This is a genomic window from Pedobacter sp. AC464, from assembly GCF_979253075.1.
Window position 1 is genome coordinate 633255 of sequence record NZ_CEEDBV010000002.1, and the last position, 115343, is coordinate 748597.

The 115343-nt window shown below is 39.0% G+C and carries 97 protein-coding genes and 2 tRNA genes (2 of these 99 cut by a window edge); 37 read left to right on the top strand and 62 right to left on the bottom strand.

Annotation, left to right across the window (positions count from 1 at the left end; genetic code table 11):
- Positions 1–950, bottom strand: partial view of a deoxyguanosinetriphosphate triphosphohydrolase gene (locus AC0IWT_RS13520; protein WP_471797552.1) — the 5' portion only. Its footprint begins 394 nt before the window's first position; only the first 950 of its 1344 coding nucleotides appear in the window; its start codon is at positions 948–950; the stop codon falls past the left edge of the window.
- A 110-nt stretch (positions 951–1060) separates the two neighbouring features.
- On the opposite strand from AC0IWT_RS13520, the gene AC0IWT_RS13525 reads away from it, so the two are divergent.
- Positions 1061–1411, top strand: coding sequence for a hypothetical protein (locus tag AC0IWT_RS13525; protein WP_471797553.1), 351 nt, complete (start codon positions 1061–1063; stop codon positions 1409–1411).
- 166 nt (positions 1412–1577) lie between these two features.
- Here the strand turns inward: AC0IWT_RS13525 and AC0IWT_RS13530 are convergent, their stop codons facing one another.
- Positions 1578–1877 (bottom strand): hypothetical protein, encoded by a 300-nt coding sequence (locus AC0IWT_RS13530; protein WP_471797554.1) that lies wholly within the window; start codon positions 1875–1877, stop codon positions 1578–1580.
- Between the two features lie 364 nt (positions 1878–2241).
- Between AC0IWT_RS13530 and AC0IWT_RS13535 the strand changes: the two genes are divergently transcribed.
- Complete coding sequence (locus tag AC0IWT_RS13535; protein WP_056869741.1) at positions 2242–2901, top strand: response regulator transcription factor; 660 nt, start codon at positions 2242–2244, stop codon at positions 2899–2901.
- Positions 2902–2941: 40 nt separating this feature from the next.
- On the opposite strand, the gene AC0IWT_RS13540 is transcribed toward AC0IWT_RS13535, so the two are convergent.
- The 14 genes from AC0IWT_RS13540 to AC0IWT_RS13605 all read right to left on the bottom strand — a co-directional run bounded on the left by AC0IWT_RS13540 (position 2942) and on the right by AC0IWT_RS13605 (position 19051).
- Positions 2942–3184: a hypothetical protein gene (locus AC0IWT_RS13540; RefSeq protein ID WP_056869740.1), complete on the bottom strand. Its 243-nt coding sequence runs from the start codon at positions 3182–3184 to the stop codon at positions 2942–2944.
- A 146-nt stretch (positions 3185–3330) separates the two neighbouring features.
- The gene (gene rpsJ, locus AC0IWT_RS13545) at positions 3331–3636 is read right to left on the bottom strand and encodes a 30S ribosomal protein S10 (RefSeq protein WP_008244591.1); all 306 of its coding nucleotides are present in this window, start codon (positions 3634–3636) and stop codon (positions 3331–3333) included.
- Between the two features lie 138 nt (positions 3637–3774).
- Positions 3775–5889 carry an elongation factor G gene (gene fusA, locus AC0IWT_RS13550; protein ID WP_056869739.1) on the bottom strand — a complete coding sequence of 705 codons (2115 nt, stop codon included), beginning with the start codon at positions 5887–5889 and terminating at the stop codon, positions 3775–3777.
- 95 nt (positions 5890–5984) lie between these two features.
- Complete coding sequence (gene rpsG / locus AC0IWT_RS13555) at positions 5985–6452, bottom strand: 30S ribosomal protein S7 (protein ID WP_029278632.1); 468 nt, start codon at positions 6450–6452, stop codon at positions 5985–5987.
- Between the two features lie 17 nt (positions 6453–6469).
- Complete coding sequence (gene rpsL / locus AC0IWT_RS13560) at positions 6470–6883, bottom strand: 30S ribosomal protein S12 (protein ID WP_008244597.1); 414 nt, start codon at positions 6881–6883, stop codon at positions 6470–6472.
- 455 nt (positions 6884–7338) lie between these two features.
- Positions 7339–8367 (bottom strand): discoidin domain-containing protein, encoded by a 1029-nt coding sequence (locus AC0IWT_RS13565; RefSeq protein ID WP_471797555.1) that lies wholly within the window; start codon positions 8365–8367, stop codon positions 7339–7341.
- A gap of 8 nt (positions 8368–8375) precedes the next feature.
- Entirely contained in the window at positions 8376–9686 is a 1311-nt protein-coding gene (locus AC0IWT_RS13570; RefSeq protein WP_471797556.1) for a DUF3472 domain-containing protein, read from the bottom strand.
- Between the two features lie 11 nt (positions 9687–9697).
- Positions 9698–11197: a RagB/SusD family nutrient uptake outer membrane protein gene (locus AC0IWT_RS13575; protein WP_471797557.1), complete on the bottom strand. Its 1500-nt coding sequence runs from the start codon at positions 11195–11197 to the stop codon at positions 9698–9700.
- A gap of 11 nt (positions 11198–11208) precedes the next feature.
- Positions 11209–14211, bottom strand: coding sequence for a SusC/RagA family TonB-linked outer membrane protein (locus AC0IWT_RS13580; RefSeq protein ID WP_471797558.1), 3003 nt, complete (start codon positions 14209–14211; stop codon positions 11209–11211).
- Positions 14212–14846: 635 nt separating this feature from the next.
- Entirely contained in the window at positions 14847–15068 is a 222-nt protein-coding gene (locus AC0IWT_RS13585) for a VF530 family protein (RefSeq protein WP_471797559.1), read from the bottom strand.
- Between the two features lie 27 nt (positions 15069–15095).
- Positions 15096–15704: a class I SAM-dependent methyltransferase gene (locus tag AC0IWT_RS13590; RefSeq protein WP_471797560.1), complete on the bottom strand. Its 609-nt coding sequence runs from the start codon at positions 15702–15704 to the stop codon at positions 15096–15098.
- 84 nt (positions 15705–15788) lie between these two features.
- Positions 15789–17780, bottom strand: coding sequence for a M1 family metallopeptidase (locus AC0IWT_RS13595; RefSeq protein ID WP_471797561.1), 1992 nt, complete (start codon positions 17778–17780; stop codon positions 15789–15791).
- Between the two features lie 118 nt (positions 17781–17898).
- A complete protein-coding gene (locus AC0IWT_RS13600) occupies positions 17899–18636 on the bottom strand; it encodes a hypothetical protein (protein WP_471797562.1) in 738 nt (245 codons plus the stop codon).
- A gap of 67 nt (positions 18637–18703) precedes the next feature.
- Positions 18704–19051: a Spx/MgsR family RNA polymerase-binding regulatory protein gene (locus tag AC0IWT_RS13605; RefSeq protein ID WP_471797563.1), complete on the bottom strand. Its 348-nt coding sequence runs from the start codon at positions 19049–19051 to the stop codon at positions 18704–18706.
- A gap of 203 nt (positions 19052–19254) precedes the next feature.
- Between AC0IWT_RS13605 and AC0IWT_RS13610 the strand changes: the two genes are divergently transcribed.
- The 4 genes from AC0IWT_RS13610 to ytxJ all read left to right on the top strand — a co-directional run bounded on the left by AC0IWT_RS13610 (position 19255) and on the right by ytxJ (position 22596).
- The gene (locus AC0IWT_RS13610; RefSeq protein ID WP_471797564.1) at positions 19255–20760 is read left to right on the top strand and encodes a sensor histidine kinase; all 1506 of its coding nucleotides are present in this window, start codon (positions 19255–19257) and stop codon (positions 20758–20760) included.
- Between the two features lie 21 nt (positions 20761–20781).
- Entirely contained in the window at positions 20782–21456 is a 675-nt protein-coding gene (locus tag AC0IWT_RS13615; RefSeq protein WP_471797565.1) for a LytR/AlgR family response regulator transcription factor, read from the top strand.
- 63 nt (positions 21457–21519) lie between these two features.
- On the top strand, positions 21520–22011 hold the full coding sequence (ribH, locus tag AC0IWT_RS13620) for a 6,7-dimethyl-8-ribityllumazine synthase (RefSeq protein WP_471797566.1): 492 nt from the start codon (positions 21520–21522) through the stop codon (positions 22009–22011).
- A gap of 252 nt (positions 22012–22263) precedes the next feature.
- On the top strand, positions 22264–22596 hold the full coding sequence (ytxJ, locus tag AC0IWT_RS13625; RefSeq protein ID WP_056869727.1) for a bacillithiol system redox-active protein YtxJ: 333 nt from the start codon (positions 22264–22266) through the stop codon (positions 22594–22596).
- A gap of 114 nt (positions 22597–22710) precedes the next feature.
- Here the strand turns inward: ytxJ and AC0IWT_RS13630 are convergent, their stop codons facing one another.
- Positions 22711–24219 (bottom strand): malate:quinone oxidoreductase, encoded by a 1509-nt coding sequence (locus tag AC0IWT_RS13630; protein WP_471797567.1) that lies wholly within the window; start codon positions 24217–24219, stop codon positions 22711–22713.
- 477 nt (positions 24220–24696) lie between these two features.
- Here AC0IWT_RS13630 and AC0IWT_RS13635 point away from each other — a divergent pair, with 477 nt between their 5' ends.
- The 4 genes from AC0IWT_RS13635 to AC0IWT_RS13650 all read left to right on the top strand — a co-directional run bounded on the left by AC0IWT_RS13635 (position 24697) and on the right by AC0IWT_RS13650 (position 27719).
- Positions 24697–25047: a nuclear transport factor 2 family protein gene (locus AC0IWT_RS13635; protein WP_471797568.1), complete on the top strand. Its 351-nt coding sequence runs from the start codon at positions 24697–24699 to the stop codon at positions 25045–25047.
- A 251-nt stretch (positions 25048–25298) separates the two neighbouring features.
- The gene (lipA, locus tag AC0IWT_RS13640; RefSeq protein ID WP_471797569.1) at positions 25299–26192 is read left to right on the top strand and encodes a lipoyl synthase; all 894 of its coding nucleotides are present in this window, start codon (positions 25299–25301) and stop codon (positions 26190–26192) included.
- Positions 26193–26307: 115 nt separating this feature from the next.
- A complete protein-coding gene (locus AC0IWT_RS13645; protein ID WP_056869723.1) occupies positions 26308–26859 on the top strand; it encodes an RNA polymerase sigma factor in 552 nt (183 codons plus the stop codon).
- 2 nt (positions 26860–26861) lie between these two features.
- Positions 26862–27719, top strand: coding sequence for an anti-sigma factor (locus AC0IWT_RS13650; RefSeq protein ID WP_471797570.1), 858 nt, complete (start codon positions 26862–26864; stop codon positions 27717–27719).
- Positions 27720–27775: 56 nt separating this feature from the next.
- On the opposite strand, the gene AC0IWT_RS13655 is transcribed toward AC0IWT_RS13650, so the two are convergent.
- Entirely contained in the window at positions 27776–28480 is a 705-nt protein-coding gene (locus tag AC0IWT_RS13655) for an AIM24 family protein (RefSeq protein ID WP_471797571.1), read from the bottom strand.
- 115 nt (positions 28481–28595) lie between these two features.
- A complete protein-coding gene (locus AC0IWT_RS13660) occupies positions 28596–30101 on the bottom strand; it encodes an NAD(P)H-hydrate dehydratase (RefSeq protein WP_471797572.1) in 1506 nt (501 codons plus the stop codon).
- Positions 30102–30365: 264 nt separating this feature from the next.
- Here AC0IWT_RS13660 and AC0IWT_RS13665 point away from each other — a divergent pair, with 264 nt between their 5' ends.
- The 6 genes from AC0IWT_RS13665 to AC0IWT_RS13690 all read left to right on the top strand — a co-directional run bounded on the left by AC0IWT_RS13665 (position 30366) and on the right by AC0IWT_RS13690 (position 35082).
- A complete protein-coding gene (locus AC0IWT_RS13665; RefSeq protein ID WP_471797573.1) occupies positions 30366–31085 on the top strand; it encodes a gamma-glutamyl-gamma-aminobutyrate hydrolase family protein in 720 nt (239 codons plus the stop codon).
- Between the two features lie 42 nt (positions 31086–31127).
- Positions 31128–31517: a DUF7793 family protein gene (locus tag AC0IWT_RS13670; RefSeq protein WP_471797574.1), complete on the top strand. Its 390-nt coding sequence runs from the start codon at positions 31128–31130 to the stop codon at positions 31515–31517.
- 68 nt (positions 31518–31585) lie between these two features.
- Positions 31586–33535: a beta-N-acetylhexosaminidase gene (locus tag AC0IWT_RS13675; protein WP_471797575.1), complete on the top strand. Its 1950-nt coding sequence runs from the start codon at positions 31586–31588 to the stop codon at positions 33533–33535.
- Positions 33535–34005, top strand: a complete 471-nt coding sequence (locus tag AC0IWT_RS13680) for a CYTH domain-containing protein (RefSeq protein ID WP_471797576.1) — start codon at positions 33535–33537, stop codon at positions 34003–34005. The genes AC0IWT_RS13675 and AC0IWT_RS13680 overlap by 1 nt, the downstream gene beginning before the upstream one ends.
- A gap of 183 nt (positions 34006–34188) precedes the next feature.
- Positions 34189–34656: a BON domain-containing protein gene (locus AC0IWT_RS13685; RefSeq protein ID WP_471797577.1), complete on the top strand. Its 468-nt coding sequence runs from the start codon at positions 34189–34191 to the stop codon at positions 34654–34656.
- Between the two features lie 3 nt (positions 34657–34659).
- Positions 34660–35082 carry an SH3 domain-containing protein gene (locus AC0IWT_RS13690; RefSeq protein WP_056869716.1) on the top strand — a complete coding sequence of 141 codons (423 nt, stop codon included), beginning with the start codon at positions 34660–34662 and terminating at the stop codon, positions 35080–35082.
- A gap of 186 nt (positions 35083–35268) precedes the next feature.
- Here the strand turns inward: AC0IWT_RS13690 and uvrA are convergent, their stop codons facing one another.
- The 4 genes from uvrA to AC0IWT_RS13710 form a co-directional block, all read right to left on the bottom strand.
- Positions 35269–38112 carry an excinuclease ABC subunit UvrA gene (gene uvrA / locus AC0IWT_RS13695; RefSeq protein WP_056869715.1) on the bottom strand — a complete coding sequence of 948 codons (2844 nt, stop codon included), beginning with the start codon at positions 38110–38112 and terminating at the stop codon, positions 35269–35271.
- Positions 38113–38223: 111 nt separating this feature from the next.
- Entirely contained in the window at positions 38224–39198 is a 975-nt protein-coding gene (locus AC0IWT_RS13700; RefSeq protein ID WP_471797578.1) for a hypothetical protein, read from the bottom strand.
- 127 nt (positions 39199–39325) lie between these two features.
- Positions 39326–40369, bottom strand: coding sequence for a 2Fe-2S iron-sulfur cluster-binding protein (locus tag AC0IWT_RS13705; RefSeq protein ID WP_471797579.1), 1044 nt, complete (start codon positions 40367–40369; stop codon positions 39326–39328).
- A gap of 143 nt (positions 40370–40512) precedes the next feature.
- Positions 40513–41283: a lytic transglycosylase domain-containing protein gene (locus AC0IWT_RS13710; RefSeq protein WP_056869712.1), complete on the bottom strand. Its 771-nt coding sequence runs from the start codon at positions 41281–41283 to the stop codon at positions 40513–40515.
- A 263-nt stretch (positions 41284–41546) separates the two neighbouring features.
- On the opposite strand from AC0IWT_RS13710, the gene AC0IWT_RS13715 reads away from it, so the two are divergent.
- Both AC0IWT_RS13715 and AC0IWT_RS13720 read left to right on the top strand, forming a co-directional pair.
- Positions 41547–43043 carry a pseudouridine synthase gene (locus AC0IWT_RS13715; RefSeq protein ID WP_471797580.1) on the top strand — a complete coding sequence of 499 codons (1497 nt, stop codon included), beginning with the start codon at positions 41547–41549 and terminating at the stop codon, positions 43041–43043.
- Between the two features lie 148 nt (positions 43044–43191).
- Positions 43192–44307, top strand: coding sequence for a lactonase family protein (locus AC0IWT_RS13720; protein WP_471797581.1), 1116 nt, complete (start codon positions 43192–43194; stop codon positions 44305–44307).
- 53 nt (positions 44308–44360) lie between these two features.
- Here AC0IWT_RS13720 and AC0IWT_RS13725 read toward each other — a convergent pair whose 3' ends face one another.
- The 6 genes from AC0IWT_RS13725 to tilS all read right to left on the bottom strand — a co-directional run bounded on the left by AC0IWT_RS13725 (position 44361) and on the right by tilS (position 49232).
- Positions 44361–44807 carry a KTSC domain-containing protein gene (locus tag AC0IWT_RS13725; protein WP_056094416.1) on the bottom strand — a complete coding sequence of 149 codons (447 nt, stop codon included), beginning with the start codon at positions 44805–44807 and terminating at the stop codon, positions 44361–44363.
- Between the two features lie 282 nt (positions 44808–45089).
- A complete protein-coding gene (bshA, locus tag AC0IWT_RS13730) occupies positions 45090–46232 on the bottom strand; it encodes an N-acetyl-alpha-D-glucosaminyl L-malate synthase BshA (RefSeq protein ID WP_471797582.1) in 1143 nt (380 codons plus the stop codon).
- Positions 46233–46339: 107 nt separating this feature from the next.
- Positions 46340–46735: a GxxExxY protein gene (locus AC0IWT_RS13735; RefSeq protein ID WP_471797583.1), complete on the bottom strand. Its 396-nt coding sequence runs from the start codon at positions 46733–46735 to the stop codon at positions 46340–46342.
- 73 nt (positions 46736–46808) lie between these two features.
- The gene (locus AC0IWT_RS13740) at positions 46809–47273 is read right to left on the bottom strand and encodes a hypothetical protein (protein ID WP_471797584.1); all 465 of its coding nucleotides are present in this window, start codon (positions 47271–47273) and stop codon (positions 46809–46811) included.
- A 137-nt stretch (positions 47274–47410) separates the two neighbouring features.
- Complete coding sequence (locus AC0IWT_RS13745; protein WP_056869706.1) at positions 47411–47899, bottom strand: hypothetical protein; 489 nt, start codon at positions 47897–47899, stop codon at positions 47411–47413.
- A gap of 4 nt (positions 47900–47903) precedes the next feature.
- Positions 47904–49232, bottom strand: coding sequence for a tRNA lysidine(34) synthetase TilS (tilS, locus tag AC0IWT_RS13750; RefSeq protein WP_471797585.1), 1329 nt, complete (start codon positions 49230–49232; stop codon positions 47904–47906).
- A 63-nt stretch (positions 49233–49295) separates the two neighbouring features.
- Between tilS and AC0IWT_RS13755 the strand changes: the two genes are divergently transcribed.
- Complete coding sequence (locus AC0IWT_RS13755) at positions 49296–51512, top strand: OstA-like protein (protein ID WP_471797586.1); 2217 nt, start codon at positions 49296–49298, stop codon at positions 51510–51512.
- On the opposite strand, the gene rdgB is transcribed toward AC0IWT_RS13755, so the two are convergent.
- Positions 51502–52086: an RdgB/HAM1 family non-canonical purine NTP pyrophosphatase gene (gene rdgB, locus AC0IWT_RS13760; protein WP_471797587.1), complete on the bottom strand. Its 585-nt coding sequence runs from the start codon at positions 52084–52086 to the stop codon at positions 51502–51504. The genes AC0IWT_RS13755 and rdgB overlap by 11 nt on opposite strands.
- A gap of 27 nt (positions 52087–52113) precedes the next feature.
- Positions 52114–52767: a hypothetical protein gene (locus AC0IWT_RS13765; protein WP_471797588.1), complete on the bottom strand. Its 654-nt coding sequence runs from the start codon at positions 52765–52767 to the stop codon at positions 52114–52116.
- Between the two features lie 104 nt (positions 52768–52871).
- On the opposite strand from AC0IWT_RS13765, the gene AC0IWT_RS13770 reads away from it, so the two are divergent.
- The 4 genes from AC0IWT_RS13770 to AC0IWT_RS13785 all read left to right on the top strand — a co-directional run bounded on the left by AC0IWT_RS13770 (position 52872) and on the right by AC0IWT_RS13785 (position 56151).
- Positions 52872–53459 carry a hypothetical protein gene (locus tag AC0IWT_RS13770; RefSeq protein ID WP_471797589.1) on the top strand — a complete coding sequence of 196 codons (588 nt, stop codon included), beginning with the start codon at positions 52872–52874 and terminating at the stop codon, positions 53457–53459.
- Positions 53460–53520: 61 nt separating this feature from the next.
- Entirely contained in the window at positions 53521–54882 is a 1362-nt protein-coding gene (locus AC0IWT_RS13775; RefSeq protein ID WP_471797590.1) for a peptidylprolyl isomerase, read from the top strand.
- A gap of 5 nt (positions 54883–54887) precedes the next feature.
- Entirely contained in the window at positions 54888–55850 is a 963-nt protein-coding gene (locus AC0IWT_RS13780) for an AAA family ATPase (RefSeq protein ID WP_471797591.1), read from the top strand.
- 100 nt (positions 55851–55950) lie between these two features.
- Positions 55951–56151: a hypothetical protein gene (locus tag AC0IWT_RS13785; protein ID WP_056869699.1), complete on the top strand. Its 201-nt coding sequence runs from the start codon at positions 55951–55953 to the stop codon at positions 56149–56151.
- A 63-nt stretch (positions 56152–56214) separates the two neighbouring features.
- On the opposite strand, the gene AC0IWT_RS13790 is transcribed toward AC0IWT_RS13785, so the two are convergent.
- From AC0IWT_RS13790 to msrA, 5 genes are all read right to left on the bottom strand, one after another.
- Entirely contained in the window at positions 56215–57102 is an 888-nt protein-coding gene (locus AC0IWT_RS13790; RefSeq protein ID WP_471797592.1) for a glycerophosphodiester phosphodiesterase family protein, read from the bottom strand.
- A gap of 97 nt (positions 57103–57199) precedes the next feature.
- Positions 57200–58057, bottom strand: a complete 858-nt coding sequence (locus tag AC0IWT_RS13795) for a nuclear transport factor 2 family protein (protein WP_056869697.1) — start codon at positions 58055–58057, stop codon at positions 57200–57202.
- 78 nt (positions 58058–58135) lie between these two features.
- Positions 58136–59119: a M28 family peptidase gene (locus AC0IWT_RS13800; protein ID WP_471797593.1), complete on the bottom strand. Its 984-nt coding sequence runs from the start codon at positions 59117–59119 to the stop codon at positions 58136–58138.
- Between the two features lie 22 nt (positions 59120–59141).
- Positions 59142–60602 carry a cysteine--tRNA ligase gene (cysS, locus tag AC0IWT_RS13805; RefSeq protein WP_471797594.1) on the bottom strand — a complete coding sequence of 487 codons (1461 nt, stop codon included), beginning with the start codon at positions 60600–60602 and terminating at the stop codon, positions 59142–59144.
- A 280-nt stretch (positions 60603–60882) separates the two neighbouring features.
- The gene (gene msrA, locus AC0IWT_RS13810) at positions 60883–61479 is read right to left on the bottom strand and encodes a peptide-methionine (S)-S-oxide reductase MsrA (RefSeq protein WP_471797595.1); all 597 of its coding nucleotides are present in this window, start codon (positions 61477–61479) and stop codon (positions 60883–60885) included.
- A gap of 252 nt (positions 61480–61731) precedes the next feature.
- Here msrA and AC0IWT_RS13815 point away from each other — a divergent pair, with 252 nt between their 5' ends.
- Both AC0IWT_RS13815 and AC0IWT_RS13820 read left to right on the top strand, forming a co-directional pair.
- Positions 61732–62694 carry an isopenicillin N synthase family dioxygenase gene (locus AC0IWT_RS13815; protein WP_056869695.1) on the top strand — a complete coding sequence of 321 codons (963 nt, stop codon included), beginning with the start codon at positions 61732–61734 and terminating at the stop codon, positions 62692–62694.
- Positions 62695–62842: 148 nt separating this feature from the next.
- Positions 62843–63445: a tetratricopeptide repeat protein gene (locus AC0IWT_RS13820; RefSeq protein ID WP_471797596.1), complete on the top strand. Its 603-nt coding sequence runs from the start codon at positions 62843–62845 to the stop codon at positions 63443–63445.
- Between the two features lie 40 nt (positions 63446–63485).
- On the opposite strand, the gene AC0IWT_RS13825 is transcribed toward AC0IWT_RS13820, so the two are convergent.
- The 3 genes from AC0IWT_RS13825 to AC0IWT_RS13835 all read right to left on the bottom strand — a co-directional run bounded on the left by AC0IWT_RS13825 (position 63486) and on the right by AC0IWT_RS13835 (position 67590).
- A complete protein-coding gene (locus tag AC0IWT_RS13825) occupies positions 63486–65303 on the bottom strand; it encodes a serine hydrolase domain-containing protein (protein WP_471797597.1) in 1818 nt (605 codons plus the stop codon).
- Positions 65290–66921, bottom strand: coding sequence for an amidohydrolase (locus AC0IWT_RS13830; RefSeq protein WP_471797598.1), 1632 nt, complete (start codon positions 66919–66921; stop codon positions 65290–65292). The genes AC0IWT_RS13825 and AC0IWT_RS13830 overlap by 14 nt, the downstream gene beginning before the upstream one ends.
- Positions 66922–67020: 99 nt before the next feature.
- Positions 67021–67590: a magnetosome magnetite crystal formation protein family gene (locus tag AC0IWT_RS13835; RefSeq protein ID WP_471797599.1), complete on the bottom strand. Its 570-nt coding sequence runs from the start codon at positions 67588–67590 to the stop codon at positions 67021–67023.
- Positions 67591–67774: 184 nt separating this feature from the next.
- Between AC0IWT_RS13835 and mutL the strand changes: the two genes are divergently transcribed.
- The 6 genes from mutL to AC0IWT_RS13865 all read left to right on the top strand — a co-directional run bounded on the left by mutL (position 67775) and on the right by AC0IWT_RS13865 (position 75959).
- A complete protein-coding gene (mutL, locus tag AC0IWT_RS13840) occupies positions 67775–69610 on the top strand; it encodes a DNA mismatch repair endonuclease MutL (protein WP_056869690.1) in 1836 nt (611 codons plus the stop codon).
- Between the two features lie 38 nt (positions 69611–69648).
- Positions 69649–70359 (top strand): rhomboid family intramembrane serine protease, encoded by a 711-nt coding sequence (locus AC0IWT_RS13845; protein WP_056869689.1) that lies wholly within the window; start codon positions 69649–69651, stop codon positions 70357–70359.
- Entirely contained in the window at positions 70352–71206 is an 855-nt protein-coding gene (locus AC0IWT_RS13850; RefSeq protein ID WP_471797600.1) for a rhomboid family intramembrane serine protease, read from the top strand. Before AC0IWT_RS13845 ends, AC0IWT_RS13850 begins: the two co-directional genes overlap by 8 nt.
- Positions 71207–72337 carry an endonuclease/exonuclease/phosphatase family protein gene (locus AC0IWT_RS13855; RefSeq protein WP_056869687.1) on the top strand — a complete coding sequence of 377 codons (1131 nt, stop codon included), beginning with the start codon at positions 71207–71209 and terminating at the stop codon, positions 72335–72337.
- Between the two features lie 112 nt (positions 72338–72449).
- Positions 72450–73082, top strand: coding sequence for a nitroreductase family protein (locus AC0IWT_RS13860; RefSeq protein ID WP_471797601.1), 633 nt, complete (start codon positions 72450–72452; stop codon positions 73080–73082).
- Positions 73083–73229: 147 nt separating this feature from the next.
- Complete coding sequence (locus tag AC0IWT_RS13865; protein ID WP_471797602.1) at positions 73230–75959, top strand: Ig-like domain-containing protein; 2730 nt, start codon at positions 73230–73232, stop codon at positions 75957–75959.
- 46 nt (positions 75960–76005) lie between these two features.
- Here the strand turns inward: AC0IWT_RS13865 and AC0IWT_RS13870 are convergent, their stop codons facing one another.
- From AC0IWT_RS13870 to AC0IWT_RS13940, 15 genes are all read right to left on the bottom strand, one after another.
- Entirely contained in the window at positions 76006–76962 is a 957-nt protein-coding gene (locus AC0IWT_RS13870; protein WP_471797603.1) for a 2-hydroxyacid dehydrogenase, read from the bottom strand.
- 41 nt (positions 76963–77003) lie between these two features.
- A complete protein-coding gene (locus AC0IWT_RS13875; RefSeq protein ID WP_471797604.1) occupies positions 77004–77810 on the bottom strand; it encodes a DUF4249 domain-containing protein in 807 nt (268 codons plus the stop codon).
- 5 nt (positions 77811–77815) lie between these two features.
- A complete protein-coding gene (locus AC0IWT_RS13880; RefSeq protein WP_471797605.1) occupies positions 77816–80140 on the bottom strand; it encodes a TonB-dependent receptor in 2325 nt (774 codons plus the stop codon).
- Positions 80141–80243: 103 nt separating this feature from the next.
- On the bottom strand, positions 80244–81395 hold the full coding sequence (locus AC0IWT_RS13885; protein ID WP_471797606.1) for a multiheme c-type cytochrome: 1152 nt from the start codon (positions 81393–81395) through the stop codon (positions 80244–80246).
- A gap of 57 nt (positions 81396–81452) precedes the next feature.
- On the bottom strand, positions 81453–83210 hold the full coding sequence (locus AC0IWT_RS13890) for a cellulase family glycosylhydrolase (RefSeq protein WP_471797607.1): 1758 nt from the start codon (positions 83208–83210) through the stop codon (positions 81453–81455).
- An 11-nt stretch (positions 83211–83221) separates the two neighbouring features.
- Positions 83222–84622 carry a glycoside hydrolase family 30 protein gene (locus AC0IWT_RS13895; RefSeq protein WP_471797608.1) on the bottom strand — a complete coding sequence of 467 codons (1401 nt, stop codon included), beginning with the start codon at positions 84620–84622 and terminating at the stop codon, positions 83222–83224.
- Between the two features lie 124 nt (positions 84623–84746).
- Positions 84747–86279 carry a RagB/SusD family nutrient uptake outer membrane protein gene (locus AC0IWT_RS13900; protein WP_056869679.1) on the bottom strand — a complete coding sequence of 511 codons (1533 nt, stop codon included), beginning with the start codon at positions 86277–86279 and terminating at the stop codon, positions 84747–84749.
- A 9-nt stretch (positions 86280–86288) separates the two neighbouring features.
- Positions 86289–89429 carry a SusC/RagA family TonB-linked outer membrane protein gene (locus tag AC0IWT_RS13905; protein ID WP_471797609.1) on the bottom strand — a complete coding sequence of 1047 codons (3141 nt, stop codon included), beginning with the start codon at positions 89427–89429 and terminating at the stop codon, positions 86289–86291.
- A 253-nt stretch (positions 89430–89682) separates the two neighbouring features.
- The gene (locus AC0IWT_RS13910; protein ID WP_471797610.1) at positions 89683–92598 is read right to left on the bottom strand and encodes a triple tyrosine motif-containing protein; all 2916 of its coding nucleotides are present in this window, start codon (positions 92596–92598) and stop codon (positions 89683–89685) included.
- A gap of 36 nt (positions 92599–92634) precedes the next feature.
- Complete coding sequence (locus tag AC0IWT_RS13915) at positions 92635–93291, bottom strand: GDSL-type esterase/lipase family protein (RefSeq protein WP_471797611.1); 657 nt, start codon at positions 93289–93291, stop codon at positions 92635–92637.
- A gap of 188 nt (positions 93292–93479) precedes the next feature.
- Positions 93480–93552 (bottom strand) — tRNA-Lys (locus AC0IWT_RS13920).
- A gap of 74 nt (positions 93553–93626) precedes the next feature.
- Positions 93627–93992: a hypothetical protein gene (locus AC0IWT_RS13925; protein WP_471797612.1), complete on the bottom strand. Its 366-nt coding sequence runs from the start codon at positions 93990–93992 to the stop codon at positions 93627–93629.
- A 59-nt stretch (positions 93993–94051) separates the two neighbouring features.
- Positions 94052–96499, bottom strand: a complete 2448-nt coding sequence (locus tag AC0IWT_RS13930; RefSeq protein ID WP_471797613.1) for a TonB-dependent receptor domain-containing protein — start codon at positions 96497–96499, stop codon at positions 94052–94054.
- 137 nt (positions 96500–96636) lie between these two features.
- Positions 96637–98388 carry a PspC domain-containing protein gene (locus AC0IWT_RS13935; RefSeq protein WP_471797614.1) on the bottom strand — a complete coding sequence of 584 codons (1752 nt, stop codon included), beginning with the start codon at positions 98386–98388 and terminating at the stop codon, positions 96637–96639.
- Positions 98389–98408: 20 nt separating this feature from the next.
- Positions 98409–98744 carry a PadR family transcriptional regulator gene (locus AC0IWT_RS13940; RefSeq protein ID WP_056869672.1) on the bottom strand — a complete coding sequence of 112 codons (336 nt, stop codon included), beginning with the start codon at positions 98742–98744 and terminating at the stop codon, positions 98409–98411.
- A 495-nt stretch (positions 98745–99239) separates the two neighbouring features.
- Between AC0IWT_RS13940 and AC0IWT_RS13945 the strand changes: the two genes are divergently transcribed.
- Complete coding sequence (locus tag AC0IWT_RS13945; RefSeq protein WP_056869671.1) at positions 99240–100676, top strand: amino acid permease; 1437 nt, start codon at positions 99240–99242, stop codon at positions 100674–100676.
- 365 nt (positions 100677–101041) lie between these two features.
- Here the strand turns inward: AC0IWT_RS13945 and AC0IWT_RS13950 are convergent, their stop codons facing one another.
- The 4 genes from AC0IWT_RS13950 to recO all read right to left on the bottom strand — a co-directional run bounded on the left by AC0IWT_RS13950 (position 101042) and on the right by recO (position 103741).
- Entirely contained in the window at positions 101042–101695 is a 654-nt protein-coding gene (locus AC0IWT_RS13950; RefSeq protein ID WP_471797615.1) for a class I SAM-dependent methyltransferase, read from the bottom strand.
- 94 nt (positions 101696–101789) lie between these two features.
- Complete coding sequence (locus tag AC0IWT_RS13955; RefSeq protein ID WP_471797616.1) at positions 101790–102698, bottom strand: UbiA prenyltransferase family protein; 909 nt, start codon at positions 102696–102698, stop codon at positions 101790–101792.
- Positions 102699–102877: 179 nt separating this feature from the next.
- A tRNA-Val gene (locus tag AC0IWT_RS13960) sits at positions 102878–102952 on the bottom strand.
- A 63-nt stretch (positions 102953–103015) separates the two neighbouring features.
- Complete coding sequence (gene recO, locus AC0IWT_RS13965) at positions 103016–103741, bottom strand: DNA repair protein RecO (protein ID WP_471797617.1); 726 nt, start codon at positions 103739–103741, stop codon at positions 103016–103018.
- Between the two features lie 122 nt (positions 103742–103863).
- Between recO and AC0IWT_RS13970 the strand changes: the two genes are divergently transcribed.
- Entirely contained in the window at positions 103864–106215 is a 2352-nt protein-coding gene (locus AC0IWT_RS13970) for an efflux RND transporter permease subunit (protein WP_471797618.1), read from the top strand.
- Between the two features lie 367 nt (positions 106216–106582).
- On the opposite strand, the gene AC0IWT_RS13975 is transcribed toward AC0IWT_RS13970, so the two are convergent.
- The gene (locus tag AC0IWT_RS13975) at positions 106583–106855 is read right to left on the bottom strand and encodes a hypothetical protein (protein ID WP_056869668.1); all 273 of its coding nucleotides are present in this window, start codon (positions 106853–106855) and stop codon (positions 106583–106585) included.
- Positions 106856–107122: 267 nt separating this feature from the next.
- On the opposite strand from AC0IWT_RS13975, the gene ileS reads away from it, so the two are divergent.
- From ileS to AC0IWT_RS13995, 4 genes are all read left to right on the top strand, one after another.
- Positions 107123–110575 (top strand): isoleucine--tRNA ligase, encoded by a 3453-nt coding sequence (gene ileS, locus AC0IWT_RS13980; protein WP_471797619.1) that lies wholly within the window; start codon positions 107123–107125, stop codon positions 110573–110575.
- 30 nt (positions 110576–110605) lie between these two features.
- Positions 110606–110989, top strand: coding sequence for a TraR/DksA family transcriptional regulator (locus tag AC0IWT_RS13985; protein ID WP_056869666.1), 384 nt, complete (start codon positions 110606–110608; stop codon positions 110987–110989).
- Entirely contained in the window at positions 110989–111591 is a 603-nt protein-coding gene (locus AC0IWT_RS13990) for a lipoprotein signal peptidase (protein ID WP_471797620.1), read from the top strand. The genes AC0IWT_RS13985 and AC0IWT_RS13990 overlap by 1 nt, the downstream gene beginning before the upstream one ends.
- Positions 111592–111799: 208 nt before the next feature.
- The gene (locus AC0IWT_RS13995) at positions 111800–112318 is read left to right on the top strand and encodes a DUF4269 domain-containing protein (RefSeq protein ID WP_471797621.1); all 519 of its coding nucleotides are present in this window, start codon (positions 111800–111802) and stop codon (positions 112316–112318) included.
- 59 nt (positions 112319–112377) lie between these two features.
- Here AC0IWT_RS13995 and AC0IWT_RS14000 read toward each other — a convergent pair whose 3' ends face one another.
- The 3 genes from AC0IWT_RS14000 to AC0IWT_RS14010 form a co-directional block, all read right to left on the bottom strand.
- Entirely contained in the window at positions 112378–112737 is a 360-nt protein-coding gene (locus tag AC0IWT_RS14000; protein ID WP_471797622.1) for a ribosomal maturation YjgA family protein, read from the bottom strand.
- A 172-nt stretch (positions 112738–112909) separates the two neighbouring features.
- A complete protein-coding gene (gene odhB, locus AC0IWT_RS14005; RefSeq protein WP_471797623.1) occupies positions 112910–114139 on the bottom strand; it encodes a 2-oxoglutarate dehydrogenase complex dihydrolipoyllysine-residue succinyltransferase in 1230 nt (409 codons plus the stop codon).
- Positions 114140–114256: 117 nt separating this feature from the next.
- On the bottom strand, positions 114257–115343 hold the final stretch of the coding sequence (locus AC0IWT_RS14010) for a 2-oxoglutarate dehydrogenase E1 component (protein ID WP_471797624.1). 1712 nt of this gene lie beyond the right edge of the window; 1087 of the gene's 2799 nt are visible here — the last part of the coding sequence; its start codon lies beyond the right edge, outside the window; its stop codon occupies positions 114257–114259.

A 115343-nucleotide genomic window follows, 5' to 3' on the forward strand; every position in this document is an offset into this window, starting at 1 on the left:
TCAGCACACAACACCGTTAAAGTGTTTATTGCTTTCGCCCGCAACAAGCCTATTTTTGCATCATCATCTTCGTAATCGTTTTGCAGCCTATCCTCAATTGTTCTCGAATTGGCAAAGGGTAACAAATAACTTCGAACTTCTTCATAAGAAAGAATTTTTAAACGATGGGCATCCTCTAAATCAATTATGCTATAACAAATATCATCAGCAGCTTCTACAAGATACACCAAAGGATGACGTTTGTAAACCAAATGTTCATTCTCTTCACGGGCCAGACCAAGCTCATCAGCTATTCTCTTAAAGCTTTCTTCTTCCGATTGAAAAAAACCATACTTTTTTCTGTGTAATATGCCTTTCTGCTTCCCTGCGATTGATGCACATGGATATTTTGCAATAGATGCGAGCGTTGAATAGGTTAAGGCATAGGCGTCGTTGCCTTTTCCTTTGAGCGGGTGCGTTAAAATACGGATAGCGTTCGCGTTACCTTCAAAATTTATTAAATCGTGCCATTGGGCATCATTCATATCCTTTTGATAAACTTTTCCATCTCCATCAGTAAAATATCTGGAAATTGCAGCTTCGCCGGAATGCCCGAATGCCGGGTTTCCTAAATCGTGCGCAAGGGCTGCAGCAGCAACAATATTCCCAACTTCATTAATCAAAGGTACCTCTTTAATCAGTTCGGGATTTTTGGTTTCTATTGCGTTAAGAAAGATATTCGCCATCGAACGGGCTACACTCGCAACTTCCAAACTATGGGTTAATCTATTGTGGACAAAAATACTTCCCGGCAATGGAAAAACCTGGGTTTTGTTCTGTAATCGTCTAAATGGCGATGAAAAAATTAGCCTGTCGTAATCGCGTTGAAAATCGGACCGTGCCTTATCTGAGCTCGCACCATACTGTTCCTGACCAAAACGCTTATTCGAAAGTAATTTTTTCCAATCCATCAATTTTTGCTTTTTCCGGAAGCGAAGTTAATCAAAAGCCAAAAACGACGGTCAATTATTTAACACAAAAGCTGAAAACCATTTCTTTTACCATTTGTTCTTAAAACACTATGAAAACGAACCCGTATAATAAAGAAGAACATTTGGAAGGCTACGTTGGTTCCGGAGAGGAATCGCCTTCAAAATCGGACGTGCAAAAAGGCAATGAAGGAAACGAGGTAACCAGCTTCGGGCAGGAAACCGATTTAAGAATTAAGGGAAATACTGCCGCACGAGATGGTTTTGATAACTCTGGCACACAGGGAAAGGATTCTTTGAGTGATGATACTTATGGGAATAAAGATGAAAACTCAACTATAGAAAGCGCAGAAAGCAAAACGGGTAGTTCATCAAAAGATTTCAAGGACACCCCAAAATCATTACAACGCAACGAAGATGACGTTCTGAATTCAGGAATATAGCTGATGCGATAAGCTTATCAAACTACATAATGATTTGACCTGCACAAATGTGCGCTTTTATCTATGCTAAAGTAAAGAGCAACTGGTTCGTATAAATATCGTGTTAATTTGGAACGACGGCTGGAAGTAGTCCAACGTTTAAAAATCGAATTTAGCATCCAGAGTCTTACAGTTGGCTTCCACCAATACCTTTTTCCGTATCTCCCGAACTGTCAGACAAATCAGCACCGGATAAATTAATATTCTTCAGCTGCTCTGACGATTCAACGTTCTCATCCGAAGAGCCGCTTTCGCTGTGATTACCATGTCCTTCCTGTGGCTCATTTTTGCGCTTAAATGCCGAAGCATCAGTGCTGTGACCGTAGGTGTCGTTATCTAAATCTGCCTCTTCTAAACTTGCGATATTCAGATTTTTGTTCACCTCTTCATTGGTTTCCTTTTCATTAGAATTTTTACTCAAGCTCATTTCAATTTTCTTTTATAGTTAGATATATAAATCAACAATTAATGGGTTAAAAAAGTTTAAGATCATTTAATAAAAACCTTTTATTAGTTTAAAACGATTTAGTAAAAAAGTTGTGTAACTTACATCTGCTTAACTGCCTGCAACTTTGGCCATTTCTATGCGGCCACGATGATTAAATAATAGTGCTTGTAGAGTATCAAAAACGGCAAATAAATGCTGTGCCGGCAACCAAAGGCACAGTCTGTTAACGATGCTAAATCATAATGCGTATTAATACCTCAATTTGTGGTATAAACACGTGCGTTGAGACATTAAAATATTTCGATATTTGAATTTACCCTTAAATTGTTTACTAGTACTAAGATTGAAAAACGCGACCAAAGTATTACTTGCTGAAGATCACACACTTGTGCGAAATGGTATCATCGCATTGCTCGATGATGAAACCGATATAGAAATTATTGCTGACGTTAAAAATGGTGAGGAGGTTTTAGAATACCTTAAAAATGGTACCGAACCTGATGTTATCCTAACCGATATTAACATGCCCGATATGAACGGCATGGAATTAATATCTACGATTGCGGAAAATTATCCGAAGATAAAATTACTCGTTTTAACAATGCTCGACCATGAAAAATATGTTGTGCAGGCCCTGGAGGCAGGTGCGCATGGTTATTTGTTAAAGAATGTTAACATCCCAGAAATTAAGTTTGCGATAAAACAGATCACATCTGGCTATCAATACATTTGCACGAACATTGCATTGAAATTGCTTTCGCAAAGTAACAGCCGCTACGCAGCTTCGGCTACCCAGTTAAAAACAACTGCAGAAATTTCTAAACGTGAAATAGAGATTCTCAATTTAATTGCCCAGGGATTAACCAATAGTGAAATAGCAGATAAACTATTCACGAGCAAGCGCACGATTGAGGGAAACAGACAAAACCTTTTAGAAAAGACAGGGACAAAAAACACTGCGGCCCTAATAAGTTTTGTCGTGCGAAATAGAATTATCGACTAAGACTGAAACCCGCCAGCAAATTCAGCTTCAGACCTTAAGATTATTTCACGCCGTTTGTTTGATTTGGCCGACTTTCCGGTTGGGTAGTATTTTCATTTTCCGAACCATTTGTGTCTCTACTTTCTGGCGGATGATCCATCCTTGTTTCTTCCAGTTCAGAAAAATCGCCACCCTTTTGGTTTGCAACTTCGCCATGAGATGGCTTTTTGCTGTCCGCTTCCGGCTTTGCAAAATCCTGTCCTTTAACAGCCCCAGATTTATCGTTTTGTTCCTCGGTTCCCATAAATTCCTTTAAAGAATAAACTATCGGTAAAGCCTTTTGTTTTTAAGAATTTAAAAGCAAGTTAGGATAGCCCGCTAAAGTTGAAGTTCGGGATAACAAAAAAGGCCTGAATTTACATCCAGGCCTTTTTATTGCTTTAAAATCTATCACACTTTGATTTCAACTTCAACACCGCTAGGTAATTCAAGTTTCATTAAAGCATCTACCGTTTTAGAGTTAGAGCTGTAAATATCCAAAAGGCGTTTATAAGCGCATAATTGAAATTGCTCTCTAGCTTTTTTGTTTACGTGTGGAGAACGTAATACAGTAAAGATTTTTTTCTCTGTAGGAAGTGGAATTGGTCCACTAACAACTGCACCCGTAGGCTTAACAGTTTTTACGATTTTCTCAGCAGATTTATCTACTAAGTTGTAATCGTAAGATTTTAATTTAATTCTGATTCTTTGGCTCATCTTATTTTAATTATGATTTCCTGTTAGAGCTATTAACAACAGAAATCGGATTTATCTTTTTAGTATTAGTAGCAAGTATTTAGTATCGAGTATCAAGACTCAATGCAGGTCTTGATACTTGATACTTTTATCTTAATACTAATCTTCAGCTTTAATTCTGCCTTTTGATTTAGCAATTACTTCGTCTTGAACGTTTTTAGGCGCTGGTTCGTAGTGATCGAATTCCATTGTAGAAGTTGCACGACCTGAAGTGATGGTACGCAACTGAGTTACATAACCGAACATTTCTGAAAGTGGAACTAATGCTTTGATAACCTGAGATCCATTACGGGTATCCATACCTTGTAACTGACCACGACGACGGTTCATATCACCGATAACATCACCCATGTTTTCCTCAGGGGTTAAGATTTCGATTTTCATGATTGGCTCCATCAAAGTAGGTTTACATTTAGGTAAAGCCTCACGATATGCCATTTTAGCTGCAAGCTCAAATGATAAAGCATCTGAATCGACTGCGTGGAATGAACCATCAATCAAACGTACTTTCATATCAGGAAGCGGATAACCTGCCAATACACCATTAACCATTGCCGCTGCAAAGCCTTTTTCTACTGAAGGAATAAATTCACGTGGAATTGAACCACCTGTAATTTCGTTTACGAATTGTAAACCACCTTTTTCAAAATCAGCATCAATTGGAGAAATAACAACCTGGATATCCGCGAATTTACCACGACCACCCGATTGTTTTTTATACGTTTCACGGTGTTGCGTAGAACCGAAGATTGCCTCTTTGTATGCTACTTGTGGCGCACCCTGGTTAACTTCTACTTTAAATTCACGTTTTAAACGGTCAATTAAGATATCTAAGTGAAGCTCACCCATACCAGAGATTACAGTTTGACCAGTTTCTTGGTCTGTTTGAACTCTGAATGTAGGATCTTCTTCAGCTAATTTAGATAAGCCCATACCTAATTTATCAACGTCAGCTTGAGTTTTAGGCTCAATTGCTAAACCGATAACCGGCTCAGGGAAATTCATTGATTCAAGGATGATTGGGTTTTTCTCTTCACAAAGTGTATCACCTGTTTTAATATCTTTAAATCCAACTACCGCAGCGATATCTCCGGCAGCCACATTAGGCACAGGATTTTGCTTGTTAGCATGCATTTGGAAGATACGAGAAATACGCTCTTTACTTTCTGAACGAGTGTTATAAACGTAAGAACCGGCTTCCAGGTTACCTGAATAAACACGGATGAAACATAAACGACCTACGAATGGGTCTGTTGCAATTTTAAAAGCTAAAGCTGCAAACGGCTCATTAATGCTTGGTTTTAATAAAACTTCAGCACCAGTATCTGGATTAGTACCAACAACACCTTCAGAATCAAGTGGCGAAGGCAATAACTCCATCACGTAATCTAACATGGTTTGAACACCTTTGTTTTTGAAAGATGAACCACAAACCATAGGTACAATTTTAGCATCTAAAACAGCTGCACGTAAAGCATCTAAAATTTCACGTTCAGTAATCGAGTTTGGATCTTCAAAGAATTTCTCCATTAAAGATTCATCATAATCAGCTACAGATTCTAATAATTTCTCTCTCCACTCCGCAACTTCATCAAGCATATCTTCTGGGATAGGCACTTCAGTAAAGGTCATACCTTTATCATGCTCATTCCAAACAATACCACGGTTGTTAATCAAATCAACCACACCTTTAAATCCGTCTTCAGCACCGATAGGTAATTGCAATGGAACTGCATTACTACCTAACATGTCTTTAACTTGCTTAACAACTTTTAAGAAGTCAGCTCCGGAACGGTCCATTTTGTTAACGAAACCAATACGGGCAACATTATAGTTGTTAGCTAAACGCCAGTTAGTTTCTGATTGAGGCTCAACACCATCAACTGCAGAAAACAAGAATACTAAACCATCTAATACACGTAACGAACGGTTTACCTCAACGGTAAAATCCACGTGTCCGGGTGTATCGATAATGTTCATGTGGTAAGCCTGACCTCTGTATTTCCACTCAACCGTAGTTGCGGCAGAAGTAATTGTGATACCACGCTCTTGCTCTTGCGCCATCCAGTCCATTGTTGCAGCACCTTCGTGCACTTCACCAATTTTATGACTAACACCAGCATAATAAAGGATACGCTCAGTTGTTGTAGTTTTACCTGCATCAATGTGAGCTGCGATTCCGATATTTCTTGTAAATTTTAAATCTCTTGCCATTGTTTATAATTAGCGAATGATTGAATTAGAGAATGTGAGAATGATATTAAAACCACTCGCTCATTCAAAATTCAATCATTCAATCATTTTAATATTTAGAATCTAAAGTGTGAGAACGCTTTGTTAGCCTCAGCCATTTTGTGCGTATCTTCTTTCTTTTTAACAGCAGCACCTTCACCCTTAGCAGCAGCTACAATTTCGCCAGCTAATTTCTCTTTCATGGTTTTTTCGCCACGTTTACGAGCGTATAAAATTAACCATTTCATACCTAAAGCTGTTTTACGTTCTGGTCTAACCTCAGTTGGAACCTGGAAGTTAGCACCACCAACACGACGAGATTTAACCTCTACAGCTGGCATAATGTTAGTTAAAGCACGTTTAAATATCTCTAAACCGTTTTCACCTGCTTTTTTCTCAGCAATTTCAACAGCATCGTAAAAAATAGAGTAAGCGATAGATTTCTTTCCATCGTACATCATATTGTTTACAAAACGAGTTACCTGAACATCATTAAATTTTGGATCAGGAAGAATAATTCTCTTTTTTGGTTTTGACTTTCTCATTTCTTATTTCCTCCCGATTATTTCTTTTTACCTTTTGTTGGCGCCGCAGCTACTTGTCCTGGTTTAGGACGTTTAGTACCATATTTCGAACGACGTTGGTTACGACCAGCTACTCCTGATGTATCTAATGCACCACGGATAATGTGGTAACGTACACCTGGTAAATCTTTAACACGACCACCACGGATCAACACGATTGAGTGCTCCTGTAAGTTGTGACCTTCTCCAGGGATGTATGCATTCACCTCTTTACCGTTCGTTAAACGAACACGGGCTACTTTACGCATTGCTGAGTTTGGTTTTTTAGGGGTAGTGGTGTACACACGTGTACATACACCTCTTCGCTGTGGACAGCTGTCCAACGCTGGAGACTTACTCTTGAACTCCAGTGCTACTCTACCTTTTCTAACTAATTGTTGAATGGTTGGCATTGTGCTTTTTTATGTTTTTTATTTAAAAAATTACCGCTCCCCCGGCATCTTTGCAGATAGCCCATAAAACGGACTGCAAAAGTAGAACAATTCTTTTTAAAAATCAAGGGGTTAGCACAAAAAGTTTGTACGTTTTAGGTTGTTGTGAAATGTTGGGCGTCGAGTTAGGATTTGATTTTGGATTTTAAGAACGAAGTGCTAGTCGCAACTGGCTGAACAGTTGAGAAAATTATCAGTGCAAACATGGCGGCTGTACCTCGTTTTTTGCAGCCCAACTGATGATTTAGAACTCAGTTGTTGTGATAACTTGCCGGCGTTAAAGCTTGAGATAACATGAATTTTGAAAACAAAAAAGCCCCCGAAAAGTGTTTAGCTTTTGGGGGCATTTTTGTTTTGAGACTGCTTTTTTCTATCACTTAAAGCATATCATTACTTATTTAGAAACATTGCTCTTCCTATAATTTTACGTAAGCTTCAAAGTTTGCCAAACAAGGATATGGCGTACCTTCAAGTAAAGTAATTTTAATATACCTGATTGGCGCTGACGGAGAAACCGCAAATTTTTGCTCCGTAGTTGTCGCCGGGTTAAAGTTTCTATTATCGCCAAGCTGCGTAAATGTAGTTCCATCGGCGCTGCCGGATACAGAAAATTTAGTAAAACCTTGCTTAGCATCGGTGTGTGCATTTAAACCGATATAACTGAGCAGGCTTGCTTTTTTCATATCTATAATAACCCAATGTGGATAAGGGTGCAACACCTCATAATCGGCTTGCCAGAATGAAGGAATACCGGTGGCTGTAGGGCTTTTGGCAGAAATTACATCGACAACATATGCGGCCAGATTCGTTTCGTCGCCAGGAAAGTTTACTTCGCTCGATGCCGTTGCCGTCCAGCCGGCCTTGTCCAAAGCCACATCAGTAATTGGTACCCGTTCTTGCAGGCCCTTCACACTCAACTCTGCTAAAAACGTAATAGAGCCGGTTTGCGTGGCCGCTTTTTCCAATGCAGTCAATTTTACAAACCGCACATTTCTCGCCGGACTGATTGTAAAAGCTTGTTCGGTGGCTAATGCCGGATTAAAGGTAAACTCGCCAATATTTATGAAAGTCGTTCCATCAACGCTGCCTTCGAGTTTAAATTTTGTAAAGCCTTTAACGCTGTTCTGTCTTGCCGTTAAATTAACCTGGGTAATTACAATCGGCTTTTTCATGTCAACGAGCAACCAATGTGGATAAGCAGTTTGTGCGCCCGCATAATTGCTATGCCAGATGGTATTTATATCGCCGTCTAAAACCGCAGTCGCAAGACCAGTATTTTCGCCGGTTAACTGTTCGCTTGACGCTGTTATGGTCCAGGCAGATCTATCCAGAACGGTTTCTTCAAGGTTAGACGTAAGCTCAGGACTTTTATCTTTTTTGCAGGAACTGACTACACCCAATATCGAGAGTAAAATCAATAAGCCAGAGAATTTTATTGTTGTCATTTTGTTGTCTAATTAGTTGGTAAAGCAGTTAAGTTTACGGATGGTGCAATGCCTGTGGCCGTGCGGGTAAAGTTGGTGTTGTTCGGAACAAAATCGTTAAAGAATGCACCATTTTGAAGGTAAAATTTGCCGTCTTCTACACCACCTTTAAAATCCATGCGTTGCTGTGTTGTTCCGGTTGGGTCGCAGCTAAATCTGGCTGCGCTTATTTCTGCCCAAACACCAGCGGTGTTTCTTACCCACATGTTGTTGTATAAAGCCTTACGTCCGGTATAACCTAAATCGACATTAAAGTTTTCGAGGAAAGAGTTTAAGCCTGCAACATAAGTATTTGTAGCGGGCCTTTTAAAAGTGGCCATAAATTTCCATACGCCAAGTTCGGGCGCAAAAAACCAAGATGAATACAGGGTGTTACCTGCGCCATCTGGCTTTATTTGGGTTAGAAATTTATAGGTATTCCCGGCTTTCCAGTTGTAGACCAAATAGCTTTGTCCACCGGTACCTTCGCCTGCAAAATTACCATTCACAACATCTGCACCTTTGCTGGTCAATAGTGTTTTACCACCAGAATCGGCATCCCACACCGAAAATAACACCCACCGTTCGGTTGCCGACTTAACCTGAATACCAAAATATCCACCATTGAAACCATTCGACATGTAGTAAGACCCGATATTATCCTGACCTGCCGGCACAGTTAATTCGTTATACATCCATTCGTTATTACCGGCAGGAGCGGTATAGTTTAAATGAACGGATGGCCCTCTTCTTGACCAATAAAACTGATTATCGGCACTAACACTTGCGTATTGCAGATTGCTTGAAGCAGCAGTTCCGCCCACCATAATATCTGAAACTTCTGCAAATGTAACACCGTCTTTGCTGACGCCCTGTAAATCAACTTTTACATAGCCTGGAGTTGTAATATCAACGATTCCGGCTGGATATACCGCAGCTGTAGTGCCACTCAAAGTCACTTCAAACGAAGTACCGTTAACAGTTAGTTTTACTAGACTTTTACCACTAATTACACTTCCTTTAATTGCGAGGTTAAACTTACCGGCCTGGCCAACCTTAAAATAGGTGCTAATTACACTAGTGTTATTTTTCCAGTTAGACAGTGTTGAACCAATAGTTTCGGTTGCCCCGGCGACTGATTGCGTTACAAAACTATTTCCCTGAACAGGAATAGCTATACTTGTTTCAATCACGGCCGGGCGAGGCTTAAAGGTATTCTTTTCGTTTTGCCCGCTTTTTTTGCAGGCTAACATTACAGTAAAAAAACTTAGGGCGATTAATAGACTAAATATTCTTTTCATAATTTCTCGTATTAAGGATTTTGAGTAAGATTTTTATTATTATCAATCTCATATTGTGGAACGTAGAAAATAACCCTTGCATCGGTAGGCAAAATTGTTTGGGTTATATTGGTGTTTGGCGTGTTGTTAAGTGCATGTGTTCCTGGGTAGTTTCTGCTCATTGGTTTGTTATTTCTAAACAAATCGTAAGCCCGCTGTCCTTCGAAAGCAAACTCCAGTCTGCGCTCGTCCAAAACAACATCCAGGATGGTTTTTCCTGCCGAGATAGCCGAAACCGTTAAAGCCGGGATGCCGGCACGGGAACGAATGATGTTTACATCATCTAAGGCCAGTTGCACATTTCCTAATTTAGCGTTGGCCTCGGCCTTGTTTAAATACATTTCTGCCAGGCGTAGGTAAACCGGCGAACTTAAATTGGCAATCCCTTCCTGCAGATTGTATTTTGTTACGTAATACATTGGCACATTCGGCGAGATTTTAGTGTTTACCTGCTGTACGCCGTTAATTTTATAAGGTGCAATAAAACTATGCCTTAAATCTGCCGGGTTTTTATCGAGTTCGGTCACATATTGTTGCGAAGCATAAATTTCACCATAACCCGTATTTCCCTGCGCACCAGGCGTAGACAAAGCGCCTGGAGTACCGCTATAATACATTGAGCCGATTGCGCCAAAATCCTGATCTTCAGTTTTGGTGTAACGAATGGCAAAAATAGTTTCAGCATTTGCTTCAGGTGTTTTGGTGAAATAGCTACCATAATCTGCGCCCTGTAATAATTTATAGCGACCAGAACTGATAACCAAATCAGCGTATTTAATCGCATTAGCATTATCACCCATGTTTAAATAAACTCTGGATAACAGCGCATAGGCAACTTCTTTCGAGGCGAAAATATCTGATTTAGCTACAGACATAAGTTCTGCAGATTTCAACAAATCTGAAAGTGCTGCATCGTAAACCTCCTTTACAGTATTTCTTGACGGCGAGGTTGCGTTTGTTCCCTCTTTCAAGATTGGAACGCCAGGATTAGCCCCGTTGCCCTGAACATAAGGGCGCCCAAACACACGCACGAGGTTAAATTCCATCATCCCTTTAAGAAATAGGTTTTCTCCCTTTAACTGTTTTAAATCGGCCGTAGCATTATCCGGTATTGCAGCGATAATTTTATTTGCAGCCACAATAACATAGTAGGCCTGTTTCCAAAAATTGGCACCATGTGTTCCTGTCGGGATATGCGTATAACGATAACACCTCGATAAGTCATCAGAAGAAGGCTGGCCCTGAGCGATGTTATCGCCCTGATATTCTGTTAAAAAGTGTGCACTTCTTACATAAGTTGCATTTCTAAGTACTGCGTAAGTACCGATGGTAGCAGTTTCAATATCACCTGGATTTGTTAATGCAGATTGATCGTCAATCGCGGTTGATGGTTTAACCTCCTTTTTACAGCTCCCTAAACCGAAAGCGAAGACAATTGCTATTGTATATATTTTAAATTGAATCTTTTTCATTTTTTGCTCTCCTATAAACCAATGTTTACACCAAATAATACCTTTTTACTTAGTGGATACCTGAAACTAGACACTCCTGAACTTAAATTTACTTCGGGATCTATGCCCGAAAATTTAGTGCCTGTCCAAAGGTTATCGCCGCTTACAAAAATTCTGGCGCTGCTAATTTTAATCTTACTCAGCCAGTTTTCTGGAATCTGATAGCCCAGCGTAACATTCCGCAAGCGGATGTAGCTTCCATCTTCAAGGTATCTTGTTGATTGTTGGTTTGAATCGTGATTTCCACCCAAAACCGGTTTTGGATGCGTGGCTACATCTCCGATTTTTTCCCATCTGGTCCAACCCGATTTTAATACCATCGCATTATAGCTTTCGTACAAGCCATCGTTATCGAAATAAGCACGACTGTTATTATACACTTCGTTGCCGTAAACAAAATTTAGGAATGCACTTAGCGAGAAGCCTTTGTAAGAAAATGTATTGGTAAAACCGCCGGTAAATTTTGGGGAAGCAGAAGTGCCTGTATATTGGCGGGTTGCCTGTGCGTAGGTATTTGTAACGGCGATATGGCTTACGCCGTCGGCATCGGTAATTACTTTCTCCCAAAGCGGATCGCCATTATTTGGATCTACACCTGCCCAGATTGGCATCTTCCAGTCGAAAATATCGCGACCAACAGCACTTGGCTGAGAACCCCCTGGATTTATAGCGTCTTTATCATTCGTTAACTTTAAAATTGTATTTCTGTTAAAAGCCATGTTTAAATTGGTTTCCCATTTAAATTCGCCCGTAAAGTTTTTTGTTGTCAGGTTAAATTCTAACCCTCTGTTTTTTAAAGCGCCAACATTATCAAAATAGCCTTTATAACCTTCGGTTGAAGGAAGCGGCACAAAGAATAATAATGCATTAGAACGCTTGTCGTACAAATCGACACTTAAATCTATGCGATTCCAGAAACCAATGTCGAAACCAATATTTGCTGTTTTCTGCTTTTCCCAGGTTAAATTCGGGTTTCCCTTTTGAGATGGACTTGCGCCGGGAAGACCTCCATAGCTTGCTCCGGTATCAATAGAATAAAGACCTAAAGATGGATAATCACCAATTTCCGCATTACCTGTTGTACCATAACTTGCTCTTAATTTTAGGAAGCTAATCGCTTTAATAGATTTTAAAAACTGTTCGTTGCTAAGAATCCACGAGGCGCCCAATTGATAAAAATCGCCACCACTCTTGTTTATGCCAAAACGTGATGAATTTTCATGCACAAATGATGCGATGGCAAAATATTTTCCAGCATAGTTATAATCTACCTGACTCAGGTATTTGCTGAAATTATACTCATTCGTTCCGCCAGATGGATTGCTGATAATATCGGTTGCTGTGGACATCACCGGACGACCGGCAGGCAAATTTTTTCCATTTAGGTTGGCTTCATCGTAATATGATTTTTCGGCCTCTCCAACGGCAAGAACAGTTAGGTGATTTTCGCCAAAACTATTTTCATATTTCAGCCTGTTAGAACTTAGCAACCTATTTTTATAGCTGGTAGAGTTATACAAAGAACCGTTCGTTGCACCGCCTTCTTTAGTCCTTTTATCGTAGTAATCTACTGCAAAAGTGTTGTAAAAAGTTGTTCTGTTATAGCTGGAGAAAGTTAGATTTTTAACAATGTTATAATCGAGATTTACATCGGCACTCAGGTTTAAACTTCTTGCATACGAAAGATTGTATTGTGTAGAATGTAAAAAGTTTTCGACGTCGCGTCCCAGCCAACTTGGGGTAATCCTTGGGTCAATTGGCGTACCATCCACGTTATACGCCGGATCGAAAGGCAAGTTTAAATAGCCATCACCCAAACTATTACTATTTGCATAGTTATCCCTGGTAAAAACTCCGTTTAGCAACAAACTTAGTTTAAGTTTTTTGGTTAACTGGCTGCTTAAGTTTGTGCGTAAGTTGTAAGCATTTTTATCGTTGTTAACCACAGTACCTTGCTCTCTATAGTAATTTCCGGCTACATAATAGCGTGTTTTCTCAGTTCCACCCGATGCTGACACGGTATAGTTTTGCGTCATACCATCCCGCGTGGCTAAATCCCACCAATTGGTGTCGGTATTTAAAACCGCCGGATTAGGATTTGAAAATGTTTTCTGGTAATCGTACAATTGCTGACTATCCATCAGTTTGAAATTGCCTGTAGATGGTGAGTTAAAACCCACAACAGAATTAAATTCGATTTTCGCCTCGCCAGCTTTACCAGTTTTCGTAGTTACGATGATAACACCGCTACCCGCACGGGATCCATATAAACCTGTTGCCGCAGCATCTTTTAAAATCGTGATAGATTCTACATCGTTTGGGCTGTAGGTTGCACCCTCTGAGCCGTAAGCACCCAAAATGTTTCCATCAACAACCAATAGCGGTGCTGTGCCCCCATTAATGCTACTTATACCACGAATAGTTATGTTGGGTGCTGATGTTGGATCGCCAGAAGCCGACGAAACGACCACTCCGGGCGCCTTACCCTGAATCATAGAAATTACATCGTTGGAAGCAACGCCTTTAAGCTTCTCTGCAGAAATTACAGATACTGAACTTGATAATTCGCCCTGCTTTTTTGAAGAATAGCCAACAACAACCACATCAGATAGATTGTTGTCTTCTTCCGCCAGGGAAATATTGAAAACAGTTTTGCCCTGAATTGCGATTTCCTGGGTTTTGTAACCCATGGATTTGACAACCAGAATCCCATTAGCTGGAACTTTTATTGTGAAATTACCATCTGCATCGGTAGAAGTTCCAATGCCAGGGTTGGCTTTTAAAGTTACAGTTGCACCCGGAACAGGCCCGGATTTATCTGTTATTTTACCTTTTATCGTTACATCATCAGCGGGCATTGCTTTTACATAAGCGTGGCCTAGACTGGTTTTGTTACTTATTATAGTTGCTGCCTGACTTTTATTTAGCCATAACAAGCCAACTCCTCCAAGTAGTAGCAAAGATTTAATCTTCATATTGTATTTTTTAGTTAGTTGATAGGTTATTGAATTCACATTAATGGTTTAATTTCACTCATAGGCAGCTAAATTGTTGATAAGAGTTTGTTTTCCGGTTCTCAAGACGTATTTGGTTATTTTATTGCGAGGAATTACAAAAACCACTGTTAAATGGTTAATCGCCTCATATAAAAACCTAATTTATAGCATTCGAATAGCACTTTCTTTTAAAATACTACGCAAACGTTTGTCAACAAAGCATATAAAAATCCTACAAGCTACATTCGCAGATGCTGAAGGATTTAGGACGTGCCCCAATTTATTCTAATTAAAACCGAAAGTGCTTTTTAACCGGTTTTAAGAAGATTTAATTTGTAAAAGGAGATGAGGGATAATTAAATAAGGAGGAATTGGCTGAGAAAAATAACGCAATTTGAAAAACAACAAACGTTTGCGTTAAGATTTATCATCCAAATCAGTACCCGAAGCATAATTATGTGCCTGCGGAGTTAAGAAATAGTGCTTTAAATGATTGCTGTAATTATGTTTGAAATATCTGGCTGTTTTTTACTTTGACTAAACCAAAGTCTGCGCTTTTGAAAGATAATTAAAATTGAGCGAATTAACGATTCACTTAAAAACGGTAGCTTTTGCTATTTGTTGAACGTACTTAGGTATAGTTCTTCCACTTTTTTTCTGGCCCAATCCATTCTGCGTAAAAACTTTAAACTTGATTTGATACTTTGATTATTGTTAAAACAATCAATTTTAATTAACGAACCCAATTTTTCCCACCCATAATGAAGCTGTAAATCGGTTACTATCTTTTCTAAAGTAATGCCATGCAGGGGATTATTCTTTTGCTGTTCAATCATGTTTGCAAAGTTATATCAAATAATAAATTAAAGCGATTTATATTGAGCCATCCAAACAGTTGCGTTTCCACAGGCGGGATCATCAATTGTATGCGACAAGACGCTGAAATTATGCCTTTCTAACAGCAACTCGTATTCAGCGCTATCTAAAGATGCATGAAATAAATTCACTCCGCCGTTCAAACCCCAAGCCTCTCCTTTTTTCGTTCCGGAGGTAAAAAGTAAAATCCCTTTTGGTTTTAAATGCTGTTCAAACACAGCAAACATTCTTGTTTGGTCTGCAGCAGGCAAATGAAAAAAACTATGCCAGGCAACCACAGCATCATATTTTTTTGGTAATGATAACTCCCGCATATCAGCTAAAATAAAAGCTGCCAATGGTAAATTTTTCTTTGCCAGCCCAAGCATTTTCTCACTTGCATCTACACCGGTTACGTTGAAACCGTTATCCTGAAAATAATTTAAAATCGGCAAACCTGTTCCGCAACCAACATCAAGGATGCTTCCATTAATCGGGATTAACGCAATGAGTTTATCGAGGTAGCCTTTTTCCATTAAATTTTGAGGGCGGTTTTCAGCAAACCAATCTCCAATTTCATTGTAAGCTTCAAATACGTTCTGGCGATTTCCTTCCATAATGCAACCTAACCATTTGCCCCTTAAAAACAAAAGCCATTCTGCAAACAGAATGGCTTTTGAATAAGAATTGTACCGTTAAAATTATTGAGCTGTCCAGCTATTGTTATCAGGATTTAAATCTGGCAAGACTTTATTTGGATCTAAAATTACTGATGTAACTTCTTCATTTGTTGGATAACGTACAGTCCAGCTTGTATTTTTCATCCAAACATCAACCGGAAGTTTTATGATATCCGTTTTACCACTTTTAGTTTTAACCTGAAGGATAATTGGCATTGGCATTTTTTCCAGATTGTTTACCTGAATGGTATAGGCTGTAATGTTTCCGTCGGTTTTAACGGCTTGTACATTACCGATTGCCTGGTCCATTTTCCAATTGTTTAACCACCAGCTTCTCCAAAACCAAGCTAAATCTTCACCTGCACCATTTTCCATCGAACGAAAGAAATCAAAAGGTGTTGGGTGTTTAAATGCCCAGTTCTTTATATACTGGCGGAAAGCGTAGTCAAATCTGTCTTCGCCCAGTACCTGGTCTCTTAAAATATTTAAGCCCCATCCTGGTTTGCTGTAAAGGTTAATACCAATATTTCTTTCTGCCATTCCATCAGGCATAAGCATAATGTTTTCCATTGCTGGGTTACCAATTACTGCTTTACCAATACGGTTCATATCTGTCGGGCGTGGTTTATACTCGCCATTGTTAAAACTCTGAGCTGAAATACCGTTGATGAAAGTATTAAAACCTTCGTCCATCCAGCCGTATTTACGCTCATTCGAGCCCACAATCATCGGGAACCACGAGTGTCCGAATTCATGGTCGATTACGCCCCATGCACTTGCTTTTTTAGCTTTCCAGCCGCAAAATACAATCCCGGGATATTCCATACCGCCAATATTTGTAGCTACGTTAACGGCCATGGGATAAGGATATTCGAACCATTTGGTAGAATAGTGTTCGATGGTAGATTTTACATATTCAACCCCGCGGCCATATGCATCTACTCCATTACTTTCAATCGGTTGCGCGGAAACGGCAAGGCCTTTTCTTCCACTCGGGAAATTAATACGAGCGGCATCTAAAACAAATGATTTTGATGATGCCCAGGCAGCATCTCTGGCATTCATAATTTTGAATTTCCAGGTCAGTTTGTCTTTTGCCGGGCGGGATTTTGGATCAGTTACCTCTTCTGCAGCACGGATATGAACAGTTGCATCGCTCGCTTTAGCGGCATTCCATCTTTTTAACTGCTCGGCGGTAAACACTTCCTGCGGGTTTAACAACTCACCAGAACCCATAACTATGTGTGTTGCAGGAGCGGTAATTGCATAGGTTATATCACCATATTCACAATAGAATTCGCCTCCGCCCCAGTATGGCAAAGTGTTCCAACCCAAAACATCATCATACACACACATGCGTGGAAACCATTGTGCAATGGCAAAAATTTCACCATTCTGAGTCGTTAAATGCCCGGTTCTATCCGAACCTTCTTTAGGAACGATGTAAGAATAATCCATTTTAATGGTTACTACATCTCCATTTGCAGCCAGGGGCTGCGCTAAACGAATTTGCATTCTGGTATCTTCAACAATTGATGTGAATTTAACCGCAGCGGTTTTTTGCGAAACGCTAACATTATTAATTTTATATCCGCCATCAAATTTTTCGCCCTGCGCACCGTAACGGCTGCGGGCCGGCGTAACCTGCTGCCCGCGAGAACCCTCTTTAAAAGTATTCTGATCTAGCTGTAACCATAAATACGGTAATTTATCCGGACTATTGTTTTTATAAGTAATGGTAACTGTTCCGTTTACCATGCTTTTAGTTTCATCAAGACTTGCAGTGATGTTATAATCTACGCGATTTTGCCAGTATTTCGCACCTGGAGCACCATTTGCAGAACGAAATTCGTTACCATTTTGGGTATAAAATAGTGGCCCGAATGCTTCGGCAGGGCTATAGTTTGTTGTTGGAGGAGTGGCCGGTGTAGAAGCCTGCTGAGCCGATGCAGAAAACGCAAAAGCCAGGCAAACAAAACACGAAGTGATAAATTTGTTTAGTCTGATAGTCATAATATGTATTTATTTGGCGGCAAATATAAAAAATAAGCACAAAGTGTATTCTTTGTGCTTATAATGTTACTTTACAAGATGTTAAGGCCTGCATTGGCGGCAATTGTATTAACTGATTTTAATTTTTCAATGCTGGCAAATCCTGCATTTTTCTTTCTGCAGGCGATAACTTTAACCAGGCATGATAAGCCTGAACAATGTAGTATGAATATTTAAAAGGGCGTTCCGACTGTACTTTCAATACAGATGGACGGTAAAGAATCATAAAGTTTTTCAAGTCCTGCCCTTCCAGTTTAAGAAGATTGCTGATTGATTTTTCGTTAAAATTCCGGTCTATTTCTGCAAGATACCGCTCCCGCTCCTCAAACTCCGCTTCTTTTCGTTGCTGGCGCCGATATTTACCATAGCCCAGATTCATGCTTAAACCACCAACCTTGTCCGTCATTTTCTTGCGTTCAAGATTGCCTCCAGTACCCATTAACGTGTACTTTTCTGCCATTGGATCTGGCGAGAGTATTTCTTTATTTATTTTGGCTCCCCGAATGTTTACATCGCCCAAATTTGTATTCCGCTCAACCATGTAAATGGTTTTAGGCAGCAAATTAGTTAAATATAATGTATCGGTGATGTAGCCCACCAAAGAAAATTCCAGCAAATCGCCTGTATTGGCTGCAATTGTAAACTTGCCAGAGGCGCTTGCGGATGTTATCTTTTTGCTATTCAGGTTTCTGATTGTTACACCGGGTAAAGAGTTGGATTTTTTAGAGAAATCGTAAATTGTACCCGTACTTACACTCGATTGCGCAAATACGCCAAAAGGAATGGCTAGAAATAGAAAGATAATCAGCTTATGCATAGTCAAAAGTATATTAGTTTAAATAACCGAGTTTGGTTTTAACAAACTTTAACATTAAACAATGGTGTTAGCCAAGTGTTTCCGCATAAGTGTTATCATCAAAAGAAATTAAAATTGCATGACCATCCTTTTCGATAACCGGGCGTTTAATAGCACTGGTATTATGAATTAAATATTGAATTGCTTTTTCTTCGGTATCAATTCCAACCTGCTCTTCTTTAGTAAGCTTTTTCCAGGTTAAGCCTTTCCTGTTCAATACGGTTTCCCATCCAAATACCTTGCACCATTGGCTTAATTTTTCTTCACTGATTCCCTTCTTCTTAAAATCATGGAATTCGAAGTCAATTTTATGCGCTTTTAACCAATCCAAAGATTTTTTTACAGTGTTGCAATTTGGTATTCCGTATACGGTCATTATATTCTTTTTTGTTCAAAGATAGGAATTGAATTTCGAATGAAAGGCTTTGTGGCAATTGAATGGATAACCAATGGAGAAAAGCCAGGAAGTTCCTATTCTATCAAATGCAGCTAATTCATCACATTTTTTTAATGTTCCATCACATTTTAAAAAGTTTTTTAATCTTCATTAGTAAAATTGCATCACCAAAAAAAAACAAAATGGATTTTAAAGATTTACGAAAAGTTGAGTTCTGGATATCTACCGCACTCTATATTTTAGTTGTTATTTTACTTATTTCCGGCGCTGATGCCAGAATACGCAACGAGAATTACTACTATTTCTTAAGCGAGAAGATTACGTATTCTTACTTTTCGAATTATCTGGTACCCGAACTGTTTCGCTTTTCCATTCTTTACCTCACTTTTCTGGCAATAAACTTCCTAATTATGCCCGCATTTTTGAAAAAGCAAAATGTGCTGGCAAACAGTTTATTCCTTGCAGCCTTGTTTTTAATCGGCGGACTGGTTTTTAGCATTTGCAAAACCTATTTCGAAGCCTACACTTTATTTGATTACGATGATTTACAACATGCCTACAACAGAATCTTTTTTCGGGGCTACGTTTACAGCATGTGGTCTATCGTTATCATCTCTGCTTATTCGCTCATTAAAGCTTTCATAAAATACTTATCCGAAACTAAAGGAAAAAACGCTGATGAAGAAACCCAAATGAAGGTAGATATCGGGTTCGGACTTGGGTTTTGGTTTGTTGGCCTGCTCCTTTGGATATCGAGCAACTCTGCAATTGAACTCAGTATCTGTTGGACGCTTGTAATTTTCTCAGCAATTGGCATAGTAATCTATTCTATTTACACGCTCCTTCCTCAAAATTTCGCGAAGGAAAAGCCCTTCAAAGTGTTTTTCTGGCAAGTGTTTTTCATCTCAATTTTACTTGCAGTGCCACTCGGTTTAATTTCAACGCTATTTATCTGGCGCATAGAAATGTTCTTCATCGTCTTTCTATTCCACATGCCAACGCAATTAATAATCAGCGCACCCTTATCGTGGTTTATTTATAAAAGGCGCCTTGCCAACAGAACAGAAATAACTTCACTAAAAACCGAGCTCGGAAAATCTGATGCAAGTTTAAGTTTTTTACAATCACAGATAAACCCGCATTTTCTTTTTAATGCTTTAAACACCCTTTTTGGAACCGCCTTGCAGGAGAATGCCGAACGCACCGGCGAAGGGATACAAAAACTTGGCGACATGATGCGTTTTATGTTACATGAAAATATGCAGGATAAAATCTCGCTTACCCGTGAGGTAGAATACCTTAATAACTACATCGACCTGCAAAAACTGCGCACATCACGCTCCGCGGATATAAAAATCGAAACCCAAATTGATGAACAATTAAACAACCTGCAGATTACGCCCATGTTGCTGATTCCATTTGTAGAAAATGCCTTTAAACATGGTATAAGTTTGCAGCAATCATCGCACATTAAAATCACGCTTCAAACAAAAGAAAAAACCCTTTATTTCGATGTGCATAACAGCATACATTTGAAGGCCGATAACGACCCGGAAAAGTTAAAAAGTGGTATTGGTTTAGAAAATGTTAAACAACGCTTAACACTTCTATACTACGGCAGGCACGAACTGATTATTCGTGAAAGCGCAAAAGAATTTTTTATTCATTTAACTTTACAGCTTGATTAAACCATTTTATACCCTTAATTAATGACTGCCATTGCAATCGATGATGAACCAATAGCGCTGGATATTATCAGGCTACATGCTTCGAAAGTGCCCTTTTTAGATCTGAAAGCTTCATTTACGAATGCTTTTGAAGCAATAGCATATTTGCAGGCCAATAAAATTGATTTAATTTTCCTCGATATTAAAATGCCGGATATCAGCGGGATAGATTTTCTACGAAGCTTGAGTAACCCACCGATGGTGATTTTTACCACCGCTTATACGGAACATGCGGTGCAGAGTTTTGAACTTGATGCTGTTGATTATTTGTTAAAACCTTTTTCACTATCGCGTTTTTTAAAAGCCTGCAACAAGGCGCAGGAACTCTTTAATCTGCGAAACCAAAAGCGTGAGAGCAAATCTGCCCATATTTTTGTAAAAGATGGTTATGAACAAATTAAAGTTGAATTAGAGCAAATCCTGTATGTTGAAGCTTCCGGAAATTACACACAGCTTCAGCTTAACGGCAGATTGCTCAGTTCAAGAATAACAATAAATGATCTGGCAGAAATGCTTCCGAAAAACGATTTTATCCGTTGCCACAGAGCCTTCATTGTAGCCAAAAATAAAATAACAAAGTTCGATCGAAGTCAGATTTGGATAGGCGAAAAAGCAATACCGATTGGCGCAACATATGGCGGCATACAACTGATTTGATAAACTGACAACTTTTAAACATTAGCTGCTTTTAAATTCCATCCTTAGCCCTATCTTTGCCGCATGTCAAGTCAATTAAAAAATTTATCAGATTTTTCTCACACAACTGTGCCTAATGGTGCAAACTATAAATTTGGAATTATCGTTGCCGAATGGAACGCTGAAATTACCGGCGCATTATATAACGGTGCTTTACAAACCTTGCTAAATAACGGCGTAGCCGCAGAAAACATAACTTCACTGGCGGTTCCGGGTAGTTTCGAATTAACGGGTGGCGCAGAGATTTTACTGAGCAAAAAAGCAGACTTAGATGCGGTAATCTGTCTTGGCTGTGTAATACAAGGTGATACTAAACACTTCGATTTTATTTGTGATGCAGTAGCGCAAGGCTTAACTAATGTTGGCATAAAATATAGTAAACCTGTTATTTTTGGTGTTTTAACAACCAATAATCTGGAGCAAGCGCAAGATCGTGCAGGTGGTAAGCACGGCAACAAAGGCGATGAGGCAGCAATAACCGCGATTAAAATGGCAGAATTTTCTGCAAATATTTAGCTTGCCTTTAATAAAAAGTTGTAACTTTAGAATTATAAAATCATATCTGATGAAGAAAGTTGCCATCTTATTATTGGCGGTGTTTTGCACCATTACTATTTTAGAATCTTGCTCATCGAAACTATGCGCTGCATATAGTTCGTATCCTGAAGGTAAACGCAGAAGAAACTAATTTTTCTTTTCTCATTTTTAGGTCATTTGCAGAACATTATGTTCTGGAACTTGTTAAGCCTATAAATACATACAAAAATCATGACTTGGGTTAACTTAACTTCAATTGATCAGCTTGATGAAATAAAAAACGCAAGCGGTTTCAGCCTTATTTTCAAGCACAGCACACGGTGCTCAATCAGCATGATGGCTAGGAAAAATTTCGAAATGGATTGGGATGTGATTCCTGAAGATACCAAATTGTATTTTCTTGATCTAATCGCCTACCGGGAAATCTCAAACGCAATTGCCGAAGTTTTTCAGGTAGCACATCAATCGCCGCAAATTTTATTAATTAAAGGTGGCGAATGTATTCTGGAATCATCACATAGTGATATCTCTGCTGAAGAAGTTGCAGAGGTTATAGCTGCCTAGTTTTTTCGTTTAAGGTAAAAAAGGATCTGCTTTTTACAGCAAATCATATAAGCCATATATTTGTAGCCACAGATGAACAGGGTTTTCTTAACTGTTAATCTGTGGCTATTTGATTTAAGCCGTTTCTATTTTCAAAACTTTCGAAGTTCTGGTTCTTGTGGCTTTGCAAAGCGCTGCGTCATCCGCCAAAGCCTTGCCATAAGTTGGTATCATTTCTTTGATTTTCGCCTGCCATTCCGGAGTTGCCAAATCTTCTTTAAAACAACGGTCCAACAAATCGAGCATGATGGAAACTGCGGTTGATGCGCCTGGTGATGCACCCAATAAAGCCGCGATAGAACCGTCGGAGGCACTTACCACTTCTGTGCCAAATTCTAAAATTCCGCCTTGCTTCTCGTCCTTTTTTATAACCTGAACGCGTTGTCCGGCATATTCAAGTTCCCAATCTTTTAACTCTGCTGTAGGCAAATATTCTTTCAAAGCCTCTAGCCTATCTTCTGGCGATTGCCTTACCTGCTCAATTAAATATTTTGTTAAATCAAGGTTATGTAAACCCGCAGAGAGCATTGGGCGAATGTTATTGAATTTAATTGATTTTGGTAAATCAAGGAATGACCCGTTTTTTAAAAACTTCGTAGAGAAACCGGCATAAGGACCAAAAAGTAGTGCCTGTTTGCCATTAATCATCCTTGTATCCAAATGTGGAACCGACATCGGTGGCGCACCTACTGCTGCTTTTCCATAAACTTTAGCATGGTGCTTGGCGATAATTTCTTCATTTGTACATTTTAACCACTGGCCGCTAACCGGGAAACCGCCGAAACCTTTTCCTTCAGGAATGTCAGATTTTTCGAGCAAAGGCAACGAACCACCGCCAGCGCCGATAAAAACGAATCTCGCAACCCGTTTGCGTTTATCTCCGCTTTCTAAATCTTTCACTTTAATGCTCCAGTTATTGTCTTTGTTTTTTTTCAAATCGCGAATCTCGTGGTTGAAAAACAGACTTACATTAGGCTGGCTTTTTAGGTGGTTAAACATGTCGCGGGTTAACGAACCGAAATTTACATCCGTACCAAGATCCATTTTTGTAGCCGCCACTTTTTCACCTTTTTTACGGCCTTCCATAATTAAGGGCGCCCAGTTCTTAACCGTTTCAGTGTCTTCGGTGTACTGCATATCGCTAAACAAATCACATTTCTGTAATGCATCATAGCGTTTTTTAAGGTAATCTACATTTTTTTTGCCCCACACAAAACTCATGTGCGGAATTTTACGGATAAAATTCTCGGGACTTGAAACTAAACTTTTTTCTATAAGATATGCCCAGAACTGCTTGGAAACCTCGAAATGCTCTGCGATTTGAACAGCCTTTTTGGTTTCGACTGTACCATCTTTTTTCTCGGGCGTATAATTCAATTCGCAAAAAGCAGAATGGCCAGTACCGGCATTGTTCCATGCATCAGAACTTTCTGCGGCTGCGATATCAAGTCGCTCGTAAATTTCTATACTTAAATTAGGCTCTAATTCTTTTAATAAAACACCAAGCGTTGCACTCATTATGCCCGCTCCTATTAAAATTACATCTGCGTCAGTTTTACCAACTGTCTTTTTCTTTTTAGTCATCTTATATGAAAGGAATTACAAATTTAGAACATTTTAAATATGTCACGAATTTTTAAGCAATTAATAGTCGAAAAATTGCCGAAATATTAGATTCTGTTAATAAACTTTAACATTAGCACCAAACTTTAACATCAAAAGTTTAATTCTGTGATTTTGATTCATTTTATAACTAATGATTTTGATGTATTGTTTGCTTTCGATTATATTTAAAAACATGGTCATAATCAGGAAAGTTTTAGAAAAAGAAACAACAGCATTTGTAGGTTCATCTTTGTAATCAAGCTACTTATTACAAGGCAACGGCAATTGGCAAGTAATTGCCTAACGGAGTTTTAGGACTGTTTCAAAATGTTGAATATTTGGAAAATTAACGCAGGTTTAACACCAGTGCATCGAAGTTGTTAGTTTTATGATAAATTACGTTTAGAATAGATAAAAGGAAGAGAAAGTGTTTGAAATTGATTTAAAGCAATATATATGAAGCCAAAGGAGATTTTAGAACTGTGGATTAAAGCATTTAATGCTGCAGATTTAGAAACATTAATTGACTTATACGATGATTCTGCGGTAAATCATCAGGTTGCGAATGAAGCTGTTGAGAGAAAATATGCAATTAAAAAAATGTTTGAAGCAGAATTTGCAAATGCCGAAATGGTTTGTAAGCCGGTAAATATTTTTGAAGATGGTGATTGGGCCATTATGGAATGGCAGGACCCAAAGGGTTTAAGAGGTTGCGGCTTTTTCAAAATTGAGCATGACAAAATTATTTTGCAGCGGGGTTACTGGGATAAACTCTCATTCCATAAACTTTACGATATTCCGCTATGATTTGATTGTTTCTAGAGCATTAGCCACCTAAACCGTATTGCATCGGCATCCCCCAACATTTTTCGTTGGGGATATAGCGAAAAGACGGACCGAACCAAACCCAATAGCATTACAGCACCTTTCCAAATTTTGGTTCTAAACGTGTTATACAATATGTCCGTAATTAATGGCAAGATAAAGCTGGTGCATTATTACAACAGCCAAACATTTCAACGTTACAAGATTTCAATCCTAATCCTTAACTTTGTATCATGATTGATTTACCAGTTGTACCTGCTGTTACAGAAGTTAAACGCAAACCAGATTGGTTGCGTGTTAAATTGCCTGTTGGAAAAGAATATGCGCAAGTTCGCAGTTTGGTAGATACACATAAGTTGCATACCATTTGCGAAAGCGGAAATTGCCCTAATATGGGCGAATGCTGGGGCGCTGGTACGGCAACCTTCATGATTTTAGGAAATATCTGCACCCGTAGCTGCTCATTTTGTGCGGTTGCAACTGGCAGGCCGCTTGCTGTGGATGTTGATGAGCCAAATCGGGTTGCCAATTCGGTAAAGCTGATGGGCGTTAAACATTGCGTAATTACGTCGGTAGATCGCGATGATTTAAAAGATGGTGGTTCAATTATCTGGGCCGAAACGCTCCAGGCCATTCGCAAAGAAAGTCCTGTTACCACGTTAGAAACCTTGATCCCCGATTTTAAAGGACAATGGGATAATTTATACCGCGTTTTAGAGGAACGCCCGGAAGTGGTTTCGCACAATATGGAAACCGTTAAACGTTTAACCAGACAGGTACGTATCCAGGCGAAATATGACAGAAGTTTGGAAGCCTTAAAAAGAATTTCTGAATTTGGATTGAGGACTAAAACCGGCATTATGCTTGGACTGGGCGAAACAGATGAGGATATCTTTGAAGCGATGGATGATTTAGTGGCAAATGGAGTGCACATTTTAACCTTAGGGCAGTACCTTCAGCCAACGCGTAATCACCATCCGGTGGTAGATTGGATTCATCCTGATACTTTTGCAATGTATAATGAAGTGGGCCTTGCAAAAGGCTTAAAATATGTAGAAAGCGGACCGCTTGTCCGTTCATCTTATCATGCAGAAAAACACTTATTTCCAATTGAAGGGATTGCTTAGCACCTTTGATTTGATTGTTCTTTAAAATACTTTTATAAATCGCATTCTAAACAGGAATAGCTTTATAAAACAATTTTTTGCTTTATGTGTTGAAGATTGTATCTTAGTAACCAAAGTGACTGCATTTAAAAAATTAACCCTAACCGAGCCTGAACTTGTTTTAGCACTGCAATCGAAAGATCCTGTTGTACTAAAAACATTGTACAGTATGTATTCGTCAGCTCTGTATGGCGTTATTTCCCGTATAATTACCCATACCGAATTAGCCGAAGATGTTTTGCAGGAAACGTTTGTTAAAATCTGGCAATCGGCCTCACACTATGATAATACCAAGGGCCGTTTATTCACATGGATGATGAACATAGCCCGTAATCTTTCTATCGATAAGCTTCGTTCTAAGGATTTTAAGAATTCACTCAAAAACCAAGATATAGAAAATAACGTAAGTTTCGTTGATGAACAAAACAAGGTAACTTTTAACCCGGATGTAATGGGTGTAAAGCAACTTGTAGAGAATTTAAAACCTGATTTACAGTCTGTTCTCGATTTAGTTTATTATAAAGGCTTTACACATGTAGAGGCTGCAGAAAAGTTAAATTTGCCTTTAGGAACGGTTAAAACCCGGATCAGACTGGCCATTATAGAATTGAGAAGGAGTTTTAATTGAGCGTGGAAAATTTAAAAGCATATATAGAATCTGGAGTACTTGAGCTGTACGTTTTAGGTGATTTATCACCTGAGGAAACGTTGCAGGTTGAAGAAATGGCATCCCGGCATGTTGAAGTGCGGGATGAAATAGCTGCAATTGAGCAGGCTATGGAACAATATGCATTACAAAATGCCATTCAGCCTCCTGCAGATTTAGAAATTAAGTTGTTTGAGAAATTGGGTATAAGTGAGGATGATGAGCTTGAAACGGTTTCTGAAACCCAGTTTGAAGAAGAAGGCCCAAGAATTGTTCGTTTAGATGGTAGCGACGGACGGGTACGCACATTGAGATATGCTTTAGTTGCCTGTGTTGCTTTGTTGGTAGTTAGTACCGCGGCACTGTTTATTACTTATAATAAACTGAATGATGCGCACGACCAGATTGCCAGCTTAAATTTAGATAAGCAGAAGTTTGCCGGCGTAGTTAAGCAGCTGGAGTTTGATAACAACGGACTAAATAATATGGTTGCCATGAATGACAGTAAAGAATGGGCAACTATTCGCATGGCAGGACAAGCTTTTAGTCCGAAGTCTAAAATGAATGTTTACTGGAATAAGAAAGATAAGTCGGTGTTAATTAACTACGTTGCCATGGATTTGCCCAAAGCAGATGATACACATGAATACCAACTTTGGGCGTTGGTTAACGGCAAACCGGTAAGTTTGGGCGTATTTGGTAAAACTGATTCTACTTCGAATGATGCGCTGAAAAAGATGCAAGCCATACAAGAAGCACAGGCTTTTGCGGTAACCCTGGAACCAATGGGTGGAAGCATTAACCCTACCATGGAAAAGTTAACCGTAATGGGTGGTGTTTAGGCTACTTTTAAAATAAAAAAAAGGCTCGGATTTTAGAAAATCCGAGCCTTTTGCTTTTAAGATTTTTGAACGTATTTTACTTCTTCATAAGGTTGAACCAATACCCAGCCTTCTCCAAAAAATTCTAGCTGAAAGGATTCTCCACTTCCTCTGCCAATAAAAGAACCAAAAGTTAAATTGGTTTTAATATTTGGAGAAAGGTGTTCTGACCAGGCTACCGTTGCATTTGGATCCGTATAAACGGGTTGATTAGCACTTACCTTTAACAGCAAAGGTTCGCCGTGAGTAGTTATCGCAATATAGCCAGTTCCAGATAACCTGACCTGGAAAAGCCCGCCACTCATCATACCGGCAATGCTTTTCAGCATTTTAATTTCGTTTGTAATTGTGCCTTCTAATGCCAAAACATCGTTACCGTTTACAAAAATAGATTCGTTTTGAAGTTTAATGATTTTAACTTTTTTACCTTCATCAGCCAGGTATAATTTACCTGTTCCGGCGGCATGCATAAGGGATGTGCCTTCACCGGAAATTGCTTTCTTTAGTAAACCACCCAAACCTTTACTTAATAAGCCTTCTCGTTTGAAATCAATACTACCAACGTAGCCAACCATTGAGCCTGCCTTGGCCATTATTTTTTGATTCTTAAGATTTACTTCCAGCATCGCAGGCTTTTCAAGTTCGAAAAAATCATTTTCGCTTGGGTTTTCTGCTGATTCCTGTATCAGTTCGGTTAAAGTGTATTCTCTTTTTGTGTCCATAGTTTAGTTTTTATTAGGTTTCCGCTGCCATAAAGATATCGGCTAATTCGTTAATACCAAATAAACAAATTGTTAGCTTGGTGATTTGATTGAAAAAGAAACTTTAAATTCCGCTTCAAGCCGTTTTTGTATTTGCAAGCTGTTTCATTACTAAAGGAATCTGTTTTGCAACCTCCGATGCACTTACCGCGACACTTTCTCGGGCAAGCCTATCTCCTGCCCGGCCATGAAGGTTACATGCTAAAATTGCGGCATCCAGAGCTGTATACTTTTGAGCAAGAAACGCAACGATAACGCCGGTCAGCACATCGCCCATTCCACCTTGGGCCATCGCAGGATTTCCTGTATCATTGATAAAAACCTGCCCTGTTGGTGAACAGATGAAAGTAAATTGATTTTTTATTACGATAACAATTTTCATGCTTTTAGCTTTATCCCTTGCCGTTTGCACCCTTAACCACCAGTTAGAATGTTCGCCAAATAATCTGTCGAACTCCTTTACATGAGGAGTTAAAATAGAATTTTCAGGTAATTTTTTCAACAGATCCCGTCTTTCGGAAAGTATGTTCAGGCCATCGGCATCAATTACTAAAGGTTGTTTAGCAAATATTAGTTGCTCCAGCAATTTTTCATTCTCTGCGGAAATGCCTAAGCCCGGCCCAATAGCGATAGACTGGTATTTTTCAGGATTTTCAATTCGCGTATGTTCATTTCTGGGCAACGCCATGACTTCGGGCAGCACAGTGTTTAGCGCTGTTAAGCCACTTGCAGGTATGCAAGCAGTGGTTAAACCTGCTCCCGCATGCAGGCAGGCCATGGATGTAAGCAGCGCTGCGCCCATGGTGTTCGTATTGCCAGCGATGATTAGAGCGTGGCCATAAGTTCCTTTATGGGTAAATGATTTTCTTTCCTTAAAAATTAAATTGACGTCGCTTTCTTGAAGCAGATAAAAATCCGACACCTGCTTTTGGATAAAATTTTCATCCAAACCGATATCAACAACTTCATATTTTTCGGTAGCTAATGCCGATTCTGGAAAAAAGAAGTTAATTTTGGGGCGCTGAAAACTTATCGTTTTGTAGGCTTTTATTCCGTTATATTCAGCAGCTATATCGCCCTCAGGAGGGAATCCGGTAGGGACATCAACCGAATAAATCTTTTTATTTAGCTTATTAATGAAATTAACCAAATCAGCGTAATCGCCGGTAAGCGGTTTATTTAAACCAGAACCCAGGATTGCATCTATCACAATATCAGTTTTAATAGATTTTAAATCTGCTGGTTTATTCACAATAACTTTTTTGCACTTCGATTCATCTATCCGCTGTAAATTAATCGTAAAATCAGGACTTTGTTTCTCGCTAAAATTTACAATATAAACTTTGACATTTTCGCATCCATTATTCAAAAGCAAATGAGCAATTGCTAAGCCGTCGCCTCCATTATTTCCCTTTCCACAAAAAACCGCAATGTTTTTTTTGGCATCAAATTCATTTTTCAGAAAACTTTGCACGAAGGCCCGTGCGGCTTTTTCCATTAAATCGATGGAAGCAATTGGCTTGTTGGCAATTGTAAACTCATCCGCCTTGCGCATTTGTACCGAGGTAAGCAGTGTTTGCATTTATCTAATATAAGATTATAAGGAACAATGCAAAAGACCTGAATTTGTTTGGGTAGCGTAGGCTTTATTTCGGGCATATATTTTTTGTATCTTCCCTGTTTATCCGCCAATGCATCTTTATGTAAATAATAATTGAGAACTTAGGCATTTGTTTTCTGTAGGGCGTGTTCCTTGAGTGAAATTCACCGAAAAACAGGGCTCGAAAATAATTACAAGAACCTGAACTGGATATTTCCCTGTCTTGGCGAAATGAAATTTAAAAGCATGGCTAAAAAAATCATAGGCGTAACCGATTGTAGCAAATTCGATATTTACAGCAACTGGATTTTATCATACGATGAAAATATCCAGGTAGTTAAACTTGGCTATAAACTAAATAATTTCGAAGAGATTGAAAAATGTCAGGGAATCTTACTAACAGGCGGCGAAGACGTTCATCCAAGGTTTTACAAAATGCCCAAATACTATTCTTACTGCTACGAAGATGATGTTGATGAGCAAAGGGATGAATTTGAATTCAAGGTTATGGAATACACAGAAAAAAACGGAATTCCACTGTTAGGGATTTGCCGGGGAATGCAGGTTGGAAACGTTTTCTTTGGCGGAACGCTGATTCCCGATATTGCCACTTGGGGAAAATTTGACCATTCGAAAATGCCTGATAAAAGCGACCGGTATCATGAAGTTCTGGTTAATCCATCTTCCTGGTTAAGTACAATTGTAAATACCGACAAAGGGCTGGTAAATAGTAATCATCATCAAAGCACCGATAGAGCCGGAAAAGGTTTGGTGGTGAGCGCAATTTCCCCTGATGGCGTTACGGAAGCTATGGAAAGGCTTTATCCAGATGGAAAGGCTTTTCTTTTATTTGTACAATGGCACCCCGAGCGGTTAAAGGACAGGCAAAGTCCGTTTAGCAGGAACTTACATGAGGCATTTATTAACGCGGTAGAATTAAATATCAACGCCAAGATTTCGCATTAAAAAGCACAGGAGTTTAAGAAAAACATCGAAGGGAAATAAATAATGCAAAGCGATACTGAAAATAACTTAATTGAGGGCGAAATAGCCGATTATCTTTTAATTGACGAAGGAATATTAATTGCTTACAGCAAGAGTGTTTTACGAACGGTAGAAAGCATAAGCAGAAATGTAGATTTGGTAAAAAGAATTACCAATAATAAGCCTGCTCCACTTTTAATTTACCTGAAAAACTCACCTATACCAGACAAGGAAACCCGCAGAATATCTACAAAAAAGCTTCCTGAAATTTATACCGCAATGGCGATGGTCTCAAAACCGGGACTCGCCCAGTTCATCATGAAAATACTTTTTAAATTTCAAAACCCGCCAATTCCAATGAAATCATTTACAGATGATAAGAAAGCTATGGAATGGTTAAAACGTTTTTTGTAAACACTTCTAAACCTTTTTTTATAAATTGCGGATTAATATTTATTCGGTTCATCCGCAATTATTATTTAATGAAAAAATTCCTTCTGATTATTTCGTGCTGCATTTTGGCCGCCAACACTTTCGCCCAAACATTAGTAAATGAAACTGAATCCGGCGATGCCGAAACGACAATTTCGACAGCACAAATTGCGATCATTCCCGAGCCCGTTTCGTTAATGAAAAAGGCAGGGACCTTTACATTGCCTGAAAATGTGATCATTCAGGCATCAAAAAGCGCCGAACTTAAGCAATCAATCAGTTTTCTAACACAGAAGATTAGCACTGCTACAGGGAATGCTGTAAGTACAGTAACTAATGCGGCCCACCCAACAATTAAGCTCATTTTAAATACCCAGGAAGATGCCCAGCTCGGCAATGAAGGCTATAAGCTAAACGTTAACCCTACGCAAATTGTAATTACAGCCAACAAGCCGGCAGGTGTATTTTGGGCTGTACAATCATTAGTGCAGCTATTTCCGGTAGAAATAGAAAGCAAAGAGCCGGCAAAAAATGTAAAATGGAAATTACCCTGCGTAGATGTTGTAGACTATCCGAAACTTGGTTGGAGAGGCTTGATGTTCGATGTAGCCCGCCATTTCTTTACTAAAGATGAGGTAAAGCAATTTATTGATAATATGGTTCGCTATAAATTTAACCTTTTGCATTTTCACTTAACTGATGATGAAGGCTGGAGGATTGAAATAAAAGGCTTGCCTAAACTAACGGAAGTTGGCGCCTGGAGCGTAAAAAAAACAGGAACTTTTGGCGATTTTACGCCACCAACTGCCGACGAACCTCGTACCTACGGTGGCTTTTACACACAGGAAGATATCAAGGAACTTGTTGAATATGCACAAGATCGTTTCGTAAATATAATGCCCGAGATTGATGTTCCAGGCCACAGTTTAGCCGCAATTGCGTCGTATCCGGAGTTATCCTGCACACCCGAGGCGATTAATTATAAGGTACGCTCCGGAGAAAAGATAATGGATTGGAGCCGTGGTGCACCTCCAACTGCATTAGTGGATAATACGCTTTGCCCCGCCAATGAGAAAGTTTATGTTTTTCTAGACTCCGTAATTACCCAGGTTGCCAAACTTTTCCCTTTCGAATATATCCACATGGGTGGCGATGAAGCCCCGCATAATTTCTGGGAGAAAAACGAACAGGTTAAAGCGCTGATGCAACGCGAAGGTTTAAAAACAATTCCACAAGTACAGGCTTACTTTGAAAAACGGGTAGAGCAAATTGTGGTTTCAAAAGGTAAAAAATTTATGGGTTGGGATGAGATTTTAGAAGGCGGCGTTTCGCCCACTGCTTCTGTAATGAGTTGGAGAGGAATAAAATATGGTATAGATGCATCAAAAGAAAAACATAATGTGGTGATGAGCCCGACTGATTTCGCCTATTTAGATTATATGCAGGCAGACGTAACCACAGAACCACGTGTTTACGCTTCCCTAAGACTCAACAAAGCTTACCAGTTTAACCCGATTCCTGCGGGCGCAGATCCGAAATATATTATCGGCGGACAAGCAAATCTATGGACGGAGCAGATTTTTACCTTTCGCCAGGTGCAGTATATGTTATGGCCGCGAGCTTTTGCAATTTCAGAATCGGTATGGAGTCCAATTGAAAAAAAGAACTGGACGAACTTTATTGAACGGACCAAAAATCAGTTTAAACGTTTAGATCTTGCTGAAATTAAGTATTCACCTGCCATCTACGATCCGATTATTTCTGTGAAGCGTTCTCCAGATAAGCAACTGATGGTTGAGTTGACACCGGAAATTGATGGCCTGGATATATATTACAGTTTCGACAACTCTACGCCCGACCGTTTCTATCCGAAATACAATACCGCTTTAGTTCCGCCTAAGGATGCCAGCATGTTACGCATAATAACTTATCGTGGAAAACAACCGATTGGCAGGCTAATCAGCATTCCCATTGCAGATTTGCAAAAAAGAACGAGGTAATGGCAAAAGAGATAGAACGTAAATTTTTGTTAAACGCCAGTGAATGGCAAAAATTAAATAAGCCGCCAGGTAAAAAGTTACGGCAGGGCTACATTTTAACCGACCCAAACAAAACGATAAGGGTTAGAACCTCAGAAGATAAGGCCTGGATAACAATAAAAGGCATTTCGGTTGGTGCCACCAGGTTGGAGTTTGAATACGAAATACCACAGAACGAAGCGACAGAACTTTTGGATAACTTCTCAGAAAATGAACTGGAGAAAACGAGATACGAAATAGTTTACCGTGGCAAGCTGTGGGAAGTAGACGTATTTTCGGGCGATAACGAAGGCTTAATTGTAGCCGAAATTGAGCTGGAAGCCGAGGATGAGCAATTCGAATTGCCAGACTGGATTTCAGATGAAGTGACCCATGAAAAAAAATATTACAATTCAAACCTTTGTAAAAACCCTTTTAAAAACTGGAACTGAGCATTGCTGACAACGCCCGGTTACAGATGTGAATAACTAAAGCAAAAAATTTTTAGTTCGATTACTTGCAATTGTTATATTCGCTTATCAAAAAAATCATCCTTGTTTAATTTTTGAAATTGGATATCCCTAATAATCCTTTTTCACCATTGCAAAATTTTAAACAATTACATATACAAAAGGATGAAAACAACTAAATTTTTATTGAGTATGGTTATCGTGGCTACGCTATTTTTTGCGGGCTGTAAACCAAAAGACGCAGACATACAAGCCGCGATTCAGGCTAAAGAGGCTGCAGGAATTACTGTTGCCGTAACAAAAGGCGAGGTTAATTTAACCGGCGAAGTTGCCGATGAGGCGGCAAAAGCTCAGGCTGAAGTTATTGCGAAGGCAGAAAAAGGCGCTAAGACAGTACTTAACAATTTAACAGTTAAATCAGCAGATGCGCCTGTAGTTATTGCAGAAGATTTAAGCTTGATTAGAAATGTTGCCGATGCGGCGAAAGATTTCCCAACGGTTAAAACCGAAGTAAAAAACGGCATTGTTACCTTAACCGGCGAAATCAAAAAAGCATCGCTAATCACTTTCATGCAACGTTTGAGTGTATTAAAGCCGAAAAAAATCGACAACAAATTAACTATAAAAAATTAAGCTATGTCATTACTAGAAAAATATAAGGCACTAACTGATGCTGCGACTGCGGCAGGAATAACCGATTTGGCAGTACGTGAACAAGAGGGAATTTTATATGTTGATGGAACCGCGGCAGATGGTGCGACTAAAGATCATTTGTGGGAAACTTACAATCTAATTGACCCCAATTTTGCATCGGCTGATTTGGTTTTAAATGTTAATGTAGCTGCTAACGCAGCTGTAACGCATGCCAAAGTAATTACCCAGAGCAGTAATTTAAATATTCGTAAAGGACCTGGAACAGACCAACCTGTAGTAGGTAAAGCTGCCCACGGTGAAATTATAACACTCGTAAACAGAAGTAATGGTTTATGGTGGCTGGTTAGAACCGCAGATGGCGAAGAAGGCTACTGTTATGCACAGTATTTAGAACCGCAACCATAGTCTTGTCTCAAATGATCAAAAGCCGCATTAATATTGCGGCTTTTGATGTTTATCTTTATGCTTTCTTCAAAAATCTGGTAGGCGGTTTTTCAACTTGTCTGATATCTCAAATAAAAACCTGTACTGGAACCAAGATTTAATCAGCGATTTGCTTTTGCATCGTTTGCTCACCCTGAAACCTCGCGGTTACAGTCCCATCTCTTTCTTCAGAAACTTGCCTGTTAAACTAATCGGGTTCTGTACCAACCCTTCCGGTGTGCCTTCGAATAAAATTCTGCCACCACCGGCTCCGCCTTCCTCACCTAAATCAATTACCCAGTCGGCAACTTTTACAACATCTAAATTGTGTTCAATAACCAGAATAGTATTTCCTTTATCTACTAATTCCTGAAGCACACCTAAGAGTACATTGATGTCTTCGAAATGCAAACCCGTTGTCGGTTCATCCAGAATATAAAAGGTTTTTCCGGTATCTTTTTTAGAAAGTTCGGTTGCGAGTTTAACACGCTGTGCTTCTCCGCCAGATAAAGTTACCGATGATTGCCCTAAAGTGATGTAACCTAAACCAACATCTTTTAAAGTTTTGATTTTGCGATAGATGATGGGAATGTGCTCAAAATAGACACAGGCATCTTCAATACTCATATCCAGCACATCACTAATAGATTTTCCACGATACCGAACCTCGAGTGTTTCCCGGTTGTACCTTTTGCCACCGCATTCTTCGCAAGGCACCTGAACATCAGGGAGAAAATTCATCTCTATAACTTTCATTCCGCCACCCTGACAAGTTTCGCAGCGCCCGCCTTTTACATTAAAAGAAAAACGGCCAGGCTTGTAACCTCTAATTTTCGCCTCCGGTAATTGTACGAACAGGTTCCTTATGTCTGAGAACACACCGGTATATGTTGATGGATTTGAACGTGGTGTTCTTCCAATAGGCGCCTGGTCAATTTCAATAACTTTATCAATTTCTTTCAGGCCACTAATTTTCTCGTAAGGAAGAGGTGTTTTCTTTGCTCTGAAAAAATGATGATTCAAAATCGGATACAAAGTTTCGGTGATTAGGCTCGATTTACCACTGCCCGAAACACCAGTTACCGCAATGAATTTACCCAAAGGAAAATCGACCGAAACTTCTTTCAAATTGTGGCCTGTAGCTTTAATAATCGACAATTTGTGTCCGTTACCTTTTCTACGCGTCTTTGGCGTTTCAATACTTTTCTTCCCGTTTAAATATGCGGCTGTTAAGGTATTTGATTTCAGAATTTGTTTAGCAGTTCCTTCGGCAACAACCTGTCCGCCATGAATACCTGCGCCGGGGCCCACATCAATAACCCAATCGGCCTCTAAAATCATATCCTTATCGTGCTCCACAACCAAAACGGTGTTGCCCAAATCACGCAAGTTCTTCAATGCATTAATTAAGCGTTCGTTGTCCCGCTGGTGTAAACCAATGCTCGGCTCATCAAGAATGTACATTACATTCATTAACTGCGATCCAATTTGCGTTGCCAAACGAATACGCTGCGCCTCACCACCCGATAGTGTCCGGGCCGTTCTATCAAGCGTTAAATACGTTAAACCCACATCAGTTAAAAATCCAATACGGGCTTTAATTTCTTTTAAAATTTCTTTGGCAATAATATTCTGGCGTTCAGATAATCTTTCATCAACGTTTTCAAACCATTTATGCAGATTATTTATATCCATTGAAGCCAAATCGAAAATATTCATTCCATCAACCTTGAAATGCAGACTTTCTTTTTTTAATCTTGCGCCATTACACTCCGGGCAGGTTTTAAGTTTTCGAAAGGCTTCCATATCATCCACCGCAGCCTCACTCCTTTTCTCATTTTGCTCCTCGAGCATCTTAATTATCCCGTCGAAAGTGATGTTATAATTCTGAACGTTCCATTTATTATACTCAACCTCAACTTTTATCAAATCTGGTGAACCATTCAAAATGATATTAATTACTTCATCACTTAATTTCTCAATCGGCGTAGATAGAGAAAAGCTGTATTTCTTCGCCAACGATTTCAGCACCTGAAACATCCAGGTATCGCGGTATTCGCCAAGTGGAGCCAGGCCTCCGTTTAATATACTCAATTTAGGATTCGGCATTACCGATTCCTTATCAACAACAAAAATATAACCCAAACCATCGCAACGTTCGCAGGCGCCATAAGGTGAGTTGAACGAAAAACTGTTCGGCTGGGGTTCATCGTAAGAAATCCCGGTTGTAGGGCACATTAAGAATTTGCTAAAGTGCGCAACATTGTTGTCCTTATCGCTAATTTTGATTACACCTTTGCCCATTTTCATAGCCGTTTGGAGCGAATCTAACAGGCGTTTCTTATCCTTTTCATCGATTATCAAACGGTCTATAACCACTTCGATATCGTGAATTTTATACCTGTCGACCTGCATTTTCGCTGTAATGTCTTTTATCTCGCCATCTACGCGAACCTTAACATAACCCTGCTTACGAACCTGTTCGAACAATTCGCGATAATGCCCCTTTCTGCCCTTTACAATCGGCGCCAGGATGTTAACGGCAGCACCATCAAACTTTTTAAAGATATTATTAAGAATCTGGTCTTCGCTCATGCGTTCCATCTTCTCCCCAGTATTGTAGGAATATGCATCGGCCACACGGGCGTAAAGCAGGCGCATAAAATCGTAAATCTCGGTAATTGTACCAACAGTAGAGCGGGGATTTTTGCTGGTCGTTTTTTGCTCTATGGCAATAACCGGGCTCAAGCCCGAAACTTTATCCACGTCAGGGCGTTCCATCCCGCCCATAAACTGGCGACTGTAAGCGCTAAAAGTTTCCATATAGCGGCGCTGGCCTTCGGCATAAATGGTATCAAAAGCCAATGAAGATTTTCCGCTTCCACTCAAACCGGTAATTACAACCAGCTGGTTTCGGGGGAAACTAACATCAATATTTTTTAAATTATGTACCCTTGCTCCGTAAACTTCAACATCTTTTTGCTCACCAAGGTCGATAGATTTATTGCTCATATTTTATTAAAAAATTGGGAGGATTTGGGCTGGAAATGAACCCGAATTCCAATCTGCAAAAATGCTAAAAATTTTATCAAAAAGAAAGTGTAATCCAATCTGTATTAAGGATTAATTGTCATAATGCCTGCTCCTGTTTCTAAGAAAACCAGACGATAAACCAAAGCGCATGTAACCATAATGATCTTTAAAATAAATGTTGTAATTATCCTCGCCATAGTAACCTGCGGCAGCCATTAAAAACACGTTATGCATAAAAGGAAAACTGTAATTAAAGCTGACTTCCGCATTTAAGCGCTTCCCCGCATTCCAAATATTTTTCTCGGGAATTTTGTTTACGGCATAGCTTATTTCAGCATTTAAGCGCCAGGTCTCTTTTTCCTCTTTGTGATTATCCTTTACTTTCGATTTTTTTTCGAATTCGTCATATCTCCTTAAAGAAAAATTGTACAGTATTCTTGTAAATCCGAAACCATCATCGAGCGCCGGCTCATATCGAAACCATTTATACCATTGAAAACCGACACGATGATTAAGGGAAAAGTAGCTACCATCTGGATTTATCGAACTAAAATTACCAAAGCGGTAGGATAATGTGAGGTTATTGGCATTAAAATTCCCTGTGTTTGTGTTAATGCTTCCGTCGTCATTTCTCGGTGACGCATCTTGACCATTGGAGTGATGTGTAAAAGCCAGCTCCGCATACTTATAATGTTCGGGGTTTGGATTTAACCTGGCGTAAAGTGCTCCGCCCAATCGATAACTTGGCGTTCGAACGGCTGCAGAAAATTCATTGCGAACACGAACTGTAAAATCCGGAATTATAGCAAAGGCAACCGGCGATTTATAACTTCCGAAAAGCATGTAAGTAGTTGTTAACCTACCGTTTATAACATATTTTGATGGCGCACCTAATTCGCCACCGGGCGAAGTGTAGGCCAGGTCTGCATTCTCCTTATATAAATGAATGTAAGCTTTATTGGCAATTTCTCGTTTTAATGCAAGCGAATCGCTATCGACAGTCTGGGCAAAAACAGCTAAGCAGGAAAGATTGATTATGATGAACGAGAGGAAGTGTTTTTTCATTAACCAATAAACGTTGGTTTATGTCAGTTGGTTTTTGCAATTGTATAGAAATGGTTTTAAAGCAAATTAATAGTTTAACTAAAGTTACTTATTCCTCCACGGTCTCTGAAACGCAGAAAGCGTTCTGTTACCATTCAATGGTCGTTTCGTTTTCGGTAGGGCGGCCTGTACATACTAACACCCGACCCCGCTCCAACTCATCATCTGTAAGCACTTCATTATAATCCATGCGCACGTTGCCTTTGGTACAATTGGCTACGCAAGTGCTGCATACGCCACCGCGGCAACTGTATGGCAACTTTATTTTATGCTCAAGTGCAACATCTAATATCCTTTTGGGCCAGGGGATGTCTAAGTTGTAAGTTTCGCCCTGAAAATTCAGTATTACCGAATAGGTGTTTTTATCTACTATCTTTTCCGAGCTATCATCTTCATCAACTTCATCTTCTGGCAATACAAACGTTTCGCGTTTAATTTGACTGATATCGAAACCCATACCTAATAAAGTTATGCGGCATAAGTCCATATAAATTACTGGTCCGCAGGAATAAAAGAGTGCTTTTTCTTTGGCGAAAACCAAATGTTCTTTTAAAATCTTCTCAATATAAAACTTGTTCAACCTGGCGGTCATCAGGTTTTTGCTGTTGCTGAAAACAAAAATGATTTTTAAGCGCTCCGGGTATTTTCTTTGCCATTCATTAAGTTCCTCATAAAACAAAGTATCTTCCAGAGAGCGATTACTGTAAACCAGCGTAATTTTCGATTTCGTTTCACGCACCAGGGCTGTTTTCATAATGGCAAACAGTGGCGTGATTCCAACTCCGGCAGCAAAAAGAAAAACATCGCGTTCCAGGTTTTCTTCTGGCAAATAGCTGAATAAGCCTTGAGGCCCCTGAGCTAACAGTATATCACCTTCGGCAGTTTTGTGATGCAACAATCTTGAAATTTCCCCGTTTTCCACTCTTTTTACCGTAATGGAAAGTGGCTCATTAACGTCGGGAGAGCTGTTGAAAGAATATGACCGGCGGATCTCTTTATGTTTTCCTTCAAATATTAAAGATATAAATTGCCCGGCAAGGTATTCTGGATAATCGGCATCAACTGGCTGCAGCTGAAGCGTAATATTATCGCCGGGTTGGTTTATAATCTTATCAATTCGCAGTTTGTACATAATGCAAAGAAAAGGATTTTGTTCAAAATTTCGTTAGCGGATTAGCCATTTGTATCCAATGGCGAACCCTATTTCGACAAAAAACACCAAAAAAAAACGTCCTGAATAGTCAGGACGTTTACCAAATGCTTGTCTTTTATTTTTTATTCGGCATTGTATGCCAGTAATTCTTTCGGTTTATCGTAACCATAGCGAACAGGATGCTCAATAATCTGTTTCATCGAAATTACTTTATAAACGTAACCACCGGTTTCACGGTTAAGTTTCATTTTGTAGTAATTATCCTGATTTTGACTATTGATCTGCTTGCGTAAACGGCCGTCGCCAACATTGTAAGCCGCAGCTACCAATGTCCAGCTTTCTAAACCTTTATACATTTCTTTAATGTATTTACATGCAGCCACGGTAGATTTACGCAGGTTATAGCGTTCATCGGTTCCGCCGCTAACTTTCAATCCGTAGGTGCGGGCGGTACCGGGCATAAATTGCCACACACCTGCTGCGCCTTTCGGAGATACGCCTGCCTGCATACCCGATTCAACTAATGCTAAATACTTGAAATCATCAGGGATGCCGTAAGCGGCCAGAATAGGCTCGATAACAGGAAACCATTCGGCAGCTTTCCGCTGTAAACGATGGGTTTGCGTATTGCCATAGGTATGAGCTGCAAGGATTTTTTTCATTTTCCGTTCAACCTTTCTATCGCCAAGAGGCAAGGTTTCGTCGGCAAAATTTAGCTGAGCCATTAGAGATTTTTTCTCTTTTTTGGGTTGTTCAGCGGGTACTATTGTAGTGTTTATCTTTTTTTCTTTTAAAAGACTTTTTTGTGCTAAGGGCATTTGGTAAGCGAACACTTTTGCCAAAATAAATAGTGCTGCCACTATCGCAAATGGTACTATGTGTTTCTTTAACATCTTCCTCCTTTTTTTGGTGAACTTATAAAAAACGTTGACAAAGGTAAAAATTAATAATCAGATTACCAACTAGTTACGAAATTAAGCGCCAAAATCGAGCTTTAAAGTGCTTTAAACGTGGATTTTAAATTTTGATTTTCGGCTACTTTTCAGTATTTTAGAGGCTATTTTTCGACAAAATTTTATCGGCGCTCCTGATTGGTAATTTCAGCTATTTTACATAAATTTGCAGCCCGCATTTCAGGTGCGGCTAAAAGCGTATCATGATAAATAAAAACAACAGGAACAGTCGGGATGACAAGTCCAAACCGGGAAGCCGAAAAACCGAAGGCAGAAGCAGTGCCGGTGGTTCTGACAGAAAAAGATCAGAAGACAAAAACAGTAAATTCAAAAAATCATCCGATTCAAATACAGGCTTCAGACCTAGAAGCACAGACAGTAAAGATTTCAAATCAAAATCCTTCGGAGACAAAAAAGATTTCAAGCCAAGGAGCGATCGTAATTTTAAATCGAGAGATGAAGAACCTAAAGGTTTCAAATTTGGAGATAGAGAATTTAAATCAAAGGACGCATCATCCAAAGGCAGCGAACGTGATTTTAAACCAAGAGAAGGCGGCTCAAGAGATTACAAACCAAGAACAGGAGAAAGAGATTTCAAATCGAAAGATGGCGGCTCGAGAGACTTCAAACCAAGAACAGGAGACAGAGATTTTAAATCAAAAGAAGGTGGCACAAGAGATTATAAACCAAGAACAGGCGAACGGGATTTCAAATCTAAGGATGGAGATTCGAGAAATTTTAAACCGAGAACTGGTGAAAGGGATTTCAAAACAAAAGAAGGCGGCTACAAAGACTTTAAATCGAGAGGCGGCAGAAATGACGAGTTTAAACCAAGTGCAGGAAGCTCGAGAGATGTAAAACCGAGAGAAGGTGCAGACAGCAGACCTTTCAGAAAACGCGAAGAGCTTAAGCCAAGAGATACAGAATTTAACCGTGAGGAAAGAACTGTAATTAAGCAGGGGCGTAAAACTAATGAAGAGAAAGGCTTAATTCGCCTAAACAGATATATTTCAAATGCCGGCATTTGCTCACGCCGTAAGGCCGATGAGTTAATTGCAGCCGGTATTATCACCGTAAACGGCGAGGCAGTAACCGAGCTGGGCCACAAAGTAGACCCAGCAAAAGATATGGTGCGCTACAACGGCGAGTTGCTTAAACGCGAAAAAAAGGTTTATGTTTTATTAAATAAACCGAAAGATTACATCACTACAACAGATGACCCGCAGGAGCGCCGTACGGTTATGCAGTTGGTAGATAAAGCCAGTCGCGAGCGTATTTACCCTGTTGGGCGTTTAGACCGCAACACTACGGGCTTACTATTGATGACAAATGACGGTGATTTGGCAGATAAATTATCGCACCCAAAAAACGGCATCTCAAAAATATACAATGTAGAGTTAGATAAATCTTTATCGCAGGCAGATTTAAATAAAATTCAGTTTGGTTTAGAGCTTGAAGATGGTTTGATTAAACCAGATAACATTTCTTACGTTGCCGGCGGAACTAAAAAAGAGATTGGCATTCAAATCCATAGTGGCAAAAATCGGATTGTTCGCCGTATTTTCGAGCATTTAGGCTACAATGTAGAAAAGCTAGACCGCGTAGTGTATGGTAATTTAACCAAGAAAGATTTGCCTCGTGGAAGATGGCGTTATCTTGAGGAACATGAACTCATTCAGATTAAACACCTGATAAAATAAATTTCAAAGGCAATCAACAGATTGCCTTTTTTGTTTTATGAGGATGAACCTAAGCGATTCCGCAGTGTTTAATTATAAGTTGATGAGATGAGGAAAGCCGGCAGTAATAATATTTTCTCATATTTGTTATAAATTCAAGATTGATCCTATGAAAAGATTTAGATTACTAATGTTGTTGCTTTCATTTTCGCTAGCCAGCTTAGCACAGCAAAGCAATTACAACCTCCTTATCGGCACGTATACAAACACCCCTGCAAAAAGTGAAGGCATTTACACCTACAATTTCAATACCAGCACCGGAAATACAAAATTAAAAAGTGTTGCAAAAAACGTTGCCAATCCAAGTTACATTGCAATTTCACCCGATAAGAAATTCGCTTATTCGGTAAACGAAACAGGGAAAGAGAGTAGTGTGAGCGCTTTTAAGTATAATGCTGTTACAGGTGGATTGACGTTCATCAATAAAGTTTCGAGCGAAGGGGCCGACCCATGTTACATTACCGCAGACAACGATAATGTAATTGTTGCAAACTATAGCGGCGGAAGTTTGGCTGTTTTTAAGCGAAAGACTGATGGTAGTTTAAGTAGCGCGGCACTTGTAATACAACACACCGGAAAAAGCATCGACCCGAAAGGCAGGCAGCAGAGCGCTCATGTGCACATGGTTAAGTTTACACCCGATAAGAAATTCCTCATTTGTAATGATTTAGGTGAGGATAGGATATACATTTATACCTACAACCCAAAAAGCAACAAGCAGGTGTTGGTGTTAAAAAACGTTTTAAGTACTACTGCCGGAACAGGACCAAGGCACATTGCCTTTTCCCCAAACGGAAAGTTCGCTTACCTCGCCCACGAATTTAATGGCAGCATTACAGGCTTCTACTATACCAATGGAAGCTTAAAAAAGATTCAGGAGATTGGTACTACCCCAAAGGGATTTGAAGGACGAATAGATGGAGCAGACATTCATGTTTCTGCCGATGGCAAGTTCCTGTACGAAACCAACCGCGGCGATGCAAATACCATTTCGGTGTTTTCTATTCTTTCTACAGGGATATTGCGGTTTGTAGAAACGGTAAGTACTTTAGGTAAAGGACCAAGAAATTTTTCAATAGACCCAAGTGGCCGTTTTGTACTCGTGGCTCACCAATACACTAATAATGTTGTCATTTTTAAACGCAACAAAGTAACGGGCAAACTTACAGATAGCGGAAAACGTATTGAAGTTGCCGCACCCGTAAACCTCGTGTTTACCAAATAGCTGCAGCCACTTCAGGCAAAAAAAAAGACTTGCCATGTGGCAAGTCTTTTTTTTTAAGCTGGCTCAGCAACCTTCGCTACATTGCGGTATGGATAATCACTGAATATATGTCTGCGGGCGAAACGGCCTGGAGAATCTGCATTTACCAATTTAACATAAATGGCCTTAGGCACGTCAAAATATTCGTACGCACTACCGTCGAAAAACTGGATGTTTAATACCTGTTGTTTGTATTCAAAATCGAGAATGTTCGATTTTGTAATCGTTTCAGTATAAGTTTCGATATTTTGTTCACGGGTTTCCGGCGCAATACTCACTAAAAAATGGTAAGCTTCAATAATATCTTTGCTTCTTGCTTCTGCCTCTAATTTTTCCTCTTCCTGCTGAAATTTATCCGGGTGGCAATCTTTCATCAACGTACGGTACACCGACTTAAGATCCTTTAATTCGGCATTTTTATCTACGCTTAAAAGCTTTCTGTAATCAACAATTTTTTTCATCTAACCTGTTTTCTAATTTGAAATGCGACAATTGAAACGTTTATCAAGGGTTTCAAGGGCGCAAAGGTACAACTTATAATCGTTTGATTTTGAGAAAGTTTTGTTTTAATAAATATATTTTATTGATTTCTTAAAATCGAATCGTTTTCTGAAACACTCATAATTAAATAGTTAGCGCTCAATTGTTGCTAACCTACATTTAATTAGCTTCATAAAAGTCCTTTTTAAATATTCATCAAAAAGCCAAACCGCAAAAAATCAGGGTTATTTTAAGCAGATAATTTAGTATTTAGGTTGCAGTGAGTTTTCGATTACCTCTTTATAATAATTTACGTATGAAGGTAAAATTCTAATCAAATCGAAATCTTTTGCTCTCGTAAATGCATTCTCTTTAAAACGCTTCAGGGTTTCATCATCCTTGAGTATTTCGATGGCATGTGCCGCCATAGAATCTACGTCGCCTACTTCACTCATGTAACCGCAAAAACCATTAACGTTTAATTCAGGAATGCCACCGGCATTTGTTGTAATGATCGGAACTTTACAAGCCATTGCTTCCAGTGCAGCCAGACCAAAACTTTCAGATTCGGATGGCATTAGGAAAAGGTCGGATACTGAAAGAATTTCCTCGACAGCATCTTGCTTGCCTAAGAAACGAACATGGTCACAAATATTTAGTGAGCGGCACAATTGCTCGTCATATACACGCTCGGGTCCATCGCCTACCATTAAAAGTTTGGAGGGAATTACCGCCTGCACTTTTTCAAAAATACGGATAACATCTGCAGTGCGCTTTACTTTTCTAAAGTTACTGGTATGTATTAAAATGCGTTCATTATTTGGGGCAATTGCTTTCTTAAAGTGGTCTTTTGCCTGCAAACTAAAGCGGTTAAAATCAATAAAATTTGGGATTACCTTAATATCTTTCGTGATTTCGAAATGATTATAAGTATCGTCTTTTAAATCCTGCGAAACAGTGGTAACGCCATCGCTTTGGTTGATTGAAAAGGTTACTACCGGTTTATACGTTGGATCTTTACCAACAAGGGTAATATCGGTACCATGAAGTGTGGTAACTACAGGAATATGAATGCCATAGCTTGCCAAAATTTGCTTGGCCATGAAGGCTGCAGAAGCGTGCGGAATTGCATAATGCACATGTAGAACATCTAGCTGCTCAAAACGAACAACATCTACAAGCTTACTTGCAAGCGCAGATTCGTAAGGGGCATAATCAAACAGCGGATAATCCCTTACCGAAACTTCGTGATAAAACAAGTTTGATGAAAAGAAATCGAGCCTTGCCGGCTGACTATAAGTTATAAAATGAACCTGGTGTCCTTCATTAGCAAGTGCTTTCCCAAGTTCCGTTGCAACTACGCCACTACCGCCAAAAGTAGGGTAGCAAACAATTCCTATCTTCATTATATATGTATTGTTGTTACCGCAAATGTAACCCAATTATATCTAATTTATGTGTAAGGCAATTGCAATAAAAACCCAGACAACTATTTTGCTGAGCGGCCGCTATTTTAAACTAATATCACTTTTTTAAACTGGAGCAGTTTTGCATTGAAATTGATAATTAAACAGATTGCAGGTTTTGATAAAATCAGTTGATTAAATACATCCAAATCAGTTGATAATAACATAAAAGGGCAAGATTTTATTTCCACAATAATGCCGTCATTTACTAAGAAATCAGCGTGGAATTTATGGTCGAGTACCATACCATTATAATTTACGGCGTATTTTTTATCCCTTGTGTAAGGTAAACCATTATGCTGCAATACCGATTCAAATGCATTGCGATATATTAGAGCAGGTGAGCCACTACCCAATTGTTTGTGAATCTCGAATGCAAACTCAACTAATTCTAAGCATTCTTCTTTAAAAGGAAAATCTTTTGGCTTTTGGTTTTGAGTCATATAAATTAAGCGTGGAATATTTTAGGGCTGAATGGATAATGCTGCCCGGATACATTGTTATGTTGAGCGACAATTATTTATAGAAGAAAATGACTTTAGGCGATTTATAGCCGACTTTCCGTTCCTCCCCCTGAATCTGCGTACGAATATCTTCTACCTTAGCGATTTGTTTATTGAATCGTTCCAAGGCCTTTTCTGCATCATTAGCGTCAGATTTCGCCTTTTTTGCCAGCTTATCCATGGCTTTCAAATCGAACGAACTTCCCGAGGAGGTTTTGTCGCTTTGGCTGCTGGTTTTCGCGGCAGATGCCGTTGCATTGCCATTCGCCTCCAGCAACTTCAGACGCAGTTTCTCCACAGTAGATTCCTCCGCAGATTCTTCGGTTTTTAACTCCAGAATTTTGATGGTTGCTTTTAAAATTTCGATTCTATTGTTGAGTACGCCGAGCGAATCTTTTGATACCCTGGCGCTATAGGTTTGAGCCATTAAAGGAATCGCTGATGTGCTAATCAGAAAAATGAAGACAAAGGTTTTCATAATGGAATGTTTCGAAACATAATCCAATATGTATGCCCGAATGGCAAAAGCCTATAGCACAGCATTTAACAGGCTTTTCAGACAGTACTAAGAAAAATTTTGTTGAATTTCGAGAAAAAAATTCCCCGCAGGGAAGATTATTTTAGTTTTTTCATCTCGTCTTTTATAACAAGAAGCAGTTCGTTTGGCCGCTGGGTACCAATGAAATATTCAAGACCATCCCGGTCGGTTAAAACAACAGCATCTTTACCCGAAGAGTAAAAACGAATTGTACCTTTTGTATGTAGGTTGTAAACAGGATTGTTAAAAAAATAGCGGCTGTAAGTTGCTTTGCGAACATCCGTTATGCTATTTAAGTCGATTTTAACACGCTTGGTCGTCCAGAGGCCATCCAAAATCATGCTCCCTTTATCTACTACGATTTTATACTGAATTAAGAAAAGTAACAACATGGAAACGCCGATAATCCCAAAACCAACCACCAGGAATAAATCCTGCGTATTATCTCTGTCGCGTTCGTAAACATAGGCCGCAAAACAGAATGCAGCCATAATAAGCCTAATGAAAATGCGAACATAATCACGGCCGATATACTGTTTTTCGATGTATGCGAATCTGTTTTCCACTTAATTAATTTTCGAGTTCGAATATAACAACTTTTTTGGTTGCCTGAGTTAATTTGTAGCGGTTATCCTGTCTCATTCCGGTAATCCAGATAATTTCCCCGTTTCCATTAACCAAAATCGGGATATTTGATTTTAAATGCAAGGGCACCTTCTCATCAATAAAGAAGTCGCTTATTTTTTTAAATCCTTTCATGCCCAGCGGGATAAATTTATCGCCATGTTCCCAGTTTCTCATAATCAGCGGGAACTGCAAAGCAGCTTGATCAACAAAAATTTTAGTGGCATTTGCTTCGAACTTTAAATCATTAGAAAAACTAAAGCAGAAGTTATAGTTGCCAAATTCAAAAGTTAAATCCTTCGGATGGATTACTTTGTGCCGCTGCAAACCTGATTCAATTTTACTAACAATTAGGTTTTCTCTATCAATTGTGGCCTGATGGCTGCTGCTGTAAAATTTAATTCCACTTTGTTTATCAACAGCATTTATGATTTCTTCAATCACACTTTCGATAAAATTATAGGGTTTCAACAATTCAAAAAGCAAGAGCTTTTGCGGTTCTAAAAGTTTAATTTGATTTAAAGCAATATAGACACCATCGGGTTTTGTGGAAATTAGTTCAGCCGCAATCATTTCGACCTGCGATTTCAGAAAAACCTCAATCTCCGCAAAGCGTTCAACGTTCTGCTCAAATGTGCGCTCCAAATTGGGGTTAATAGCCTTTAAGTGTGGAATTACTTCCAGGCGTAATTTATTTCTGGTGTAATTAGCACTCAGGTTAGAGCTATCCTCAACAAAATCGATATTATTGTTAGCTACAATTTGATTAATTTCTTCGCGGTTTAAAAAAAGTAGCGGCCGTATGAGTTTGTCGCGTTTCGGCAAAATGCCATGCATTCCGCTAATTCCGGTTCCCCTTACTAAATTAAGTAAAACCGTTTCTATAGAATCGTTCTGGTGTTGCGCCAGGGCGATAAAATCATAACCGTTTTGCTGCCTTATTTCTTCAAACCAATTGTATCGTAAAGCTCTAGCTGCCATTTGTGTGGAAATTTTATTTTCGGCAGCATATTTTTTTGTGTCAAAATGCGTTACATAAAAAGGCAGATTTAAAGATTGTGTAAGCGTTTTAACAAAATGCTCATCGCGTTGCGCTTCATCTGCACGTAAATTAAAATTACAGTGTGCCACACCAATACCAATTTCATATGCTTTAAAAAGATGCAACATTAATATCGAATCTTTCCCTCCGCTAACAGCTAAAAGAATTCTGCTACCTTTTTTAAACAGCGCTTGCTCCTCAATATATTTCTGAAAATCTGACAAAGGTAACATCCACCAAAAATATTTAATTTTAACCGGTTTCCAACGTTCGGAACAAAAAACTAACTTTGTAAAGTGCAAAAAACATTTGTCTTTCTTTTTTTACTGATTTGCCCCGTGTTATTATTCGGTCAGCAGAAAGGTTCTATTATAAAAATTATTTCTTCTACGCGTATAACCGGTGATACAAAAGCAAAAGTAAGTTATTTACGCAACCCGGTTTTTCAGCAAGACAACGCAACCTTAACCTGCGATAGCGCAGTCTTTTACACGGAGCGTAACTATTTCGAAGCTTATAAAAACGTTCACATCCATCAGTTAACAACCGATATTTATTCTGACCAGCTTCAATATGATGGAAATAAGAAACATGCTCATTTAACAAATAATGTTAGAATGGTAGACCCAAAATCTACGCTTACCACGAACATTCTGGATTATGACATGGTTGCAAAAATTGGAACTTACACCAGTGGCGGCAAAATAGAAACTCAGGATGTTGTGCTGACCAGTAAAAACGGTTACTATTTTAATAACAGCAGCGATGCCTATTTTCGGTACAACGTTGTGGTGGTTACGCCGCAAAGCGTTATTAAATCGGATACGATGCGTTACAACGTTGATTCGAAGTGGACTTATTTTTACGGCCCTACAAATATTAAAGGGAAAGACGATAATTTATACACGGAAAACGGCGCTTACAACACATTGAGTGAAGATGCCTACTTCGGCAAAAAAAACCTCTACACACAAGACACAAAATCGCTAAGGGGCGATAGCTTATATTATTACGGAAAAATTGGCTACGGGAAAGCCGTTAAGAACATTGTTTTTACGGATAAAAAAGACGGCACGAAAATGTACGGCGATTTAGGCTTCTACTACAAGGCAGACCAGCGAACTCTGGTAACCAAAAAGGCCTATGTAGATTTAATTTCTGGTGATTCTGTTACAGTAAATAATAAAAAACGCCCCGACACGCTTCGCCTCGGCGCAGATACTCTGGAAACCCAAATGGCTTTGCAAAAAACACTGAAACTAATTCCTAAAATTTCCATAAAAGCGGATAATGAGGTTGGGGAGGACGAAGAAGAAGCGCCAAAAACGGAGAAGAATTCTGGTAAAGAAAAAAGTGTACCTGCCACTAGTAAAAACCAGAAAGCAACTACGCAAAGCGGAAAAGAACCAAAAGGTAAACGCGACGATAAATTGGCTGCTAAAAAGCCCGCTAAAGTTCCGGGTAATGTGCTCGATAGCGTAAAGGCAAAGATTGATAGGACTACGCTTGAAGAGAAGTTAAAAGTTGATTCTGTGTTGAAAAATGCTTCGAAAGTTGTTGACACGCTGAAGAAAAAAGCAGGCAGTTTGAATGAAGTTGTAAAAAAAACTCCGAAAGTAAACCCGGATAGTTTATTGAAAAGCATACCAAAAGCTGCAAAAGATAGCCTCAATAAGGTGACTAAAAAGCTTAAAGCTGATACTGTTTTTAACCCGGCGGACACTGTTACGACGAGGGTAATCAGGGCTTATCATAACGTTAGGATTTTTAAGAGCAATATTCAGGCAAAAACCGACAGTTTGTTTTATACCAGTGCAGATTCTACGCTTCGTTGTTACGGCAACCCAATCATCTGGTCGGAAGGCTCGCAGGTTGTAGGCGATACAATTTATGTTCAGTTTAAGAAAAATAAACTCAACAATTTACAAGCCTTTAAAAATGCATTTCTGGTAAATACACCGGCAGATTCACTCCGCTTTAACCAGATTAAAGGCCGTTACATGACCGGCTTTTTCGAAGAGGGAAAACTCAAAACCCTGTATGTTGATGGCAATGCGGAAAGTATCTATTATACGCAGGATGACAGTACCAAGGTTTACAAGGAAATGAACCAAACCTTAAGCAGCCGGATAAAATTCAGATTTAAAAATAACGATATCGACGAAATTGTTTATATAAATAGCATTGAAGGTGCACTAAACCCTGAAAATAAAGTTCCGAAAGATAATGTATTAAAAGGATTTTCCTGGAAACCTAAAGAAAGACCAAAATCTAAAAAGGAAGCGATAGGTTCGTTAGGCATAAAGAAAGCGACACCAAAAACGCCGGCAAAAACCCCGGAACCGAAATCGGTTGCTGGTAAAGCACCCGCAATAATAAAACCTGCAGCAACAAAACCTGCAACGACAAAAGCCGTATCGAAAACTGATTCGTTAGTAAATTTTGGGATTAAGCCAATTTTACCAAAAAAGGATTCGGTTAAAGTTGCGCCGAGAAGCACCGTTAAGCAGTAGCTTCGTTTCTCAGAAAAGCAATCATTTTTTGAAGTGCCAAGGCCCGGTGGCTTATTTTATTTTTCTCACTCATTTCCATCTCAGCGAAAGTAATATTGTAGCCGTCTGGCTGAAAAATTGGATCGTAACCAAAACCTTTAGCGCCTGAAAGTTTCGTTCTTATGCTGCCGGCAATAACACCCTCGAACAAATGGTTCTGGCCGTTTTGCATCAAAGAAATAACAGTTTTAAACCTCGCCTTCCTGTTTTCGACACCATTCATCTTCTGCAAAACAAGATTAATATTTTCCTGACTATCGCGGCTACCAGAATACCTTGCCGAATAAACGCCAGGCTCATTATTTAATGCTTCAATTTCAAGTCCGCTATCATCGGCAAAACAATCGAGCCTGAAATGCTCCGCAACATAGCTGCTTTTCAAAGTTGCATTGCCCTCAAAAGTAGCGGCAGTTTCAGGAATGTCGACAAAGCAGCCGATGTCTTCGAGGTTTAAAACTTCATACAGCCCCTCAAGAGCCATCCGTATTTCTTCAGTTTTATGCTGATTATTTGTTGCGAAAACGAGTTGTTTCATCGAAAATATGTTTCTAACTTGAAGAACTTATTTAAGTTTTTGGAGATTTCCCCACAGCGATTTTTTTGCAGATAAGTCACCATCCAGAGCATGAAGATTTGGGGCGAAAATCATTTTTGTTGTTCCATGAAAAATGATTTCGCCACTCCAGCTTAGGTTTAATTTAAGATGTTCTGCCCCTACCCCAAAGGCGAGCATTACAGCAGGTTTAAAAAACTGGTGTAATTCAACGAAGTCGACATTCTGATAATTTGCATAGTTAAGTAAAGCGAAATCCGGCGTAGCCAAATCAATTGCCTTAACTATTTTACGCAACAGTTCACGACCTTGTTCGGTACTTACATCGTTGGCGGTATCATTTACTAAAATCAATACTGCCTTTTTATTTCCACCTAAAAATCTAAAGGTTTTCGGCAGCACCGGTTCATTCGTAATCGCGTGCATTTCTGCCTCTTTAATGCTGTTTTCTAACTTCGGCAACGCATTTTCATGCACAACTTCTTCAACTTTATCAGCTGAAAGTACAGTTTTGATCTCCGCAGCCTCATCACTTAAACCGGGCAAAATATTGCTTGCAGGAGCAACAGAGGCAATATTTACGGATTTATCTTCAACCAAAAAAACATCTTCAGTAAAAAATAATCGTAAAGCATTTGCATTGTTGGTAACCTGACTTTCCATTCGTATTTTTGCGGTATAATAATTTCTGTTAAAATTAGTTAAATATCTTATAATAGCCCCGCTTATTGTTACTTTTATCCTTTAAAATTTATAGAGACTTTTGTGTGAGAAAGGCATCTTGCTTATTTGTTTTCAGTTTGTTATGGAGTTCATCGTTCGCACAAAACGTAGCCGTAATTAACAGTAAACCTGTTAGCAGCAAGGAGTTTATGTGGGCTTATAAAAAGAGTCATAACGGGAATGCTGCTGCAAATTATAACGACTTGTTAAGCTACCTGAATCTTTACATCAATTTTAAATTGAAGGTTTTAGATGCAAAGGAAATGGGTTTAGATAAAAATGCTACTTACCAGGAAGAGGTTAAAACTTACGAAATTGCGCTCGAAATGCACAAAAAAGTCACCAATTCGGGTAAAGACCACGATTACCTTCTGAATGAGTACAAAGAAGGTGTTTTAATGTTCAATGTATCAGAACAAAAAATTTGGAACAAAGCGCAGGAAGATGAGCAGGGAATTGAAGAGTTTTATAACAAGAACAAACAGAATTATAATAAATCATTAAACGAGGTAAGGGGTGATGTAATTGCCGATTACCAACAAAAGCTGGAAGAGAACTGGCTTAATAAGCTTAAAAATAAATATTCCGTTAAAGTTAATGAGAACGAGTTGAGAAAGTTAGCTAAACTATAACTCAGACCGGGCTTAATTAATTAATCCATTAGTATTAAATTTGCAAAATATAAATAATAGAATGAAGAAAGTTTTTTTAGTAGTAACTGCTTTAATTAGCTTGTTTTTAAACAGCTATGCCCAAAAGAATAACATCGACAAAGTTGCTGCTGTGGTAGGTAATAATATTATTTTACTATCCGATTTAAATCAACAATACACACAATATCTGTATCAGGGCCGCCCTGCCGATCCAAATATTAAATGCATGTTATTGCAGCAAACGTTAACCCAAAAATTGCTTAAACAACAAGCCGAAATCGATTCGGTTATGGTTGATGACGCCCAGGTTGATGATGAGGTGAACAGACGTATGCGTTATAGCATGCAACGTGCAGGCGGACAAGAACGTTTAGAACAATTTTTGAATAAATCTATCCTGCAGTATAAAGATGAAATGAGGCCATCAATTAAGGATGAACTTATTGCACAAAAGATGCAATCTAAAATAACTGCAGATATTAATGTTACCCCGCTTGAGGTAGAAAAATATTTCAAGACGCTTGGAGATAGCATCCCTGAATTCGGCACTGAAGTTGAAATTGGCGAAGTGATTTTAAACCCACAACTTACCAAAGCCGAGAAAGAAAAGTTTCATGATAAGATTGAAGCTTTGCGCTTAAGAATTAAAGGCGGCGAAGATTTTGGTGCTTTGGCGAAGGCTTATTCGGAAGACCCTGGTTCGGTGAGCGACGGTGGTGATTTAGGTTTTTTTGATAGAAGCCAGATGGCAAAAGAATTTACCGCCTGGGCTTTTAAACTTAAAGCCGGGGAAATGTCGCCTGTATTCGAAACCGAATTTGGCTACCATATTTTACAGGTAATTGAGCGTCGTGGCGAATCCGTTCATGCGAGGCACATTTTGATTATGCCGAAAAGCACACAAAGTAGCTTAGACCGTACCAAGCTTCATGCAGATAGTATTTACAATAATATTATGGCTAAAAAAATAAGTTTCGCTGCTGCTGCAAACCTATATTCGGATAATAAGCAAACTAAGTATAATGGCGGTATGATGCTTAATGCAGAGGATGTTCAGTCAAGAAGTACTTTTATTCCGGTAGAAAAATTAGATCCTGCAGTATTCCTTGTAATCGATACGATGAAAACTGGTGGGATTTCGAAACCAACATTATTTACTGCAGCAGATGGCAAGCAAGGTTACCGTATTTTATATTTGAAATCGAAAATCCCGCCTCACAAAGCAAATTTAGCTCAGGATTATCCAAAAATTAAGGCTGTTGCTCAGGAAGACAAAACAAATCGTACATTGAGTGAGTGGTTTGAGAAACGCCGTGAAAGCACATTCATTAAAATTGATGATGAATTTCAGGATTGCGACCAATTAAAAATCTGGACTAAGAAAAAAGCGGAGACTAAATAATGCCAATGCAGTATAAGAACGAAGTAGAGGCTGTAAATGCCCTTCATCAATCTTTCAACAACATAAAAGCAGAAATAAGCAAAGTTGTAGTTGGGCAGGATGAAATCATAAAATCGGTATTAATTGCTATTTTCAGCAACGGACATTGCTTATTGGTTGGTGTACCAGGCTTAGCTAAAACTTTACTTGTACAAACGGTGGCTTCGGTTTTAGATCTTGATTTCAATAGAATTCAGTTTACACCCGATTTGATGCCGAGTGATATTATTGGTGCAGAGATATTGGGTGAAGACCGGCATTTTAAATTTATTAAAGGACCTGTGTTTTCAAACATTATCCTTGCTGATGAAATAAACCGTACGCCGCCAAAAACGCAGGCTGCTTTATTGGAAGCCATGCAGGAAAAGTCGGTTACCGCAGCAGGACAAACCCATGCGCTGCCAAAACCGTTCTTTGTTTTAGCAACGCAGAACCCGATAGAGCAAGAAGGTACTTACCCGCTTCCTGAGGCACAGTTAGATCGTTTCATGTTTAACATTCAGTTAAATTATCCTGCTTTTGCAGATGAGTTAACAATTGTAAAAAACACGACAAGCAACAAAAGTATTCAACTGCAAAAAATTATTCATGCAGATGATATCCAGTATTTCCAGAAACTAATCCGAGATATTCCGGTAACAGATAATGTTCTGGAATATGCAGTAAAACTTGCGGCAAAAACACGGCCGCAAAGCGAATTTGCTACCGAGGCCATTAACAAATACATCAGCTGGGGCGCCGGACCGCGAGCTTCGCAATTTCTAGTTTTGGGCGCTAAGTGTCATGCCGCAATTTCAGGCAAGTATGCACCAGATATTGAAGATGTACAAGCAGTTGCAGAGCCAATTCTGCGCCACCGTATTGTGCGTAACTATCGTGCAGAAGCCGAAGGTTTATCAATTGAAAAGATAATTAAGGATTTACTGTAAACCCTTCTTAGAAATAAAAGGCAAACCTTTATTTTCTAAACTTTGTTACTATCTTTACCACACAATTACAAAGCATAAATTTTAAATCAAAATATTCGATATGTCAGCTCACGATTCACACGCACCAGTTCAGCAAACATCAGGCATTTGGGCTTTACCATTAACCGCATGGATTATTGTATTAATTCTTTGCGTTGTATTTACCAGACCAATCTTTCATCACGAAGAGGAAGGTACAACGTCTCATGAAAAAACTGAAATGCCAGCACACGAAAAAACAGAAGCTGCTCCGCATCATTAAGAGCACCATATTTAAACAAGAAATGCGCTGGTTTACCAGCGCATTTCTTGTTTAAGGTAGTTTTTATTTAATCTGACCAATAAGGTTTGGATAATCAGTAATTACACCATCTACACCAAGGCTCATTAAATATTTAACTTCTTTTACGGAGTTGATTGTCCACGGAATAATTTTTACGCCCATTTCATGGCAACGATCTACCAAGCCTTTTCCAACCAAAACAGAGTAAGGGCTGTAAATTGTCGGCTTAAAACCAAGTTTTTCGATGTAATCCTCAAAAGGTTCCTTCTCATCAATTAATAACGAAGTCTGTATTTTAGGGTATTTCTCGTGCAAGTACTGCAGCGTTCTCATGTCGAAAGATTCGATGATAACCCTTTTCGAAATCTTTTTGGCATTTACAATATCCATTATCAAATCAACAAACTCTGCGGGCTCAGGGTGAAATACATTATCGCCATTTTTAATTGTCTTCGTTTCTATGCTATAAACAGGTTTTGGAAGCCGCTTTAATTTAACATATTCTTCAACTTCATCAATCGTTTGAGATAGTAAAGGCTTGCTAACTTTAAATTTCATTTGGCCCGGAAAGCGTGAATGGGTCTTGCTTCCCACATCGAACTTTTTGATTTCATCATAATCCATTTTATAAATGTTGAAATCCTTTTGGTTTTTTAACGTTATGGCTTTTCCGTTGGGCTGAAGCGAAATTTCATTATTAAAATATGGTTCCTGAGAAAGCACCACCTGTTTGTCTTTCGAAATTACAGCATCCATTTCCAATGTGGTAACACCCAAATCCAAAGCCTTTAACATTCCCTGAATTGTGTTCTCGGGCATAATGCCACGAGCGCCTGCCTTTCCCTGCACGTCGAACTTTCTTTTCTGGGCTGATACATTTAACAACTGAAATGTGAGGAATACAGTATATAACAGTAGTTTTTTATTCATTCAATTTATTTTAAGAGTAACGAAATTAAAGCAATTCAGGTATAAAAAAAGGGCTAACTTTTTACGGAGAGCCCTTTAAGCAAATTCACATTAAATATTATCTATCAGCAGGAACAAAGGCCTGAACAATTAAATTCCAGCTTGCATCAGCTGCTTTTTCGTATACAAAAACGTAATTAAAACTTTCTCTTAAATCAGCCTTGTAGTCAATTGTTGCAACACCATAAGTATAGGCCAAATCGCTGCCAAGTGCTTTATCAACACCTGTTGTTTTCAGGTTTATTTTTCCTATCATCCCATTAAAAAATGAAAGAATTTTTCCTTTACCTTCAATCGCGTCATTGCCCGGAAACAATAAGCGGGCGTTGTTGGTTAAGAAACCACCAAAGGCTGCAATTCCATGTGTTTTAAGAAATGTATTTAAGGTTTTCTCTGTTGTTAGAATTACATCTTTACTGGCTTTTTGCTCCTTTTCATTAAAGAACTTAGGAATAAAGCGGTCCTTTGGTTCTTCAAATCTGTTGGGCATTTTGGCAAGCGGCTTATTGCTCTCGGTTCCTAAATCTATTGCCAGTTTCCAGGTTCCGTTTTCTGCTTTCCAGATAGAAAGATACTGACCATATTTTTTTTCAGTGCCTGCAAGCTCGTACGGTCCGGTGGTGAAACCCAAATCTCCGCTGCGAGATACTTTCGCAAAATTCGGCTCCCAGGAAACTTCATTCGAGCCTTTGGTTTGCGAGGCGTAAAAAGTTTTTGCATTTACCGGATTCGGCCTGAACACAAGTGTATTGGCCGAAGAATATTCGATATAGGATTCTTTATCTCCTTTTTTTGCGATAGATTTTGCAAATTCTTTTTCTGCGTTTACCAAAGACTTTGTAGTGCCATCGCTCTTTTGTGCGAAAGCACTTAGCGCTAAAGCAACAGCAAAAGTTGTAGAGATTAATGTTTTCATTCGTTGTTCTGTTAAGGTATGGCGAATATAAAATTTTATTTTACGGCTGGTTCGAAAAGTAATTAACAATTGAACATTCTATTTTTCGCGGTAAATGGTTTCGAGTACAGTTTGGCCGGTTGCCTTTAAAGTATTCTTATCAATGTTGGCTAAATTATCGAGTTGAGTATGCCAGTTAATGTAAAAACCACTGTTATCGTTATAGTGAATAATATCGACTGATGGAACACCAGCTTTGTTCATCCAAAAATGGTCGTCAACAAGTTTCCCACTCGGAATGCGCACAAAATAAGAGGAGTAACCAATTTCATTACCAATATCCCAAACCTTATTTACAATTGCCGGGGCCAACTGCCTGGAAATTTCATCTTGTGTAAACTGAGCACTGCCACCGCCAACCATATCCAGGTTTATGCCGAACGAAGCCTTGTAGCCGGTTGCAGCAGCGTTTTTAGCCCAATATTGCGAGCCTAAGCACCAGGTAGTTTCATCGGGTGTTTCATCATTTGCCTTGCCATAATCCTCCAGGTCCCATAAAACAAAGTCGACGCCAACATCGGGTTGTTGCTGATGAATCTGGCGTGCCATTTCCAAAATTACGGCTACGCCACTTCCAGCATCATTTGCTGCATCGAAAGGCTTTGTATGATTTGCAGCGTCAGCATCCTGGTCCGAAAAAGGGCGGGCATCCCAATGTGCTGCTACTAAAATCCGGTTCTTTTTCTCCGGACTAAAACTGGCAAGGATATTTTTTAACTGGAAGCTTTTCCCATCATAAGTTGTCGTTTTGGCGCCCTGCACCTTTACTTCAGCACCAAAAGATTTCAGCTTCGAAACCAGATAGTCGGCACATTTTTGATGCGCCACTGTACCCGGAATTCTTGGACCAAAATCTACCTGTGCTTTAGTGTAAGCAAAAGCGCTGTCGGCATTAAATTCGGGCGAAACCAACTTAACTTCCTGAGGCGTAGCGTTACTTTCCTCAGCAGATTTTTTATCATTTTTACACGCCTGAAAAGTTATTAAAGCAATTACAGGCAATATTAAAAGTTTTCTATTCATTGTATTAAGCTAAAGGTGAAAGCTATACCTTACTCCAGGTTGTGCCTTCTTTGCTGTCTTTAAGTTGAATTCCTAATTCCTGCAATCCAATTCGAATCTTATCAGATGTTGCATAATCCTTATTTTCTTTGGCTTCTTTGCGCAAATCGATAACCATTTCCAAAACGCTGTTCAACTCCAGGTTGTCAGATTCCTCATCTTTTAGCCCCAGAATATCAAACACAAAATCCTGAGTCAGTTGCTTAAGCTTAGCTAACTCGACAGCAGAAATTTTGGCTTTTCCATCGTAAACAGTATTAATAATCCTAACGGCTTCGAAAAGCTCGGCAATTAAAACCGGACTGTTAAAATCATCATTCATAGCATTAATGCAGTTGGCTTTTAATGCATCGATATCAAAATCATTTTGCTCCGAAACAGTTAATTTTTCTAACAAATTAACAGCAGCCATTAAACGCTTAAATCCTTTTTCTGAGGCATCAAGTGCATCGTTAGAAAAATCAAGCGTACTCCGGTAATGTGCCTGCATCATAAAGAATTTCACCGTCATCGGACTATAGCCTTTCTTAAGCAAAGGATGGTCTCCGGTAAACAATTGCAAAGGCAGAAAACCATTGCCAGCCGATTTAGACATTCGTGTACCGTTTACGGTAAGCATGTTGGTGTGCATCCAAAAACGGGCAGGTTGGTGGTGGCTGCAAGCTTCTGATTGGGCAATTTCATTGGTATGGTGCGTTGCCGCCAAATCCATGCCGCCGCCGTGAATATCAAACTCTGCACCTAAATATTTTGCGCTCATGGCCGAACATTCAATGTGCCAGCCCGGAAAACCCATTCCCCACGGCGATTGCCATTGCATTAATGTTTCTGGCTTAGCCTTAATCCAGAGCGCAAAGTCTAACCGACCGTGTTTCTCATCCTGTCCACCCAATTCGCGGGTGTTGTTCAGCATATCTTCCAGGTTACGGTTGGTTAAAATCGTATAGTTATATTCTTTGCTATATTTTTCTACATCAAAATAAACATTACCGCCAATTTCGTAAGCATATCCGTTTTCAATGATAATTTTTATCATTTCAATTTGTTCGATAATATGCCCCGTGGCTGTGGGTTCAATACTTGGCGGCAACGTATTAAACATACGCATCACATCATGGAAACCCAGCGTATATTTCTGCACAATTTCCATCGGCTCCAACTGCTCCAGCTTTGCCCGTTTTGCAAATTTATCGTCACCCTCATCCCTATCGCCTTCCAAATGGCCGGCATCGGTAATGTTGCGAACGTACCTAACTTTGTATCCTAAATATTTCAGGTGTCTAAAAATTAAATCAAACGACATAAATGTGCGGCAATTGCCTAAATGCACATCACTGTAAACCGTTGGGCCGCAAACGTACATCCCAACATTGGGCGCATTTAATGGCTGAAAACTTTCTTTTTTACGAGAAAGTGTATTGTAAAGCTGTAAGCCGGTATTCATAGTGCAAATGTAATATTTACCATCGTAAAGTTTCAGAATTGCTAATTGTTTAAAAGCTAAATCAACACTTTGTAAACGAAAGCTTTGTTTTTTTATTTGAAAGGGTACACCTGCATTCCAATTAACGCCTGTTCCTCCTTTACATTGCAAGTCCTCGCTGCGCTCCGGGCTTTACATTACAATCAGGTTTAAAAACCAAAATCGTGCTAAAAACAAAATGCTCAAGTCAAAAATCCAACATAGATTTTCGCCTGAGCATATATATTTGTGTAATTAAAACTTACTTAAGCTTCGCCTTAAAAACTTTCTCCAACTTTTCCAGTTTCGGTAAAATTACCAATCTGCAATAAGGCGCATCGGCGTTGTTTTTGTAATAATTTTGGTGGTAGCTTTCTGCAACATAAAACGGTTCGGCCGCTTCAATGGCAGTTACAACTTTTTTGCCGTAAGCATTTGTAGCGTTTAATTCGGCTTTATATTTTAGCGCAAGCGCTTTCTGATCTGGCGTATGGTAAAAAATAACAGAACGGTATTGTGTTCCGCTATCGGCACCCTGGCGGTTTAACGTTGTCGGGTCGTGGCTTTTCCAAAAAACCTCCAGCAAATCTTTATAAGTAATCTGCATCGGGTTGTAGGTAATTTCCAAAACCTCTGCATGGCCTGTAAAACCAGTACATACTTCTTCGTAAGTTGGGTTGGCAACTTTACCGCCTTCATAGCCAGATTTTACCGAAACTACGCCTTTCAATTTTTGAAATATCGCTTCAGTACACCAAAAGCATCCCATACCAAAAGTCGCCTTCTCCGTTTTTTTTCCTTGCGCATTGGCCTGGTTTATGGCCAGCACAGCTAATAAGATTAAAATTATTCGTTTCATGTTTTTGTGTGTTGATTTTTTTGCAAGCTGAAATGTACTGCTTTATCATACTATATTACGAAATAAAGTTTTTTAAAGTTTCCATCCTTTTAATAATGGATTTTACATGACAATCATAAAACAGCTGTGATGCAATGGTGATGTGAATAACTTAGTATCTTGATAATTAAATTTTTAAACAGCAAAATATTACTCCTTAAGCACTTATTAACAATTCTTTTTTAAATTCGTACAACATTAAATAATAAAAATATGTCTACACCTTATATTCCATGTTTAGATTTAGGTTCGTATATCAACGGAACTGAAGAAGAGCGCAAAAAGTTTTCTGATGAGCTTGGCAGAGCTTTTAACGATTCGGGCTTCGTTACCATAACCAACCATGGTTTAAGTCAGGAATTAATTGATAAACTTTATGAAAATATCAAAGCTGCCTTCTCGCTGCCTGTAGAAACAAAAAGAAAATACGAAAAACCCGAGTTGGCAGGTCAGCGTGGTTACACAAGCGCAGGTAAAGAAACTGCAAAAGGCGCTAAAACACCAGATTTAAAAGAGTTTTGGCAAATTGGACAGGAAGTTACAGACGGCGACCCCGTAAAAAATGAATACCCGGATAACGAGGTTTTGGAAGAGTTGCCCGAATTTAATAAAGTAACCGGTGCCATTTATAAAAAGCTTGAAGAGAATGGCACACACCTTTTGCGTGCGATTGCAACCTATTTAGAATTACCAATAAACTATTTCGACAAACACGTTCATAATGGAAATTCTATTTTGAGGGGCATACATTACTTCCCTATCGAAAACCCGGAAACCATCCCTGATGATGCGGTACGGGCCGGAGCGCATGAAGACATTAACTTAATAACCTTGCTAATTGGTGCAAGTGCCGACGGACTAGAGGTTTTGACACGCAGTAATGAATGGCTCCCAATTAAAGCGCACCACACAGATATCGTTGTAAATGTTGGTGATATGTTGCAGCGTTTAACAAACAATAAGCTTAAATCGACTACGCACAGAGTGGTTAATCCGCCCCGCGAATTGATGAAAACTTCGCGTTTTTCGGTGCCTTTTTTCCTGCATCCCCGCAGCGATATGGATTTGACAAGTTTGCCATCAACAATCGATGCCGAACACCCAAAAGCCTATAGCGATATGACAGCTGGCGAATATCTCGACGAAAGATTGAGAGAAATCGGATTGAAGAAATAGCTGCAAGTAAAATATCCTTGTTAAAATCCATATTCAAGAATAGTATAGAATCAAAAAGCATCGGTAAAAAGCCGATGCTTTTTGATTAATTTGCATTGATTAAGCAATTACTTTCAAGCTTTTATATCAAACTAAAATAAACACTTTCATGAAAAAAATTTTTCTAATCACGCTCCTATTTTCGGTCTGTATCGTTTCCGTTTTTGCCCAGAACCAAAGCATAAAAGATCTGTACTGGGATTATACTGTTATAAGAACCACTGAAACCGAAAAACCAAAGGCAATTGAAATTGCCTTGTCGCTGATGAAACGTTCTTCAGAATTAAATGCAAAACAAGTGGCGAATGTAACATATCACCTGGGCCGCCTTTATGAGGAAACTAACCAAATGAACCTGGCCATTCCTTACTATGAAAAAAGTATTCAGTTAACCCCGGGTTATTATGTGCCTTATCTGGCTTTAGGAAATCATTATTTTAAAGATTGCCAGGCAATGGTTAAAAAGCTAAACGAGGTTGCAGATGCAAAGAGTGTCGCAATGCATGGTAAAATGACAGAGGATTACAATAAATTTTCGTCAAAAACGGCTGCATATCTTGAAAAAGCTTATGCCTGCGACCCAGATGATTCTACAAAGAAAATGATAAGTTATCTGTATCAATCCTCAAAAAACAACGACGCCGAAAAAACCTTTGATGTCAGGATAAAAAAGCTCGCAGAAAATTGCGTTACCTTATTAGATGATGAGTAAAATTAACCTGGAAGGTTTTCAAACCTTCCAGGCTTAAAAATTATTTTTTTGATTCGTCTATCGCCTTGTTTACAACATCCTGAATTCTTCCTCTAATCTTTAAGTTTGATAGTTTATCGCTAACCGTTGGGTTTACGCGGTTCGATAGAAAAACGTAAACCAATCCACGTGATGGATCAACCCAAATACAGGTTCCAGTATAGCCGGTATGTCCGTATGTTTGAGGTGAAGCTAAATCTGAAGGGTAATGTTTTGTCGTATCCGGATCCCAGCGATCGAAACCTAAACCACGGCGACTAACAGCCGATTGTTTAGAAGTAAACATATCAACGGTTGCCGGCTTAAAATACACTTCGCCGCCATAAGTACCGCGATTTAACAACATTTGATAAATGATGGCCAAATCGTTTGCACTCGCAAATAAACCTGCGTGGCCGGAAACACCGCCCGCAAGCGCTGCACCCTGATCATGTACATAACCAACAAGTAAAGTTTTCCTGAAAAATTTATCATCCTCTGTCGGAATAATTTGATCTGCTTTAAATCTGTTTCTAGGCAAAAAACCGGCAGTTTGCATGCCTAATGGCTTATAGAAATTTTCGTATGCATATTGGTTTAGCGGCTCTTCGCTAATGTGCTCAACAATATCTTTCATTACATACATGCTAATGTCGCTGTAAACATATTGCCCGCGGGTCCTTATCGGCGAGTTTAACATTTTGGGCCACATAAAATCTTTAAAGAAGCCTTTTTTGATGTAGTAATTATCGGCAACTTTTGTTGGGTAAGCCGCAGATGAATCTCTGCTGTAATCACCGGTTTTCACATAATCGTGAAAAGGAATGTATGGAATGAACCCAGCCTGGTGCAACATCACCTCACGAACCTGGATATTGTTCATGGGCGAAGTTCTTGCCTTCGGGATATAGGCACCTATGTTGGTATCTAATTTCAACTTATCTTCTTCGAAAAGGCGCATTACTGAGGGCGTTGTTGCAGTTACTTTAGTAACGGAAGCCAAATCAAAAATATCAGTTACTTTATCTGGCAAGTTAGAATCGTAGGTGTGTTTGCCGTAAGCCTTGTTAAAGATAACTTTTCCATCTTTCGCGACCAGCACCACCAAACCAGGCGTAGCTCGTTGATTAATTGCCTGAGCAGCAATCGCATCTATATCTTTAAAACTGTTCGAGTTTAAACCGGCATCTTCCGGCACGGTATATTTTAATCGCGTAGTGGTAGTGGTAAAGCCCGAGCCAGCAGTGTATTTTGCCGAAAAGGCTGTTGTTAACTTATTGGTTGCCGCAATACCTCCGAAAATATATTGAGGAACAATCGCCGCAGCATCAGCAGAATTCTGACCCGTCCAGATGACTGGTGTTTTTACATTATCCAAGCCTTTTAAGCCGGTACCATTTCCGAAATATGAAATTATTACCGTTTTACTTTTACTGATGCTATTTATAAAACTTACATACTTTGCCTTATTAATATTTTGATCATCAATAGAAATTAGAATGGTGTTGAAGTATTTTAAATCGTCTTCAAGGTCGTTCAGGTTAACACTATCTTTAAAAGAATCGGCAGAGAAAGAAGTTATCTTATCATATTTATTGGCAAGACTGTCAAAAACCGAGCTGTATGCAAAACTTAAACTAACTGATGCAATATTTTTTTTCGCGAGCGATTTTAATGGAACAATTGTTTCCTGATTGTTCAACAACACCGTTGATTTAGATATACTGTTAGCAACAGAAAGCTTTTTCTCGTTGGCTGTATGCTCTTGTGCGCAAGCCATTAAACATAAAACATTAAAGAAACTAGCCGCTGCCAGAATAATTAATCTACTTCGCTTCATATACTTTTTCTCCGTTCAAATAGGTTTTTAATACTTTGGTTTTTAATATGTTTTGTGGTGATGTTTTCAACAAATCTGTATCTAAGATCACAAAATCTGCCATTTTACCTTTTTCAAGACTGCCTTTTTCCTGTTCTTCAAAGTTTGCCTTAGCGGCCCAAATGGTCATTCCCTTTATCGCTTCTTCTGGTGTTAACGCATTTTCTATTTGAAAACCCCCTTTCGGGAAACCTTTGGCATCTTCACGCACCGTTGCAGCATAAAACGTTAATATTGGATTTATGTTTTCAACAGGAAAATCTGTACCTAATGGAATCCAGCCGTTTTGTTTCAACAATTGTTTGTAGGCGTAGGCATCTTTAAGCCGTTGTGCACCCAATCTCTGTCCAGCCCAATACATATCAGAGGTGGCATGCGTTGGCTGCACCGAAGGAATTATGCTGGCTTTGCCAAATAAATCGAAATCGTCGGAGTTAACTACCTGAGCATGCTCAATCCGCCAGCGCTTATCGTTTTTACCTTTTAAAACTTTGTTGTAAATTTTTAGCATCACGCGGTTTGCAGAGTCGCCAATTGCATGGGTACACATTTGAAAATTATGTTCGGCAATTTTTGCGGCAACTTCCTCATAATGCTTAATATCACTCAACAAGAAACCCGATTTCTCCGGCATATCGGTGTAGGGTTTCAACAAACAAGCACCCCTTGAACCCAGCGCACCATCAGCATAAACTTTGAAAGCCCTAACATTCAGTCGGTCGGTTTTTATGGCGCCACGTTTAAATAAATAATCGTAGTTGGGTTCTGCATCAGAAAGCATTACGTACAAACGCATTTTAAGCTTATTTTCTTTTTGCAATTTCTCAATAAAATCTACTGCTTCAAAGCCCAGGCCGCAATCATCAATAGTTGTTAAACCGGCAGCAAAACAATTTCGCTGGGCATCGGTTAAAATTTTCTCTGCAAGCTTCGCATCAGGCGAAGGGATTTTACTTTCTACCAATCCAACGGCGTTATCAATCAACACGCCTGTAAGCTTACCGTTTTTCGTAAGCATATCTCCTCCGGTTAATTTCTGCTCGCCTTTAATTCCGGCATCATCTAACGCTTTTTGGTTTGCAATAGCGGCATGGCCATCAATACGATTTAAAAAAACAGGCCGGTTTGGGAAAAGTTTAGTAAGTTTTTCATTGGTCGGAAAAGCTTTATCAGCCCAATCATTTTGGTCCCAACCGTTGCCAATTAGCCAGCCATCAGGATGTGTTTCGGCAAAAGCTGTTAATCGCTTGATTACTTCTTCCCATGATTTTGTTTCCCGCAGGTCTGCCGTTTGCAAACTTTGTCCGTAGCCAAAAAAATGGGCATGTGCATCTATAAAGCCGGGATAAACCGCCTTGCCGGCTGCATCAATTTCTTCTGATGAACTGTATTTACTTCTAATTTCCCTGGTTTTCCCAACCGCTAAAATTTTACCGTCTTTAACAGCAAATGCTTCAGCAATATCAAAGTTTTGGTCGACTGTGTAAACCTTGGCGTTATAAACAATTACATCGGCCTTTTCTTTTCCGCAAGATGAAAGAAAAAGCGCAAGAATTATTGCATAAATAAATGATTTCATAACGCTAAAGATAGATAATTGAAATCATATCACTTTGTAATTTGAGTTTTACAAAGGCGTTTTAAAAGCCGCCAGTTCTTTAAAAATCAAAGGCATATTTTATGGTTTTGCCTTAAGGAATGGAATGGCTGGTTGATAAAATAAGTTTCGATTGCCTGCAGCAAGGAAAATGTTAATGATAATCAATAGAAAATTAATAACGTATAATGCGATTAACATTATCAAAACAGTTTCTGGCGGCCCAAAACTTCCAATATGAAACATTTTTTGAGCAATTAGCAAGCCATACACTGCTACCAAAGCAATGCACCAGGTCATCTGAAAGTTCAAAAGTCTTTTACCGTCGGCTTCTGTAGATTTCTCTCTCTTCAAAACCCAAATAATCAATGGAACAACAATTCCTAACAAAGGGAAAAAGATAAAACTCAATGCCGATAAATTCAAAACCGGCAGAAGGTATTTGTCTCGCTCGATAGTTTCCACAATCAAATCATTCGGTTTTAAATTAAATACTCCGGTAATTCTAATTAAAGTATCTCCTCTGGTTTCGGTTTCATCCAATTCAACCCGCTGAATAGTTCTTAAGCTTAAGCCGGCCCTCCTGGCCAATTCCTCCTGACTTAAGCCATGCTGATTTCGAAGTTCTTTTAGCTTATCTGAAAGTTTCATATTTATTGAAGCGTTTAAACAAATGTAAGTTTATAGTTCAAATTTGAGTAAGACTTGTTTACGTCATCTTTGCGACAGGCAGTTTTATGCATTTAACGACAGTCATTTAGGTGTTGAGTTTTAAACAAAAGGCATTCCTTAAGCTTATTTTGCATAATTTAGCGAATTCACATTGCCTTATTACATGACTGATATTATTCACCTCTTGCCCGATGCTGTTGCCAATCAAATTGCTGCCGGAGAAGTCGTTCAACGACCTGCTTCTGCCGTAAAAGAATTGCTCGAAAATTCTATTGATGCTGGTGCAAATAAAATTCAGCTCGTGATAAAGGATGCGGGTAAGGCTTTGATTCAGATTATTGATAATGGCTGTGGCATGAGCGTTACCGATGCCAGAATGTGCTTTGAGCGCCATGCAACATCAAAAGTTAAAAAGGCCGAAGATTTATTTGCCATTCGTACAATGGGTTTCCGTGGCGAGGCCATGGCGTCAATTGCAGCAATTTCGCAAGTTGAAATGAAAACCCGCAGGCACGAGGATGAAGTTGGTACCTGCATAAGTATAGAAGGTGCTGTGGTTACTGCCCAGGAACCCGTTGCAACTTCCCCGGGAACACAAATTTCGATTAAGAATTTATTTTTTAATACGCCTGCAAGGAGAAACTTTTTGAAAAGTAATCCTGTTGAAATGCGTCATATAATCGATGAATTTACAAGAGTTGCCCTGGCCCACCCTGCCGTTTTTTTTAGCTTACACCATGATGGAACCGAGATTTTTAACTTACCAAAAGGAAATTTAAAGCAACGGATTGTTCATATTTTTGGGAACAACTATAACGAGCGTTTAGTTCCTGTAGAAGAAGATACAACGATTATTAACCTGAAAGGCTATATTGGAAAGCCAGCCTTTGCTAAAAAAACAAGGGGCGAACAGTTTTTTTTCGTTAATAACCGTTTCATAAAAGATCCGTACTTAAACCATGCGGTAAGTTCGGCTTTTGATGATTTGCTGCCCGACGACAGCTATCCGCTTTACGTATTATTTATAGAAATTGACCCGGCAAAAATTGATGTCAATGTTCATCCAACGAAAACGGAAATTAAATACCTGGATGAAAAATCCATTTACGCAATCTTAAAATCTGCCGTAAAGCGTTCAATCGGAAGGTATAACATTTCCCCAACCTTAGATTTTGACCAGGAAACAGGTTTTAGCAATATGATTTCGCCCAAAGCGGTAGAAGACATTGTGCCGCCAACCATCAATTTTAACCCTGATTTTAATCCTTTTGCAACCGAAACCAGTTCCGTTTCGGGATACGCTTCTTCCCCACGAAATTATGAAGCCAAACCAAGTGCAAAAAACTGGGGTTCGCTTTATGAAATCACTCAGGAACCAGTTATTGAACAGGCCTCTTTTTATGCTGATGAAACGATACTTGAAACCAAGCAAAAGCAATACATGCAATTGCATAACCGATACATTGTTTCACAAATAAAATCGGGTTTAATGGTTATCGACCAGCAAATGGCACATGAGCGCATACTTTACGAACGGTTTCTAATTCATCTCGATGATAGAAAAGGTGCATCGCAACAGAGTTTGTTTCCGCAAACGATTACCTTAAATGCTAACGATTTCGAATTGGCCAAGAGCTTGCTCGACGACATTAAGAGCTTAGGATTCGACGTTCGGGAATTTGGTAAAAATACTTTAGTTGTTGAAGGAATTCCGGTAGATTTAGGAAGCGCAAACATTAACGAAACACAATTGTTTGAACAGCTTATTGAAGGTTTTAAAAACACCCAACAAGATTTAAAATTAACAAAACGCGACAGTTTAGCAAGAAGTTTAGCCAAAAACAGCGCCATTAAAGCTGGTACAAATTTAGGTCAGGAAGAAATGAACACATTAATTGATGAACTTTTCGCCTGCAAAACGCCTAACTTTAGCGTAAGTGGGAAACCCATTATCCAAACAATTACCTTAGGTGAGCTGGATAAGAAATTTGAAAAATAACGCAGCCGAGAGCGGGCGTTTAATGAAACAAAAGATAAATGAACAGAATACATATACCGCCGGTAGTAAAAAATTTGCTGATTATAAATGTTATATTTTTTATCGGCACACTAGTTTTCAGGCCTAATGGCGGCTATCCTTTTGTAGATTGGTTTGCCGTTTATTATTTTGACTCTCCGGATTTTAAAATATGGCAGCCGATTACCTATATGTTTATGCATAGTCCGGTAGATTATTTTCACATAATCTTTAACATGTTCGCCCTCTATAGTTTTGGCAGTTTACTCGAAAGCAGATGGGGCGCTAAAAAATTTATAATCTTTTATTTTATAACTGGCCTGGGGGCGCTGGCGCTGCAATGGGCTGTGCAAGCATATGAAGTTTATTCGGTTGTTGGCCACGTAACCTTCGATGTAACTCAAAACTTATCTGCTCCCCAGGATAAAATAAAAATGATGGGAGAAATCTATTACGGACCGATGCTTGGCGCTTCAGGCGCAATTTTTGGCCTGCTAGTTGCTTTTGGTATGCTGTATCCAAATGCAGAATTGTTAATCATGTTTATTCCTGTTCCGGTAAAAGCGAAATATATTATTCCGGTGTATATAATTATCGAGTTAGTTTTAGGCGTTGGCAAGTTTGCAGGAGATTCCGTTGCGCATTATGCTCATTTGGGTGGCGCTTTAATTGGCTTCATTCTGGTTAAAATATGGAAGGATAAAGACACATTTTATACTTACTATGAATAACAATATTTTTAAAGACTTAAGCTTTAAAGTTTTCCGATCGGGCAATCCTTTGTTTTTTTACATCGGCATAAATACAATTATTTTTATTGTTACCGCTTTGATAGCACTGGTCGCTTTCTTAACGCGGACAAATGTTGACGTTTACGATTTGGTTAGGGAATATTTCGCCCTGCCGGCATCATTTTCAAAACTGCCAGAAAGATTTTACACCGTTTTCACCTACATGTTTTTCCATGATGGCTTTCTTCATCTACTGTTTAACATGCTTGGGTTATTTTGGTTTGGGCAGGTTTTTATGAATTTTTTAAAAAGCCGCCAGTTTCACTTTGTGTTTATCATAGGCGGTTTAGCGGGGGCTTTGTTATTTATTGCGGGGATAAACCTGTTCCCCGTTTTCGCTGATAGCCTGGCTGGGATAACCGTAATCGGCGCCTCAGGCTGCGTAATGGCCATTATTGTCGCAACAGCTACGCTGGTTCCTAATTACGCTTTTTACCTTATGTTTTTAGGTGAGGTAAAGATAAAATACCTTGCCCTTGCTTATTTTATACTCGATATTCTGAGCCTCGGTTCAACAAACGCTGGTGGAAGTTTGGCGCACATTGGCGGCGCAATTTTAGGTTTTAGCTACATAAAAATGCTTCAGAGTGGAAATGACCTGAGTAAAATTTTCGAAAAAAAACCGAAATTACGCGTGGTAAAAAACGAGCAACCGATAAAAAAGCCTACTTTTAAAGGTGTTTCACAAAACGAAGTAGATGAAATTTTAGATAAGATATCTAAATCCGGTTATGATAAATTAACCGCAACCGAGAAAGAAAAATTGTTTAAAGCCAGTAAAGATTAAATGCCGAAGCCAAAATCTAAATATTCTTTTTTTGACAAAATCTTTTTGCCCTTAACTGTTGTTTCGGTCATCTGCCTGTTGCTTGGAACCATTGCCGGCTACATCGACCCACGCAAGAATTTCCTGATGGCATATTTTGCTTTGGCTTATCCTTACTCGCTTGTCGTTTCTTTTCTGTTTTTTATCTGGTGGAGTTTAAGAAAGCGATGGGTTTTTTCAATTATCATTATCCTTGTAATCGTAATTGGCTTTAGAACATTCCATGCTACTTTTGGTTTCGGAGGTATTGAGGGCGGAGCCGAAAAAGAAGTTGGTTCGATAAGAATGATGACTTACAACGTGCACAGCTTTAAGTTATTTGGAGAGGATAATTCTATTCCGGTAAAAGAAAAAATGCTGCAGGTTGTCAAAGACCAGAATCCTGACGTAATTTGTTTTCAGGAATTTTATACCCGAAAAAAAGGAAAGTTAAATACGATAGACAGCTTGAAAAAGTTGTTAAAAATGGATAATTATTATTTCCGTCCGGCCGGCACCGAAAATGATTTTGATGCATTCGGACTTGCTATTTTCTCCAAATTTCCGATTAAGAATAAAGGCGAAATTGTCTTCGAATCTTCCGGAGACAATATGAGTATTTTTGCCGATCTGGACATCAAAGGAAAAACGATGAGGGTCTTCAACGTTCATTTCCAGTCGATAAGTTTTCAGCCACAAGATTATCAGTTTATCGACCAGCTTACTCAAAAAACCAGAGGGAAACTTTATGCTTCCAAAAGAATTTTAAGGATGTTGAAACGGGCTTTCGTAAAACGAAGTGACCAGGTAGACATTATGAAAAAAGAAATGGCAAAGTGCCAATGGCCATATTTAATTGCCGGCGATTTTAACGATACTCCGGCATCCTACGCAGTTAATCAGGTTACAAAGGGGCTTAACAATTCATTTATTAAAAAAGGTTCGGGTTTTGGCAAAACGTATAATGGGAAGTTCCCGAACTTTCAAATCGACTACATTGCAACAAGCAAAGATTTCGAAATTCTCAACTATCAGATTACGAAGGCAAAACTATCTGACCATTTTCCGGTGAGAACTGATATCAGATTCATCGAAACAGTTTCAGCAGATTAATTTTACTTTGTAATTCAATAGCAATTACTTTCTTTCTTACCATACATCAACAAAGGGCCATTATACATTACAGATATTTGTTTCAAAATTGAAATTTAAATATTTGAACAATATGAATTTAATAGAAGCTTTGAACTGGCGATATGCCGTTAAGAAAATGAATGGCGAACCGGTTGAACAGGAAAAAGTAGATCAAATTATAGAGGCAGCACATTTAGCACCAACTTCATCCGGCTTACAGCCTTTTAAAGTTATTGTAGTAACTAATCAGGAGTTAAAAGAAAAAATTGCGCCGATTGCTTATAACCAATCTCAGGTTATCGATTCATCCCACTTGCTAATTTTTGCGGCTTTTGAAAATTATACAGAAGAAGGAATTGATGCAACTTTTGCCTACATGAATGCTCAGCGTGGCTTGCCAGATTCTGCTACTGATGCTTATAAAGCACAGCTCAAAGGAACAATTTTATCTAAAACAGCCGAAGAGAATTTTAACCATGCTGCTCGTCAGGCCTACATTGGCTTTGGTGCTGCGCTTGCCCAGGCGGCCTTGTTAAAAGTGGATTCCACTCCGATGGAAGGCTTTAATGCCCCCGCACTTGATGAACTTTTGGGCTTAAACAAGCAAGGCTTAAAAAGTGTAACCTTATTACCATTGGGTCACCGCGATGAAGCTAACGATTGGTTGGTGAACCTTAAAAAGGTACGTAAACCATTAAGTGAGTTTTTGATCGAGTACAAATAAGAGATTTTCCTGCTTAGGAACATGAACGCCGGTTTTACTAATAATAAAACCGGCTTTTTTATGTAAAAAAATGTTAAAGCCCTGCACAGGTTATGTGCTCTATTTTTAATTGGATATATTTACAACCTAAGTAATTAATTTCCTTTCATGAAGATTTTTAGAATTTTATTAATCGTAGTTTCTTTTTCCTTTGCTATAAACTTCTCCTCATCAGCGCAAACTGATACCATAAGCATCAACACGATTATTACTAAAACCAATAAAGTTTTGAATGATTATCCTGCCGAAAAAATACACATTCATTTCGATAAACCTTACTACGCCGTTGCCGATACCATCTGGTTTAAAGCTTACGTAACCGAAAATCAAAATTTACTTTCCGGAATAAGCAAAATCGTTTATGTTGATGTTATTAATCAGCGTGATTCGCTCATTCAAACCGTTAAGTTACCACTGGCTGGCGGTATGGCAGAAGGAAATATTCCACTATCAATGGAACATTATCAGCAGGGAAATTATCATTTTAGAGCCTACACCAACTGGATGCTAAACAGTAACGACCCGGCATTTTTTAACAAAACATTCTACATCGGGGAAGCAATTGATAAAGAGCTCAAAACGCACATCAGCTATAAAAATTTATCTACGGATAAACAGGAAAAAATTGATGCCCGCGTACAATTTAAAGACATTAATAACAAGCCCTATGCAAATAAAAATGTGAACTGGCAGGTTGTTACAAGCTACACAACCATCGCCAGAGGAAGAGGAACAACTGATGCGAATGGCTTTTTAACGATAAACATGACCGCTAATCAAAAAGCTGAATATCAACTTCAGAAGGGCGAATTGATAACAAGTATTAACACCACCGAGAAAGAGGTTATAAACAGTACATTTCAATTAAAAAATGCAATAATCAATAAAGATTTTCAGTTTTTCGCAGAGGGCGGAAATCTCGTTTCGGGCATAACCAATAAAGTGGCTTTTAAAGCGGTAAAAAGCGACGGCTTGGGTATCAATTCGAAGGGCATTATAACCGATAACGATGGAAAGCAAGTTGCTACATTTACTTCGCAACATTTGGGCATGGGTACATTTAACCTCTTGCCAGAAGCTGCCAAAACTTACAAAGCAACCATCACTTATTCGGATGGTTCTACGGAAACGGCGAACCTGCCTAAGGTTGCCCAATCCGGAATTGTTATTACTGCCGATAACGCTGACCCGGAAAGTATAACGCTGAAAATTCTTGCTAACGATGCTTTTTTTCAGGCCAACCAAGGCAAAAAGTTTTATTTGCTGGCGCAAAGCAAAGGCGTACTTTGTTATGGAGCGCAAGCGGTATTGTCCAATAAAGAATATTTGACAACGGTGCTCAAAAGCAAATTCCCGATGGGTATTGCGCAGTTTACTTTGATGGCCGAAAACGGCCAGCCACAAAGTGAGCGATTGGTTTTTGTACAGAATAAAAACACAATGGCTTTGGCGGTAACTAGTGCCGCTGCCAGCTACGGACCAAAGAAAAAGGTAAAAATTAACCTCGCTGCGAAGAAAGATGGCGTACCAGTTGATGGAAATTTCTCTGTTTCGGTTGTTGATGAAACAAAAGTTCCTTTTAACGAAGACGGCGCAAATACCATATTAACCAGTTTGCTGCTAAACAGCGATGTAAAAGGTTACATAGAAAGGCCAAACTACTATTTCACGACACCTGATGCAAAGAAAAATTCAGACCTTGATGTATTGCTTTTAACGCAGGGTTACAGGAGCTATGCCTACACAGACATGATCAGTGGCAAACTACCAAAAATTACCTTTTTACCCGAGCAGGGAATCGAAATTTCGGGTATTTTAAGAATGTCGAACGGTATTCCGGTAAGAAAAGGCGCTCTGCTTTTAACCATTCCCGATAAAAGATTTAATCTTGAAGGTACAACCGACCCGGTTGGAAATTTTAAATTCACAAACCTTAACCTGACTGATTCATCAAAAGTAACCATTACGGCAAAGTATAATGTAAACTATAAAAGCATGGCCATAAGTTTGAATGGCACGCCTGTACCTAGTATAAGCCGTAACTTTGGTGCTGCAGATGAAGTTTTAAATATAGACAGTACCTTAACAACCTATCTGGATAACAGTAAAAAGCAATACGCTTACCTGCATACATTAAAAGATGTGACCATTAAAGCAGCCGCAATTCCGAAGGTTAGTCATAAGGATTACCCTGCCTTAACCGGGCTGCCAGCGATAGCCGACCATGAGATTTCCGGCGATAGATTAACAGGCTGTAACTTGCTGATTAACTGTTTACAAACAATGGCTCTTGGAACTACATATATTGATAACAACTTTTACATTACCAGAGATTACAATCAGGGCAACAAAATCCCAATGGGTATTTTTATAAACGGATTGCTAATGGATGTGAATCAGCTTAACACCGTTGATGTGAAAATGATTGAGTCGGTAGAAGTGTTTTTGAAGGATGAACTTGGTTTGGTTAACAGAACAAACAATATCAACGGAATTATCGTAATCAATCAAAAGAAAATGCCAAAAGGCACCAAGATTTCTAAAAACGAATTGCTTGATATGCTTCCAAAAAATTACGAAGTTACTTTTTCACCACAAGGCTATAATAAAGAAAGGCAGTTTTACATGCCTCGCTATGATGTACCGGCAAACCTTAACAGAAATGATTTAAGAACCACCATTTACTGGAACCCAAAATTAGTTACTGATAAAACAACTGGCTCAACATCTTTCGAATTTTACAACGCCGATGGAAAAGGGCAATATAAAGTTGTTGTTGAGGGTATCGATTCGAGCGGAAATTTAGGTCGTAGTGTATTTAGATACACCGTTAAATAACACCGAAATTTTAGCGTAAATCGCGTTCAGTTGTGGGCGGTGTATGCTAAACCTGATGTGGCAACTTTTCTCCCCGTAAACCGGCAATAATATTCTTTGCAACTAAATCTGCCATTGCATTTCTGGTTTCCTGCGTGGCAGAGCCAATATGTGGAAGTACGGCAACGCTTTCCATGTTGAGCAAGGGATTATCTACCGACATTGGCTCGGGATTGGTTACATCTAAACCTGCACCCCAGATTAAGTTGTTTTGTAACGCGGTAATTAAATCTTCTTCGTTATGAATTCCGCCCCGGGCTGTGTTGATAAAAATAGATCGTGGTTTCATTTTTTCAAAAACCGCCATATCAAATTTGCCCTTCGTTTCGGGCGTTAAGGCGGTATGAACAGAAATTACATCGCTTTGCTCAATCAGCTCATCAAAAGATACATACTTTGCCCCCAGCACTGCTTCTGCCTGCTCATTTCTTTTCCGGTTGTGGTAAATAACCTTCATTTGATAGGCGCCAATGCACCTTTTTGCCATTTCGAGGCCTATCTTGCCCATACCAAAAATACCTAGAGTTTTACCATGCAGTTCTATCCCGAGTTCAGGCGTCGGTTCATAGTTTTGCCACTGGCCGTTAAGGATTTTTTTATGCAGGTAAAATGCCTTTCTGGACACTGCAAGCATCAGCAAAAAAGCGGTATCAGCGGTAGCGCCACTCAAAACGCCAGGTGTATTTCCAATTGGAATATTCAGGCCCCTGGCTTCCTCAACATCAACATTATCAAATCCTACCGAATGCAAAGCGATAACTTTTAAATGTTTGCACGACTGTAAAAACGAGGCGTCGAGCTTATTCGGGCCAACGCTAACCAAGGCATCAACATCCCGGCAGGCATCGATTAACTCTGATGAAGTGATTTGCCGGGCCTCCTTCCAGTTACTTACAATTATATTATTTTGTGCTAACAACTTTAAACCGCTGTCTGCGATGTTGCCACTTATAAAAACTTTCATACAAACAGTAACATAGAAGTTTTGAGGATGTTTTTGCTTAGTTAGCGTACAGTTAAATTAAGTGATTGAAAGGTATGCGCACTGAAATAACCAAGCGCATTGTTCGAGATATTTGATGTTGGATTTGCCGGTGTTGTACCTTGATTTGGACCGCGATTCGACTGCTCGCTCAGCGCAAACCAGTAATCAAATACATTCGAATCTACACACTCCATCTCTATTTTCACTTTATCACCTGTATTCAATTCATCGCTATCATTATTGTTGTTATTCGATTTGAAGAAAAGCTGAATTTGAAGGGGGTTGCCATTGGTTAGCCTATCGTTTGAAGCGTAGAAACGTTGAGAAAGGTAATCGTTTACGAACAAATCGAAATGATAGAAGTTTGCTTCCTTTATTGGGTCTACTAAATAAGCAACGGCCGTTTTCCTGTCGTTACCAAAAAAAGAATTCAGAACAATACCAATTGAATCCAGCTTAACATTATTCGGCATCCTGGAACTTGCTGTATAGTTTTTGCCTTCGGCAGTAACATCCAGATTGTAGGTAACACCACTGGCGCCACGCATTCTGTTGGTGTAAATTCCCGGCGCAGTTTCCGCAAAGATGTAATTATTGCCACGGTTATCGCTTACCTTAACCGTTGCACCAGAAACAGCCGGAAAATTCAAAGCAGCATCGTAATTTATCGTTTTTGATATTTTAATTTGTTGTACTGCCAGTTTATCGGTTATCTTCCCTTCAATTACAATTTGTGGCGGCGCATTATCGGTATCAATAGAAATAATTTTCTTGCATGAAGAAAACATCAGGCTCAAAAAAGAAAAATATATAAGTAGCTTTTTCATATCATTTAAAATTTGAAGTTCCAGGTTACGGAAGGAATTAACCCAAATAATGACGTTTGTTCTGCAATGGTTTTCGTGGCATTAGTTGGGTCAGTTTTAAATTCGATTGAATATGGGTTTTTTCTGGCAAGTACATTGTAAATGCCGAAGTTCCAGCTCGATTCATATTTCCCCCGTTTACGCGGCTCCAAAGTTGCACTAACATCTAAACGCATGTTATAGGGCATTCTGCCGGCGTTTCGCTCTGTGTAGTAGTAAGCGGTTTGGCCACCGATAGAATATTTCCCTGCCGGAAAAGTTACCGCGTTCCCTGTGCTGTAAATAAAACTTGAAGAGAAGGTCCAGCGCCTGTTCATATTGTAAATGCCAACTAAAGATACATCGTGTGTTCTGTCTTGCCGTGCCGGGAAATAATTTCCATTATTCAGTTGCGCAAATTTGCGTTCAGTTTTAGATAAGGTATAACCCAGCCAACCGTTCAATTTTCCAAATTTCTTCTTAAAAAATAGCTCCAATCCATATGCCCTGCCCGAACCGTAAATTAATTCTGATTCCACATTTGAGTTTGCCAGAAGCTGAGCTGCATTTTTGTAATCGATTTGATTCTGAAGCCATTTGTAATAAACCTCTGCAGAAAGTTCATAGTTATTTTCCTGGATATTTTTAAAATAACCCAAGGCAACCTGATCTGCGATTTCCGGCTTAATGTTATTGCTGCTCAGCACATACTGATCTGTTGGCGAACTCGAAGTGGCGTTTGTTAGAATATGAATATTTTGCGTATTACGGTTGTATGATGCCTTAACAGAATTTTCATCATTAAAAAGATAACTCACCGAAAACCTGGGCTCTAAATTCAGGTAGTTTTTATAAAACTTGCCGCTTTCTACCGGTTCTGTAGAATTGATGTTGCCGGCAGCATCATAAGTACTGAAATTACCCGGACCAAGTAATGAAAACGCTGCAACCCGCAGCCCGTATAAAAAGTTCAGCTTTTCCGTAGCAGCCCATTCATCGGCCACATAAACAGCACTTTCCAAACCATAACGCTTCTCTTGCGTTAGTGAATTAACCTGCGATTCTTGTGAAGTTGTAATGTCGATTGGCGAAATTCGATGATGCGTAGCATTTAACCCGAACCTGAGAATATGTTTGTTGCTGAAATATTGAAAATCCTGTTTCAGGTTAAAATCCCGTACCAATGATGTAGCCTTAAAGTTGGTAACATCATTGAGCAGGCGAACCGTATAGTTGTAATTATTGTAAATTAATGAAGTGTTTGAGAAAAGCTTATCGCTGAAAATATGGTTCAATCTCAAGGTAGTTGTTACATTTCCCCAGTTATTTTCAAATAAATCTTTAACACCAATGTTATCTTTTCCAAAATAACCTGAAAGGTAAATGGTGTTTCGATCATCGATTATGTAGTTCGCCTTGGCATTAATGTCATAAAAATTCAAAGTGCTGCCGTTAACTGAAGAATCCGGCGAAGCCCTCAAAAACAAGTCAATATATGTCCTTCTAAAACTAACCATGAAAGAGCCTTTGTCTTTAACAATCGGCCCTTCTGCCTTTATCCTCGAAGCAATAAGGCCGATACCACCCTGAAATTTAAATTCCTTGTTGTTTCCATCGTCCATTTTAACATCTAAAACTGATGATAAACGCCCTCCATATTGTGCAGGCATTCCGCCTTTATATAAGCTAACATCTTTTATGGCATCAGCATTGAAAGTAGAGAAAAAGCCAAGCAAATGTGAGGAGTTATAAACAACAGCCTCATCTAAAATTATTAAATTCTGGTCTGCAGCGCCACCCCGAACATAAAAACCTGTATTTCCCTCGCCGCCCGATTTAACGCCAGGCAACAATTGAATCGTTTTTAATATATCTTTTTCACCAAGCAATACCGGGATAGAATTCAACGACTTCATATCTATGCGCTCCAAACCCATTTGAGCACTTTTTACATTTTCATTTTTACGATTTGTTGCACTTACAGTAACTTCCGATAAATCATTAGCTGTTTTGAGCTCTTCGTTAAGTTTTAAATCTTTATTTAATTTGATGGTTTTGACCACAGAAACGTAACCCGCATAGCTAACCACAACAGTGTATTCGCCTTCAGGCTGGGTTAAAGCATAATAGCCATAGTTGTTGGTAGAAGTAGCCAGATTAGTTTTTCCGCTCAATTTTACGGTTGCGCCGATTAAAGTTTCGCCAGTATTCGCATCCCGAATGGTGCCACTTAAGTTATACTTGTTTTGAGCCGAAACAGTTTGCAGTACAAAAAAGAACACAACTAACAATAGGTAAAACTTTACAGGCATATCGGCTAAATCTGATGATCGATTGATTCAAATGTACGAAATACAAGTTCTTTTCTATCAGTTGCCAGGATTTTTAACAACACCAGCAGGCTCTCAACGGCATTTATTTTGCCGGATAGACGCTAATATTGTGCGAACGCAACATATAAGGACTGACATTTTTATTGCCCGCAGTTTGGAATGAGATTAGCTTCGACGCCTGCATTGGCATATGGCAGTCGATACAGTTTGTTTTTAACACACCTTTTTTAAGTGTTTGGCTGGTATGCTTTTGTGTTTGATGACAGCTTATACATCTTTGGGAATAAATGGCCATATTCCCTTTAATGCTTTCGTGCGTATTGTGGCACGATTGGCAAGTCATTTCGCTTTTACGATAGCACATACTTCCCTGGAGCATTGCTGTTTGATTTCCGTGTACATCAGGATTAACACCACCGAAAGACACAAAATCCTGTGCATAATAATCGTTTAAATCATCGCCGGGCTGAAAATTAAACACGGACTGCACGGTGGTAAGCTTGTTACCAGAATGGCAAACACCGCATGCATCCATTTTTTGCTTGCGACTTAACGTTTTGAAGATGGTGATAAACTTTGCCGTTTTTTCGTCCGGGTTTTCGAGGTGAAAAACCGCATGCTGTTTTCCGGGTCCGTGGCAACGCTCGCAGTCAATTCCATAAAGCAAAGAGCCTTTTTCCAGTTCTTCATCCATAGCCAGTGCCGAAACCTGTTTAGTTTCCTTTTTAATGTAAGAGCTGTGGCATTCCAGGCACCTGCTCGGAATTGGCCGGTCGAAATACATGTTATTAATGGGAAAACCCGGACTATTTGCCCAGGTTTTTATTGCTGAAAAATGCGACAGCGGTAATTGATATAACTTTCTTCCTTTCCAATATGCATAGGTAAAGGCTTTTTCGCCCGAGCCGAAAGCAATGTCGAACCTTTGAATTCGGCTTTGTTTGCCATCTAGGTAGGCAACCTGATAGATTCCGCTATCCCGCTTTTCAATCTTAACCTTCATGTGCGCATTAAAGGCGAAAGAATTAGAGTCTGTTTGCAGGTAGCTCTCGAGTGTTTTTTTATTGGCCGGCGCAGAGCTTTGAGCATGTGCACTATGAATAAAAGACTGCGCAACTTTCGCATGGCATTTTATACAGGTTGCTGCACCTGTAAAATTTTCACCCCTAACATCGGGCGGAATTTTATCCGCAACATTCATGCACCTTGAAAGGACTACAATGAAAATTATCATTAAACCAAGAACGAAGAATATGCGCTTGTAGCCCTTTAACACAGGAATTTTGTTATTTTATTTTACAAATTGAATATAGCTAAAATTATAACCACCTGTATCTGCAATAATTTTAATTGTCTGTTTGCCCGAGTTTAAAGCAATGTTTTTTACCTCGAAAGCGGCGAACTTTTTAGCAGCACCGGTATTTGGAATGCTGATGTCTTTCGCCAAGATTTTTCCATTTACTACAATTGAGATCTTGCCATCCGTGTTAGATGAAGCTGCGTTAATTTTCAATGTATAATTACCCTTTTTTGCAACCTGAATTGTGTACTGTAACCATTCCCCTTTTTCAATGCTGGTTACAAAATATTTTTCATACTGAGTAGAATCTTTGAATATATCAACCCCGTCATTTCTGTAAATCCGCCCGCGATTTCCGGCAGTTCTCTTGTTGGTAACCGTGTGATAATCGGCGGTATCCAAATCGAAATAAGCCTTACCATTTTTGCCTAAATCATAATCTACTGCGTCAATAATTGTCCCACTTTTAACCAAATTAGCCTTGAAAGGCTTCGTTTCATCCGAATGTGGCTGCCGGATCATGGCGTCAATAACATCTCTGTGAATGATTGTATTTTCGAGTTTTGTGTAAATTGCCAACTCCATCATGCCACTATATACGTTGCTTTCTTTGGGCTTGTTTCCGCCATTGTTCATGTAATTTACAACCGCATTGTAGTTTGGGTTAGATTTTATCTCCATCGGGTTATTAAAGCCAACTTTCTTTAAAGGCCACCAAGCCCAGCCGATATTGTTTTTCTCAAGCAAGCTGATGGCATCAGTAAACCAGGTATTGGAATTTTCGCCGGTTTCACCCAACCAAACCGGCACATTTTGCTCGTCTCTGGCTTTTATCATATGGGCGATCGATGCCTGATCATTATAATTCCAATATTTGTGAAAGCTTAGCGCCATATTCTTATCCCAAAGGGGAAAAATGCCATTATAATTGTTACCCCAACCATTGCTTTCGATGATAATGATGTGTTTCTTATCTACCTGCCGAATGGCATTGGTAACTTCCACCATCAACTTTCGTAAAGGCGCATTAACTTTTTCCTTCGTTCCGTTTTTATCTTCTGAAGGGTTAGAAAAACCGTAATTAGGCTCATTAATTATGTCGTAAGCACCAATCCACGGTTCGTTTTTATAGCGATCGGCAAGTTTGGCCCACAATGCAATCATTTTTTGCTGATTTGCTTCACTTTCCCAAAGCATTGGTTTGGATGGATCTCTATCCGCGATATTTGTATCGTTTCCTTGTCCGCCGGGCGTAGCATGTAAATCTAAAATAAGGTACATGTTATTCGCTTTGCACCAGGAAAGCAAGCTATCCGTTAACGCAAAGCCACGATCCAGCCATGTATTCTTCCCTGCCACCGTTTCTTTTTCAACCGGCAATGTGTAAAGGTTATAATGCATTGGTAAGCGGACTGAGTTAAAGCCCCAAGCCTTTAGTGAGTCGATGTCGATTTTGCGGGTATGGTTATTTAGCCATGCGTCGTAAAACTCCTGAGTTTGTTTAGCCCCCATTAAGTCTTCCAAACGCTCACGGATTTTATATTGCTGGCCATCTTTGTTAATTTTTAGCATGTAACCTTCCTGCAACATCCATCCGCCCAGCCCAAAGCCACGCAGCAAAACGTTTTCGCCTTTTTCATTTACTATTTTTTTCCCGTCAGCTTTTAAAAAGCCTTGTGCTGAACCACTTAAACAAATCGAACTTAAGCACAGAAAAACCAGAAAAGATTTTAATTTATTTTGAAACATTGTATTGTAAATTACCAGATGTAAGTACCAACAGCCCCTTTATCAAGCGTTGCCGGCAGAATTTTTCCATTATAACTGATGTTGAAGCTTGCCATTTCCTTGCCCGTATTGGCAACAATTAAAACCTTCTTTCCATCAGGTGTTTTAAAGGCAACATTCGATAAATTTGCGAGTTCATTTGAAGCGATGCGCACAGAACCCGGGCGAACGAATTTCGAAGCATGGGCAACCGAGTAATAAGCGATATTTCTGCTAACATTATCCTTATCGATGGTTACAGCGCCCTGGCAGGTTGGGCAACCACCCCTATCAGTAAATGGTTTGTTTTCCGGGTCTGCCGCCAAATTCCATTCCAAAACAGTTCTGCTCCAGTTGCGTGTTGCGCCTATAATTAACCGCCTAACCGGGCCTGTAATGTTTATATCTGCAGCGCCTGGGCGCTCAACAACCATTTGTTCTGAGAAGTAGATATTCTTATCAGGATGTGCATTATGTATATCTGTTAAGGCTTCAATTTTTCCGCCGTAAAGATGAAATGCGGAACCGTCGATATATTTTCTTGCCTCAGCATCATCCAAAATTGAAATTGGATAATCTGGCCGGTCGGCATTATGATCGAAAATAATAATTTTCGTTTTTAAACCTGCGCTTTGAAATGCAGGGCCAAGATGCTTTTTAACAAATAGGGCCTGATCAGGAGCAACCATTAATAAACTGGGGTTATTACCAGGATGCAATGGTTCATTTTGCACCGTAACTGCGCCAATTACAATGCCTTCCTTTTTCATCTCCTGAATGTATTTAACGAAATATCTGGCGTAAGCATCATAATATTCGGGTTTAAGCATGCCGCCGCGGGCATCGTAAGTTGTTTTCATCCATAAGGGAGGAGACCATGGCGAACCTAATATTTTAAGTTTAGGGTTTATTGCAAGGATCTCCTTCATTACCGGAATGACGTCAGCTTTATCCAATCCCAGGTCGAATTTATTTTGCTCCAAATCAGTTTGTCCCTCTGGGAGGTCGTTATAAGAAAATACTTTCTCATTTAAATCTGAAGCGCCAATACTTAAACGGATGTAGCTTACACCAATGTTATTGCCATCAGTAGCGAACAGTTCTTTAAGTAATGCGGCCCGTGCTGGGGCGCTCATCCGAATAATGTGCTGCGCACTTCCCCCGGTTAGCGCATAGCCAAAGCCATCGATAGCCTGATAAGTTTCTTTATCGTTTACAGCAATTGTTTGGTTATTGTTTGAAGAGGGCGAGAACTTTAAAACATCTTGCTGTTTGGCAAATAAAACGGAGCGATCTGCTTTCGTAAGCCAGAGTGTGGCATTGGTTTGGGCCGATGAAGTTAGTCCGAAAGCAAAAATTAAAACAAAGCAATAGCTTATCGCCTGTAATTTCATAAGGGCAAATTTATTATTTGTAGAAGATTAGAAAGCTTTGAAGCACTGGATTTAGCTTCAAATTATGTAAGCAGAACGGGGCGTATAATAAAAGGGGGCAGACAAGAGTCCACCCCCAAAAATATTATTTAGTACCTCCGTATTCTTTATTTTGCAAAATCTTAGTATTGTTTAATTCTGCTTGTGGAATAGGGAAAATTTCGTTTTTATTTGCTGTAAAGCCTTTGTAAGCTAAAACTGTAGCCGCTTTACCCCATCTCACTAAATCCAGAAAACGATGACCTTCGCCTGCAAGTTCCAGTCTTCTTTCTTTCATGATGTTATCTAAAGTAACTGCAACAGGATTTAATCCAACTCTTGCTCTCACGGCGTTAAGCAATTGGTAAGCACGGCTACCAGGGCCAACAGCGCCACCGCTTTGCAAAATCGCTTCTGCTTCCAGCATATAAGTATCAGCCAAACGTATTTCGTAAGCATCCTGAGGGAAGTTTAACTCAGTTTGTCCGGTTGGAGCTTTATCAGAAACGCGGCCAATTGTTTTTTCGATAAAATAACCGGTATTTCCATAACCTTTTTCATAGGTTGCGATACCGTTTTTCTCTAAACTATCCAGGTTAGCAACAGTTGCTTTGTTACGTGGGTCGAAATGGATGAAATCGAAAAATTCTTTTGTAAAAGGCAAGAAGCTATAGCCAGAATAATAATCTGGTGCACCAGCTAAAACCGGTTTGTAGCCACGTGGACCAACAATAATATTCAATAAATTACCTTCTGAAGCACCTGCATCGCCCCAACCGCCGTTAGATGAGTTCGCATGAACAATTTCCAGAACTGATTCTGTATTGAATTTATTGCTCACTTTAAATAAATCGCCAAAATTTGTTAGCAATTTATAACCGTAAGTTGGGTTCGCCTGACCTGGAGTTGGACCATTTACAAGCGCAAACTGCTCTGCCGCCTGCGCATTTTTTCCTTGCCATAAATAAACCTTACCAAGTACAGCCTGTGCAGCGCCTTTTGTTAGCCTGCCACCTTCTGATGCAGCTGGAACGGTGTTTGGTAAACCAGGTATTGCTTCTGTTAAATCCTTTTCGATTAAAGCATAAACATCTGCAGGTGCAACCTGTAATACATCATAAATTTGTTTTGGATCTACTTCTGAAGTTAATAATGGTATATTTTTGAAAAAACGTACCAAATCAAAATAAAATAAAGCCCTTAATGCTTTTGCTTCGCCGGTAAAACGGGCTTTAAGCGTAGCATCCATATTAATCTGACCAATTTTAGAAAGAAATACGTTCGCCCTGAAAATTCCGGCATAACCTTTATTCCACAGGTAGCCTTGCGGACCAGTCGTAGGATTAAGCGTAAAATTATTTACAACCTGTAAGTCGTTAATGTCTGACGGACCACCACCACCGGCAACATGATCATCACTCGCGGCATCCATAATGGCAACTTTGTCATAAAGGCCACCGGTTTGAAATCCAAATCTATCATAAATAGAAACTAATGCTGCATAAGCATCAGCAGGGGTTTTGTAATAGTTATCCAAAAGAACACGCTCTTGTGGATTAATTTCTAAATACTTTTTACAACCTCCTAGTAGTTGCAAACCAATTAGGGTTACAACCAGATAAGTAATTTTTCTTTTCATTTTAATTTTTTAAAAATTAGCATTTAAACCAAATACAAACGAACGAGCTTGTGGATAAACTCCACGGTCAATACTAAAAGCGTTACCACTGTTGTTTGATCCTAACTCAGGATCGTAACCGCTGTAACCTGTTATGGTAAATAAGTTTTCTGATAGCGCATATACGCGGAATTTCTTAAGTCCGATTTTATCCGTTACCGATTTTGGAATCGTATATCCAATCTGGAAAGTTCTCAGTCTGAAATAATCTCCTTTTTCTAAATATAATGAAGAGAATTTAGTTAAGTTTTTATTTAAATCTGCATCTGTTAAGCGTGGTTGAGTAGTTGATGGGTTTGTTGGAGTCCATCTATCTAACCTTGTAGTTAAATAATTGGCATTCGGAATGTCCAGTCTTCTCAAACCCTGGAAGATCATATTTCCGGCAACACCGCTACCAAAAGCAATTAAATCCCAATTTTTGTACGTTAAGTTTATCGTTAAGCCATAAGTAAAATTAGGCAAGCCGTTTCCGATAAAGTCTCTATCGCTTTCATTGATGGAATTATCGCCGTTTAAGTTTGCGAATTTAACATCACCAGGTTTAGCCAAAGGTTGCAATGGCTGACCATTAGGACCAACGTATGCATTGATTTCTGCTTGCGATTGAAAGATACCCTGATTTACATAACCGTAAAATTCGTTATAAGCATGGCCAATCTGGGTACGGGTAATGTTACCTAAAGTCTGGAATGTTGCCTGGTTATCATCTATAAAGTTAACACCCGGACTTAGCTTATCAATTGTGTTTTTAATGAACGAGCCGTTACCACTAACATTTAAACCAAACTCACCGATTTTTTTGCGGTAAGATACCTCAAATTCAAAACCTTTGTTAGACATATCTGCAATGTTTGCAGCCGGACTACCGCTACCAATATAACCTGGAACAGGAGGATTTTGTAGAATACCAACAGTTTTCTTATTATAGATATCGGCTGTTATGGTAAAATCTTTGAAAACCGTTGCATCAATACCTAAGTTGGTCGATCTTGTTTCTTCCCATTTCAAATCGGGATTTGCAGACGCGTTAGGACTGTAACCAATGTTTACATTGTTAGAATTACCAAAAGTATAGTTTCTACCACTTCCAACAGTTGGCACATAAGTAAAATCGCCAATACCATCGTTACCGGTAACACCGTAACTAGCTCTTATTTTTAAGAAATTAACGTAATCATTTTGCGGGAAGAAATCTTCTTTTGTCGGTACCCAACCAATTTGACCCGATGGGAAGTAACCATATCTGTTGTTTGCACCAAATCTTGATGAACCATCACGTCTGATTAATGCAGAAAATAAATACTTCTCTTTATAATCGTATGTTAATCTAGAGAACAAAGAGAAAATTTTGTGGTCTGTGCCTTCACTACCGTCAGATGTTCTGTTTGCAGCTACTGGCTTAAATCGCATAGAAGCCGAATAGAAATCGGTTGCAGGTACATCAAAGAATGTTGTACTTACACTTCTGCTGAATCCATCACTATATGATCCTTGTCCTAATAATAAACTTAAATTATGATTTCCTAAACTTTTAGAATACGATAGCGTGTTTTCTAAATTGTAAGTCATTACATAATTAATATTTCTTGAAAACTGCGTTCTGGTATTAGAAGTTGATGAGTTCAAATAATAAATCGGGTTAAATCCATCGCCTCCGTAAAAAGCAAGTTTAGAACCTAAAGTAGAACGAAAACGCAAACCTTTAATTGGTTCGGCTTCTAAGAATGCGTTACCAACAATATTGTGATCCCAATCGTAGTTGCCAATCTGTCTTTTAATGCTTGCCAGCGGATTGCTAACTTCCTGAGCTACTCTGGTAGAAATTCCGTAAGGAAATCCGTTAGCATCTCTAAATACCGGTTGGTTGCTGTATGGAGGCAAACCGTAAACTGCAGGATCGGTTATGATTGCAGGCGTTAATGGGTCTAAATTTATAGCAGAACTTAACGGACCACCAAACTCACTATTTGTGTTGCCAATGGGGTTTGTTACCGAGTGACTATAACCCAAATTTTCGCCAATGGTTAACCATTTAAACAGTTTATGAGTAGTGTTAATACGAATGTTGGCCCGGTTATATTTCGAAACATCTGTAGAAACGATACCATCAACCTTAAAATAACCAAACGACAGGAAGAATGTAGATTTCTCACTACCGCCACTTATCGTTACTTCGTGGTTTTGACGGGCTGCACTGTTGTTAAAAATTAACGACTGCCAATCTGTACCCTCACCTAACGAAGCAGCATTTGGGTATGGCAATACTGGAGTTGTTCCGGTGTAATCATTAAGGTAAGATTCATTTCTTAATGTGGCATACTCTATAGAATTTAAAAGATCTAACTTTTTAGCTGCACGTGCTACGCCGTAATAGCCATTGTAAGTTAAATTTAAACTACCAGCCTTACCTTTTTTAGTGGTAACTAAAATTACCCCTGAAGCAGCACGAGTACCATAAATTGCAGCAGATGCACCATCTTTTAAAACCTCAATCGATTCGATATCAGATTGATTTAGATAGCCAATACCGCCATTATCTACAACTACACCATCAACAACCCAAAGTGGGTTATTTTTTGATCCGAACGAGGTAAATCCACGCAACCTTACTGTAGATGCCGAACCCGGCTGACCTGATTGAGCCGCAATTGTCAAACCTGAAGTTCTTCCTTGTAATGCCTGTTCAAGGCGGGTTGTGGTTGGCTGGTTTTCCAAATCTGCGGCTTTAACGCTTGATATTGCTCCAGTAACAACACTTTTCTTTTGCACACCATAACCTACAACAATAACCTCACTCAAATCTTTAGAATCTGTTAATAGTGAAACGTTAATTTTTCCACCAGCTGGAACCGTTACGGTTTGCGAAACCATGCCTAGTAAGCTAATAGATAATCTAGAACCCACGGCGGCCTGAATGGTAAATACGCCGTTTGGATCTGTAGATGCGGCTCGGGATGTGCCCTCAACTTTGACTGTAACACCTGGAAGCGGAGTGCCGTCTTTCTGGTCTGTTACCTTTCCTGTTACAGCAATATCCTGCGCAAATAATGCTAAGGGAAATGCCATGATACAGTAAATGAAGAATACGAATGTAAATCTTCTTCTCATAGAAAATAATTTTAAGTTAAAATTTGGTTAGTTCACGCTATGGTTTGGTGCCATAACTCGATTCAAATCTATATACAGCGCAGAATATTGTGTAATATTTTTGTGCTACACAAACACTACAAAGCGTAATTTTCAGCGTTTAGGCACTACTTTTGGCACTACATAAGCACTACACACAAACCTTAATACCTTGATTTACAGTCACTTGAAAATTACATTGATAAAATAGAAAGAAATCGATTAACGGATGATTTTAAACGCTTTTTTGCCTCGAAATCTCCATCAAGAACTCATAAAGATTCGTTTCGGGCTTAAGATTTAGCTTTTTTCTTAGACGATATCGCCCTACTTCTACAGCTTTTATGGTGATGTTCATCAGCTGTGCCATTTCCTTTGATGATAAGTTCATTGAAAGATAAGCGCAAAACTTTAAATCGTTCTGACTTAAATCCGGATATAAATCTTTTAGCTTATTGAAGAATTCTGTATTAACATGGTTGAAGTGGACACTGAGGTGATCAAGCTCCTGATCTTTTTTCTCGACGTCTTTTATCAACCTGATGAGGTGGCGAAAACTTGGAGAATTTTCGGTTACATTTTCCTGATTTTTAATTACTGAGGAAATTACCTCCTTAATTTTCGCAAGTACCTTTCCGCGTTGAACCAGGTGCATAGTCATTGTAGAAAGTTCCTTGTTCTTGTAAGTTACATCAGCTTCAAGCTTTTCGTTTTTCAACCTAACTATTTCCTTTTCTGTTCTATCAAGTTCCAGCTGGTGCAAATAGCTCATTCTTTCCTGTTCCTTGATATGTTTCTTTTTTTGCCACCTAATCAAAAGCCTAATCAACAATAAAAATAACACCAGGTAAGCAATTTTCATCCAAATGGTGCTGTACCAGGCGGGTAAAATCACAAAGGTGTAACTTGCCACCGCAGATTCATTCCCAACATCGGTTCTTGCTTTCACATTAAAAGTATATTCACCATGCGGCAGGTTGGTATAATCCTTTTCGCTTTTGGAAGTCCATTCAGACCAGGAATCATCAAAACCAACCAGCTGATAGCTGAACCTTGTATTTTTTTCATGTTCGAAAAGTGTTGATGCAAATTCGAAATGAATGGAATTTAAGGCGTTTTTATATTCGGGAATTCTTGAAATATCTTGCTTTGGGATGGCAAGTCCGTTTTTTGTGAAGTAACCGCCAAACACAAGGCTATCTTTTTGACCGAACAGTTTTATAGAACCAATAACAACCCGCGGTTTACTCAGGTTTTTCACGTATTTTTTGTAGTTTACGTGGTAGGCACCTTTGTTAGCGCCTATAAAAATATTCTCATTATCAAGTGTGTAAATAGATTCGAAGCCACCAACAACTTTACCATCTAATTCTGGAAGGTAAATCATGGTGAAAGGCCTGTTTGCGGTGCCTTTTGAAAAGTCTGCAACACCGACCTTTTTATTACTTACAAACCAAACGTTACCATCATTATCTTCCTTTAAGTACTGAATGGAAATATTGTTGAACGCATTACCAAACAGCTTAAATTTGTAGAAATGATTTTGTTTTTCATGGTATTCATAAATTCCATTCACAGTGGCAATAACAACCCTGTTTTTTATCCTGTAAACGTAATTATATAACTTTGAAGGCAGCCCGTCTTTGTCCGAAAACAAAGTTGTTTTAATCACCTTTTTCCTATCAGCTGATAGCTCAATCTTGTAGACACCATGGTAGGGGTGCGAGGCCCAGATTTTGTCATCGTTGCCGACAACAATGAATCTTAAAGTTTCTGATATGCCTTGTATTTTATCGCCGTTTGTGAATACTCCATTTGCGAAATTGATGGTTTGCAAACCAGAATATGTGCCCACGAGCACATTTTTTGCCGGATAGACATTTTGCAGCGGCTGAAACATCCAGGTTCCGGGAAGCGCATAAACTGGCTTGGCAACGTCGGCGTTAACAGTAAAGGCGCCATCCTCATGAGCCATTAACAATTGGTTGTTAATCTCATCTAAGCCCCAAACCTGTCCTTTGGTATTTATTACTTCGCCAAAGCCGGCAGTTGACAGGCTTAAATCTGCACTTCTGTTATCTAATTTAGAGGTATAAAGACCATTTGAAGTACCAATGTATATACGCTGGTTTATTTTTCTAAAAGCATAACTTGTTATCTGCTTGTTTCTATCCGGTGAAATATTTTTTATTGCGCTATTAATCGCTACATAAGCAATTCCATCATCCAATGCAAGCCACATATTTTTGTCGCTATCTAACAAAATTCCTCTTACATTATTGTTTTGAAGTCCTTCGCGATAATTATACCGCTGAACAAGCTCGCCTTGCTTATTTATTAAATATACGCCGCCCGATGTGGTACCAACAGCATACAGATTCTTGTTCATCTGACTCGCAAAAAAAACACGATCATTAAAAAAGACGTCATCAAGCTTTGTTTTAAACGGAACAAGCTGGTTATTGCAAATGAGGAAAAAACCCTTCTTTAAAGTTGACACCAGCAAGGTATCGCCGTTGTATGCAGAGATGGAAGTGATTGAAGATTCTTTTAAAACCGGGTGCGAACAAACCGGTTTCCATATTTCTTTATCATAAAAAAATAAGCCTGCGTTTTTTGCCTGCGCATAAATTTTGTTTCCTGCCTTTCCTAAGTATGACCACGTATCTGCCGGCTTGTAGATTTTTATTATACCGTCTTTATATTGAAGAATGGCATTTACCGAGCGAAAGAAAACCTCGTCGTTTACGATGGAAATGTCCCAGATGTCAGCAATCTTACGAAGATTTTCGGGTAGTAGTTTTACTAACGAATTGTACTTTAAAACACCCTTAGTGTCAGGAAAAAAATAACCAATTTCATCCTGTGCGCCGATAAAAATTCTGTTTTTAGAATCGATAGCGATAGAACGTACTGAAGTAAAGTTTGGCAAACGGTAAATGCTCCAGTAACGACCATTAAAAGTTAATAAGCCTTCGTTATTGCCAAAATATAAAATGCCGTTCTTGTCTTGCTGTACGTCCCAGTTTTGAACGCCGCCATTGTACTGTTCATTATTGTAATTCACAACTTGCGGAATACCCAGCAAATCTTGGGCGATTGCAGAAAAAGCAGGCAAAAACAAGCTTAAAACCAGCAAAATTTTCTTCATGGTTACCTCGGATGATAGGAAAATAAATATATGGATTTATTTTATCAGATAAGGCTTGACAGCTCTTTCCCAAATTTTATAGCCCTCAGGGTTCATATGCAGCATATCGCCCACAAATAACTCGCTTCGTGATTTACCATCCTTTAGCATTTTAGGAAAAATATCAATAAAGCTGGTGTTTTGCTCGCCGGCTAAAAATCTCTTAATCAATTCATTTGATGCTATTGCCTTTTCTCTAAATTTATCGCGACTGGGGCTTGGTTTTATGGAGATGTAAGCAATGGGCGTAGCAGGCAATTTTGCCCGTATGGCTTTGTAGAGAATTATGGTTCGATTTAGAACCGTATCTGCAGTAACCTTATCGTTTACAATATCATTCTCACCTACGTACAGTACAATTTGGCGTGGCTGATAAGGGAAAACAACATCATTCAAATAAAAAGTAATGTCGTTAATTACCGCCCCACCTATGCCACGGTTTAAAGCATTGTATTTAGCAAAAACCTGTGTTAAGTTATCCCATTTCCTTATAGATGAGCTACCAACGAAAAGCACCGGGTTAACTGGTGGCTTAAACATTTGGTCGTACTTTTTAATGGTTTGAACATCATCCCAAAATGGTGGCTTTGATTGTGCATGCGCAGTAAATATAATTAAGTAGCAACAGGTGATGAGCAAAAGGAATTTTTTCATTTTGGTTAGGATTGATTAACTGCAAATTTGCCAATAGAAACTGATTTATCAAACTTCCATGCGGATTAATTCCAAAAAAAAGGCATTTGTGTTATAGCAAACTTTAATTTGAGTATGTAGCGGCCAAAATATAATGACGGGGGTTTTCGAAAAATTCTCAATCAGCGAACAGCCCTCAATGTAATTAGTGACCCCTCAGGGGTTCGAACCCTGGACCCACAGATTAAGAGTCTGTTGCTCTACCAACTGAGCTAAGGAGTCTGGTACTAAAATCAAATATAAAATAAAAAGGGCGATATAATTTAATACATCGCCCTAATAATCAATAACAAAATCTAATTCGCCTTCAAAATATCACTAATGCCCGCTGTTAGTTTTTTAATTTCGCCATAAGCCGTTTGCTGATTATCTGTTTTATCAAATCGGATACTCAAAACCCCTTCAGTTGCTGTTAGCTTAAACTTTTCGCCACCCCTCAAAATCACTATCCTGTCGGTAGCCTGGCTCAAAGGCACTTTAATATTTGTGTGTTTGGCAAAGTATTCAGCTAGCCGGGCGGTCTTATTTGCAGGATATTTTGCATCATAAGTATACTTTGTATCGGTGTCTTTAACCTGAATACTCAAGTTACTGTTGTTTGTTTTACAGCCAAAGTTTAGCGAAATTATTAAAGCCAAAATGGCGAAGATTATCTTTTTCATCTTTTTGATTTGATGGTGAATACAATTATTTATGTTTTTGTATAGTTCTAGTTTAGCATTTATCCTCCAGCCCGTCCTTTTATATCCTCTGTGGCAGTATTTCTTGTTCTGGCAGATTTCACATTCTGGTTACCAAAGCCATAACTGATGCTGAAATTTGCTCGTCTGCTGGTGTAGTGATTTGTAACCTGCAAATTTACATTCTGGTAGTTAAGCGCTCCTTTCCAATAATTCGTTAGTAAAATATCATCCATGTTTAGCCTTAATTTTAGTTTTTTGTTAAGCATGCTTTTCTGGATGCCGGCATTTAATGCATATTGCGGAATTGTAGTTTGCTCCACACCATAAACTTTTGGCGAATTGTACCAGAAACTTACTTCTACAGTAAAGTTATTTGGCAAAATAAATGATTGTGATGTATTGAAATTGTAAGCTAATTTACCTGCACTGTAAGTCGCACCCGCAAGGTTTCCATCAGAAAACTTGTTGTAATATAAACTTGCATTGTTTTGCATACTCCACCATTTTGCAACCTTCACCGGGAAATACAAATTAGCCGAATAATTTTGTGCCCGCCCCAAGTTCTGCCTGATTACGCTTACAATTCTCGTTACTTCATCTTGCTGACTGATTTGCGTAATCAAATCCTTAGTGTTTGAATAGTTAACAGAAAAGGAAATTTCTTTGTAGCTATAACCAACTTCGAAATTGTCTGTAAACTGTGGCTTAAGGTATGGATTGCCCTGGTCTACCGCATATGGGTCCATGTAGAAAGCAAACGGATTAAGCTGCTGGTAGTTTGGCCTGTCTACCCGGCGACTGTAAGAGTACCTGATGTTGTTATTAGCATTAATTTTTTGATTTACAAAAGCTGTCGGAAATAATGAAAGATAATTCCGGTCTACCTCTTTATTGCTGGTAACAGAATTTCCGTTAGAGTGTGTATGTTCTGCTCTTAAACCCAGCTGTATCTGCCAAATTTTCCATTCTTTTCCGAAGTTTACATAAGCTGCATTAATGTTTTCCTTGTAAATAAAATTATTCGATTTGCCTAAATCGTTTTGCCACGCACCAGCCAAAAATTGTTCTGATAGGAAATCATTATGGGTTATAACGTAACTGCTTTTTAAACCAGCTTCGAACTTCATCGTTTTGTTAACCGGTAATGTTAAATCGGTTTTAGCCGCAAAAATATCGATGTTAGCATCGGTGTTATTTCTCAATAAGGTATTATTGGTTTGCTGCCCGGTTTGATTTAAATACCTTGCATCAAATTCCTCATTTTTTTTGTTGTTAAAATTTGAATAATCAGCATCGAAAGTGATGTTTTTGCCCGTTCTATCGAAATCGTGTTTAACATTAAAATTTGCTGTTAAATTATTCGCAGGCGATTTTGAAAAGGCATTTTGCAAAACTGAATTATTGCTGGTGATGTTAGATTGGACTTCGCGGATGAATGTATTGCTAAAATTATCCAACCTCGTATTTACTGTGTTTGCATCCACCATTACCCCAAAAACCGTTTTTTCTGAAGCATAATAATCGGCACCCAGCTTTCCCTGCACGCCAACGCCCTTATTTTTTCTATCAAAATCTTGTGTAAAATCACTTGCCAGGCCATTTGCAAAAGTGGTACGCGTTAAGAAAGTATTATTAAAATTTGCTTTTCGGGCCACTGTGCCATTTCCGAAAATATTCCATTTTCCTTCGCGATGATTCAAATTCAAATTCACGCCTGCACGAACCAGGTCTGTAGGCGAATCGGGCATAATTCCTTGTCCGCCGTTTACCGATACCGTTCCATTCGTACCAAATGCCTTATTTCTTTTGAGTTTTATATTGATGATACCAGCGTTTCCGGAGGCATCATACTTTGATGAAGGATTGGTAATCAGTTCAATTGTGGCAATCTGGTCGCTACTCATGTTACTCAACAAAGTTGTCACATCGGCACCCGATAAAAAGTTAGTTTTACCATCAATCATTATGGTAACGCCCGATTTGTTATTTAGCTTTATCTGCTCACTTTGGCGGTCAACCTGTACTTCAGGTGCTTTTTCCAAAACCTCAAGAGCGGTACTACCGGAAGAAACAATGCTGTTTTCAACATTTAAAACGGTTTTGTCCATTTGGTGCTCGATGTAAGGTTTCCGACCCTGAACGCTAACCTCTTTAAGCTGTTTGGCATCCCCTTCCATTACAACGTTTGCAATTTTCAGTTCGCCGCTTAGCTCAAATGAGGCAGTTTTTTTGGTTTTGTAACCCATCATCGAAATCGACAACTGGTAACTGCCATTTTTCAACTGGTCGAACATAAATTCTCCATCAACACCGGTAGAACCGCTTTTTACTACTGTTGTATCAGGAGAATTTAAAACTCTTACGATAGCAAAAGGCAAAACCTGACCTTTTTCGTCGACAACTTTCCCAGAAAGTTTTCCGATTTTTTGGGCAAAGGAAGCCCCACACACCATAAGGCATGCAATTAGCATAAATAATGTTTTCATAGATTTCTTTCTTCTGGTATTTGCCACGTCTACCCTAAACCGCAGCAATGTTTTTACGGTTGGCAGAAAGCGGGCTTTTTAAGCTTTGTCTGGCTTTATTGAAACTGATTTATTGCGGGTGATTGTGCAGGTTAATGTTATTGGTTTTCATCAACGTTAATACCTAACTCCTGCTTAACTTCTCTAATTCGATTCGAAACAGAATCTTGGTAAATCGTATCTGCAACCTTACTTTTTTTCATTGCTTCCAAATCAATCAGTTCCTGATTTAACTTCTTTTTCTGTACAGCTTCTTCTTTCAGTTGCGCAACACACTTCAAGCCATCGTCCGTCATTATCCAGGTGCTATAATCATTCGAATCACCTTCTTTATCGTCGCAATCCCAGGTTCCGTAATTATTAACGTAGCGGTAAGCATCTCGTTTAATAACCAACTTTGTACCCACAGGTACTTCGAGGTTTATCCAAACTTCCTGATTTCTCCAAATCGTACCCTTCCTTAACTGAAATCGTGGGTTGAAAACCAAAGAAGCATCTTTTGAGCTGTAACTATAACTAATGTTTTGTGCATTCTGCAAGGCACTACGAAAAGTTTTTCCCTGCGATTCGTACTTTTGAACGATACGGCTTACACCGTTTTCACTTTTGTTGATGTTAATGCGGATGTTGTTCGGCGATACAAACGGACCATCTTCAAAATCATCAACCACAACCTGGTTTTTTTGATTTGCATCAATGTGGTAAGCGACGCTATCCTCCCGACTAAAATATTTGCTCTTATCAATATCGATAATATAAGTTGGCAGGGTTTTAAGTTCCGTAGTCTGCGTTAGTTCTGCATGTTGCTTAAATTCTGAAGAAATTTTTGCGGCCTGATAACCGACCGCGGCAGCACCTGCCAACCATATAATTAACAGTGCGAACGAAAGGGTTTTGTTTATGGCTTGTTTGCTAAAAGCAACCCTGATGGAGAACAGAACAAGGGCTAACACAGGGATAAAACACACAATAAAAGCGCTGAACAAAATTACGCCGCGGTTACCTTCGTTAACAATAGAAAAAGGGAAGTATTCATAAATGCTTGCATCCCAAAAGCCCTGAAAAGCAGCCATGCCAACAATTAACCCCAACAAAAACAGCACACCGAAAACGACAATCACAATGGCAATGAGTTTAAAGATAACCTGTCCTGTTCCTGATATAAAGCGGCCAAGCCATTCAACAAATTCGCCAATAAAGTTGCCTAAACGAGCAAAAACGGGCTGCGCATGTTTGTTTGCTTCGGATAATCGCTCCCTAACAGCCTGTAATTCTTCATCTAAGTTCTTCTGAAAACCCTGAAGATTTGCTGGTTCGCCTTTCATTTCCATTTTTTCGATCCTGGAAGTTGCCTTTGGCATAATAATCCATAATAAGGCATACACCAGAATACCGGTTCCGCCCAAAAAAACCGTTAAAACGGCAGCCAGCCGAATCCATTTTACATCAAAATCAAGGTAATGCGCAATACCTGCACAAACACCCGCAATAACACGTTCGTCCATATCGCGGTAAAGTTTTTTACCGGTAGGCTGTGCCTGAAAACTTGCATTAACAACCGGCTCTTCTTCTGTCGCACCTTCCGCGTTATCAAAATCCTGAACACGGCCCATCTGGCCAATTACAAAATTGACATTACCTGCATCAACTACCTGTTTTTTCTGTTCTGCTAATTGTTCAGTTAACAGTTCTGCAATCCGGTTTTCGATATCTGTAACAATTTCCAAATCGTCTGCATGATTGGCAAAATATTGTTTTACTTCGTTTAAATAAGCCTTCAAAAGCTCGTAGGCACTTTCCTCAATGTGGATTATCGTGTTGCCTATATTTATGATGATGGTCTTTTCCATTTCTTTGCGGTTATAATTTTTTACGAGTTGGCTCCTTTTTGTGAAATACCCACAGCATAAGCCAGCTCCTGCCAGGTTTGGTCTAATTGAGATAAAATGCCCTTACCGGCTTCCGTTAAGGTGTAGTATTTGCGGGGCGGCCCTGAGGTAGATTCTACCCAGTTGTAACTTAATAAACCATTGTTTTTAAGCCTTGTTAATAATGGATATAGTGTGCCCTCAACCACCAAAAGCTTTGCCGACCTCAATTCAGCAATAATATCCGAGGCATAAATTTCTCCTCTTGCGATGATTGATAAAACACAGTACTCCAGAATTCCCTTCCGCATTTGTGTTTGCGTATTTTCTGCTATCATAAAACAAAGATATATGTTTTATACAATACTATGCAATACATAGTACTAAAATAATTTTAATTATTTACATAAAGTACTATAAATCAATTGATTATTTTTTGCTAAAAATTTTTGTGCTCAGGTTTTGTGCATTATTTCTCTGATTTTTTTGTAAAGCTGGTTCAGTAATTCGTCGGTTTCAGTCGTCCCGCTATCCCCGATAGTCCCGATTTTAAAAAAGAAAATCGGGTGCTATTTGGCTCTATCGGGTTTAAACTTTTCAGGTCTTTGCAAAAAACCTCCGAAGCCTGTGCTGCTAAAAAAAGTGGTTGCAATAATGGGTCTGTTTAAAAGCGTAACAATTTCCGGGGAGGTATAATTCTGATGTACAAGAGAAGGAGCCATCACATCACACCAAAATATAACAGCGGGTAGCAGTAATATCTTCGCAAAAAATATACAAACAAGGTAGATTTAATATATTTTGATAATTTTGCGGAACCATAACTTATTTCGATGAAAAAATCAATTGCGAGCATTGTTGCAGAGGCAAATCAAAGTGGAGAAGGAACGCTGAAAAGAACCTTAGGGCCGGTAAATTTAATATTGATTGGTGTTGGCTTAACTTTAGGTGCGGGGCTATTTTCGATAACGGGACTGGCTGCAGCAAACCATTCTGGCCCTGCGGTAACGCTTTCTTTTGTAATTGCAGCGTTGGGTTGTGGGTTTGCAGCATTGTGCTATGCAGAGTTTGCATCAATGATTCCTGTCGCTGGTAGCGCTTATACCTATTCTTACGCGACAATGGGCGAGCTGTTTGCCTGGATAATCGGTTGGGATTTAGTGTTGGAATATTCTGTCGGTTGCGCAACTGTTGCAATAAGCTGGTCGCAATATTTAACACGTTTCCTCTCAAGTATGGGCATTTACCTGCCGCCGCAACTTACTTTATCGCCTTTTGAAACGGCAAAACTTGCTGACGGTTCTACCGTGAACGGAATCGTAAATATTCCAGCTGCTTTGGTGGTGGTGTTAATGACCGCCATTCTAATTCGTGGCACAAAAGGCTCTGCTATTGTAAATGGCATCATAGTATTTTTAAAGGTTGGGGTTGTGTTGGTCTTTATCGCCCTGGGTTGGCAATACATCGACCCGGCAAACTATCACCCGTACATTCCTGAAAACACGGGCACCTTTGGCCATTTCGGCTGGAGTGGAGTTCTGCGGGGTGCGGGTTTAGTTTTCTTTGTATTTATTGGCTTCGATGCCGTTGCCGCTTCTGCCCAGGAAACCAAAAATCCGTCAAGAGATTTACCCATTGGTATTATTGGGTCGTTGTTGGTTTGTACGGTATTGTTTGGCTTATTCGGGCACGTGATGACCGGTTTGGCAAACTACAAGGATTTTGCAAACAGTGGCGCTCCGGTAGCCATCGCGATTGAAAAAACACCATATGGCTGGCTGAGCCAGGCCATTATTCTGGCTATTTTAATTGGTTACACTTCGGTTATCTTAATCGATTTAATGGCGCAGTCGCGAATGTTTTATTCCATCAGTAAAGATGGTTTGCTGCCAAAAATATTTTCAGATGTCCACCCGAAATTCAAAACCCCATGGAAATCGAATATTATGCTCTGCATTTTTATCGGATTGTTTGCGGCGTTTGTGCCCATGAATGTGGTCGGCGAAATGACGAGTATTGGCACCCTGTTGGCGTTTCTTATGGTATGCGTAGGGATTCTCATTCTCAGAAAGACAGACCCGGAGGCTAAAAGGCCATTTAGAGTTCCATTTGTACCTTTAATTCCTATCCTTGGTATTTTAGTTTGTCTTATTATGATGGCTTTCTTGCCATGGGAGACCTGGTTAAGGCTTGGGGTATGGCTTGTTATCGGCCTTGCAATCTATTTTTGGTATGGTAAGAAGAATAGTAAATTGAAATCAGGAGGATAAATTAATGATTGACTTCCCGTACAGAAAACAGCATTAACCTGTTTCGTTTTTCATACAACACACCTTTTTAAAGATTGAAATTAATAACGGGCAAAAGTATAAATATCAAATAGTTAACAAAGAAATACGAGTTATTAACAATTCAACATTTTAAGGAGGTTTTGGCCTGGCTTTTGTTTTATAGCGAATAACCTATAAAAACATTTGCCATGATCATTAAATTAGACACCCAAGTTTTCAAATTTACCAGGCAGAAATCACACAGTGAATCTCAATTGGCAACCCCTTTAACCAGAGCTCAATGGATTAATGCTGACAGAATAGTGATGGCAGCAATGTTCATCGCAACCATCGCAGGTTCACTTTTATTCTAAGCCTTTTTGCATTTCATCTGGCTTTTTGAAAACAGTCGATTTGATAAATTGGCTGTAGTAAAGTCGTTGTTCGAGCACTGTATATTTTTCGGTTAAAAAGTAAGGCTCCATATCTATCAGCCTTTTGGCCTCAACAATTTTCAGCAGCCTGAAAAACAGATACATGGATTTGAGCAACATCCACTTCCACCACTTTCCTCCTTTTTCCCTTAAAGTAAAATCTACCAACAGCCAAAGGCCATTTGGTTTTAACCTATTATGTAGTAGGCAGAACACTTCTTCAATTCTCGATGCGTTGAAATTATCAAACAAAAACGGCGTTGAAATTACATCGAATAATTCTTCTGAATCGAAATGTTCTATAGCGATATTCACAAATTTAACGCTGTTGCCACTTATAGCCCTTACTTTAGAGAGCGCTATCATTTTTGCGGATATCTCTACATAAGTAATTTTTATGCCTGATGGATGAATTTTTGAAATTTCTTCCAAAATCCACCCGGTACCACCGCCAACGATAAGCATTGAACCACCTTTCGGAATAAATTTTAACTGATCAATCTGGGCATTTACCTGTGCTTTCCCATATATTAACCGGCTAAGCTTGTCGTAGATGTTCGCTATTTTGTCGTAGTTGTTAAGCATTGCTGATTAAATATTTTGAAGCTGGATATCCCACCTTTGAATTTAGTTTCTAATGTAAGCGCAAGTTATCTGCCGTTTTGAGTAGATAAATTGGCTATTGCACTAACTGCATACCAATAATGCCGCAAATGGCTTTAAAAAGAATCAGCCCATCAATCACCATCAGATAATACAGAATATTTTTTCTTTTGTGCATGGAATAGGCCACGTAAATGGTTAAAAGAAAAGGCAGAATATTGCAAAGAACCTGTGGCCATCCAAAACCTTTATATCTTGCAAACACACCTAAAGAAATTAGCCCGATTATCAACAAAGGTATAAGAATACTAAAAATTGTTTTTCGCAGACCATAACGCACTACAAAGGTTCGCAGGTGTTTATTAGCATCCGTAGGATAATCTTTAATGTCGAAAATGATCGCATTGACAGTACAAAACATCCAGTTTTTGATAAACAGCCAGGTCCACAACACAGAATCGTGATAGCCGATACCCGTTTCAATTTTTAACATTATTAGTGGTAACACATTTGCGCAGCATGCCCAAACAAATCCAATAACAAAGGCTTTTAACCAGCCGGTATTACGAAGGCTAAAGTTTAAAAATGATTTTGGCAATAAACCATAATATAAAATGCCGGCGGTTATAATCATTGCAATCGCTATCCAGTAACTCACCGGTAGCCTGAAGATATTACTGAAGTTTTGATAAAGGAGATTTACCGCCAATAACATACAGATGATAAACAAAATCAGCTGACTCCAATTGATGAAGTTTTTGTGCTTGAAATACCATTTGTTTCGTGGATTTTTAGTTGCTGGATTGGTAGAAACCTTATTGTAAGCGTAAGTGTAGTAAATGGTCGGCGCTAAAAAAAGTAACAGATAATAGTTGACCGAATTGAAAGGCAAACGTAGCTGAAATGTAGCTTCAATTGTTAAAGCAACGGCCAAAAGACCTACAAAGTAATTTCCAAAAAAAATAAAGCGGATTATTTTACCCATGTATTTATACCGCCTGCTGGCTGATTATTATTTGCCAATTTCGGATATAATATTGAATAATACCGAATAAATAAATCAAAAAGCACGGAACATTGCGACTAACCTATTGGTAAATTATCCCATCGAACTTCGGGATTATTAAAAGAAAAAAGCCTCTCAGTTTTCTGAAAGGCTTAGTGTGGGAAATGAGGGGTTCGAACCCCCGACCCCCTCGGTGTAAACGAGGTGCTCTGAACCAGCTGAGCTAATTTCCCTTTCCTTTTGGGAATGCAAATATAGCGCTATAATCTTGTTTCGCAAATCTTTTTTATTTTTTTTCAGCTCAACAAAGTCTCCAGTATTTTATGAGATTGTACCTCGCCAAACGAAGCGGTATGTAAGGTGTAGAAAACCAATATCTTATCCAATAGAAATCTCCTCTGTTGGTTGCTCATTTTAATTTCAGAAATCTTTTCAAGCGGCGTGTTAAACAACAACACAAAACTCAAGGCATCTTCTAATTGCAGGTAATTGGAATGTATTGGAACTCTTGATACAAATTCGCCTTCCTGTAAATCAAAATAAATCTGGTCGGTTCTTCTTCGCTCATTAGGAGAAAAACCTAAAAATCGTGTCAGTTTTAAAAGGAATGACAAATGGAAATTTGGATTAAGTTCTTCACTCTCATCAAACCAGGCTACTGAATTAAATATATAATCGAACAGGCTATCATCTGCAGATTGCTGCCTGATGCTTTTATACAGCACTTCGTTTAAAAAAATCACAATGCTGGTTTTTACCATATCATATGGAATACTTCTAAAAACCGGCGTCTGCCGTACTTCAGAAACCCTTTGAATGTTGGTATTTACTTTGTGATAAACCACCATATCCAGCAGGTGCAGAGACTGCAGCATGTTCATTTTTATCTTTGCCTTAGGCTTTTTTACACCGTTTATCAGGTAAGATTGCATACCGAACTTATCGGTTAACACCTGAACAATTACACTGCTCTCGCTGTAACTAGTCGTTTTTAAAACAATACCCCTGACTTTGTGCAACATGCCACTAAAACAATTTTTCCAAAAGTATGTTATTTGTGCAAATTTAATTACGCAAAAAATCATTCCGATTTGTAAATAACATTAGTTTTGCCGTTATCATTATAATTTAAACTAGACTACTCATGTGGGTTAAGCTATCGAGGTTTATTCTTCAAAACCGTATTGCAATTATCGTATTTTTTGTTCTGGGCACACTTTTCATGGCTTATCAAGCCAAAAACGTTAAGCTCTCTTATACAGGAAGTAAAATCCTGCCGGTAACCGATAGCGCCTTTATTAAGTACAATAATTTCAAAAAAACGTTTGGCGAAGATGGTAGTGTGATGGTTGTTGGTATTCAATCGCCAGAAATATTTAAGAAAGAGATTTACAATGACTGGGTTGAACTCTCAAATGAAATACAAAAATTAAAAGGCATAAAAGCTGTTTTGTCATCCGGCAAAATTTTCCAATTGGAGAAGGATACCGTTGGACAAAAATTTGTGCTTAAAGCAATACCTGGCGGCATGGTGAAAACCGATGCTGAAATGGATTCTATTAAGAATGTTTTATTTAACACGCCCTTTTTTGAAGGATTGGTGTACAATAAGCAAAATGCTACTTTGATGGCGATTACTTTTGATACCAAAATTTTAAATACGGCGCAACGAAATCCAATTCTAAAACAAATCGAAGAAAAAGCCCTAGCTTTCCAGGCGAAAACAAAAATACAGGTTCATATTTCTGGCCTGCCCTACATCCGTACCGCGGTTAGTAAACTCGTTAGCAACGAATTTGTGCTGTTCTTAGGCCTATCAATTTTAGTTTCTGCAATAATTTTGTTGATTTTTTTCAGAAAATTCTATGCTGTCTTCTTCCCCATTTTAGTGGTTGTGATGGGTGTTATCTGGAGTATAGGTACGCTCGTTTTATTCGGCTTCGAATTAACAATTTTGACCGGACTAATTCCCCCACTTATCGTAATTATTGGTATTCCCAATAGTATTTTATTGCTCAATAAATACCAAAACGAATTGAGGAAAGATGGTAATAAACAACGGGCGTTGAGCCTAACCATCGAAAGAATTGCGGTTACAACGCTTATTGCCAACATTACTGCCGCAATAGGATTCGGAGTTTTATACTTTACCGGCAGTGAGTTATTAATGCAGTTTGGAAGCGTTGCATCCATCAATGTAATGATTACCTGGCTAATGTGTTTATGCTTAATTCCGATTATTTTTAGTTATTTGCCTGCACCAAAGTTGCAGGCACAAAACCATGTAGAAGAAGGCTTTTTGCACAGGCTGCTGGTTAAAACCGATAACATTGTTCAGCATAAAAGCAGCCTTATTTACATTGGAACAATTATTATTTCTATAATCGCTGTTATTGGCGTGCTAAAAATTAACGTAAATGGTTATGTAGTAGATGATTTGCCAAAAAGCTCCACAATATTAACAGACTTAAAGTTTTTTGAAAAAAATTTCGAAGGCATTTTACCGCTCGAGGTAAGTGTGGATACTAAGAAAAAGAACGGCGTTTTTAACCTAACTAATTTAAAGCGCATGGAAAAGATGGAAAAAATGATTTCCGCTTATCCAGAATTTTCGCGTTCTATTTCCGTAAATATGGGTTTGAAGTATGCAACCCAGGCTTTTTACAACAACGACTCAACTTTTTTTCGCCTGCCGGATAACATGGAGAAAAACTTCATTTTAGCATACATTGCAAGTGGCGGTAAAGGAAATGCAAGTTTGTTAACCAACTTCGTAAGTAAAGACAATCAAAGCACAAGAATCAGTTTCCAAATGGCCGATGTTGGCTCAAAGCGTTTGGATGCGATTATGGCAGAACTAAAACCCCGCATTGACAGCATTTTGCCACCCGCTAAGTTTGATGTTGAACTGACAGGCTCGAGTGTAATTTTTTCAAAAGGGACGGATTATATGTTACGGCATCTGTTCGAAAGTATTGGCTTAGCAATCGTTTTGATTTCCCTGTTGCGCTTAGCACAGTTTAAAAGTTTGGGCATTATGTTTATTTCGTTATTGCCAAACATTGTTCCACTAATTATCACTGCTGGTATTATGGGCTACTTCGATATCTCGCTGAAGCCATCAACAATTTTAATTTTTACCATTGCCTTTGGATTAGCGTCTGATCAAACCATATATTTTCTTACCCGCTATCAGCAGGAAATGAACTTAACTAACTTCAACGTTCCGAAGGTGGTTACGGATACGATAACAGAAACAGGGGTAAGTATGACGCATATTGCCTTAATTCTTTTCTTTGGTTTCGGAATTTTCACAGCATCAACTTTCGGCGGTACAGTTGTTCTTGGTCTCCTCCTCTCAATAACCTTATTAGTAGCGCTCATTTTTAACTTAACATTATTACCGGCACTGGTTTTATGGTTAGACAAAAACAAGGTGAGAAAGGTAATTTCTGATGAAGAATCGGCGAAAAATATTGGCGAATTTGACCATTAACTTTTTAGATTAAAGGCTTGTCTGTAGCTTTTAGCTGGAGCTAACATTGCCGCAAAACATAAGGCAGTCGAGTAAAGCGAAATAACCGTAACGCGATTTAAATCTGATTATATGATTAGACGGCTTGCCCCGGGTTTTCATCAAGGGCAGTTTAAAAGAAACCTAACTTACGTGTAACAGCTTAAGTTAGTTAAACCTGATGGCAGCGAACAGGAGCGAAATTTTTTATTGAGCGACTAAAGCGAACAGCAGGACTAACGTTAATTAGACTGCTGCATTTGCTTTTGAAAATAATTAAATAAAAACTTCTCTGTAGAGAAACCAGAAGAGAATAATTAGCCAGGTTTAACCAGCATATAAACTCGTATTACTCTGTTGCGGGCTTTTCTTCTTCCTCATCTACAGGAGCCTCAACAGTTGGGTCGGTAATAATCTCTGCGTTCCCATCATCGTCTTTTTTAGCGAATAAAATGGGATACAACATCCAAAGCGCACCTACCATAACCAAAACGCCTGCTAAAATTTGGAAGTAACGGGCCCAACTTACCTCATTAGCTTCCAAAACACGGTAAGCAATGTACGAAAGCACGCCAAGAATGAGAACGAACACGGCTTTTTGTAATTTGAGGAGCTTTATCATGGCGAATTTCTTTTGAGTTTGATGATATGGACTAAAACAAAAACAAGTCCAATTAGTTCGAGCAGGCCACAGAAATAAAATGCGTAAAGCACAAAATCGCGGTTGGCAGGATTAATGACAGCAACAACTGGTAGTACAATTATAGCAAAAATCATTAAGGAAAGCCCGATATTAAATAATTTCACGTTAAAGTATTTACACCAAAACTACCAAATTTGAGCGAAAAACTTTAACTTTGCAACCTTAATTTTTTGAGGTACTTGATTGATGTATAGCGAATTTAAACAATTAGACCTTGCCAAAATAGGGCAAGAAATACTGGATTTTTGGAAAGAAGAAAACATCTTTGAAAAGAGCATTTCATCGCGTCCTAAATCCAATCCGTTTACTTTTTACGAAGGACCGCCCTCTGCTAATGGTATGCCGGGGATTCACCACGTGATGGCTCGTGCTATTAAGGATATTTTTTGTCGCTATAAAACAATTAAAGGCTACCAGGTTAAAAGGAAAGCAGGTTGGGATACCCACGGTTTGCCTGTTGAATTGGGTACCGAAAAAGAACTGGGTATTACCAAAGAAGATATTGGCAGAACAATTTCGATCGAAGATTATAATGAGGCCTGTAAAAAAACAGTAATGCGTTACACAGATGTGTGGAACGACTTGACTGAAAAAATGGGTTACTGGGTAGATATGGACGACCCGTATATTACCTACAAATCGAAATATATGGAATCGGTTTGGTGGCTTTTAAAACAAATTTACGATAAAGGATTAATTTATAAAGGTTACACCATTCAGCCCTACTCGCCAAAAGCCGGTACAGGTTTAAGCTCACACGAGGTTAACCAACCTGGTGCCTACCGCGATGTAACCGACACCACAATTGTTGCGCAATTTAAAAGCATTGCTTCCTATTCTGGAGACAGTGATGTAAATACCGTAACCAAAGCCTTTAACATCTCGCCGGAATTAACCGGGATGGATGAAGTATTTTTCCTGGCCTGGACCACCACGCCCTGGACTTTGCCATCGAACACTGCTTTAACCGTTGGACCGAAAATAGACTATGTTTTGGTTAAGACTTTTAACCAGTACACTTTTCTGCCTGCATATGTTATTTTGGCTAAAAACCTCGTTGGCAAACAGTTTGGAAAGATTTTCTTTGAAACTAATGAAGCCGGAGACTTTGCAAACTTCAAAGCTGACGATAAAAAAATACCTTATCAGATTGTTGCTGAATGTAAAGGAACTGAATTAGTTGGTATAAAATACGAGCAGCTTTTAACCTACGCATTACCATATACAAATCCTGAAAATGCTTTCAGGGTAATTGCTGGCGATTTTGTAACGACGGAAGACGGAACCGGCATTGTTCATACTGCTCCTACATTTGGTGCAGATGATGCTAAAGTGTCAAAAGAAGCGGTGCCCGAAATACCACCAATGCTTGTTATGGACGATAACGACGTTCTTGTACCACTGGTAGATTTGCAGGGAAAATTTACAAAGCATGTTCGCCCTTTTGCAGGCAAATACGTTAAAAACGAATACTACAGCGCAGGCGAAGCACCAGAAAAATCGGTAGATGTGGAGCTTGCAATTTTATTAAAAGAAGAAAACAGAGCTTTCAAAGTTGAAAAATATGTACACAGTTACCCACACAGCTGGAGAACTGATGAACCGTTGCTGTATTACCCATTAGATTCGTGGTTTATTAAAGTTACGGACGTTAAAGACAGAATGTTCGACCTTAATGAAACGATAAACTGGAAACCAAAATCTACAGGAGAAGGGCGTTTTGGCAATTGGCTGAAAAACGCCAACGACTGGAACTTATCACGCTCGAGGTATTGGGGAATTCCATTGCCAATCTGGCGAACGGAAGATAAAAAAGAAGAAATTTTGATTGGTTCTGTTGAAGAGCTTTACAACGAAATCGAAAAATCTGTCGCTGCAGGTTACCAGAAAGAGAACCCATTTAAGGGTTTTGAAATTGGTAACATGTCTGAAGAAAACTATGATTTGATTGACCTGCATAAAAATGTAGTTGATAAAATTGTTTTAGTTTCGGCGGCTGGCAAACCGATGACCAGGGAAAGCGATTTAATTGATGTTTGGTTTGATTCTGGCGCCATGCCTTACGCTCAGTGGCATTACCCTTTTGAAAACAAGGAAAGCATTGATAACAATGGAGATTTTCCGGCAGATTTTATTGCTGAAGGTGTAGACCAAACACGTGGCTGGTTTTATACTTTACATGCAATATCTACACTTGTTTTTGATAAGTTAGCCTATAAAAATGTGGTTTCAAATGGCTTGGTGTTAGACAAAAACGGGCAGAAAATGTCTAAACGTTTGGGCAATGCCGCAGATCCTTTTCAAACCATTAACGAGTACGGTGCCGATGCAACACGCTGGTACATGATTTCGAATGCAAACCCATGGGATAACCTAAAATTTGACATCGAAGGAATTGCGGAAGTTCGCCGTAAATTTTTTGGAACACTTTATAACACTTATGCGTTTTTTGCCTTATACGCAAACATCGATAAATTCGAAATCGACAAAAATAATTTAAGCAAAGTTGAAGATAGAACGGAGTTAGACCGTTGGATTTTATCCCTTCTACAAAACTTAATTAATGAAGTTGATGATGCCTACAATGCATACGAGCCAACAAAGGCAACTCGTTCCATTCAGGCTTTTGTTGATGAGCATTTAAGCAACTGGTACATCAGGCTGAGCCGTCGCCGCTTTTGGAAGGGTGAAATGACTGATGATAAGCGTGCTGCTTATGAAACACTCTACACCTGCCTTGAAACCCTGGCACAACTTATGAGTCCGGTTGCGCCATTTTTTGCCGATTGGTTATACAGAAATCTAAGCGTAAATGATAAGAATGCCGAGCAATCAGTGCATTTAACGCTATGGACACCTGCAGATGAAAGCCTAATTGATACCGATTTAAACGAGCGAATGGTTTATGCGCAAGATATATCTTCAATGGTATTATCGTTGCGTAAAAAGTCGGGCATCAATGTTCGTCAGCCTTTAGAGAAAATTTTAATTCCGTCTTTAAGTAATGATTTTGAGGAAAAGATTTCCAAAGTAGCTGATTACATTCTTTCGGAAACGAATGTTAAACACATTGAATTTATTACTGATACACACGGCATCGTAAAGAAAAAAGTAAAGCCAAACTTCAAAGTGCTGGGTGCAAAGGTTGGTAAAAATATGAAAGCAGTTGCAAACGCAATTAATAATTTCAGTCAGGAAAACATTTTTACCTTAGAAAATGCAGGACAAATAGCAATTGAAACTGACCCCGAATTTGGCGAAACCATTTCATATGAAGTACAATTGACCGATGTTGAAATCATTGCAGAAGACATTCCGGGATGGCAGGTTACAAATTTAGGCAGTTTAACAGTTGCGCTGGATGTGACAATTTCTGAAGCGTTGAAACAAGAGGGGATTTCCCGTGAGTTGGTTAACAGAATTCAAAACTTACGTAAGGATTTGAACTTTGAAGTAACCGATAGGATTAAAGTAGCTTTACAAAATGATAACCTTATAACTACTGCGGTTAATAAAAACATGGCATACATTTGCGCAGAAATTTTAGCCGATGAACTAGAATTAACGGATACTGTAACTAATGCAAACAAAATCATCATTGATGATGTTGAGTTAAGCATTTCAGTAACTAAAATATAAATCCATATATTAGAAAACTAAATTAAAAGCATGGAAAATAGTAACAAAACACGCTACTCAGACAGTGAACTTCAGGAATTTAAAGAATTAATTCAAGATAAATTACGCATAGCGAAAGAAGAGCTTAATGCACTAACGTCGTCATTAAGTAACCCAAATGCCAATGGTACGGAAGATACTTCAGGCGCCTACAAAACGCTGGAAGATGGTTCTGCAACCATGGAAAAGGAGCAAATTAACCAACTGGCTGCCCGTCAGAAAAAATTCATTGATAATCTTGAAAATGCGCTGGTACGCATCGAAAACAAAACCTATGGCATTTGCCGCGAAACTGGCAAATTAATTCAGAAAGAACGTTTACGTGCGGTTCCACACGCTACTTTGAGCATGGAAGCTAAATTAAAACAGAATTAATGAAAGGCTATACAAAACCTTTATTAGTAATCTTTTTAGTTTTACTTGCCGACCAGCTGCTTAAAACGTGGATTAAAACCCACATGTTTCTTGGCCAGGAGTTTAACATTATCGGCAAATGGTTTATAATCCATTTTACCGAAAATAATGGGATGGCCTTCGGGATGGAGTTTGGTGGTGAGTTTGGAAAGTTAGCGCTATCGTTGTTTAGAATTGCTGCTGTTGCAGGTATTGGTTATGGTTTACACTACCTAATTAAACACAAATACCACCGCGGTCTGGTTCTAAATGTCGCCTTGATTTTCGCCGGCGCTTTGGGTAACATTATCGATTCTGTATTTTATGGAAAGATTTATGGATACGAAACCTGGTTTCATGGCCGGGTTGTAGATATGCTCTATTTCCCGATTGCGGAAGGACACTTTCCAACTTGGATTCCTATTTGGGGAGGTGATGAGTTTGTGTTCTTCAGGCCGGTTTTTAACCTTGCTGATGCGGCAATTTCGGTGGGTGTAATCCTGATCCTCATTTTCCAAAAAAATTACTTTAAAGAAGATGTGAAAGATGAGGTAAGCATTAACAGTGAGATTGTTGAAGACTAAAACTTACGATTGAATTGACTTAAGATATTCACTGCCCATTTCTTTATCGAGATGGGCTTTTTTATGCTCCATTTTTTGTTAGGCACCGAAACCCAGGCTTTGTAGTGCAAGCTAAAACGGCAATAACAGCAATAAACCGGCGTTGAACACCACAGAACAGTTTTAAATTTTTCGGCAACAAGATGATACAGCAAAATATCAATTACAAATGATAAACTTCCTCGACATATCTTACTTAAAATCCGGAAATGAGAAGCAAAGAAATGCTTTTCAGGTTTTAACTTCCAATCGAATTTTAGAGAAACTGGCCGACTTTCAACCAATTTTAGTGGGTACCATTCCGATTGAAATAGATATTGATACGAGCGATTTAGACATCATTTGTTATGTTCAGCACAGCGAAGATTTCAAAAAAATTTTAATTAATCACTTTCAGGATGAGCAAAACTTTCTAATTTCTGAGGTCAAAAATCTTTGTGCGCTAAAAGCTAAATTTGTTATTGGTGGTTTTGAAATTGAAATTTTTGGTCAAAACATTCCCGTGGAAAAACAGGATGCTTATCGACATATGCTTACTGAATACAAAATACTGATTGACAAAGGCGAAGATTTCAGGCAAAAAATAATAGCACTAAAAAATCGGGGATTTAAAACAGAGCCTGCTTTTGCTGAATTATTGGCGCTGAAAGGAGATGCCTATAAGGCAATGCTGGAACTGGATGTATAATTAGCATAGTAACCTTAGGTATGCGATTACTTGAGAAAAAAAATATTAACCCGCTGATTCTATTTCTTAAACAACAGGCAGAGCAAATAACCTACAAAATAAGCAAGCAAATCGTACACACTGAAATAAGTGCCTAGGACGATGCTCCAGAACCTGTTATGTTGCAAACCCAACCAATTTACATAATGGAAAGCTTGCAAAATCTCAATAAGAAAAGAGAAAATCAAAACGCCTAAGGCTAGCTTTGTATAATTTGTTTTTAGAAATATCCTGAGAAAGGCATAAATCAAAACGACGACCAAAACATCACCACCAAACGGGCGGATGTAAGCGTCGTGCAAATATTTCGCAATTAATATTTCAACAATAAATATTGCTATGAAAATGAAGAGGAATTTAAGATTGAAAGTTAATTTCATGCCCCAAATATATAACAGAATACCGTCATTTCGAGCGGTAGAAGAAATCCTGGAGTGTTGATGAGCAAATTTTCACATCGGTTCGCTTTGCTTACATATCATTTACGAAAGCACCCTCAAAAAAAAAGCCTCAACTATTAGCTGAGGCTTAAATACTTTATGATAATGACGCTTACACGCCTAATAATAATCTTGCCGGGTCTTCTAACAATTGCTTAACACGAACAAGGAATCCAACAGACTCACGCCCGTCAATAATCCTGTGATCATATGATAAAGCAACATACATCATCGGACGAATTACAACTTCACCTTTTTCAGCAACAGGGCGCTCAATAATGTTGTGCATACCTAAAATAGCCGATTGTGGTGCATTGATAATTGGTGTAGACATCATTGAACCAAAAACACCTCCATTCGTTATTGTGAAGGTTCCGCCAGTCATTTCCTCAATGGTTAATTTACCATCGCGGGCTTTCAAGGCAAGTGCCATAACAGATTTTTCAATTTCAGCCAGACTCATGCTTTCTGCATTACGAATTACAGGAACAACCAAACCTTTTGGTGCTGAAACAGCGATCGAAACATCAGCAAAATTGTTGTAAACAATCTCCTCGCCATCTATACGAGCGTTTACCGCAGGGAAATCTTTTAGCGCCTCAGTAACAGCCTTTGTAAAGAAACTCATAAAACCTAAACCAACGCCGTGTTTTTCTTTAAATGAATCTTTATACTTCGCACGTAAATCCATGATCGGCTTCATGTTAACCTCGTTAAATGTGGTTAACATCGCTGTTTCATTTTTAACAGCAACAAGTCTTTTAGCAACTGTTTTACGCAATGGAGACATTTTCTCACGACGCTCAGAGCGTGGGCCCGCAGGCACACTAGCAGCAACCGGAGCAGCTTTAGGCATTTCTGCCTTAACGCTTCCAGCATCTGCTTTTACAGCGTCATCTTTAGTTATACGCCCATCAATACCGGTACCTTTTATAGCAGCGGCATCTATCCCTTTTTCAGCAAGAATTTTTCCAGCCGCCGGAGACGGAGTTCCTGTAGCATAGCTATCTCCAGATGCTTTTTCAGCAACCGGAGCCGAGGTTTTTTCTTCAACAACGGCTGCTTGTTCCGCTGCTTTCGGTGCTTCAGCTTTAGCAGGCGCTGCGCCACCATCTTCAATTTTACAAACAACTGCACCAATTGCTAAAGTATCACCTTCAGCAGCTATGGTTTTTAAAGTTCCTGCCTGTTCTGCAGTTAATTCGAATGTAGCCTTGTCTGATTCTAATTCAGCAATAACTTCATCCATTTCAACCACATCGCCGTCTTTTTTTAACCATTGTGATAAAACAACTTCCGTTATCGACTCACCAACTGGTGGAACTTTTATTTCTAAACTCATAATGTTTAATATATGTCTTTACTAGCTTCTAATTTCTGTTTTATTGCCAATGTTCCATAATCAAATTCCAATGTCAAATAGACTTTAACATCGGAATTCGTTTGTCGGATACTATCCTTAATCGGCTTCCGCCAATTTTTTTGTAGCTTTTTTGGTCGCCTCTTTTACTTCTTCGGTTTTAACAGCAACTTCAAGCGCTTTAGCCAAAATGTATGCCTGTTGGTTAGCATGTTGTTTAGCAAAACCAGTTGCAGTACTGCTACTTTCTTTTCTTGAAATTACATCAATGCCTTTTAAGCCTGTTTTATACAACTTCCGGAAAAGATATGGCCATGCGCCCATGTTTTCTGGCTCTTCCTGCACCCAGAAAACCTCTTTAGCATTTTTATATTTCGCTTTTATGGCTTCCATTTGGTCAACAGGTGTTGGATATAGTTGTTCAACACGCACTATTGCAACATGTTTCACCGCATCTGCCTGTTGTTTCTCCAACAATTCGTAATAAATTTTACCGCTACAGAAAACAATCCGCGTAACATCTCCAACCTTAACGTTTACATCGTCTATAACCTCTTTAAATCCACCTTCGGTAAATTCTTCAAGTTTTGAAACACAGGCTGGGTGGCGTAATAAACTTTTTGGTGTGAAAACGATTAACGGCTTACGGAAATCGCGTTTGAACTGGCGGCGTAAAACGTGGAAAAAGTTAGCGGGTGTAGTACAATTTGCAACCTGCATATTGTAATCTGCACAAAGCTCCATAAAGCGCTCAATACGGGCCGAAGAATGTTCTGGCCCCTGCCCTTCATAGCCATGAGGCAATAACATTACCAAGCCATTTTCACGTTGCCATTTTGTTTCAGCACTTGCGATATACTGGTCAACAACAATCTGCGCTCCATTAAAGAAATCGCCAAACTGAGCTTCCCAGATGGTTAAAGCATTAGGGTTTGCCATTGCATAACCATATTCAAAACCTAAAACACCGTATTCTGATAAATGCGAATTGTAGATATCAAATGTTGCCTGCTGGTCTGAAATATTGGCTAAAGGCACGTACTCTTCCTCGCTATCCTCTAAAGTTAGTACCGCATGGCGGTGAGAAAAGGTGCCACGCTCTACATCCTGGCCACTTAAACGAACACGTTTGCCTTCTGATAATAAAGTACCATAAGCCAGCTGCTCGCCCATTGCCCAGTCGAAA

Excerpts from the sequence above, each read along its gene's own strand:
- AC0IWT_RS13670 (WP_471797574.1), top strand. The coding sequence starts at position 31,128 with ATGCAAAGCGATACTGAAAATAACTTAATTGAGGGCGAAATAGCCGAT.
- AC0IWT_RS13570 (WP_471797556.1), bottom strand. The coding sequence starts at position 9,686 with ATGAAAAGAATATTTAGTCTATTAATCGCCCTAAGTTTTTTTACTGTA.
- AC0IWT_RS13890 (WP_471797607.1), bottom strand. The coding sequence starts at position 83,210 with ATGTTTCAAAATAAATTAAAATCTTTTCTGGTTTTTCTGTGCTTAAGT.
- AC0IWT_RS13635 (WP_471797568.1), top strand. The coding sequence starts at position 24,697 with ATGAAGCCAAAGGAGATTTTAGAACTGTGGATTAAAGCATTTAATGCT.
- AC0IWT_RS13845 (WP_056869689.1), top strand. The coding sequence starts at position 69,649 with ATGAACAGAATACATATACCGCCGGTAGTAAAAAATTTGCTGATTATA.
- AC0IWT_RS13855 (WP_056869687.1), top strand. The coding sequence starts at position 71,207 with ATGCCGAAGCCAAAATCTAAATATTCTTTTTTTGACAAAATCTTTTTG.
- odhB (WP_471797623.1), bottom strand. The coding sequence starts at position 114,139 with ATGAGTTTAGAAATAAAAGTTCCACCAGTTGGTGAGTCGATAACGGAA.
- AC0IWT_RS13540 (WP_056869740.1), bottom strand. The coding sequence starts at position 3,184 with ATGGGAACCGAGGAACAAAACGATAAATCTGGGGCTGTTAAAGGACAG.
- AC0IWT_RS13740 (WP_471797584.1), bottom strand. The coding sequence starts at position 47,273 with ATGAAAACCTTTGTCTTCATTTTTCTGATTAGCACATCAGCGATTCCT.
- AC0IWT_RS13860 (WP_471797601.1), top strand. The coding sequence starts at position 72,450 with ATGAATTTAATAGAAGCTTTGAACTGGCGATATGCCGTTAAGAAAATG.
- AC0IWT_RS13705 (WP_471797579.1), bottom strand. The coding sequence starts at position 40,369 with ATGTACAAACTGCGAATTGATAAGATTATAAACCAACCCGGCGATAAT.
- AC0IWT_RS13985 (WP_056869666.1), top strand. The coding sequence starts at position 110,606 with ATGGAAAATAGTAACAAAACACGCTACTCAGACAGTGAACTTCAGGAA.
- AC0IWT_RS13595 (WP_471797561.1), bottom strand. The coding sequence starts at position 17,780 with ATGACTATCAGACTAAACAAATTTATCACTTCGTGTTTTGTTTGCCTG.
- AC0IWT_RS13590 (WP_471797560.1), bottom strand. The coding sequence starts at position 15,704 with ATGGAAGGAAATCGCCAGAACGTATTTGAAGCTTACAATGAAATTGGA.
- rpsJ (WP_008244591.1), bottom strand. The coding sequence starts at position 3,636 with ATGAGCCAAAGAATCAGAATTAAATTAAAATCTTACGATTACAACTTA.
- ileS (WP_471797619.1), top strand. The coding sequence starts at position 107,123 with ATGTATAGCGAATTTAAACAATTAGACCTTGCCAAAATAGGGCAAGAA.
- AC0IWT_RS13720 (WP_471797581.1), top strand. The coding sequence starts at position 43,192 with ATGAAAAGATTTAGATTACTAATGTTGTTGCTTTCATTTTCGCTAGCC.
- AC0IWT_RS13710 (WP_056869712.1), bottom strand. The coding sequence starts at position 41,283 with ATGTTAAAGAAACACATAGTACCATTTGCGATAGTGGCAGCACTATTT.
- AC0IWT_RS13830 (WP_471797598.1), bottom strand. The coding sequence starts at position 66,921 with ATGAAATCATTTATTTATGCAATAATTCTTGCGCTTTTTCTTTCATCT.
- rdgB (WP_471797587.1), bottom strand. The coding sequence starts at position 52,086 with ATGAAACAACTCGTTTTCGCAACAAATAATCAGCATAAAACTGAAGAA.
- AC0IWT_RS13910 (WP_471797610.1), bottom strand. The coding sequence starts at position 92,598 with ATGAAGAAAATTTTGCTGGTTTTAAGCTTGTTTTTGCCTGCTTTTTCT.
- fusA (WP_056869739.1), bottom strand. The coding sequence starts at position 5,889 with ATGGCAAGAGATTTAAAATTTACAAGAAATATCGGAATCGCAGCTCAC.
- AC0IWT_RS13945 (WP_056869671.1), top strand. The coding sequence starts at position 99,240 with ATGAAAAAATCAATTGCGAGCATTGTTGCAGAGGCAAATCAAAGTGGA.
- AC0IWT_RS13930 (WP_471797613.1), bottom strand. The coding sequence starts at position 96,499 with ATGAAAACATTATTTATGCTAATTGCATGCCTTATGGTGTGTGGGGCT.
- AC0IWT_RS13825 (WP_471797597.1), bottom strand. The coding sequence starts at position 65,303 with ATGAAGCGAAGTAGATTAATTATTCTGGCAGCGGCTAGTTTCTTTAAT.
- AC0IWT_RS13850 (WP_471797600.1), top strand. The coding sequence starts at position 70,352 with ATGAATAACAATATTTTTAAAGACTTAAGCTTTAAAGTTTTCCGATCG.
- AC0IWT_RS13630 (WP_471797567.1), bottom strand. The coding sequence starts at position 24,219 with ATGACTAAAAAGAAAAAGACAGTTGGTAAAACTGACGCAGATGTAATT.
- AC0IWT_RS13525 (WP_471797553.1), top strand. The coding sequence starts at position 1,061 with ATGAAAACGAACCCGTATAATAAAGAAGAACATTTGGAAGGCTACGTT.
- AC0IWT_RS13800 (WP_471797593.1), bottom strand. The coding sequence starts at position 59,119 with ATGAATAGAAAACTTTTAATATTGCCTGTAATTGCTTTAATAACTTTT.
- AC0IWT_RS13915 (WP_471797611.1), bottom strand. The coding sequence starts at position 93,291 with ATGAAAAAATTCCTTTTGCTCATCACCTGTTGCTACTTAATTATATTT.
- AC0IWT_RS13990 (WP_471797620.1), top strand. The coding sequence starts at position 110,989 with ATGAAAGGCTATACAAAACCTTTATTAGTAATCTTTTTAGTTTTACTT.
- AC0IWT_RS13725 (WP_056094416.1), bottom strand. The coding sequence starts at position 44,807 with ATGAAAAAAATTGTTGATTACAGAAAGCTTTTAAGCGTAGATAAAAAT.
- ytxJ (WP_056869727.1), top strand. The coding sequence starts at position 22,264 with ATGACTTGGGTTAACTTAACTTCAATTGATCAGCTTGATGAAATAAAA.
- AC0IWT_RS13975 (WP_056869668.1), bottom strand. The coding sequence starts at position 106,855 with ATGATAAAGCTCCTCAAATTACAAAAAGCCGTGTTCGTTCTCATTCTT.
- rpsG (WP_029278632.1), bottom strand. The coding sequence starts at position 6,452 with ATGAGAAAGTCAAAACCAAAAAAGAGAATTATTCTTCCTGATCCAAAA.
- recO (WP_471797617.1), bottom strand. The coding sequence starts at position 103,741 with ATGTTGCACAAAGTCAGGGGTATTGTTTTAAAAACGACTAGTTACAGC.
- AC0IWT_RS13885 (WP_471797606.1), bottom strand. The coding sequence starts at position 81,395 with ATGATAATTTTCATTGTAGTCCTTTCAAGGTGCATGAATGTTGCGGAT.
- AC0IWT_RS13605 (WP_471797563.1), bottom strand. The coding sequence starts at position 19,051 with ATGACCGTATACGGAATACCAAATTGCAACACTGTAAAAAAATCTTTG.
- AC0IWT_RS13995 (WP_471797621.1), top strand. The coding sequence starts at position 111,800 with ATGATAAACTTCCTCGACATATCTTACTTAAAATCCGGAAATGAGAAG.
- bshA (WP_471797582.1), bottom strand. The coding sequence starts at position 46,232 with ATGAAGATAGGAATTGTTTGCTACCCTACTTTTGGCGGTAGTGGCGTA.
- AC0IWT_RS13905 (WP_471797609.1), bottom strand. The coding sequence starts at position 89,429 with ATGAGAAGAAGATTTACATTCGTATTCTTCATTTACTGTATCATGGCA.
- AC0IWT_RS13665 (WP_471797573.1), top strand. The coding sequence starts at position 30,366 with ATGGCTAAAAAAATCATAGGCGTAACCGATTGTAGCAAATTCGATATT.
- AC0IWT_RS13880 (WP_471797605.1), bottom strand. The coding sequence starts at position 80,140 with ATGCCTGTAAAGTTTTACCTATTGTTAGTTGTGTTCTTTTTTGTACTG.
- AC0IWT_RS13895 (WP_471797608.1), bottom strand. The coding sequence starts at position 84,622 with ATGAAATTACAGGCGATAAGCTATTGCTTTGTTTTAATTTTTGCTTTC.
- AC0IWT_RS13820 (WP_471797596.1), top strand. The coding sequence starts at position 62,843 with ATGAAAAAAATTTTTCTAATCACGCTCCTATTTTCGGTCTGTATCGTT.
- AC0IWT_RS13615 (WP_471797565.1), top strand. The coding sequence starts at position 20,782 with ATGACTGCCATTGCAATCGATGATGAACCAATAGCGCTGGATATTATC.
- AC0IWT_RS13765 (WP_471797588.1), bottom strand. The coding sequence starts at position 52,767 with ATGGAAAGTCAGGTTACCAACAATGCAAATGCTTTACGATTATTTTTT.
- AC0IWT_RS13580 (WP_471797558.1), bottom strand. The coding sequence starts at position 14,211 with ATGAAGATTAAATCTTTGCTACTACTTGGAGGAGTTGGCTTGTTATGG.
- rpsL (WP_008244597.1), bottom strand. The coding sequence starts at position 6,883 with ATGCCAACCATTCAACAATTAGTTAGAAAAGGTAGAGTAGCACTGGAG.
- AC0IWT_RS13875 (WP_471797604.1), bottom strand. The coding sequence starts at position 77,810 with ATGAAAAAGCTACTTATATATTTTTCTTTTTTGAGCCTGATGTTTTCT.
- cysS (WP_471797594.1), bottom strand. The coding sequence starts at position 60,602 with ATGAATACCGGCTTACAGCTTTACAATACACTTTCTCGTAAAAAAGAA.
- AC0IWT_RS13785 (WP_056869699.1), top strand. The coding sequence starts at position 55,951 with ATGTCAGCTCACGATTCACACGCACCAGTTCAGCAAACATCAGGCATT.
- uvrA (WP_056869715.1), bottom strand. The coding sequence starts at position 38,112 with ATGAGCAATAAATCTATCGACCTTGGTGAGCAAAAAGATGTTGAAGTT.
- AC0IWT_RS13675 (WP_471797575.1), top strand. The coding sequence starts at position 31,586 with ATGAAAAAATTCCTTCTGATTATTTCGTGCTGCATTTTGGCCGCCAAC.
- mutL (WP_056869690.1), top strand. The coding sequence starts at position 67,775 with ATGACTGATATTATTCACCTCTTGCCCGATGCTGTTGCCAATCAAATT.
- AC0IWT_RS13585 (WP_471797559.1), bottom strand. The coding sequence starts at position 15,068 with ATGATTGAACAGCAAAAGAATAATCCCCTGCATGGCATTACTTTAGAA.
- AC0IWT_RS13655 (WP_471797571.1), bottom strand. The coding sequence starts at position 28,480 with ATGGACACAAAAAGAGAATACACTTTAACCGAACTGATACAGGAATCA.
- ribH (WP_471797566.1), top strand. The coding sequence starts at position 21,520 with ATGTCAAGTCAATTAAAAAATTTATCAGATTTTTCTCACACAACTGTG.
- AC0IWT_RS13865 (WP_471797602.1), top strand. The coding sequence starts at position 73,230 with ATGAAGATTTTTAGAATTTTATTAATCGTAGTTTCTTTTTCCTTTGCT.
- AC0IWT_RS13715 (WP_471797580.1), top strand. The coding sequence starts at position 41,547 with ATGATAAATAAAAACAACAGGAACAGTCGGGATGACAAGTCCAAACCG.
- AC0IWT_RS13775 (WP_471797590.1), top strand. The coding sequence starts at position 53,521 with ATGAAGAAAGTTTTTTTAGTAGTAACTGCTTTAATTAGCTTGTTTTTA.
- AC0IWT_RS13600 (WP_471797562.1), bottom strand. The coding sequence starts at position 18,636 with ATGCATAAGCTGATTATCTTTCTATTTCTAGCCATTCCTTTTGGCGTA.
- AC0IWT_RS13690 (WP_056869716.1), top strand. The coding sequence starts at position 34,660 with ATGTCATTACTAGAAAAATATAAGGCACTAACTGATGCTGCGACTGCG.
- msrA (WP_471797595.1), bottom strand. The coding sequence starts at position 61,479 with ATGAAACGAATAATTTTAATCTTATTAGCTGTGCTGGCCATAAACCAG.
- AC0IWT_RS13680 (WP_471797576.1), top strand. The coding sequence starts at position 33,535 with ATGGCAAAAGAGATAGAACGTAAATTTTTGTTAAACGCCAGTGAATGG.
- AC0IWT_RS13660 (WP_471797572.1), bottom strand. The coding sequence starts at position 30,101 with ATGCAAACACTGCTTACCTCGGTACAAATGCGCAAGGCGGATGAGTTT.
- AC0IWT_RS13940 (WP_056869672.1), bottom strand. The coding sequence starts at position 98,744 with ATGATAGCAGAAAATACGCAAACACAAATGCGGAAGGGAATTCTGGAG.
- AC0IWT_RS13530 (WP_471797554.1), bottom strand. The coding sequence starts at position 1,877 with ATGAGCTTGAGTAAAAATTCTAATGAAAAGGAAACCAATGAAGAGGTG.
- AC0IWT_RS13565 (WP_471797555.1), bottom strand. The coding sequence starts at position 8,367 with ATGACAACAATAAAATTCTCTGGCTTATTGATTTTACTCTCGATATTG.
- AC0IWT_RS13925 (WP_471797612.1), bottom strand. The coding sequence starts at position 93,992 with ATGAAAAAGATAATCTTCGCCATTTTGGCTTTAATAATTTCGCTAAAC.
- AC0IWT_RS13955 (WP_471797616.1), bottom strand. The coding sequence starts at position 102,698 with ATGGGTAAAATAATCCGCTTTATTTTTTTTGGAAATTACTTTGTAGGT.
- AC0IWT_RS13900 (WP_056869679.1), bottom strand. The coding sequence starts at position 86,279 with ATGAAAAGAAAAATTACTTATCTGGTTGTAACCCTAATTGGTTTGCAA.
- AC0IWT_RS13685 (WP_471797577.1), top strand. The coding sequence starts at position 34,189 with ATGAAAACAACTAAATTTTTATTGAGTATGGTTATCGTGGCTACGCTA.
- tilS (WP_471797585.1), bottom strand. The coding sequence starts at position 49,232 with ATGTTACCTTTGTCAGATTTTCAGAAATATATTGAGGAGCAAGCGCTG.
- AC0IWT_RS13815 (WP_056869695.1), top strand. The coding sequence starts at position 61,732 with ATGTCTACACCTTATATTCCATGTTTAGATTTAGGTTCGTATATCAAC.
- AC0IWT_RS13735 (WP_471797583.1), bottom strand. The coding sequence starts at position 46,735 with ATGACTCAAAACCAAAAGCCAAAAGATTTTCCTTTTAAAGAAGAATGC.
- AC0IWT_RS13700 (WP_471797578.1), bottom strand. The coding sequence starts at position 39,198 with ATGAAAAAACACTTCCTCTCGTTCATCATAATCAATCTTTCCTGCTTA.
- AC0IWT_RS13610 (WP_471797564.1), top strand. The coding sequence starts at position 19,255 with ATGGATTTTAAAGATTTACGAAAAGTTGAGTTCTGGATATCTACCGCA.
- AC0IWT_RS13870 (WP_471797603.1), bottom strand. The coding sequence starts at position 76,962 with ATGAAAGTTTTTATAAGTGGCAACATCGCAGACAGCGGTTTAAAGTTG.
- AC0IWT_RS13950 (WP_471797615.1), bottom strand. The coding sequence starts at position 101,695 with ATGCTTAACAACTACGACAAAATAGCGAACATCTACGACAAGCTTAGC.
- AC0IWT_RS13795 (WP_056869697.1), bottom strand. The coding sequence starts at position 58,057 with ATGAAAACATTAATCTCTACAACTTTTGCTGTTGCTTTAGCGCTAAGT.
- AC0IWT_RS13970 (WP_471797618.1), top strand. The coding sequence starts at position 103,864 with ATGTGGGTTAAGCTATCGAGGTTTATTCTTCAAAACCGTATTGCAATT.
- lipA (WP_471797569.1), top strand. The coding sequence starts at position 25,299 with ATGATTGATTTACCAGTTGTACCTGCTGTTACAGAAGTTAAACGCAAA.
- AC0IWT_RS13575 (WP_471797557.1), bottom strand. The coding sequence starts at position 11,197 with ATGAAAAAGATTCAATTTAAAATATATACAATAGCAATTGTCTTCGCT.
- AC0IWT_RS13790 (WP_471797592.1), bottom strand. The coding sequence starts at position 57,102 with ATGAATAAAAAACTACTGTTATATACTGTATTCCTCACATTTCAGTTG.
- AC0IWT_RS13835 (WP_471797599.1), bottom strand. The coding sequence starts at position 67,590 with ATGAAACTTTCAGATAAGCTAAAAGAACTTCGAAATCAGCATGGCTTA.
- AC0IWT_RS13780 (WP_471797591.1), top strand. The coding sequence starts at position 54,888 with ATGCAGTATAAGAACGAAGTAGAGGCTGTAAATGCCCTTCATCAATCT.
- AC0IWT_RS13935 (WP_471797614.1), bottom strand. The coding sequence starts at position 98,388 with ATGGAAAAGACCATCATCATAAATATAGGCAACACGATAATCCACATT.
- AC0IWT_RS14000 (WP_471797622.1), bottom strand. The coding sequence starts at position 112,737 with ATGAAATTAACTTTCAATCTTAAATTCCTCTTCATTTTCATAGCAATA.